Origin of the sequence: Marinobacter salexigens, assembly GCF_002806945.1 — a bacterium.
GTDB lineage: Bacteria > Pseudomonadota > Gammaproteobacteria > Pseudomonadales > Oleiphilaceae > Marinobacter > Marinobacter salexigens.
Map to the genome: position 1 here is coordinate 914,347 of NZ_NIHC01000001.1, position 115,343 is coordinate 1,029,689.

At 54.4% G+C, this 115,343-nt stretch carries 100 protein-coding genes and 1 pseudogene (2 of these 101 only partly in view); 49 read left to right on the forward strand and 52 right to left on the reverse strand.

The features are described from left to right. Positions 1-375, forward strand: the 3' portion of a protein-coding gene (locus CDH47_RS04280; RefSeq protein WP_100638561.1) for an SIR2 family NAD-dependent protein deacylase. 309 nt of this gene lie to the left of the window's left edge; only the last 375 of its 684 coding nucleotides appear in the window; the start codon falls outside the window, past its left edge; it ends in the stop codon at positions 373-375. A 196-nt stretch (positions 376-571) separates the two neighbouring features. Here CDH47_RS04280 and CDH47_RS04285 read toward each other — a convergent pair whose 3' ends face one another. The 5 genes from CDH47_RS04285 to CDH47_RS04305 form a co-directional block, all read right to left on the reverse strand. Continuing rightward, complete coding sequence (locus CDH47_RS04285; protein ID WP_100638562.1) at positions 572-1,882, reverse strand: ABC1 kinase family protein; 1,311 nt, start codon at positions 1,880-1,882, stop codon at positions 572-574. A 43-nt stretch (positions 1,883-1,925) separates the two neighbouring features. Next, positions 1,926-2,588, reverse strand: coding sequence for a fumarylacetoacetate hydrolase family protein (locus CDH47_RS04290; protein WP_100638563.1), 663 nt, complete (start codon positions 2,586-2,588; stop codon positions 1,926-1,928). Positions 2,589-2,644: 56 nt separating this feature from the next. Continuing rightward, entirely contained in the window at positions 2,645-3,187 is a 543-nt protein-coding gene (locus CDH47_RS04295) for an adenine phosphoribosyltransferase (RefSeq protein ID WP_100638564.1), read from the reverse strand. 31 nt (positions 3,188-3,218) lie between these two features. Next, positions 3,219-4,517 carry an NCS2 family permease gene (locus CDH47_RS04300; protein ID WP_100638565.1) on the reverse strand — a complete coding sequence of 433 codons (1,299 nt, stop codon included), beginning with the start codon at positions 4,515-4,517 and terminating at the stop codon, positions 3,219-3,221. Positions 4,518-4,686: 169 nt separating this feature from the next. Further along, complete coding sequence (locus CDH47_RS04305) at positions 4,687-5,304, reverse strand: trimeric intracellular cation channel family protein (RefSeq protein WP_100638566.1); 618 nt, start codon at positions 5,302-5,304, stop codon at positions 4,687-4,689. A gap of 225 nt (positions 5,305-5,529) precedes the next feature. On the opposite strand from CDH47_RS04305, the gene CDH47_RS04310 reads away from it, so the two are divergent. After that, positions 5,530-6,510, forward strand: a complete 981-nt coding sequence (locus CDH47_RS04310) for an NADPH:quinone oxidoreductase family protein (protein WP_100638567.1) — start codon at positions 5,530-5,532, stop codon at positions 6,508-6,510. A 425-nt stretch (positions 6,511-6,935) separates the two neighbouring features. On the opposite strand, the gene CDH47_RS04315 is transcribed toward CDH47_RS04310, so the two are convergent. The 8 genes from CDH47_RS04315 to CDH47_RS04350 all read right to left on the reverse strand — a co-directional run bounded on the left by CDH47_RS04315 (position 6,936) and on the right by CDH47_RS04350 (position 18,327). Then, complete coding sequence (locus tag CDH47_RS04315) at positions 6,936-8,759, reverse strand: long-chain-acyl-CoA synthetase (RefSeq protein WP_100638568.1); 1,824 nt, start codon at positions 8,757-8,759, stop codon at positions 6,936-6,938. A 33-nt stretch (positions 8,760-8,792) separates the two neighbouring features. Then, the gene (locus CDH47_RS04320) at positions 8,793-9,620 is read right to left on the reverse strand and encodes an SDR family oxidoreductase (protein ID WP_100638569.1); all 828 of its coding nucleotides are present in this window, start codon (positions 9,618-9,620) and stop codon (positions 8,793-8,795) included. Then, on the reverse strand, positions 9,617-11,587 hold the full coding sequence (locus tag CDH47_RS04325) for an acetyl/propionyl/methylcrotonyl-CoA carboxylase subunit alpha (RefSeq protein WP_100638570.1): 1,971 nt from the start codon (positions 11,585-11,587) through the stop codon (positions 9,617-9,619). The genes CDH47_RS04320 and CDH47_RS04325 overlap by 4 nt, the downstream gene beginning before the upstream one ends. A 154-nt stretch (positions 11,588-11,741) precedes the next feature. Next, positions 11,742-12,560: an enoyl-CoA hydratase/isomerase family protein gene (locus tag CDH47_RS04330; protein WP_100638571.1), complete on the reverse strand. Its 819-nt coding sequence runs from the start codon at positions 12,558-12,560 to the stop codon at positions 11,742-11,744. Positions 12,561-12,628: 68 nt separating this feature from the next. Next, positions 12,629-13,786, reverse strand: a complete 1,158-nt coding sequence (locus CDH47_RS04335) for an acyl-CoA dehydrogenase family protein (protein WP_100638572.1) — start codon at positions 13,784-13,786, stop codon at positions 12,629-12,631. 100 nt (positions 13,787-13,886) lie between these two features. Beyond that, on the reverse strand, positions 13,887-15,503 hold the full coding sequence (locus tag CDH47_RS04340) for an acyl-CoA carboxylase subunit beta (RefSeq protein ID WP_100638573.1): 1,617 nt from the start codon (positions 15,501-15,503) through the stop codon (positions 13,887-13,889). 10 nt (positions 15,504-15,513) lie between these two features. Then, positions 15,514-16,380, reverse strand: coding sequence for an SDR family oxidoreductase (locus CDH47_RS04345; RefSeq protein ID WP_100638574.1), 867 nt, complete (start codon positions 16,378-16,380; stop codon positions 15,514-15,516). 150 nt (positions 16,381-16,530) lie between these two features. After that, the gene (locus CDH47_RS04350) at positions 16,531-18,327 is read right to left on the reverse strand and encodes an acyclic terpene utilization AtuA family protein (protein ID WP_100638575.1); all 1,797 of its coding nucleotides are present in this window, start codon (positions 18,325-18,327) and stop codon (positions 16,531-16,533) included. Positions 18,328-18,483: 156 nt separating this feature from the next. On the opposite strand from CDH47_RS04350, the gene CDH47_RS04355 reads away from it, so the two are divergent. From CDH47_RS04355 to CDH47_RS04370, 4 genes and pseudogenes are all read left to right on the forward strand, one after another. Then, on the forward strand, positions 18,484-19,098 hold the full coding sequence (locus tag CDH47_RS04355; RefSeq protein WP_100638576.1) for a TetR/AcrR family transcriptional regulator: 615 nt from the start codon (positions 18,484-18,486) through the stop codon (positions 19,096-19,098). A gap of 297 nt (positions 19,099-19,395) precedes the next feature. Beyond that, positions 19,396-19,665 (forward strand): annotated as a pseudogene (locus CDH47_RS04360) (TRAP transporter large permease subunit); the annotation flags it as partial. 283 nt (positions 19,666-19,948) lie between these two features. Next, on the forward strand, positions 19,949-22,639 hold the full coding sequence (locus tag CDH47_RS04365; RefSeq protein WP_161494474.1) for a S8 family serine peptidase: 2,691 nt from the start codon (positions 19,949-19,951) through the stop codon (positions 22,637-22,639). A 35-nt stretch (positions 22,640-22,674) separates the two neighbouring features. Beyond that, positions 22,675-23,154: a protease complex subunit PrcB family protein gene (locus CDH47_RS04370; protein WP_161494475.1), complete on the forward strand. Its 480-nt coding sequence runs from the start codon at positions 22,675-22,677 to the stop codon at positions 23,152-23,154. Here the strand turns inward: CDH47_RS04370 and torD are convergent. The 4 genes from torD to CDH47_RS04390 are packed head-to-tail and all read right to left on the reverse strand — an operon-like array spanning position 23,143 to position 27,732. Continuing rightward, positions 23,143-23,814 (reverse strand): molecular chaperone TorD, encoded by a 672-nt coding sequence (gene torD / locus CDH47_RS04375; RefSeq protein WP_100638579.1) that lies wholly within the window; start codon positions 23,812-23,814, stop codon positions 23,143-23,145. The two genes, CDH47_RS04370 and torD, sit on opposite strands and share 12 nt — an antisense overlap. After that, positions 23,811-26,279, reverse strand: coding sequence for a trimethylamine-N-oxide reductase TorA (gene torA / locus CDH47_RS04380; RefSeq protein ID WP_100638580.1), 2,469 nt, complete (start codon positions 26,277-26,279; stop codon positions 23,811-23,813). The genes torD and torA overlap by 4 nt, the downstream gene beginning before the upstream one ends. A gap of 15 nt (positions 26,280-26,294) precedes the next feature. Beyond that, positions 26,295-27,482: a pentaheme c-type cytochrome TorC gene (gene torC, locus CDH47_RS04385; RefSeq protein WP_100638581.1), complete on the reverse strand. Its 1,188-nt coding sequence runs from the start codon at positions 27,480-27,482 to the stop codon at positions 26,295-26,297. A 58-nt stretch (positions 27,483-27,540) separates the two neighbouring features. After that, on the reverse strand, positions 27,541-27,732 hold the full coding sequence (locus tag CDH47_RS04390) for a periplasmic nitrate reductase, NapE protein (protein ID WP_100638582.1): 192 nt from the start codon (positions 27,730-27,732) through the stop codon (positions 27,541-27,543). Between the two features lie 294 nt (positions 27,733-28,026). On the opposite strand from CDH47_RS04390, the gene CDH47_RS04395 reads away from it, so the two are divergent. Together CDH47_RS04395 and CDH47_RS04400 are read left to right on the forward strand one after the other, a co-directional pair. After that, a complete protein-coding gene (locus CDH47_RS04395; protein WP_100638583.1) occupies positions 28,027-29,646 on the forward strand; it encodes a flavin-containing monooxygenase in 1,620 nt (539 codons plus the stop codon). A 48-nt stretch (positions 29,647-29,694) separates the two neighbouring features. Further along, positions 29,695-30,885, forward strand: a complete 1,191-nt coding sequence (locus CDH47_RS04400) for a serine hydrolase domain-containing protein (RefSeq protein WP_100638584.1) — start codon at positions 29,695-29,697, stop codon at positions 30,883-30,885. Between the two features lie 43 nt (positions 30,886-30,928). On the opposite strand, the gene CDH47_RS04405 is transcribed toward CDH47_RS04400, so the two are convergent. After that, positions 30,929-31,813, reverse strand: coding sequence for an AraC family transcriptional regulator (locus tag CDH47_RS04405; RefSeq protein ID WP_100638585.1), 885 nt, complete (start codon positions 31,811-31,813; stop codon positions 30,929-30,931). A gap of 463 nt (positions 31,814-32,276) precedes the next feature. Here CDH47_RS04405 and parE point away from each other — a divergent pair, with 463 nt between their 5' ends. From parE to CDH47_RS04420, 3 genes are all read left to right on the forward strand, one after another. Then, on the forward strand, positions 32,277-34,172 hold the full coding sequence (parE, locus tag CDH47_RS04410; RefSeq protein ID WP_100638586.1) for a DNA topoisomerase IV subunit B: 1,896 nt from the start codon (positions 32,277-32,279) through the stop codon (positions 34,170-34,172). 414 nt (positions 34,173-34,586) lie between these two features. Then, positions 34,587-35,147 carry a cytochrome b gene (locus tag CDH47_RS04415; protein WP_100638587.1) on the forward strand — a complete coding sequence of 187 codons (561 nt, stop codon included), beginning with the start codon at positions 34,587-34,589 and terminating at the stop codon, positions 35,145-35,147. A gap of 56 nt (positions 35,148-35,203) precedes the next feature. Further along, on the forward strand, positions 35,204-35,785 hold the full coding sequence (locus tag CDH47_RS04420; protein WP_100638588.1) for a YceI family protein: 582 nt from the start codon (positions 35,204-35,206) through the stop codon (positions 35,783-35,785). Positions 35,786-35,819: 34 nt separating this feature from the next. On the opposite strand, the gene CDH47_RS04425 is transcribed toward CDH47_RS04420, so the two are convergent. Next, on the reverse strand, positions 35,820-36,098 hold the full coding sequence (locus CDH47_RS04425) for a hypothetical protein (RefSeq protein ID WP_100638589.1): 279 nt from the start codon (positions 36,096-36,098) through the stop codon (positions 35,820-35,822). A gap of 279 nt (positions 36,099-36,377) precedes the next feature. On the opposite strand from CDH47_RS04425, the gene parC reads away from it, so the two are divergent. Together parC and serB are read left to right on the forward strand one after the other, a co-directional pair. Continuing rightward, positions 36,378-38,699, forward strand: a complete 2,322-nt coding sequence (parC, locus tag CDH47_RS04430; RefSeq protein WP_100638590.1) for a DNA topoisomerase IV subunit A — start codon at positions 36,378-36,380, stop codon at positions 38,697-38,699. Continuing rightward, complete coding sequence (serB, locus tag CDH47_RS04435) at positions 38,696-39,928, forward strand: phosphoserine phosphatase SerB (protein WP_100638591.1); 1,233 nt, start codon at positions 38,696-38,698, stop codon at positions 39,926-39,928. Before parC ends, serB begins: the two co-directional genes overlap by 4 nt. 17 nt (positions 39,929-39,945) lie before the next feature. Here the strand turns inward: serB and CDH47_RS04440 are convergent, their stop codons facing one another. From CDH47_RS04440 to epmB, 3 genes are all read right to left on the reverse strand, one after another. Further along, positions 39,946-42,030: an EAL domain-containing response regulator gene (locus CDH47_RS04440; protein WP_100638592.1), complete on the reverse strand. Its 2,085-nt coding sequence runs from the start codon at positions 42,028-42,030 to the stop codon at positions 39,946-39,948. 191 nt (positions 42,031-42,221) lie between these two features. Next, complete coding sequence (locus CDH47_RS04445; RefSeq protein WP_100638593.1) at positions 42,222-44,030, reverse strand: GTPase; 1,809 nt, start codon at positions 44,028-44,030, stop codon at positions 42,222-42,224. Between the two features lie 226 nt (positions 44,031-44,256). Continuing rightward, positions 44,257-45,306 (reverse strand): EF-P beta-lysylation protein EpmB, encoded by a 1,050-nt coding sequence (epmB, locus tag CDH47_RS04450; protein ID WP_100638594.1) that lies wholly within the window; start codon positions 45,304-45,306, stop codon positions 44,257-44,259. A 45-nt stretch (positions 45,307-45,351) separates the two neighbouring features. Between epmB and efp the strand changes: the two genes are divergently transcribed. Together efp and epmA are read left to right on the forward strand one after the other, a co-directional pair. Further along, positions 45,352-45,924, forward strand: a complete 573-nt coding sequence (gene efp, locus CDH47_RS04455) for an elongation factor P (protein WP_100638595.1) — start codon at positions 45,352-45,354, stop codon at positions 45,922-45,924. Positions 45,925-45,931: 7 nt separating this feature from the next. Next, a complete protein-coding gene (gene epmA / locus CDH47_RS04460; RefSeq protein WP_100638596.1) occupies positions 45,932-46,900 on the forward strand; it encodes an EF-P lysine aminoacylase EpmA in 969 nt (322 codons plus the stop codon). Positions 46,901-47,113: 213 nt separating this feature from the next. On the opposite strand, the gene asd is transcribed toward epmA, so the two are convergent. Continuing rightward, complete coding sequence (gene asd, locus CDH47_RS04465) at positions 47,114-47,974, reverse strand: archaetidylserine decarboxylase (protein WP_100638597.1); 861 nt, start codon at positions 47,972-47,974, stop codon at positions 47,114-47,116. A 197-nt stretch (positions 47,975-48,171) separates the two neighbouring features. Between asd and motA the strand changes: the two genes are divergently transcribed. Continuing rightward, on the forward strand, positions 48,172-49,023 hold the full coding sequence (gene motA, locus CDH47_RS04470; protein ID WP_100638771.1) for a flagellar motor stator protein MotA: 852 nt from the start codon (positions 48,172-48,174) through the stop codon (positions 49,021-49,023). A 25-nt stretch (positions 49,024-49,048) separates the two neighbouring features. Further along, positions 49,049-50,008 carry a flagellar motor protein MotB gene (gene motB, locus CDH47_RS04475; protein WP_100638598.1) on the forward strand — a complete coding sequence of 320 codons (960 nt, stop codon included), beginning with the start codon at positions 49,049-49,051 and terminating at the stop codon, positions 50,006-50,008. Between the two features lie 19 nt (positions 50,009-50,027). Here the strand turns inward: motB and rsgA are convergent, their stop codons facing one another. After that, complete coding sequence (gene rsgA / locus CDH47_RS04480) at positions 50,028-51,083, reverse strand: small ribosomal subunit biogenesis GTPase RsgA (RefSeq protein ID WP_100638599.1); 1,056 nt, start codon at positions 51,081-51,083, stop codon at positions 50,028-50,030. Positions 51,084-51,400: 317 nt separating this feature from the next. On the opposite strand from rsgA, the gene orn reads away from it, so the two are divergent. Beyond that, positions 51,401-51,943 (forward strand): oligoribonuclease, encoded by a 543-nt coding sequence (gene orn, locus CDH47_RS04485; protein ID WP_100638600.1) that lies wholly within the window; start codon positions 51,401-51,403, stop codon positions 51,941-51,943. 8 nt (positions 51,944-51,951) lie between these two features. Here the strand turns inward: orn and queG are convergent, their stop codons facing one another. Next, entirely contained in the window at positions 51,952-53,031 is a 1,080-nt protein-coding gene (gene queG / locus CDH47_RS04490) for a tRNA epoxyqueuosine(34) reductase QueG (protein ID WP_100638601.1), read from the reverse strand. A gap of 147 nt (positions 53,032-53,178) precedes the next feature. On the opposite strand from queG, the gene CDH47_RS04495 reads away from it, so the two are divergent. The 11 genes from CDH47_RS04495 (at position 53,179) to CDH47_RS04545 (ending at position 66,220) form a co-directional block, all read left to right on the forward strand. Continuing rightward, complete coding sequence (locus tag CDH47_RS04495; RefSeq protein ID WP_100638602.1) at positions 53,179-54,732, forward strand: NAD(P)H-hydrate dehydratase; 1,554 nt, start codon at positions 53,179-53,181, stop codon at positions 54,730-54,732. Beyond that, positions 54,729-55,226, forward strand: coding sequence for a tRNA (adenosine(37)-N6)-threonylcarbamoyltransferase complex ATPase subunit type 1 TsaE (gene tsaE / locus CDH47_RS04500; protein ID WP_100638603.1), 498 nt, complete (start codon positions 54,729-54,731; stop codon positions 55,224-55,226). Before CDH47_RS04495 ends, tsaE begins: the two co-directional genes overlap by 4 nt. Before the next feature lie 79 nt (positions 55,227-55,305). Beyond that, on the forward strand, positions 55,306-56,619 hold the full coding sequence (locus CDH47_RS04505; RefSeq protein WP_193601573.1) for an N-acetylmuramoyl-L-alanine amidase: 1,314 nt from the start codon (positions 55,306-55,308) through the stop codon (positions 56,617-56,619). 20 nt (positions 56,620-56,639) lie between these two features. Next, positions 56,640-58,553 carry a DNA mismatch repair endonuclease MutL gene (gene mutL / locus CDH47_RS04510; RefSeq protein WP_100638604.1) on the forward strand — a complete coding sequence of 638 codons (1,914 nt, stop codon included), beginning with the start codon at positions 56,640-56,642 and terminating at the stop codon, positions 58,551-58,553. A gap of 62 nt (positions 58,554-58,615) precedes the next feature. Further along, a complete protein-coding gene (miaA, locus tag CDH47_RS04515) occupies positions 58,616-59,611 on the forward strand; it encodes a tRNA (adenosine(37)-N6)-dimethylallyltransferase MiaA (RefSeq protein ID WP_100638773.1) in 996 nt (331 codons plus the stop codon). A 40-nt stretch (positions 59,612-59,651) separates the two neighbouring features. Next, positions 59,652-59,903 (forward strand): RNA chaperone Hfq, encoded by a 252-nt coding sequence (gene hfq / locus CDH47_RS04520; RefSeq protein WP_100638605.1) that lies wholly within the window; start codon positions 59,652-59,654, stop codon positions 59,901-59,903. A 116-nt stretch (positions 59,904-60,019) separates the two neighbouring features. After that, positions 60,020-61,318 carry a ribosome rescue GTPase HflX gene (gene hflX / locus CDH47_RS04525; protein WP_100638606.1) on the forward strand — a complete coding sequence of 433 codons (1,299 nt, stop codon included), beginning with the start codon at positions 60,020-60,022 and terminating at the stop codon, positions 61,316-61,318. Positions 61,319-61,399: 81 nt separating this feature from the next. After that, positions 61,400-62,590, forward strand: a complete 1,191-nt coding sequence (gene hflK / locus CDH47_RS04530) for an FtsH protease activity modulator HflK (protein ID WP_100638607.1) — start codon at positions 61,400-61,402, stop codon at positions 62,588-62,590. A 2-nt stretch (positions 62,591-62,592) separates the two neighbouring features. Next, positions 62,593-63,477, forward strand: coding sequence for a protease modulator HflC (hflC, locus tag CDH47_RS04535; RefSeq protein WP_100638608.1), 885 nt, complete (start codon positions 62,593-62,595; stop codon positions 63,475-63,477). Between the two features lie 178 nt (positions 63,478-63,655). Continuing rightward, positions 63,656-64,837, forward strand: a complete 1,182-nt coding sequence (locus CDH47_RS04540) for an ATP phosphoribosyltransferase regulatory subunit (protein WP_100638609.1) — start codon at positions 63,656-63,658, stop codon at positions 64,835-64,837. 87 nt (positions 64,838-64,924) lie between these two features. Continuing rightward, positions 64,925-66,220, forward strand: a complete 1,296-nt coding sequence (locus CDH47_RS04545) for an adenylosuccinate synthase (RefSeq protein WP_100638610.1) — start codon at positions 64,925-64,927, stop codon at positions 66,218-66,220. A gap of 58 nt (positions 66,221-66,278) precedes the next feature. Here CDH47_RS04545 and cmoB read toward each other — a convergent pair whose 3' ends face one another. The 4 genes from cmoB to CDH47_RS04565 are packed head-to-tail and all read right to left on the reverse strand — an operon-like array spanning position 66,279 to position 69,462. Beyond that, positions 66,279-67,271 carry a tRNA 5-methoxyuridine(34)/uridine 5-oxyacetic acid(34) synthase CmoB gene (cmoB, locus tag CDH47_RS04550; RefSeq protein WP_100638611.1) on the reverse strand — a complete coding sequence of 331 codons (993 nt, stop codon included), beginning with the start codon at positions 67,269-67,271 and terminating at the stop codon, positions 66,279-66,281. A gap of 24 nt (positions 67,272-67,295) precedes the next feature. Continuing rightward, complete coding sequence (gene cmoA / locus CDH47_RS04555; RefSeq protein WP_100638612.1) at positions 67,296-68,051, reverse strand: carboxy-S-adenosyl-L-methionine synthase CmoA; 756 nt, start codon at positions 68,049-68,051, stop codon at positions 67,296-67,298. Then, entirely contained in the window at positions 68,044-68,430 is a 387-nt protein-coding gene (locus CDH47_RS04560; protein WP_100638613.1) for a PA3694 family proteiin, read from the reverse strand. Before CDH47_RS04560 ends, cmoA begins: the two co-directional genes overlap by 8 nt. Before the next feature lie 30 nt (positions 68,431-68,460). Further along, the gene (locus CDH47_RS04565) at positions 68,461-69,462 is read right to left on the reverse strand and encodes a serine/threonine protein kinase (RefSeq protein WP_100638774.1); all 1,002 of its coding nucleotides are present in this window, start codon (positions 69,460-69,462) and stop codon (positions 68,461-68,463) included. A gap of 187 nt (positions 69,463-69,649) precedes the next feature. Here CDH47_RS04565 and CDH47_RS04570 point away from each other — a divergent pair, with 187 nt between their 5' ends. After that, on the forward strand, positions 69,650-70,747 hold the full coding sequence (locus CDH47_RS04570) for an NAD(P)/FAD-dependent oxidoreductase (RefSeq protein WP_420843659.1): 1,098 nt from the start codon (positions 69,650-69,652) through the stop codon (positions 70,745-70,747). A 13-nt stretch (positions 70,748-70,760) separates the two neighbouring features. Here CDH47_RS04570 and CDH47_RS04575 read toward each other — a convergent pair whose 3' ends face one another. Further along, positions 70,761-71,282 (reverse strand): ComF family protein, encoded by a 522-nt coding sequence (locus CDH47_RS04575; RefSeq protein WP_239985563.1) that lies wholly within the window; start codon positions 71,280-71,282, stop codon positions 70,761-70,763. Positions 71,283-71,545: 263 nt separating this feature from the next. On the opposite strand from CDH47_RS04575, the gene bioB reads away from it, so the two are divergent. From bioB to CDH47_RS04620, 9 genes are all read left to right on the forward strand, one after another. Further along, positions 71,546-72,604 carry a biotin synthase BioB gene (gene bioB / locus CDH47_RS04580; RefSeq protein WP_100638616.1) on the forward strand — a complete coding sequence of 353 codons (1,059 nt, stop codon included), beginning with the start codon at positions 71,546-71,548 and terminating at the stop codon, positions 72,602-72,604. Positions 72,605-72,887: 283 nt separating this feature from the next. Further along, positions 72,888-74,063, forward strand: a complete 1,176-nt coding sequence (gene bioF, locus CDH47_RS04585; protein ID WP_100638617.1) for an 8-amino-7-oxononanoate synthase — start codon at positions 72,888-72,890, stop codon at positions 74,061-74,063. After that, complete coding sequence (locus CDH47_RS04590; RefSeq protein ID WP_100638618.1) at positions 74,060-74,809, forward strand: alpha/beta fold hydrolase; 750 nt, start codon at positions 74,060-74,062, stop codon at positions 74,807-74,809. The genes bioF and CDH47_RS04590 overlap by 4 nt, the downstream gene beginning before the upstream one ends. After that, positions 74,806-75,654: a malonyl-ACP O-methyltransferase BioC gene (bioC, locus tag CDH47_RS04595; protein ID WP_100638619.1), complete on the forward strand. Its 849-nt coding sequence runs from the start codon at positions 74,806-74,808 to the stop codon at positions 75,652-75,654. Before CDH47_RS04590 ends, bioC begins: the two co-directional genes overlap by 4 nt. Positions 75,655-75,663: 9 nt before the next feature. Next, positions 75,664-76,356, forward strand: coding sequence for a dethiobiotin synthase (gene bioD, locus CDH47_RS04600; RefSeq protein WP_100638620.1), 693 nt, complete (start codon positions 75,664-75,666; stop codon positions 76,354-76,356). Positions 76,357-76,407: 51 nt separating this feature from the next. After that, positions 76,408-76,653 carry a flagellar biosynthesis protein FlgE gene (locus tag CDH47_RS04605; protein ID WP_100638621.1) on the forward strand — a complete coding sequence of 82 codons (246 nt, stop codon included), beginning with the start codon at positions 76,408-76,410 and terminating at the stop codon, positions 76,651-76,653. 11 nt (positions 76,654-76,664) lie between these two features. Continuing rightward, positions 76,665-77,333 (forward strand): putative metalloprotease CJM1_0395 family protein, encoded by a 669-nt coding sequence (locus CDH47_RS04610; RefSeq protein ID WP_239985564.1) that lies wholly within the window; start codon positions 76,665-76,667, stop codon positions 77,331-77,333. Between the two features lie 318 nt (positions 77,334-77,651). Further along, the gene (locus CDH47_RS04615; protein WP_100638623.1) at positions 77,652-79,451 is read left to right on the forward strand and encodes an acyl-CoA dehydrogenase C-terminal domain-containing protein; all 1,800 of its coding nucleotides are present in this window, start codon (positions 77,652-77,654) and stop codon (positions 79,449-79,451) included. Between the two features lie 194 nt (positions 79,452-79,645). Next, positions 79,646-81,442 carry an acyl-CoA dehydrogenase C-terminal domain-containing protein gene (locus tag CDH47_RS04620; RefSeq protein ID WP_100638624.1) on the forward strand — a complete coding sequence of 599 codons (1,797 nt, stop codon included), beginning with the start codon at positions 79,646-79,648 and terminating at the stop codon, positions 81,440-81,442. Between the two features lie 129 nt (positions 81,443-81,571). Here CDH47_RS04620 and CDH47_RS04625 read toward each other — a convergent pair whose 3' ends face one another. From CDH47_RS04625 to leuS, 5 genes are all read right to left on the reverse strand, one after another. After that, the gene (locus tag CDH47_RS04625; protein ID WP_100638625.1) at positions 81,572-82,210 is read right to left on the reverse strand and encodes an endonuclease; all 639 of its coding nucleotides are present in this window, start codon (positions 82,208-82,210) and stop codon (positions 81,572-81,574) included. 144 nt (positions 82,211-82,354) lie between these two features. Then, entirely contained in the window at positions 82,355-82,618 is a 264-nt protein-coding gene (locus tag CDH47_RS04630) for a hypothetical protein (RefSeq protein WP_100638626.1), read from the reverse strand. A 113-nt stretch (positions 82,619-82,731) separates the two neighbouring features. Beyond that, the gene (holA, locus tag CDH47_RS04635) at positions 82,732-83,739 is read right to left on the reverse strand and encodes a DNA polymerase III subunit delta (RefSeq protein ID WP_100638627.1); all 1,008 of its coding nucleotides are present in this window, start codon (positions 83,737-83,739) and stop codon (positions 82,732-82,734) included. Then, positions 83,736-84,323: an LPS-assembly lipoprotein LptE gene (locus CDH47_RS04640; protein ID WP_100638628.1), complete on the reverse strand. Its 588-nt coding sequence runs from the start codon at positions 84,321-84,323 to the stop codon at positions 83,736-83,738. Before CDH47_RS04640 ends, holA begins: the two co-directional genes overlap by 4 nt. Before the next feature lies 1 nt (position 84,324). Beyond that, entirely contained in the window at positions 84,325-86,910 is a 2,586-nt protein-coding gene (leuS, locus tag CDH47_RS04645; RefSeq protein ID WP_100638775.1) for a leucine--tRNA ligase, read from the reverse strand. Between the two features lie 259 nt (positions 86,911-87,169). Here leuS and CDH47_RS04650 point away from each other — a divergent pair, with 259 nt between their 5' ends. Beyond that, positions 87,170-87,718: a zinc ribbon-containing protein gene (locus tag CDH47_RS04650; RefSeq protein WP_100638629.1), complete on the forward strand. Its 549-nt coding sequence runs from the start codon at positions 87,170-87,172 to the stop codon at positions 87,716-87,718. Positions 87,719-87,905: 187 nt separating this feature from the next. On the opposite strand, the gene lnt is transcribed toward CDH47_RS04650, so the two are convergent. From lnt to miaB, 5 genes are all read right to left on the reverse strand, one after another. Then, positions 87,906-89,456: an apolipoprotein N-acyltransferase gene (lnt, locus tag CDH47_RS04655; protein ID WP_239985565.1), complete on the reverse strand. Its 1,551-nt coding sequence runs from the start codon at positions 89,454-89,456 to the stop codon at positions 87,906-87,908. After that, positions 89,446-90,294, reverse strand: coding sequence for an HlyC/CorC family transporter (locus CDH47_RS04660; RefSeq protein WP_100638630.1), 849 nt, complete (start codon positions 90,292-90,294; stop codon positions 89,446-89,448). Before CDH47_RS04660 ends, lnt begins: the two co-directional genes overlap by 11 nt. Further along, positions 90,291-90,764 (reverse strand): rRNA maturation RNase YbeY, encoded by a 474-nt coding sequence (ybeY, locus tag CDH47_RS04665; RefSeq protein WP_100638631.1) that lies wholly within the window; start codon positions 90,762-90,764, stop codon positions 90,291-90,293. Before ybeY ends, CDH47_RS04660 begins: the two co-directional genes overlap by 4 nt. Then, positions 90,761-91,756: a PhoH family protein gene (locus CDH47_RS04670; protein WP_100638632.1), complete on the reverse strand. Its 996-nt coding sequence runs from the start codon at positions 91,754-91,756 to the stop codon at positions 90,761-90,763. Before CDH47_RS04670 ends, ybeY begins: the two co-directional genes overlap by 4 nt. A gap of 452 nt (positions 91,757-92,208) precedes the next feature. Beyond that, entirely contained in the window at positions 92,209-93,555 is a 1,347-nt protein-coding gene (gene miaB, locus CDH47_RS04675; protein WP_100638633.1) for a tRNA (N6-isopentenyl adenosine(37)-C2)-methylthiotransferase MiaB, read from the reverse strand. Between the two features lie 314 nt (positions 93,556-93,869). Between miaB and trmH the strand changes: the two genes are divergently transcribed. Next, positions 93,870-94,601 carry a tRNA (guanosine(18)-2'-O)-methyltransferase TrmH gene (gene trmH, locus CDH47_RS04685; protein WP_100638635.1) on the forward strand — a complete coding sequence of 244 codons (732 nt, stop codon included), beginning with the start codon at positions 93,870-93,872 and terminating at the stop codon, positions 94,599-94,601. A 31-nt stretch (positions 94,602-94,632) separates the two neighbouring features. On the opposite strand, the gene CDH47_RS17770 is transcribed toward trmH, so the two are convergent. The 6 genes from CDH47_RS17770 to CDH47_RS04715 all read right to left on the reverse strand — a co-directional run bounded on the left by CDH47_RS17770 (position 94,633) and on the right by CDH47_RS04715 (position 99,578). Beyond that, the gene (locus tag CDH47_RS17770) at positions 94,633-94,767 is read right to left on the reverse strand and encodes a hypothetical protein (RefSeq protein ID WP_275667841.1); all 135 of its coding nucleotides are present in this window, start codon (positions 94,765-94,767) and stop codon (positions 94,633-94,635) included. Further along, positions 94,764-94,913: an addiction module protein gene (locus tag CDH47_RS17825; RefSeq protein ID WP_100638636.1), complete on the reverse strand. Its 150-nt coding sequence runs from the start codon at positions 94,911-94,913 to the stop codon at positions 94,764-94,766. Before CDH47_RS17825 ends, CDH47_RS17770 begins: the two co-directional genes overlap by 4 nt. 224 nt (positions 94,914-95,137) lie before the next feature. Continuing rightward, on the reverse strand, positions 95,138-96,154 hold the full coding sequence (locus CDH47_RS04700; RefSeq protein ID WP_100638638.1) for a nucleoid-associated protein: 1,017 nt from the start codon (positions 96,152-96,154) through the stop codon (positions 95,138-95,140). Between the two features lie 258 nt (positions 96,155-96,412). Then, positions 96,413-98,071, reverse strand: coding sequence for a sulfate adenylyltransferase subunit CysN (cysN, locus tag CDH47_RS04705; RefSeq protein WP_100638639.1), 1,659 nt, complete (start codon positions 98,069-98,071; stop codon positions 96,413-96,415). A gap of 1 nt (position 98,072) precedes the next feature. Then, positions 98,073-98,981, reverse strand: a complete 909-nt coding sequence (gene cysD, locus CDH47_RS04710) for a sulfate adenylyltransferase subunit CysD (protein WP_100638640.1) — start codon at positions 98,979-98,981, stop codon at positions 98,073-98,075. A 186-nt stretch (positions 98,982-99,167) separates the two neighbouring features. Next, entirely contained in the window at positions 99,168-99,578 is a 411-nt protein-coding gene (locus tag CDH47_RS04715) for a PilZ domain-containing protein (RefSeq protein ID WP_100638641.1), read from the reverse strand. A 345-nt stretch (positions 99,579-99,923) separates the two neighbouring features. On the opposite strand from CDH47_RS04715, the gene rimO reads away from it, so the two are divergent. Further along, complete coding sequence (gene rimO / locus CDH47_RS04720; protein ID WP_100638642.1) at positions 99,924-101,267, forward strand: 30S ribosomal protein S12 methylthiotransferase RimO; 1,344 nt, start codon at positions 99,924-99,926, stop codon at positions 101,265-101,267. Between the two features lie 58 nt (positions 101,268-101,325). On the opposite strand, the gene CDH47_RS04725 is transcribed toward rimO, so the two are convergent. The 3 genes from CDH47_RS04725 to CDH47_RS04735 are packed head-to-tail and all read right to left on the reverse strand — an operon-like array spanning position 101,326 to position 105,248. Next, complete coding sequence (locus tag CDH47_RS04725; protein ID WP_100638643.1) at positions 101,326-101,988, reverse strand: carbonic anhydrase; 663 nt, start codon at positions 101,986-101,988, stop codon at positions 101,326-101,328. Positions 101,989-102,006: 18 nt separating this feature from the next. Continuing rightward, positions 102,007-103,815 (reverse strand): sodium-extruding oxaloacetate decarboxylase subunit alpha, encoded by a 1,809-nt coding sequence (gene oadA / locus CDH47_RS04730; RefSeq protein ID WP_100638644.1) that lies wholly within the window; start codon positions 103,813-103,815, stop codon positions 102,007-102,009. A gap of 17 nt (positions 103,816-103,832) precedes the next feature. Next, on the reverse strand, positions 103,833-105,248 hold the full coding sequence (locus tag CDH47_RS04735; RefSeq protein ID WP_100638645.1) for an acetyl-CoA carboxylase biotin carboxylase subunit: 1,416 nt from the start codon (positions 105,246-105,248) through the stop codon (positions 103,833-103,835). A 135-nt stretch (positions 105,249-105,383) separates the two neighbouring features. Between CDH47_RS04735 and CDH47_RS04740 the strand changes: the two genes are divergently transcribed. Beyond that, positions 105,384-106,331: a LysR family transcriptional regulator gene (locus CDH47_RS04740; protein ID WP_100638646.1), complete on the forward strand. Its 948-nt coding sequence runs from the start codon at positions 105,384-105,386 to the stop codon at positions 106,329-106,331. Positions 106,332-106,654: 323 nt separating this feature from the next. Here the strand turns inward: CDH47_RS04740 and gatB are convergent, their stop codons facing one another. The 3 genes from gatB to gatC are packed head-to-tail and all read right to left on the reverse strand — an operon-like array spanning position 106,655 to position 109,913. Continuing rightward, positions 106,655-108,121 carry an Asp-tRNA(Asn)/Glu-tRNA(Gln) amidotransferase subunit GatB gene (gene gatB, locus CDH47_RS04745; protein WP_275667842.1) on the reverse strand — a complete coding sequence of 489 codons (1,467 nt, stop codon included), beginning with the start codon at positions 108,119-108,121 and terminating at the stop codon, positions 106,655-106,657. A 6-nt stretch (positions 108,122-108,127) separates the two neighbouring features. Continuing rightward, positions 108,128-109,585: an Asp-tRNA(Asn)/Glu-tRNA(Gln) amidotransferase subunit GatA gene (gene gatA / locus CDH47_RS04750; RefSeq protein WP_100638648.1), complete on the reverse strand. Its 1,458-nt coding sequence runs from the start codon at positions 109,583-109,585 to the stop codon at positions 108,128-108,130. Between the two features lie 40 nt (positions 109,586-109,625). Further along, positions 109,626-109,913 carry an Asp-tRNA(Asn)/Glu-tRNA(Gln) amidotransferase subunit GatC gene (gene gatC / locus CDH47_RS04755; RefSeq protein WP_100638649.1) on the reverse strand — a complete coding sequence of 96 codons (288 nt, stop codon included), beginning with the start codon at positions 109,911-109,913 and terminating at the stop codon, positions 109,626-109,628. 374 nt (positions 109,914-110,287) lie between these two features. On the opposite strand from gatC, the gene CDH47_RS04760 reads away from it, so the two are divergent. The 6 genes from CDH47_RS04760 to CDH47_RS04785 all read left to right on the forward strand — a co-directional run. After that, a complete protein-coding gene (locus CDH47_RS04760) occupies positions 110,288-111,328 on the forward strand; it encodes a rod shape-determining protein (protein WP_100638777.1) in 1,041 nt (346 codons plus the stop codon). 65 nt (positions 111,329-111,393) lie between these two features. Continuing rightward, positions 111,394-112,254: a rod shape-determining protein MreC gene (gene mreC / locus CDH47_RS04765; RefSeq protein ID WP_239985566.1), complete on the forward strand. Its 861-nt coding sequence runs from the start codon at positions 111,394-111,396 to the stop codon at positions 112,252-112,254. Further along, the gene (mreD, locus tag CDH47_RS04770; RefSeq protein WP_100638651.1) at positions 112,254-112,730 is read left to right on the forward strand and encodes a rod shape-determining protein MreD; all 477 of its coding nucleotides are present in this window, start codon (positions 112,254-112,256) and stop codon (positions 112,728-112,730) included. The genes mreC and mreD overlap by 1 nt, the downstream gene beginning before the upstream one ends. Before the next feature lie 2 nt (positions 112,731-112,732). Then, entirely contained in the window at positions 112,733-113,335 is a 603-nt protein-coding gene (locus CDH47_RS04775) for a Maf family protein (protein WP_100638652.1), read from the forward strand. Continuing rightward, positions 113,332-114,813: a ribonuclease G gene (rng, locus tag CDH47_RS04780; RefSeq protein ID WP_100638653.1), complete on the forward strand. Its 1,482-nt coding sequence runs from the start codon at positions 113,332-113,334 to the stop codon at positions 114,811-114,813. The genes CDH47_RS04775 and rng overlap by 4 nt, the downstream gene beginning before the upstream one ends. A 37-nt stretch (positions 114,814-114,850) precedes the next feature. Further along, a protein-coding gene (locus tag CDH47_RS04785; RefSeq protein WP_100638654.1) for a YhdP family phospholipid transporter crosses the window boundary here: on the forward strand, positions 114,851-115,343 show its start. Its footprint extends 3,305 nt past the window's final position; the window shows 493 of its 3,798 coding nt (coding positions 1-493); the start codon lies at positions 114,851-114,853; its stop codon lies beyond the right edge, outside the window.

The window sequence follows — 115,343 nt, forward strand, 5'->3', positions numbered from 1 at the left end:
CTTCACGGCGAACTCACCAAAGCCCGAAGCTCCGTCAACCCGGAACTGGTTTACGACATAGGCTACCGAGACATAGAAGTAGGAGAAACCTGCGAACACGGCGAACAACTCCGCCCTCACATCGTTTGGTTCGGCGAAGAAGTCCCCATGCTAGAAGCGGCCGCCGACATAGTTCGCACCGCCGACGACCTGCTGATCGTAGGAACCTCGCTGCAGGTTTATCCCGCAGCGGGACTGATTCACGAAGTGGAGCGGGATGTACCGATTACGGTGATCGACCCCGGCGAAACGGCGGCTGTTTCCCGCGCAAGGGTTATCAGAAAAGGTGCAGGAGAGGGCGTTGCCGAATGGGCAGCAAATTTCTTGGCCAGATAAGTATCGGCGTCAGGTAGTTTGGAAATTTGTGAAGAGTTTATAGAGCAGCGAACTCAATTGTACGATAGGCCTTGGCGGGAGATGGCTCCCAAAACTGTGCGGAGCCATGGATGGCGGAGCCAAGCGTACACGGACGTATCCACAGCGTGTTTTGGGAGCCATCTCCCGCCAAGGCCGTTAGCACCGTAACCAGAATTCAAGATGACTCGGCAAGATACCTACGAAGCTCCTCCCCAAAAGCCGCCTGAACCCCCAGCCGCTTCAGCATCCAATAGTGCCCCGCAATCATCCGGTCAATAAAAATACTCTCAACCGGCGGCTTGAACGAATCCAGATACTTGAACACCGTACTCGTCTTCGCCGCCACCCGCTTATGAATACTCGATTCACCAAAATCATAAGGTTGCTCGGAATCAAACGGTACCACAAGAATATCCCGCCACATGGCATAATAAGCTTCATCAATCGCCGGCTGGCTTTGAACCCTTGCACCCAAATCGATCAGATACGCATCCAGCGCCTTATAATCTTCAGCCAAAGCCGCCGTAACCGCATTCCGATAAGCTTGAACAATCTCCGGCTTCAGCTTCTTAACACAGCCGAAATCGTACATCACAATGCTGCCATCAGGCCGATAGGCAAAATTCCCTGCGTGAGGGTCGCCATGAATGCACTGAAAGCGGAATAGCTGGTCTGCCATAGTCGTAAACATACGGTGGCCAATCAGGTTGATCGTATCCTGATCGTAACGTTCCGGTGTCACCTCGCTCACATGATCGCCTTCTTCAAGCGTCAACGTAAGCACATGGCGGGTAGAGTGACTGGAGATAACCGCAGGAATAACCACCCATGGATCATCCTTGTGAAACGCCCGAAACAACTCAATGTTCCGAGCCTCATTCTCGTAATCCAGCTCTTCCCGCAGGCGCTCGCGAATTTCATTGAAAAGCTGATCCACGGATTCTTTCGGCATTTTCAGCAAGCCGCCAAGCTTCAGCGCCAGGCGCAACTGCTTCAGGTCGGAATCACAGGATTCATCCACACCCGGATATTGCACCTTCACAATGACATCTGTGCCATCGTGCAGCCGGGCACGATGCACTTGGCCAATGGAGGCTGCGGCGTAGGGTTTTTCCTGAAGATACTCAAACAACTCGCCAACCGGCTTGCCCAGCTCGCTTTCTATCTGCTCAAGAATAATCTCGAACGGCATAGGGGGGGCTTCTTTCTGCAGCTTTTGAAGCGCATCTGAAAACTCCCGGGGCAGGAAGTCCTGTGTTTGAGACGCAATCTGCCCCACCTTCATGGCTGCACCTTTCATTTCACCGAGGGTGTCGGTAATACGATTAGCCATGCGGGTATAGCTTTCGCTTCGTGCGCCGTCGTCATTCTCGCTGCTGAACATGCTGCGGGCTTTTTGGCCTGCATACTGGCCTGCCACTGAGGCAGTCATGCCGGCAAGCTTGAAGAAACGACCACTGCGTGAGGTAACCGGTTTTTTTGCCATGCCTGACTATACGTGCTCTTTGGAAAAAAGGTGTCAGCCCACGTTAAACTACTTTGGTAGAAACCGACAGCAGATCCTCTAACTGCAGCGCCAGAGTTTGGCCTGAGTGCAGGGGGCCAACGCCCTTGGGAGTTCCTGTGAGCACTACATCGCCCGGCAACAGGGTGAACTGGCTGCTGATATGAGCGAGCAGTGGAGTGATCGGGAACAGCATATCCCGGGTATCACCACTCTGTTGGCGTTGTTCGTCAATATCCAGGCTGAAGATAATGTGATCGTTGCGAAAGTGTTCTGCCGCCACAAAGGGAGTGAGCGGGCAGGCACCATCAAAGGCTTTGGCCCGCTCCCAGGGGTGCCCGTTTTCTTTCAGCTGGCTTTGCAGTTCCCGAAGGGTCAAATCCAGCGCCAGGCCGTAACCGAGAATGGCCGTCTGGGCTTCGCTGGCTGATGCGTTGGTCAGAGGCTTTCCAATCAGCACTGCCAGCTCGGTTTCGAAATGCACCTGGCCCTGACCAGCAGGAAGGCCAAGAGGCCGTGTGACATGCACTGCAGAGGTAGCTGGTTTGATGAACAGCAAAGGTTCTGCAGGTACCGGATTGTTGAGTTCCTTGGCGTGTTCGGCGTAGTTCCGGCCAACGCAAACAATCTTGCCCAGTGGCAGATGCACCGGTGTGCCATCTTTCCAGTGGTGCTGATACTGATCCATAGCGACCTCCCAATGCTCTATCGGTGCTTTAACGCGCACCCGGCGGGGCGAAACCCTTATTCGCCCTCAAATGAACATACAGTATAGACCTTCAGTTCCTCTTCCTGCAGTTTGGTGGATCCGCCAAGATCAGGCAGGTCAATCATGGCAGCCACTTCGATAATCTCAGCACCAATACGGCGAATCAGCCGGCTGGCGGCCAGCATGGTGCCACCGGTGGCGATCAGATCGTCCACCAGTATCACTTTATCGCCGGGTTTGAACGCATCCTGGTGTAGCTCTACCGAGGCGGTTCCGTATTCCAGCTCGTAGTCCTCCACCAGAGTGTCGAACGGTAGCTTGCCTTTCTTACGCACCAATACCAGTGACGCATTTAACTCGTAAGCCAGCGCTGAACCAATGATGAAACCTCGCGCATCCACCGCAGCCACGGCGTCAACTTCATGGCCGTGGTAGCGGTGTACGAAGGCATCAATCAGCTTCCGGAAAGCCGTTTTATCCTGCAGAACCGTGGTTATGTCCCGGAAGTCGACACCAGGCTTCGGCCAGTTTGGCACTGTGCGGATGGCTTGTTTGATGCTTTGAGAAAAGTAATCCATAAAAAAGTCAGGCTCTTATACCGGGCGCAGGTCAACCTGCGTCCAGAAACAGAAATTTCAGGATGAAAACGACAGAGATCACTACGACACTGGCATTAAGGTCAGACCAGCGCCCACTCAGCGCCTTGATGACTGCGTAAGTGATGAAGCCCAGTGCAATGCCGTTGGCGATGGAAAAGGTCAAGGGCATAACCAGTGCAGTAACCACTGCGGGAGCGGCATCTGTGATGTCTTCCCAGTCTATCAGTTTCAGTCCGCCGGTCATCAATACCGCAACGTACAGCAGAGCTGGCGCTGTGGCATAGGGCGGAATAATGCTGGCGATGGGGGCCAGCAACAGGCTGGCAAGGAACAGCAGGGCCACAACCACGGCTGTGAGGCCCGTGCGCCCGCCCGCAGAAATGCCTGCTGTGGACTCAATGTAGCTGGTGGTGGTTGAGGTGCCGAGAGCAGCGCCAGACATGGTGGCCACAGAGTCAGACATCAGCGCACGGCCGAGGCGTGGCAGTTTGCCATCTTTATCCAAGAGGCCACCGCGTTGAGCAGCACCGATCAGCGTGCCGGAGGTATCGAAAAGATCCACAAAGAGAAATGCGAATACGATGCTGATCATGCCAACGTTCAAGGCTCCCGCAACATCCAGCTCCATAAAGGTAGGCGCAAGGCTTGGCGGAGCTGACACAAAACCGTTGTATTCCACCATGCCCAGCATCATGGCAACGGCCGTTACCGCAATAATACCGATCATCACCGAGCCGGTTATACGGCGGAATGAAAGCGCGCAAATCAGAACGAACCCGCCAAAGAACAGCAGGCTCTCGGCCGACTTGAGCTCGCCCAAGCCAACCAGAGTGGCTGGGTTGTCTACCACAATACCGGCATTTTTAAGGGCGATTAGAGCCAGGAAAAAGCCGATACCCGCAGAAATTCCGAAACGCAGGGACAGAGGAATGCTGTTGATGATCCATTCGCGGATCTTGAAAATACTCAACAGGAAGAAGATCAAGCCAGAGAGGAAGACTGCACCCAGTGCGACTTCCCAGCTATACCCGAGACTGCCTACAACCGTGAAGGCGAAGAACGCGTTCAGCCCCATACCCGGTGCCAGAGCGATGGGGTAGTTTGCCCACAGACCCATAATCAGGGTACCAATGGCCGCCGCCAGGCAGGTTGCAACAAATACTGCACCGTAATCCATTCCGGTGGTGGACAGCATGTCCGGGTTGACCACGATGATGTAGGCCATGGTCAGGAAGGTGGTGATGCCCGCAACCAGTTCTTTACGAACGTTGGTGCCATGGGCCTGGAGTTGGAACAGTCGTTCGAGCATGACGGGTGTCTGCCTCTCAGGATGCCAATGAGTGTAAGGTTTGGGAGTGCGTTAAGAACGGAAAACGGTTGATAATCGAAAAAATACGCGTGAAAAAACGGTAATCTTACCGGTTGCGGGTTGTCACGCCAAGTGATGTTTGAGAGTACAGGATCACAGGTTCGGTACTTCAGCTTTGTAACGGGTCGCGTTGCAGCCGGATATCAAAACGAACCGCAGCCATTCGAACAATTACGATGAAGAGAAGACCGATGGTAAGCGCCAGAGTTTCGCTCTCAAGTGCCCACTGGCAAAGGAAATAGAGCCAGCAACCGGCGAACGAAATGGACGCATAAATCTGGTCTTTGCGGAAAATAAAGGGTACTTCATTACAAAGAGTGTCGCGCAGGGCTCCGCCGAAGGTGCCGGTCATAACTCCGAGCATGGAAGCGATAAACCACGAATGCCCCAAGTCCAGAGCCAGCTGCGCACCCAGTATCGAGAAAATGCCTAGCCCTATGGCGTCTGGAAATACAATCCAGGATTCGCGCATACGCTCAGAACGCTTCCAGTAGCTGAATACGATCGCCATGGCGAGAATCAGGATCGGCTGTTCTTCATGCTTGATCCAGTACAGCGGGTGGTTAGCCATGATGAGATCGCGCAGGGTTCCACCGCCGAGGGCAGTAATAAACCCGATAGCAAACACCCCCACTGGGTCCATGTTTTTGGAGCGGGCCACCAGCATGCCGGAGATTGCAAAGGCAACAATCCCTATCATTTCAAGCACGTAAATTATATCTGGCATAGTAAACCCTGAAAGTTGGGCGGGTGGTTTTTAAACAGCTCACATCAGGAGCGCGAAGAATAGCGGAAAACCGCGCCTGATTCATCTCCAAGGCTGCGAGGAGATTAAGGTATCTATAAGTTGTGCTTATAGAGCTGGATTAAGTTTCTTTATTTGCTTCATGGTGAGAGTCTGTTTAGCTTGATGTAATTCAATAAAAACAGATTTTTATCAAAAGGAGTCCCCATGAAAGCAATCCTTTGTAAAGAATATGGTCCTGCCTCAAGCCTGGTCATCGAGGATGTACCCAGCCCGGAAGCCAAGGGTCGAGGTGTTAAGGTGCGTGTTAAGGCAGCGGGTCTGAATTTTCCCGATACGCTTATTATTGAAAACAAGTATCAGATTAAGCCAACTCTGCCATTTTCCCCAGGTGGGGAATTGTCTGGTGAGGTGATTGCCGTGGGCGATAAAGTAACCCGCTTCAAGGTTGGCGATAGGGTTGCCGGCTTGACGGGATATGGTGCCTTTGCTGAAGAAGTTATTGTGCCTGAGCACAACTTGCTGCCAATACCAGAAGGCATGAGCGACGAGAAAGCCGCCGGTTTTACTATGGTTTATGGCACGTCTTATTACGCTCTCAAACAGCGCGCCAATATCCAGCCAGGCGAAACTCTTCTGGTATTGGGTGCCAGCGGTGGCGTAGGCCTGGCAACAGTAGAATTGGGCAAGGCGATGGGGGCTCATGTTATTGCTGCGGCCAGCTCCGCTGAGAAGCTTGAGGTTGCCAAGGCGGCTGGTGCGGATGAGTTGATTAATTACACAGAAGAATCTGTGAAGGACGCAGTAAAGCGCCTGACCAAAAGCAAGGGCGTAGACGTTATTTACGATCCTGTAGGTGGTGATTTCACCGAGCAGGCTTTGCGAGCGATGGCTTGGAACGGCCGCCACTTGATTGTCGGCTTTGCTGCCGGCGATATCCCCAAAATCCCTGCGAACCTGACCTTGCTGAAGGGCTGTTCGGTTGTTGGTGTGTTCTGGGGCAGCTTCACCCAGCGCGAGCCGGAAGCAAGTGCCCAGAACATGATGGAGTTGATGAAGCTCTATGCTGAAGGCAAGATTGATCCAAAAGTCAGCGAGGTCTTCGAGTTTGAGGATTATGCTAAGGCCTTGGGTGCTCTGTCTGAGCGACGGGCTACCGGGAAGGTGGTGCTTAAAGTCGGTTCCTGAGTATCGTAGCCTGATTTTTTGAGTGCAGAGCCGCGGCTGACAGGCCTCCCCAAAAACCGCTACGAGCACATCCATGTGCGCTTGTCGGTGGCCGTCCTTGGCCACCGGCATTTTTGGGGAGGCCTGTCAGCCACGGCTATCCGACTTCTCAGATATATCAAAGTTCAAATGAATTTGGCGGATAAAGCTCGGACGGTGTTTGATATGAGGGTTTCGTGGGGCTGAAATCTTAGTGTTTTAGTTTCAGGCAAGCGAATAACTCTGGTCGCGTTGGTGGGAACCCCCTCCCAAAAATGTCTGCGGCCATGGACGGCCGCAGTCAAGCGCACACGGATGTGCTCGTAGCGGTTTTTGGGAGGGGGTTCCCACCAACGCAGCCCTTCAGCTGTGTAGGCGCGGGCATTAACTAGCCGGCACCACCAACGTCAAAAACTAAACTGCCCACCATCAATATCCGCTACCAGTTCGGGAGTCAGCAGCGTGTAGCCCTCAGTTTTAGGCAGCCACGCATAAATCGTCTCGTTGGAACCCTCCAAACTGTAGCCGGCCTTTTGGATATCCACCTTGCGGTACTTGAACGTGCCTGTTTTCTCGATAGCATCAGTCACACGCACGAACACAGGCACAGCATAAGCGGGCAGGTTCGCTCGTAAATAGTCCAGCAGCTTGTTGATATCGAAGTTGGTGTTATCAGGAACCAGAGTCACCATGCCGGCCTTGCCGTTGGTTTTCGGGATCTCTACGCCGTAAACGATGGCTTCTTCCACCATGCCGGAGCCATCAATGATGTTCTCCACCTCGTTGGTTGAAACGTTCTCGCCTTTCCAGCGGAAAGTGTCACCCATACGATCCACAAACTGCAGGTGGCGGCAGCCAATTTCTCTTAGAACGTCACCCGTATTGAACCAGGCATCGCCTTTTGCGAAGGCATCTCTGATGAGGGATTTTTCGGTGGCTTCTTTCTGGGTGTAGCCTTCAAACGCCCATTTCTTGGTGTTCTCGCTAATAAGCAGGCCTGGTTGTCCTTTTTCGGCTTCTTCCAGTGTGCCTTTCTCATTGCGAATCGGGTCGCGGGTGCCGTCGTGAAATTTCACCAGTTTGTACGGCGCTGTAGACATGCCGACAGTGTTATCCATATTGAAGAAATTACTGAAGCCGACGTTACCTTCGCTGGATGCGTAGAGTTCCGAAACGGTTTCGATACCGAAACGGTCTTTGAACTCTTTCCAGATAGAAGGACGTAAACCATTGCCCAGCATTTTGGTCAGGCGATGGTTGCGATCCTGGTCACTGGGTGGCTGATTCAACAGGTATCTGCAGAGTTCGCCAATGTAGCCGAAGACTGTTGCATCGTAGCGTCGTACGTCGTCCCAGAAGGCGCTGGCAGAGAATTTTCGGCGAAGGGCGAAGGCAGATCCTCCCGCTAATGCAGCACTCCAGCACACCACAAGGCCGGTGCCGTGATACAGCGGTAGGGTGCAATAAAATACGTCATCCGGAGTCAGGGAAAGCGCCATCAGGCCGAAGCCGCCATAGGCTTTCACGAACTTGGTGTGTGATCCGGGAGCCGCCTTGGGTAGGCCGGTGGTGCCGGAGGTAAACAGGTAAATAGCTGTATCTCCGGTTCTGGGTGGGTCACTCAGTTCCGGATTGTTGCTGTTAAAGGTGCTCACCAGCTGAGCCATGTTGGCATAGCCTGCAGGCGCATCACCAAAAGAGTTCAGGGTGTTGGTGTCAGCGAGGAACAGAAATGGCGTAGGGTGATCAAGTAGAAGGCCGGCTTTGATGTCGTCAATTGCAGGTACCAACTCTTCGCCAACCACGATCATTTTGGGTTTAACCAGGTTGATGCTGTGTTCCAGCACTTTTCCTCTCTGGGAGGAGTTCAGCATGGCACAGGCAACGCCAATCTTGGCGGCGCCTGAAACCACTGCCAAAATTTCCGGGCGATTCTCAAGCAATACTGCAAGTGAATCGCCCTTTTTCAGACCTTGAGCCTGAAGATAAGCCGCAATGCGATTAGACCAGGCATTAAACTCGCCCCAGGTGATGCTGCGATCCTCAAACAAAATAGCCGTGCCATCACGGTATTTTTCGGCATTCTTCTCTACGAGAGTTCCGAGGGTGAGAGGTTTGCGTACATCCTTCACTGAGTAATAGTAATAGCCTTTGGCAATTGCCGGGAGTCGTTTGAAGACTCCAGGCAGGCTGCGCATTAGGTCCATCCCGGTAATTTTATCTTGGCTCATGGTCTTTCCATCAGTTGTTTTTATAGGCTTAGGCTAGTCCAGGTAGAGGTCTGGCAACAAAGGCTTGTCATTGACCTCATTGCGGTACTTGTCAAAGTCGGTTACACCATCCTGGCGCAATACATCTTCGTCGATAAGGTTTTGGCCTGTCATTTCATCTACGGTGCGGTTCAGGATGCTTACCGCAGCATCGGCCATGATTGCAGGGGTCCGGCCTTGAGCCATCATTTGCTCTCCACCAGCTTCATGCTGAATGGCCGCGGTGGCAATGATGGTTTTTGGCCAAAGAGTGTTAACGGCAATGCCGTAGCGCTTGAATTCCTGAGCCATGCCAATGCTGATCATGGTCATGGCGTATTTTGTAGAGGTATAAGGCCCAAAATGTGCAAACCACTTCGGGTCAAGGTTCAGAGGTGGCGACATGCTCAGGATATGGCCGCGTTCTGACTTTTTGAGCCAGGGCAAGGCAGCCTGACTGCAGGCTAGTACTGCGCGAGCATTTACTTGGTGTAAGAGATCAAAACGGCTGACCTTGAGTTTTTCTACACCAGCGAGACGAATGGCTCCGGCATTGTTTACCAGGGCATCAATACCACCAAAGTGCTCAGCAGCCTCATCGATACGCTGCTTTATCTGATCTTCATCCCGCACGTCGAGTACCAGTGGTAGAGCTTGCCCGCCTGCCGCGCGCACTTCGTCGGCAACAGTGTGAATAGTGCCTGGCAGTTTCGGGTGCGGAGTGTCTGACTTCGCCGCGATTACAACATTCGCGCCTTGTCGGGCACAGGCGAGCGCAATATCACGGCCGATACCACGGCTGGCGCCAGTGATAAATACGGTTTTGTTTTTCAGCGTGTTCATTCGTCATTCTCCTGTTCGGATGCTTCGCCAGTGGTGACTTCCACCAGCAACTGATTACGCTTAACCTGATCACCTTTGCTCGTCAAAACCTGAGCAACGACACCGTCGCAATCCGCTTTAACCGGGTGTTCCATTTTCATGGCTTCGAGTATCACGAGGGTGTCACCTTGGCGCACTGTTTGCCCAGGCTCTGCCAGCACGTCGATGATCGCACCATCCATTGAGGCCTGGATGCGCCCGCTGCCGGCACCGTTGGCACCTGCTGCCGGCTGGTGGGTAAGATCAGTGACTGACCAGGATTCTCCGAACGCCTGTAAATATAGAGAATCTCCAGCCCGGTGATATTGGCAACGTTGACGGATGCCGTTGTCGATAATGCATAAGGTGCCGTTATCCTGGCTGCTAACAGTCAATTCGTAGCGTTCGCCGCCAAGGCTGCAGGACACGCTGTTGCCGCTGCTTTGCACCAGCAGTTCAACCGTTTCGTCGCCGATAGCCAGCTTTATAGGAGTGTTGGTGGCAGGAGCGTTGCTCCAGGCTTTGTTTCCGTCTGTGTCGTGGGCCAGGACACAGGCTGCGATGGCAAGCTGGCGGATTTCCAGTTTGGCTGGCTGCAATGACGGGTCTTCGCTGAAGCTCTGTTGCAGGAATGCTGTGGTTGCTTCACCGGCGCCAAAGGTGCTGTCGGCAATGATGCGGCCGAGGAAGTACCGGTTGGTTGTGACTCCAAATACGGTTGTATCTTCCAGAGCGCGGATCAGGCGGCGGCGTGCTTCATCCCGGTTTTCACCCCAAGCGATGACTTTTGCAAGCATGGGGTCATAGTGCGGTGTAACTTCATCACCGGAGCGCACACCTGTGTCATAACGCAGGCCTTCGCCTTCTGCGGGCTGGAAAACATGCAGGGGGCCGGTCTGAGGCGTGAAACCGTTGGATGGGTCTTCCGCGTATAGCCGGACTTCGATGGCGTGGCCGTTCAGTTCGATGTCATTCTGAGCCAGGGGTAATGGCAGGCCTTCTGCAACGGTAAGCTGCCAAGCCACCAGATCCTGCCCGGTGATCAGTTCGGTAACCGGGTGTTCCACTTGCAGGCGGGTGTTCATTTCCAGGAAGTAGAAGTTCCGGTCTTTGTCGACGAGGAATTCGACGGTGCCAGCACCTTCGTAATTACAGGCCAGCGCCGCTTTAACGGCAGCTTCGCCCATGGCGGCCCGGAGTTCGGGGGTCACGAACGGTGAAGGTGCTTCTTCAACGACTTTTTGGTGTCGACGCTGTACGGAGCAGTCCCGCTCGCCGAGGTATACGGCATTGCCGTGCTGATCGGCGAATACCTGGATTTCCACGTGGCGGGGTTCGATTACCGCTCTTTCGAGTATCAGTTCGTCGTCGCCGAAGGCCTGTTTGGATTCGGAGCGTGCCCGCTTGATGTTGTCGGCCAGTTCGGATTCGCTGTGAACGAGGCGCATGCCTCGGCCACCGCCGCCGGCAGAGGCTTTAATCATCAGCGGGTAGCCGATGTCGGCTGCGGCAGCAATGAGTTCGTCGTCGCTGGCGTTGTCGCCTTCGTATCCGGGAACAACTGGCACACCGGCTTTTTGCATGGCAATTTTAGATCGCCGCTTGCTGCCCATGAGTTCGATGGCGCCCGCTGGGGGGCCTACGAATACGATGCCGGCTTCTTTGCAGGCGTTGGAGAAGCCTGAATTCTCGGAGAGGAAGCCGTAACCCGGGTGGATGCAGTCGGCGCCAGTTTTGCGCGCGGCATCGAGTATGGCGTCGGCATTCAGGTAAGACGCGGATACTTGTGCGGGCCCAATGCAAACGGCTTCGTCTGCCAATTCGGTGTGCATGGCATTGGCGTCAGCCTCGGAATATACGGCGACGGTGCGGTATCCGAGGGCTTTGGCGGTACGAATAACGCGTACTGCGATTTCGCCCCGGTTGGCTATTAGTAACTTTTTCAGCATAGCGCTTGTCTCGTAAATTTGTGCCTGTCCGTGAGGGGCGGCGAGAAAGTGTTCAGGAAACCGCTACGAGCACATCCATGTGCGCTTGACGTCGGCCATCCTTGGCCGCCGACATTTCCTGAACACTTTCTCGCCGCCCCTCACTCCCTCTAATTTATTTCGTGTCTGCCCAGGCTGGTGGACGCTTTTGCATGAATGCCATGGTGCCTTCAGTGCCTTCGCTGCCTCTGACAGCAGCTGCGAACATTTCGGCCGCGCTGTCGAGCAATCCACTCATGGGTTCATGGCCAACTCGATGGAGAAGGGCTTTGGTTTGTGCGGTGGCATTCGGGGCACAGTTGCGAATGCGCTCCAATGTGTGAGCCAGCATGTCTTCCAACTCCACATCTGATGCAGCAGCTTGGTGAACAATGCCTAGTGCACAGGCTTCTTTTGCATCGACTCTAAGCCCGAGCAGCGCAAGTCGGCGCGCTTGTGTCAGGCCAATCCGTTCAACGACAAAGGGTGCAATCTGAGCTGGGAGGATGCCAAGAGAGGTTTCGGGCATTCCAAACTTTGCTGTAGGCCCGGCTATTGCTACGTCCGATACGCAAGCCAAGCCAAAACCGCCGCCCATTACAGCACCCTCGGTGACCGCAATGACGACTTTGGACGACTCATTTACCTGTTGGATCATGGCTCCAAAGGCGCGGTTAAGGCGGTAGAAAGGATCGGCAGTGCCTTCTTCGGCTTCTTGGTTGCGAGCGCCTGCCATGTCTTTGATATCGCCGCCGGCGCAGAAGTGCCCACCTGTACCGCGGATTACAACAGCGCGTACGTTCGGGTCAGATTCTATTTGGGTGAAGATTGCAGCCAGCTCATCCACCATCTGAAGGCTCATGGCATTGCGGGATTGTGGACGATTGATAGTGATGTGAAGGACTGGCCCCTGTGTTTCCAAAACCAGTGTTTCGCACTTAGGCAAACTTTCCATTTTGATGACTCCAGGAATAATGTTTGGGCCCGGTGAATCGGGCCCTTGCCAAAATCAGGGCTGTAACCTTACGAATTCTTGCCCGGAAGAATGCCCATGAATTTGCAGATGATTCCCAGCATGATTTCATCTGCACCGCCCCCAATGGAGCCCAGGCGAACATCGCGGTAAGAGCGGGAAACAGGGTTGTCCCACATATAACCGTTACCACCCCAATACTGGAGGCAGCTGTCTGTTACTTCACGACCCAGGCGACCGGCTTTTAGCTTGGCCATGGAGGCGAGTTTGGTGGCATCTTTGCCTTCAATATGCAATTCGCAGGCCTTGTAGGTCAGGGCGCGCAGGGCTTCTACTTCGGATTGCAGCTCAGCCATGCGGAAATGAATAACCTGGTTGTTGATCAAGGCAGTATCGAAGGTCTTGCGTTCACGGCAGTATTCAATCGTTTTTTCTATGCAGGTTTCCATTCCTTTGACAGCGTTGGCGGCTGCCCACATGCGTTCTTCCTGGAACTGCATCATTTGCATCATGAAACCGGTGCCTTCCGCTCCGATACGGTTGCGCTGGGGTACGCGCACATCATCAAAGAACACCTGGGCAGTCTCGGAGGAGCGCATACCCAACTTGTTCAGGTGCGGGCTGAAGCTGATGCCCGGGGAATTCATGGGTACTACAATCAGCGATTTGTTTTTGTGTGGTTTATCGTCGCTGGTGTTAGCCAGCAGGCAGATAAAGTCGGCCTTTGGGCTGTTCGTGATCCACATTTTCGAGCCGTTGATAATGTAGTCATCGCCGTCTTTTTTTGCGGTGGTTTTAAGCCCGGCCACGTCGGAGCCAGCACCTACTTCACTCACGCCAATGCAACCCACCATATCGCCGGCGATTGCCGGTCTAAGGAAAGTGTGCTTCAGCTCATCAGAGCCAAAGCGGGCGATTGCCGGTGTACACATGTCAGTCTGAACGCCAATCGCCAAGGGGACGCCGCCGCAATTGGCTGTGCCCAACTCTTCGGCCATGATGAGGTTGTAACTGTAGTCCAGCCCCATGCCGCCATACTCTTCAGGTTTGTGGATGCCCAGCAAACCCAGATCCCCCAGCTTTTTGAATAGCTCATGAATAGGAAACGCGCCGGCTTCTTCCCACTCGTCACAATGAGGGTTGATCTCTTTTTCCACAAAGTTGCGGACTGTTTTTCTGAGGGCTTCGTGTTCGGCTGTGAATTTCACGGTGATATTCTCCTGCTATTTTTTCGGTTCGTGCCCTGGTAAATCGAAGCACGATTTCTATTGTTTGTTGTCAGTACGTCGCTAGTTTTCGTCGCTCCGGTCAGAGCCGGGCTACACCGAATGTGTTGGGGCGTAACTTGCGCGCTTCGCCTTCTCGGCAGATGTCGAGTACCAGCGCCACAACTTTTCGGGTGTCCCTTGGGTCAATCAGGCCGTCGTCCCATAGCCGAGCCGTACCAAACAGGGCTGTGGAGCCATCTTCCAGCTTCTTGGCAGTGGCTTGTTCCAGAAAGTCCAGGGTTTTGGGGTCTGGCTCTATGCCGCTCCGGCGCTGCTTGTCTTCCGCTACTATGCGCAAAACCTTGCCGGCTTGAGCTGGACCCATTACCGCCGTCCTGCTGTTGGGCCACGCGAAGATGAAGCGGGGATCAAGGCCGCGACCACACATGGCGTAGTTGCCGGCTCCGTAAGAACCGCCTATCACGACAGCGATTTTAGGCACGCGACAGTTGGCCACCGCCTGAATCATTTTAGAGCCATGTTTGATAATGCCGTTCTGCTCCGAGTGGGTGCCCACCATGAAGCCAGTGGTGTTATGCAGGAACAGTAGCGGCGTGCCTGCCTGGTCGCAGAGTTGGATAAACTGGGCTGCCTTGGCGCTGCCGGCCGGGGTGATCGGGCCGTTGTTGCCGATGATGCCGACGGAGTGTCCTTCTATGCGAATGGTGCCGCATACGGTCTGGTTGTCGAACTCGTTCTTGAAGTCCATGAACCTGGAACCATCGGCAATGCGGGCAAGAATTTCACGAACGTCATAGGGCTTTTTGGAATCTGAGGGAATGACCCCCAGCAGTTCGTCCGCCGGATAAAGAGGCTCCTCCCACTTCAGCTCGCGCTGCGGGGGTAGTTGTTCATTCCATGGCAGGGCTTCCATGATGTTTCTGGCCTGGCGAATGCCGTCTGCGTCATCTTCAGCAAGGTATTCTGCGGTACCCGCAACCTGCGCGTGCATTTCTGCACCGCCAAGCTCTTCGTCATCGGCTATTTCACCGGTTGCAGCTTTTAGCAGTGGCGGGCCGGCCAGGAACATTTTCGCCTTGCCGCGGATAGCGATTACGTAATCCGACAAGCCGGGCTGGTAAGCACCGCCGGCAGTGGCGTTGCCATGCACAACGGTAACCTGGGGAATGCCAGCAGCAGACATCCGGGCTTGGTTAGCGAAGCCCCGTGCGCCCTGCACAAAAATATCCGTAGCGTAATTGAGGTTGGCGCCGCCACTCTCGGAAAGCGAGACAACCGGCAGTTTGTTCTCTTTGGCGATCTGCTGCAGGCGCAGGGTTTTATCCAGACCTGCAGGCGTGATGGTGCCGCCTTTTATGGCGCTGTTGCTGGCGAGAATCAGGCAGCGGATACCGCTAACGGTTCCGATGCCAGCAATGATGCCGCCGCCGGCCATGCTGCCGTCTTTGTCATCGTGCATTTTGTAGCCAGCCAAAGAGCAAAGCTCGAGGAACGGCGTGCCACGATCCAGCAAACGGTTGATGCGATCCCGGGGCAGGAGCTTTCCACGCTTGGTGAACTTTTCCCGTGCGGCTTCCGCCAGATCGAGAACTTTCTGCTCTACATCACGGAAGGTGCGGATGTGTTCTTCCATAGCCTCGGTGTTGCCACGGAATTCATCCGATTGCGGGTTAACGCTGGTTTCCAGTGTTTGCATAAACGTATCCTCAATCCTCGCTGAGCACTTTGGGCGTTACAGCCCGGTGGAAGCCATTGAAGGGCTCATTGTTTTTTGCTTTGGGCAGCGGCCATATTCGGGTGCCTTGGGAGGCCGCGCCGTCTATACGCAGGCAGTCGCCGCTGATAAAGGACGCGCCGGGGCTTAGCAGGAAGCATATTGCAGCACTGATTTCTGATTCAGTGCCCATGCGTTTAATGGGTACGTTATCGCCAAGGCTGCGAATCCATTGCTTCATGTGCTCGGGGTAGTTGTCCATACCGCTGGAAGCGATCCAGCCTGGCGCTACGGCATTCACCCGAACGCCAGAGGTGCCCCATTCCACAGCGGCTGTCTGAGTAAAGTTCACCATGCCAGCCCGTGCTGCCCCCGAGTGCCCCATGCCGGGCATACCGCCCCACATATCCGCCACAATGTTCACGATGGCACCGCCAGTTTTCGACAGCGCCTGGGTGTAGGCTTCCCGTGCCATCAGAAAGCCGCCGGTGAGGTTGGTGCGAACCACTGTTTCCCAGCCTTTCTGATTGATGCCAGCGAGCGGGGAAGGGAATTGTCCACCGGCGTTATTGACCACGCCATTCAGGCCGCCATGCTCTTCAATAATCGCCTTCACCGTGGCTTTAACCGATTCTTCTTCACGGATGTCGCACACGTGGGCTGAGGCAATGCCACCGTCTTCAAGTATCTCTGCTTTTACAGCTTCAACTTTTTCGACTTTACGGCCCACTAGCGCAACTCTGGCTCCGAGGGAGGCCAGCTCATGTGCTGTACAACGGCCAATGCCAGAGCCGCCGCCGGTGACGATAAATGTTTGACCCTTGAATAAATCAGGGTGAAAAACGGATTGATAGCTCATAACTTCAAAGCCTTCTCTAATGTTCGGGCGCTCAGGCAGGGAGGGGTCTCCAGGACTGTGAGCAGCAGGGATGCTGCGCTCAAGCCTACAAGGACGTATTTACGGCGTGTCCTGGAGACCCCTCCCTGCCTGAGTGCGTGCACCACAAAATCAGGAACGAACCAGCCCCGAAGGCACCGGCACCGGAAACTCAAGCAACTGCTGCGCAAACGCCTTGCCTTGTGGATCAATGCGCAGGCTGGCAACGCCACCTCCACCCAAGCTGTGTTCCAGCAAGAAGTTGAAGGCGTTAAGACCGGGGAGTGTCCAGCGAGTAACCTTGCCGCTTTCCGGATTCAACGTGTGTTCCATCCATTCAGCCACGGCTTCTTCGCTCAGCGCGGCTGCAATAAAAGGAACGAACTCAGGTTTGCGCGCGATAACACCAATGTTGCTGTGGTCACCTTTGTCACCACTGCGAGCCCATGCCAGGTCAATTAATGGCACAGTGGTGTCGGTTGTCGATGCGGCTTCAATTGGGGCTTGATCCTTGATCATGCCGGGCTGGAAGCCGCCGGCGCTGTCTACGGAAGCAGGGGTTTGCTCACCGTTCAGGTCAACAGAGACAGCAACCTCACTCTTGGGAACCAGGCACGAATAAAGTCGAATCTTTGGCCACACGGAGGGGCGTCCTCCCACAATGCCTGTCAGGCCTGGCGCCATGCCGGTAGCAGCTTGTGCAATTTCACGGGAGAACAGTACCAGAGCGCCTTTCTTTGGATGAGCTGCACTGATTTTAACGATGACTTCCCGGCTACCTTGGCAGCGCCCTTGCTTACCGTATGTGGTTTCTGTGCCCAGCAGCTCGACACTGGTTTCGGTATAGTCCGGCAGGCCGCGCTCCTGGAACAGGCGTGATGTTTTCGTAAGAATGGCATCCGCCACTGCCTGGGCTTTTTTAGGGGCGTCGATGCCAGCAAGCAGGAAGGTTGCGGTACATTTGAAGCCATCTGGCCAGGTGCCAGATACCTTGTAACTGTCGGTGGGCGGCAAACCGCGGGCGCCTCGAACGGTTACACGGTCTGGCCCGCTTTCTATGAGTTCGACATCCGTAAAATCGCAGGTAACATCGGGCAGTAAATAGGCGCGCGGATCGCCAATCTCGTAAACCAATTGCTCAGCGACCGTGCCACGACTTACCAAGCCACCTGTGCCTTCCGGTTTGGTAACTACGAACTCACCACTTGCGCTGACTTCAGCAATCGGGAAGCCCATATCCGCGAATCCCTCAGCAACGTCTTCCCAGTCGGTAAAGTTGCCGCCGGTAGATTGGGCTCCGCACTCCAGCAAGTGACCTGCAAGGCTGGCTTGCGCCAGCTTGTCGTAGTCCTTCCAGTCCCAGCCGAATTCGTGAACCAGAGGTGCAAGCACCAAAGCACTGTCCACCACCCGGCCAGTAAGAACAATGTCTGCACCCTGGTCCAGGGCAGCCGCCAATCCAGATGCTCCAAGGTAAGCGTTCAGGCTAACCATCATTGCGGGCATAGGTGCGCCGGTCGCCATTTCGGTGATGCCAGCTTTGCTCAGGGCCTGTTTTTGCGGGAGTAGGTCATCCCCGAGTACCAAGGCAATTTTCATGTCTACGCCGGCTTTTTCGCACAGGGCTTGTAGCGCATCGCGGCAAGCTACCGGGTTCACGCCACCGGCATTGCTAAGCACGCGAATCCCTTTCTCTTTGATGTCGGCCAGTAGCGGCCCCATTACTGTTTCAACAAAGTCCCGGGCGTAGCCTTGGCTGGGGTCTTTCATCTTCTGGCCCGCCATGATCGACATGGTGACTTCGGCCAAATAGTCAGAAACCAGATAATCAATATTACCTTTGTGAACCAGTTGTGCTGCTGCCGTTTCGGTGTCGCCCCAGAAAGCGGAGGAACAGCCGATCCGGATAGTCTTCGGTGAGTCAGTCATGTCTGTGCATCCTGTAGCTGTGTTGCCTTGAATACCAAGAGTGTGTGCTGGCAACCGTTTAATCATTGACTAGACGATACCAAGCAAGCGCTTGGTTTGTAAACAGGCAAATCTAAGGTAGAATGCAGATTCTTTGTAAAGCCGCTGGATACGCCCGTGAATCAAGAAAAAATACTTCAGTCACTCATCGCAGATAACCTGGTTTCAGCCTCAGACAGTGCCCGTGGCCGGCTGCTGCGGGAAGCCGCCCGGCTATTCCGGGAAAAAGGCTATGAGCGCACCACGGTGAGAGACCTGGCCGCCGCGGTGGGCATTCAGTCGGGAAGCCTTTTTCATCACTTCCGTACCAAAGAAGAAATTCTTAAAGCGGTTATGGTTGAAACTATCAGGCTGAACACGGCTGTGATGGAAGCGGCGATTGGAGCGGCCAAATCCAATCGGGAGAAATTGAGGGCGTTGATAAGAGCAGAGCTTGAATCTATTAATGGCCAGACCGGTGAAGCCATGGCTGTTCTCGTATACGAGTGGCGCAGTTTATCTGAAGCTTCTCGTGCCGAGGTGCTGGAACTTCGGGATGGGTATGAGGCGCTCTGGCTTGGAGTATTGAATGCCCTGAAAGAAGAGGGGGCATTGAGTGCCGACCCATTTGTAGTGCGCCGTATGTTGACCGGCGCGTTGAGCTGGACGGTTACCTGGTATCGCCCGGATCGTGGTGATTTGACCCAGGATGGCTTGACCGACCAGGTAATGGCTATGCTGGGTTTGGGCTAGGTGGCGGTCCAGCGTTTTGTTGAATTTGTGAACTGGTTATCCGTGATTTGATCCTCTGATGTAAGTACCTGCTTAGTTTTAAAGTTATTGTTTTATATCAAAATATCCTTCGTAAAAACGTCTCGAACCAGGCCATTGGCCTGATGAGCACGGATTGCTCGGCAGACGAGCCATTTTGGTAGTACAGATTTCAACGCACTCTTGCCCCCGGAATCACAGGACTGGTTGTGATTCCCGCAGATAAAAACAAAGCAGAGTGATTTGATAACTACTATCTTTTGAACCCGAATGCTGTGGACTCGCCTGCCAGAGTTACTGTTGAACGTGATCAAACCCTACAACCTGCCGGTACCCATGCTGGCTTCGATCATTATCTTTGCAGCGGCCTTCCCCACGGCGTTTACCGGTGCATCTGGCATCTTCATTCTTGCCGTTGGCGGTGTGGTTTACGATGAGTTGCGCAGGGCAGGTGCAGGCAGGCAGTTGGCGCTTGCGACCACAGCCATGTCGGGCAGCCTCGGAGTAGTGCTAAACCCCTGTTTGCTGATAACAGTAGCCGTGAAGATAACGAGTCCCGCATACAAGCGTTCTGGGGTCACGGTTATCGGCATGGTGATGGCTCCCTTGCGGCCTTTCAGGCATCGTTACGAGCGCTTGTTGTTACCCATAGCCGTTATGGGGCCAACGTTGTTGCTGGTCGCCTTCGTGCCCATGATCTTTTACGCAATCTGAGCCTGCCCACATTCAACAAAAGCCGCCTCCGGAATCTCCCGAGGTGGCTTTTTTTATGCGCCCCGCACCCATGTGTTTGCGTATACTTGTAGCCAGATCAAAACAGAGGCTAGTGCGCATGTCGGTTATTCTAAAAGCAGCAACGCATTTCAGATATGCCATGCTGGCGGCACTAGGCGTAGCCCTGTGGGGTTGTGATGGAAGCTCTGGAAGTATTGAAATTAACCCGGCTAGCGTTGCGCTTTCGGGGAGCATTGCTATTGAGTCCGGAACGCGGGTAGACGCGGATGATGCGGACACTCTGGCATTAAGCCTAACGCCGTCTTCCAGAGCTCAATCCTTACCCCAGGAGTTCATTCTTGCGGGGTATGTGAGTGCCGAGGCTGGAACCTATCCTTCCCAGGGCGGAAGGCCCGGTACCACCTATTCTCAAGACCCGGTTGATACTTATAGCCTGCCGCTGCACCCAAAACAGAGTATTGCCCTACAGGCATTTTCTGCCAGCGATGTACCATCTTCGCTCACCTTGTCATTGTTCAGTGCTGGCCGCCTTATTGATCGTGTTTCCACCGGAAGCCAGTCTGTGCCTGTGCAGCTGACTTTGCCGGAGCCAGAGTCCTCAGGCACATACACCCTGAGGGTGGAGGCTACGGGTGCTCAGCCCATGCTTTATATTCTCTCAACTTCAGTGGCAGGCAGTGAACTGGCTACTCAATACCACTGGCCGGACCATGATTTTGCCGATGGCGAAGCCATTGTAGTGTTGTCTCAAGAACAAACCTTGGCGCGCTCGTCGATGAGAGCAGCAGATGTGGACTTTTCGGACGAGTTGGCTCCTGGAGTCTGGTTGGCGAAAGCGCCTTTGCAGGCTGCTCGAACCAGCGTAAATCGGAGCAAGGAGTCGACACTGGAATGGATAGGTTCTTTAAATAAACGCGCCGACGTTCTTTCAGCTACGCCTAACTACACTATGCAGGCGATGCAAACACCAGTGGATGAGCCGCTATATAGCAACCCGTCAGTGGGGCAGCAGTGGCACTATGAATTGATCAATGCGCCTATTGCATGGCAGATCGCCCAGGAAGGGGCGCGCGGCGTAACCGTGGCTGTATTGGATACAGGGATCTTTGGAACCCCCGGGCGCTGGCATAGCGAGCTTAACGATAACGTATTGAGTGGTTGGGATTTTGTGTCCGAAGCTTTTGACAACGACGGCGCGCCGGGGCGGGACAACAACCCTGCGGACCCCGGTAATGCGGTTGGAGCCAGCGCATATCATGGCACCCATGTGGCAGGCACCATTGCTGCTTCCGTCAACGGTGCTGGTGGGGCAGGTATTGCCTACAATGCGTCTTTGCGCCCTGTACGGGTGTTGGGTGAGGGGGGAACAGGCTCGTCTGCTGATCTACTGGCAGCATTGCATTGGGTTGTCGATTCACCAAGCTCGACACCTCGCGCTGATATCGTCAACCTGAGCCTGGGAGGCCTTCCTTATCAGCAGTCACTTAAAGATGTCATCGATGCAGGAGTCGAGCGGGGTATCGTTTATGTTGCTGCTGCGGGTAATTCGGCTTCTACAGCCGCATCTTATCCGGCAGCATACGACGGAGTGTTTTCCGTGAGCGCTGTTGATGGGGCGGGAGAGCTGGCAACTTATTCTAACTCTGGCAGCTGGATTGATCTGGCAGCGCCAGGTGGAGATGCCAGCCGCGATGCTAACGCAGATGGCCGCAGTGATTTGGTCAGCAGCACCAGTGCGAGCCTCATTAACGGCAGTTTGAAGGAGACTTACATTGGGTTGCAGGGAACCTCTATGGCGGCTCCCCACGTGTCCGCCGTCTTTGCGCTGATGAAGAGCCTGAACCCAGATTTGAATTACAACGATTTGAGTGCGCTGCTAGTGGCCGGCGAGCTGACCTTTCAGGACTGTGAAGCGTCGCCATGCTCTAAAAGGCCAGATGTGGGTTGGGGACTGCTGGATGCAGGGAAATCAGCCTTGGCAGCCTCGGTAGGCTTTGTGCCAAACCTGCTAACTTCATCGCCAGCCATTGTAAGTTTGACTTCAGAAGGGGCGGATACTGCGAGTGTGACGCTAAAAGTGTATGGCAGTAATCCGGTCGATGTCACCATTGAGTCTGTGTCTTTAAATGCACCCTGGGTGCAACTGGATTCAGCCCCTGTAACTGGTGATTCAGGTACGGACTTCCCAATCACTTTAACTTTGCTTCCCGAACAGCTGGAGGCTGGGGTCTCGGCTCGGACGGTCATTGTTGTGGAATACAAAAGTGATCAGCTTCGCAGGCTGGAAATTCCGGTGATTGGCCAGCGGGTGACGGATCAACAAGCTCGTGACGCCGGTCGGCATTTCGTGCTTTTGGTAGACCCCGAGCCAGAGGGAGACTTTTACACCACGGTTGCACAGACCAGTACAGTAGTAGATAACGGGCGCTATTCGTTCACCTTTGTTCCTGATGATGGGGTTGACCCGAAAAGGCTCAATGAAGTGCCGCCGGGTCGTTATATTCTGGTGGCTGGGTCTGATTTAGATAATAACGGTCTCATTTGTCATGCTGGCGAAGCCTGTGCCGAATACCCGGTAGCCGGTCTCAGACAGGAAATCACAATCAGCCCAGGGGTGCCTGTTACGGGCATAGAAATGACAACCAGTTACTCTCGGCCTGCTGTATCCGCTGCCACGCCAGATATTTTGCCCCGTCCAGGGTTTAGAGGTTACGAGCTTTTGCGGGAGCAAGAAACGCTCGTTTCAGGCAGCCAGTCAGAACATAAATTAGTTGGAGCAGAGTATTGATGGCAGTGTGCAGAAAGTTAGTTGCAGGTGTACCTGTGGCCACTTTGTTGGCTGGAGGTTTGGTGTTGGCTGGTTGTGCATCTTCGGAGGTTGCTGGCGCGAAGCCGGATGCGCTTATGGCGCGACAGGTTATCCAGTCAGCCCATTGTGGCTTGAGTGGCCCAGGACTGGCTTATGTTGAAACTTCTGAGCGACTGCAGCAACTACTTGATTTGCCGGCGCAGAATATGGCGGTTCAGCAGCTTCGACAGGTAGATCTTGAGAAAGAACACCTGTTGTTTGTCACCTTGGGAGAGAAGCCGACAGGCGGCTACAGTGTGAGTTTATCTTCCGCCACTGCAGGCCAAACCGAAGGCAGCTTGCGTCTTCTGGTGGCTGCACGCTCACCCGCACCAGGAACTATGACTACACAGGTGATTACCTCCCCCTGTGTAGTCATAGCGGTTCCGGCCAGCGATTGGTCGGAAGTTCGGGTGTCCGGTGTTCGGGACAAAGATCTGGTTTTAAAGCCCTGAAACGGCTTTTTTTGAACCACTTGCGGGCGCTTCGCCCAGCGCGGCCAGCCCCTTACAGAACTCAAGAAGCAGAGCGGCTAAAGCAGGGTACAGATCGCTAACGGTCTTAACCTTCTCGGAGCGCGCCGCAAATGCCGGCAGCCAGTTCAGCAACTCTTCGTCGATAAAGGTTTTTATCTGATCGAGAGTAGGCCCGGATGCGGATTTGTTATCTGTATTCAGAAACGCGTCGAATCCGTCACCCAGGTACTCAAGCATCACTGAAAGGTGGTCAGACGGTTCCCGGAAGTCTGCCGAAACCTCTTGCTGGCTTGCGGCCAGTCTTTCCTGCATGCGTTCCTGTGGCTCCGCAAAAAACCGGTTGCCCTCAGAGCTGTAAAAAGAAGCGTAAGGAGGGGCGCTGTTTTGCCCGTCCATCAGGAACATGGCGGCGAAATCTGCCGCCAGTTCCAATCGTGGGTGAGATAGCAGTGTCAGCCCGCTAAATGCGTTGCGTAGCCGTTGAACAGAATCGGCAAGCCCCGGCAGCTCTGCCAGCGAGGAGAGGACGGCATCGCCTTCCCCCCGCTGGTACGCCTGTAACTGCTCTTGGGTTAGCTCGGCCGCAAACAGGCCAGCAAACCAGTTGCAGAGCGCGGGATGGCGCCAGTCTGCATTCATACTTCGACCTCAATTGGGCCGCCAAACGAAGTCACTGCAGGTGCGGTTCCCTTGAACTTCTCCATGTCTACCAGGCAAGTATTTGCACTGGTTGCCTGGGACAAACGCGAGGTGCCTATGTCCATGGTCAGAGTGTTGGGGTCACCGTAGGTGTCCAGAGAGCCGATACTGGCATCTTCGGGGCCATACCATGCGCCTTCCTGAATGCGGACAACGCCCGGTGGGAAGTTGTCAGAGACTACTGCGCCAGCCAACAACTGGCCCCGGTCGTTGAATACGCGCACCAGATCACCGTCGGCTATGCCTCGGGCTTTCGCATCTTCAGGGCCCATAAATACCGGCTCGCGCCCCTGAACAGTGTAAGTGGCACGGAATTCTTCCGATTCGCACATTTGTGAGTGCAGGCGGTTGTCTGGGTGCACCGATTGTAGCCATAGGGGGAACTTGTCAGAGCCTGGGCCACCGTGTGATCGTTCGGCCTTCTCCATCCATCTGGGGTAGGCCGCACAGTCATCGTAGCCGTAGCGGCCAATTTTTCGGCTGCTGATCTCAATGAATCCGGAAGGTGTGCCCAGAGCGTTCAGTTCCGGGTCTTCGCGGAAGTCAGCGTGGCGTACCCAAGGTTTGCCGGCACCAAAGTCGACATAGCCAGCTTCCCAGAACTCGTCGAATTCCGGCATCTTGAAACCAGCCTTCTGGTTTTCGTCCCGGCAGGCATTGTATAGATGGCGCAGCCACTGGCCTTCGTCCATGTTGCGGCGGTATTCGTCGTGGCGATCGAAGCGGCGGCACAGCTCGGTGAATATGTCGAAGTCCGTGCGCGAGTGGAATAGTGGGTCCACCAGTTTGTGCATGGCCAACAACCCACGGTTGCTGTAGGAGCCGTAGATGTCGATATCGTTGCGTTCAAACTGTGTGCATGCGGGCAACACCAAGTCCGAGAAGCGGCAAGTGGCGTTCCACGTAAAGTCGATGGTAACCGCAGTTTCCAGCTTGCGATAAGCCTGCTTCATGCGGTTGCGATCCTGATGGCGGTGCCATGGGTTACAACCACTGAAGACCACCATGCGGATTTCAGGGTAGGTAACTTCACTGCCGTTGTATTCGATTTTCTCGCCCGGATACAGAATGCTGTCGATCCAGCGTGCAATCGGGATGGTGCTGCTGCCGCCTTTGTAATCCGTGCTGGGGTGTTTGGGCACTTTGCCAGCATCAATGTTACGCGGGAATGCGCCCGGCGCACTGGCACCAGAGGCTGACACGCCAATGGAGCTGTAGTGGTGGGCATAGCTGATGCCGCCACCGGGCAAGCCGATCTGGCCCAGCATGGTCGCGATCACTGCACCCATCCAGTAAGGCTGCTCACCATGCTGTTGACGCTGAACCGCCCAGCCAAAGAGTAACTGTGTGCGATCCGCTGCCAGCAGGCGGGCAAACTCACGAATCTTGTCTTCTTCTATCCCGCAAATGGCCGATGCCCAGGCCGGGGTTTTCTCAACCTTGTCGTCGGTTTCACCCATCACATAGTCAATGAAGTCTTTGAAGCCCAGCGCGTAGGTTTCAATGAACTTCTTGTCGTACAGGTTTTCGGTATACAAGGTGTGCGCAATGCCCAGCATGAAGGGCACGTCTGTCATCGGGTTGACGTACAGCTGTTCGCAACCAAGGTAGTTTTGGGTCTTGGAGCGAACCGGGTCAACGCTGATTACGCGAATGCTGCCGTCGGCTACTTTGTCTTTCAGCTTTTCCAGATATTCATAGGATTCGTGGGTTTCGCAGTTCCAGCCTACCTGCAAGTTTTTGACCGGGTCATTGGCCCACAGAATGATGGTTTTACTGTTCTCAAGAATCAGCGGCCAGGATGTGCCTTGGCTATAAACTTCAGTAGAGCCTAAAACATAGGGCAGGATGCCCTGAGCTGCGCCAGTGGAGTAGTCACCAATGGTTGCGACCGAATTGCCGTGCATGCCAATGGCGCGAGCCATGTGGTTACCGCAGCTGTGTACCTGCCCGGTTTGACGCCATCCGGTGGAGTGGTGCAGGGCAGCCGGGCCGTGTGTGGTTTGCACCCGCTCCAGCTCTTCATAAAACAAATCCAGGGCCTCGTCCCAGGTCAGTCGCACAAAGCGGTTGTCGCCACGCTGGGTGCGGTCGCTGTTTTCGCGATTCTTCAGCCAGTCGATTCGGGCCATGGGGTATCGAATGCGGGAGGGGTTGTAGATAACACCCATCACGCCCTTGATCATCTCAGTGGGGTACTTGTCCTGTTCAAACGGCTTGATTTCAGCAACCTTGCCGCCTTTGACCAGTGCCTTGATGGCGCCCCAGTGTGAACCAGTTGTTTTCCATGTGCCCTCAGCGGACACGGCGGCTTCTGCTGCGCGCATTAGCAGGCCGGGCCCCAGCATGGCTCCTGCGGAAACAGAAGCCAGTCCTTGCATGAATTGTCTGCGTGTAATAGCCATCGTGTGCCTCAAAAGTCAGTGTGCGTTTTCGGCAAAATCCGAAGAGTGCAGCTGCAGATACTTCAATACCAGAGCTTGGGTTTCTGCGTTCATATTGGTGAAGCCGACCATGCCTGAGAACATTGCAGGCCAGGTGTTGGCGTCAAAGTGTGCGGGGGCAGGTTCTCCGTGGCACACACTACAACCATCAGAGTATGTCTGGTCGGCATAACCCCAGAGTGCGTCACGTTCCGGCAGGAGGCCGCCTTTTTTCGCCCACAAGGTAATGTCTGCCTGCTCCCAAGCCAGGCCGGTCAGGTCGTCCACCTTGTCTTCACCCGCACTGAAGCGGGCATCGTCAGTAGCAACCTCTTTTTCGAGAACTGCGCTGGCTACGTTCAGACCAAAGCCTTCGTACATTATGCGACCGAAACCTTTCTGTTTACGCCATCCAGACACCTGAACCTCCAGTGCATCACCCCTGGTGCTAATCAGGTTTACTGATGAAGCAGGGTCAAGGTAGCCAGCCCGGTTCTGCAGTTCGGGATCTGTGTACAAATCTACCGATGTAACCGTGTAGTAAGTTTCGCCAGTTGTCAGGCGCGCGCCGGCCGCTTGATCCATCAGGCGTGCAAGTGCCGGGTCAACCCCTGTGTTCATCTCTTTTGGCAGGTTGTGTGCAATGCCTTTGTGGCAGTCGAGGCAGCTTTGGTTGCGCTCAGCGGCGGGCTTCATGAAGCGGCGGGCTTCGTCGCCCATCTTGTCCCAGTCCATGCTGTCATAGTCGTGGCAATTGCGGCATTCCAGCGAATTGTTGGCTGAAAACCGGGCCCACTCATGTTGCGCCAGTTCAAGTCGCTTTGCCTCGAATTTTTCGGGGGTATTGATCGTGCCAAAAATGGCGCCCCAGACTTCCTTGCTGGCCTGCATCTTCCGGGCAATTTTATCTGTCCAGTTGTGCGGCACGTGACAATCCGGGCAGGTGGCGCGAACGCCGGTGCGGTTTTCATAGTGCACCGTGTCTTTGAGTTCCTCGAAGACGTTGTCCTTCATTTCATGACAGCTGATGCAAAAGGCTTCTGTATTCGTCACTTCCAGGGCTGTGTTGAAACCACCCCAAAAAATAATACCGGCAACGAAGCCGGCTATGACAAGTAGCCCCAAACTAATGTGGACGGGTGGGCGACTGAGAACTCGCCAAAAGGATTTGATGCGCTTTATCATGAGGTTCTGCCCGAGTCAGATTTTTGTGGTTGGCAACAGAGATGGATCCCGGTCTGTATCATGGATGGCCCGGGGGGCCGAAGAACATCTGCCCTATCCATACGGCAAAACCATAGCCACCAACGACGGCAACGGCTGTGGCTGGCAAAATCACAAAGGTGACCATCAAAACAACCTGCCACTCACGTGCCTTGCTGATTGGTGTGCCATCCTGATCGGTCGCTGTCGAAGTAACAGGCTGCTTGCCCATAACGATACCCTCTCTGAATCGATAAGTTATGCATTAAGTCTTGTATTTATAAAGGCTTAGCGTAGTTGACATATATCATTTTGGCAATGGAGTTAATGAAAAGCTTTATTTTAGCGGGGTGCACCTTCCGTGCAGTTCGGAATCTGCCAGAAATATGCAATAACTTGCCAGTTTCATCCAATACCAAATCACTCTCATCCCCTCAGTATTGAGCTTGCCAGCACCGTTTTCCAGTGCTGGCGGCCGACAAAAAATACAAGAAAGTTTCCTGATAGAGGAAACAAGGGGTATGAGATGAACGTTGAAAATATTGGTAAGTCCTATGATGCGATTGTGATTGGTGCCGGTGTGGCCGGGATGTATCAGTTGCACAAACTCCGGTCCCTCGGAATGAGTGTGCGGGTTATCGAATCGGCCTCCGGAGTGGGCGGCACGTGGTACTGGAACCGATACCCGGGTGCCCGATTCGACTCTCAGGCCGAGATTTATCAGTACTGGTTCTCGAAGGAGCTTTACGAGAGCTGGCAACCATCAGAGCGTTTTCCTGCCCAGCCCGAGAGCGAACGGTGGCTTAATCATGTCGCTGACAAACTCGACCTGCATCAGGACATTGAGTTTAATACCCGGGTGGATTCCGCACACTGGCAGGAAGCAGACGGAACATGGGCTATCAGAACAGACAAGGGTGATCAGCTTGAGGCCCGGTACCTGATCGCTTGCACCGGCATGCTGTCAGCACCGCTTGAGGATGTTTTCAAGGGACAGTCCACCTTCCAGGGTCAGATTTGCCATACTTCCCGCTGGCCCAAAGAGGGTGTGGATCTCAAACGTAAACGTGTGGCCGTGATCGGCACCGGCGCTACCGGCATTCAGGCTACCCAGAGCATTGCGCCTGAGGTAGAGAATCTCAAGGTTTTTGTGCGCACGCCCCAGTACACTATTCCGATGAGAAATCCGAAATATACAGAAGAGGATTGGAAGCACTGGTCGAAGAATTTTACTTATCTCAAAGATAAAGTTTTGAATACCTTCGCAGGGTTTGACTACGACTTCGACGGACGGTCCTGGCATACGGATACACCAGAGCAACGCGAACAGACCCTGGAAAAGCTTTACAACGACGGCTCGCTTGCACTCTGGTTGTCCTCCTATCCCGAGATGTTTACCGATGCAGAGGTGAGCGAAGAGATCTCCCAATTTGTTCGTGTGAAAATGCGAGAACGACTGAACAACGATCCCGACCTCTGCAACCTTCTTATTCCTACCAGCTACGGTTTTGGTACCCGGCGTGTTCCACTGGATACCGGTTATCTCGAAACCTTCCTGCGCCCGAATGTAGAAGCCGTGAATTGCCGGGAGACTCCGATCGAAAGCATCGTCCCTGAAGGTGTATTGATGCAGGACGGCACGGTTCATGAGGTAGATATTATTGTACTGGCGACAGGGTTTGATGCCGGCTCCGGTGCGCTGACGCGAATTGACATACGCGGTAAAGAGGGGCGCAGCCTGAAGGAAGAGTGGAGTAATGAAATCCGGACGGCAATGGGGCTTCAGGTACACGGTTACCCCAATCTGTTTACCACTGGCGCGCCGCTCGCACCGTCTGCTGCACTGTGCAACATGACAACCTGTCTTCAGCAGCAGGTGGGGTGGATCACCGATATCATTCAGTATGCGGAAGCAGAAGATAAAACGGTGATAGAACCGACCAAAGAGTGCCAGGACGAGTGGGTGCGGCACCACGACGAGGTGACAAACCAGACACTCCTTCCCCTGGTCGATAGCTGGTACATGGGTACCAACGTGCCGGGCAAGCCCAGAAGGCTACTGTCGTATTGTGGCGGAGTGAATAACTACAACCAGCATTGTGTCGAGTTGGCCAGGAACAACTACCCGGGATTTGTCTTCGCATAAGGCGCAGGTTGAAAGATCTATTTCGAAAACAACAAGAGGTAGTGGCAAATGAGTGATTCAAGAATGAAAGCTGCATTGGATAGTGTGCTTCAGCAGACCACGGGTCGCCATGGCGGCGCCCCCGGTGTGGTGGCCATGGTTACCGGTCAGGAACGCAATATTTATGAAGGCGCATCGGGCGTTAGGGAGCAGGGTAAGCAAACCCCGATGGACCTGGATACGGTGTTTGCGATCTTCTCCACCACCAAAGCGATTACCAGTGTCTGTGCGCTACAGCTGCTTGAGGAAGGGCTGCTGCGGCTGGATGATCCAGTGGGCAAGTATCTCCCGGAGATTGACAAGTTGCTTGTGCTTGAAGGATTCGGTGCGGATGGTCAGCCCCGTCTCAGGCCGCCAAAGCGCAGGATTACGGTCAGCGATCTCCTCCTGCAAACCTCGGGGCTCTGCTACGATTTCTTCAGCGCTGCGGACAAGCAATACCGGGAGCTCAAGGATGTACCATCGATTATCACCTGTACCCGGGAATCGATCCAGACAGTGCTTCAGCACGATCCCGGTGAGGCCTGGACCTATGGGGTCAATACTGACTGGCTTGGGCTGGTGGTAGAGGAGTTGCGAGGAAAACGACTGGGTGACGTTATGCACGAGCGTGTATTCCTGCCGCTTGGCATGACGGAAACTGCATTTTCGGTAAACGATGACATGCTGGCGCGCCGAGCCACAATACATTCGCGAGCCGCGGACGGCCAGCTGGTTCCAGTTCCAGAGCTGGCCTTGCCCGCAAAACCCGCGATGGATATGGGCGGGCATGGCCTCTATGGAACTGTCAGGGACTACATGAAGTTCATACGTATGATCCTGAACGACGGTGCTGGCGAGCATGGCAGAGTGCTGAAACCTGAAACAGCACACCTGCTGGTTAAAGATGGTTACGCCGACACCAGCATCCCAATCGGGCTCTGGGAAGCGTCCGATCCGAGCCTTGCCAACAGTGGTGAGTTTATGCCAGGGGTGGATAAAGGCTGGTCCCATGCCTTTATGATCAACCGTGAACAGGCACCTACAGGACGCTCTCCCGGCTCCATGGCATGGACCGGACTTGCCAATAGCTACCTGTGGATAGATAAGGCCATGGGTGTGGGAGGTTACTGGGCAACTCAGATACTGCCGTTCTACGATTGTGCCTCTTATCCGGGCTTTTATGAGTTTGAGGCTACAACCTACAATCTGCTGAAGTGATTTGCGGATGAAACGAGTGGTGGTCCGAGTGCCACCGCTCGCTTCATTCCTTTGCCTGTCTGACCTGACCGGGCGTCAGGTTCAGCTTGCGCCGGAACGCTCGTGTCATATGAGCCTGGTCCGAGAAGCCGCACTCACCTGCGATGGCTTTGATCGGGCGAGAGCTCTTCGCCAACATCAGTTTTGCCTGTCCAATGCGTGTGTCCAGAAGGTGTACGCAAGGTGTCACTCCATAGCTCGTCTTGAATCGCCGGCAGAAGGTCCATACGCCCAGGCCGGCAACTGCAGACAGCTGCTCTATGCTGATCTGATGCTGTAGATTTCCAAGAATGAACTCGGTCAACGCTGAGCGCTGGCGCCTTGAAAGGCCAGACTGGCTGTGATCTTCCCGGAACTTTACATCCGCATAATTCCGCAATAAGTGGACGCTGAGCTGCAGACCCAATGCCTCGGCATAGGTTGGCCCTCCAATCGCTGAGCTTCGGGTTTCTCCCAGGATGGCGTCAGAGATCGAGGTGACGGTAGGGTCCTCCGCGTTAAGGACATCGTGCAGGCTGATCTCGGATATCGGGCGCCCTAAAACATCCTGTGCAACGCGTGACATCAAACTCTCGGAAAGATATATGTGTGATACGTCGATCTGTTGCGTCCAATGCCAGTGCGATGGCCTGGCCCGACTAAGCAGGGAAATGTGGCCGGGCACACAGGTTGTTCGTGTCCAGCGGCTCTCAACACGCCGATCCATGGGTGTTTGCCCCTCAAAGTATCGGACGATCATGTAGTGGTTCATCGGAGGTATAGGGACATCCAGGCCTGTATAGCGATAGGAACGTTGCCCTACATCGAGCCATCCGAGGTTATCACTGGCGGTCAGAATCTCTCCTGGTACCCAAACAGGCAACTCATCGGATTCAATGAGGTTCGCCATTGTTGTCCTGCCCTCCGACATACAGTCGATCAGACTGATTTTCTTACTCCCCCGGCCCGTTTATCCCATTACTACCTGAATGGGCATGTGGTGGTTTCACTGATAGCCGGACTTCAACGGCATGGGCGGCTTCAGCAGGTGAGGGAATAGATCTTTGAAATTATTTTTTATTGTCTGATTGTGACACCTGTTGGGGTGCCTTTATGCTTCACCTTATAGAATTATCCTTACCGGGAAAAGGTGTCAAGCCTGCTTTGAGTAAAACCTCCTAAAGGATGAGGTGGGTTGGAACCACAGTCTGAATTGTTTAAGGCAAAGGTACTATGGCGCTCATGTTGGCTGTCGTAGTGGGTGGTTAACCCGGTGCGCCCTGTGGGCCGCAGAAATCAGCCGTTGATCTTTGGCTACGAATCCATAAGCTATGACCACGAATAATTTCTTCCTGCGGAGTCACGTCCAGCCTATGAGCGATCAACAATACAACGCCGATGCCATTGAAGTACTCAGCGGCCTGGACCCGGTGCGGAAGCGCCCGGGTATGTACACAGACACCAGTCGCCCGAATCACCTTGCACAGGAGGTGATTGATAACAGTGTGGACGAAGCGCTGGCTGGCCATGCTCGCCGTATCGATGTGGTGCTTTACGCAGACGGTTCCCTGAGTGTTGAGGACGATGGTCGGGGCATGCCTGTTGATCTTCATAAAGAAGAAGGTCTGTCGGGTGTTGAGCTGATCCTTACCCGGTTGCATGCCGGTGGTAAATTTTCTCAAGGCAATTACAACTTTTCCGGTGGTTTGCACGGTGTCGGTGTTTCGGTGGTGAATGCGCTTTCCAGGCACCTTGAGATAACCATAAAGCGCGATGGCCAGCTCCATCGCATGACCTTTGCCGATGGTAATAAGACCTCCGAGCTGGAGGTTATTGACACCGTGGGCAAGCGGAATACCGGCACCCGCATCAAGTTCACGCCGGACTCAAAATATTTCGACAGTGCTGGTTTTTCTGTGAGCCGCTTGCGCCACAATCTACGCGCCAAGGCAGTGCTCTGCCCCAGCCTGACAGTCACGTTTTTGCAGGAAAAAACAGGTGAAAAGGACGAGTGGTTCTACGAGGAAGGGCTCCGTGATTATCTGCGCACTGCACTGGTAGATGTTGAAGTTGTACCCCTTGAACCGTTTATCGGCAGTTTTTCCAGTAAAAATGAAGCCGTCGACTGGGCCATTCAGTGGCTTCCGGAAGGAGGTGAAGGGGTCATGGAAAGTTACGTAAATCTGATCCCCACGGTTCAGGGCGGCACCCACGTAAACGGCCTTCGCACCGGCCTGCTCGAAGCCATGCGGGAGTTTTGTGAGTTCCGCAGTTTGTTGCCCAGAGGTGTAAAGCTGTCTCCTGAAGATATCTGGGAGCGGGCAGCCTATGTGCTCTCCTTTAAAATGCAGGAGCCGCAGTTTTCAGGGCAGACGAAGGAGCGCTTGTCGTCACGGGAGGCCGCCGGGTTTATTTCCGGAGTGGTCAAGGATGCCTTCAGCCTGTGGCTGAACCAGCACACCGATGTGGCTGAAATTCTGGCGGAGCTGTTTATCAGCAATGCCCAGCGCAGGCTAAAAGCCAGTAAGAAAGTGGCGCGCAAGAGAGTGACTTCTGGCCCGGCTCTACCAGGAAAACTGGCGGACTGCTCTGGTGGAGATACTGCCCGCTCTGAACTGTTTCTGGTTGAGGGTGACTCTGCGGGGGGCTCTGCGAAACAAGCCCGGGATCGCGAGTTCCAGGCCGTGATGCCGCTACGCGGGAAGATTCTGAATACCTGGGAAGTGGACTCCAGCGAAATACTGGCATCCCAGGAAATTCATGATATTGCCGTGGCCATCGGTGTTGATCCCAACTCGGATAAACTTGATGGCTTACGTTATAACAAAATTTGTATTCTCGCCGACGCAGATTCCGATGGGCTCCATATCGCCACGCTATTGTGTGCGTTGTTCCTGAAACACTTCCGACCGGTTGTTGCCGCAGGTCATGTATTTGTGGCGATGCCGCCGCTTTACCGGGTTGATCTGGGCAAGGAAACCTTTTATGCCCTCGACGAGCATGAAAAGCAGGGTATTCTTGACCGTATTGAGGCTGAAAAGCGCAGAGGCAAAATATCCGTAACCCGCTTCAAAGGGCTGGGTGAAATGAATCCGCTTCAACTCCGTGAAACTACCATGGCCCCGGATACCCGTCGCCTGGTTATGTTGACTATAGAAGAAGGCGACGACACTGACAGCCGGATGGATATGCTTTTGGGCAAAAAGCGGGCTTCAGATCGAAGATCCTGGTTGGAAGCATACGGTAATCTGGCAGATGTCGCGGGTTGATCAGGGCAAAGTGCCTGTTGACGCAGGTTGGGGATTATAAAGGGAGGGTTGGGCGGCCCTTCCAGAAAAGGGCCACCAGATAATCAGTTGTTGCTCGGGATCACTACGGATTCGTCGAATTCAAGTTCCATGTCTTGTCCTTCAGGTTCAATGAGGCCCCCCGCAGGGGCGTTTCAAGTATGGGATAAGTCTACTCGCTATGCAGGATTCGACAATGCGTACAATCCGTATGTGACCAAAGTCAAGAGGTTTTTGCACTTCATTCTCAGTATTGCTACCAGCCAGTATCGCCCGGTACTGCATCTTGCTCAAAATTTTTGATCAAGCAGGGCAAAACATTCCGATTTCCTTTCAGCGGCCGGCTTCTTATACTTTAGCTTTCAAATGGTTAGCCCGGAGAGGGGCCTGATCGCTATGCAAATTAGAAATACATCTGCCGGTTACGGGTGGTTCGCCATTATTGCCCATTGGGTTGTTGCTTTAACCGTGCTGGGCTTATTTGGCCTTGGGTTCTGGATGGTCGATCTTTCTTACTATGACGTGTGGTACCGCCGTGGCCCGGACATCCATCGCAGTATCGGCATTTTGCTGTTTGCATTGATGGTGTTTCGTTTGTTGTGGAAGTTCATCGCCGCATCGCCGGATCCGATCCCGGCACATAGGCGTTGGGAAGTTCTCAGTGCCCGTGCTGCTCATGGCCTGCTGTACGTTCTGATTTTTGTAGCCTTGGTGAGCGGATACCTGATTTCAACCGCAGACGGTTCGTCCATAAGTGTATTTGGCTGGTTTGATGTGCCGTCCGTTACGGGCCAGATAAAAGGGCTTGAGGATAGCGCAGGGCTGGTGCACTACTGGAGTACTTGGGCTTTGGTTGGTCTTGCCGTTGTGCATGCTGCGGGTGCGTTGAAGCATCATTTCATTGACCGTGACGAGACCCTGCGCCGGATGATATGTCCGACGCGAAAGGATAACTGATTAGTACAATGTGGCCCTGATTTGGCGCATTTTTATTTACCTTAAAGGAGAGTGTTGTGAAGAAATTATTGCTTGCATCCGCCGTATCCCTGGCGTTGGTAGGAGGTGTTCAAGCCAGTGAGCACAGTGGAACCTACTCTTTTGATAAAGAGGGTGCTCACCAGTTTATAACCTTCAAGATTTCCCACTTGGGTTACAGTTGGCTTTATGGTCGTTTTAACGATTTCGATGGCCAGTTTGTTTACGATGCGGAGAACCCGGAAAACAGCTCGGTAAATGTAATCATTGATACAGCCAGCCTGGATTCAAATCATGCGGAGCGCGATAAGCACATCCGTGGCAAAGATTTTCTGGATGTTAGCAAGTTTCCCGAAGCGAGCTTCAAAAGCACGAAGGTGATTGTTGATGAAGACGGTGAGGCGGATATTGTGGGCGACTTTACGCTCCACGGTGTCACCCGTGAAGTGACTCTGGATGTTGAGATGCTGGGGCACGGTAAAGACCCCTGGGGTGGTTACCGCATGGGGTTCGAGGCAGAGACTGAGTTGCGCCTGGAAGACTTTGGTATTCCTGCCAGTCTTGGCAAGGCTTCCGAGACTGTAGAGATTACTATCTCTATTGAGGGTGTTCGCCAGTAAATTCCTGTAGGGTCCACCACTTAAGGTTCCGGGCTCAGACCCGGAACCTGCCCGCCTGCTTTTCCAGCTCCCCAGTTTGTCCATCGCCTGTTTCCTGGTTCAGGTTGCAGGACCGGCAAAGGTGCCGTTGGCGCCAGAACTGAGCAGCAAAAATAACCAATCCTATAAGCAGTCCAGCCCAGAGATAGGGGGCAGGAACCTGGAAGCTGCCACTGATTACAAACTCCACAAGAAGCATCAGTGCTACGGCCAGAACCGCGTTCACGGTTGCCGTGGTTAAGGCTTGCCCACAGGCTTTAAGGTTGGGTTTCATAGTGTTCCGCTTGTTTGAAGGGAAAACAATCTTCTATTCGTCATGGGTTAAAAGCATACGGTGCACCTTACAGACTCTCCATGCGGGAATTCCGCTATTGGAAACGATGATGCCTGGCGTGGGGCAGTTGTTCTGGCCAATAAATTTTCAGGTTGTTGGTGTATCAGCCCTGTGCTCCATATAATGTCCCCCTGCTTTAGCCCCGTGATTATTTACGGTGCACGGGCTAGCATCATGAACTTCTCTAAATTCAGGTAATACAGGCAAAAAGAGGCATCCATGCCAGAGTTTCAGACCACGGATGAAGGCTTTGAGCGGGTATCACTCAGGGATTACACTGAAAAAGCCTATCTCGACTATTCCATGTACGTCATTCTTGACCGCGCTCTTCCCAATGTTGGGGATGGGCTGAAGCCGGTTCAGCGGCGCATTATTTACGCCATGTCAGAGCTGGGCCTCAAGTCTACGTCCAAATACAAAAAATCTGCCCGTACCGTGGGTGACGTTTTGGGTAAGTTTCATCCCCACGGTGACAGCGCCTGCTATGAAGCCATGGTGCTTATGGCTCAGCCTTTTTCCTATCGCTATCCCCTTGTGGACGGTCAGGGTAACTGGGGGGCGCCCGACGATCCCAAATCCTTTGCCGCCATGCGGTATACCGAATCACGGTTGGCCCGATTCTCTGATCTGTTGTTGTCCGAACTTGGGCATGGAACCGTGGACTGGGTGCCCAACTTCGATGGCACCATGGATGAACCCTCGGTGCTGCCCGCCAGGCTGCCTCACGTGCTGCTTAATGGCACGACCGGTATCGCTGTGGGCATGGCGACAGATATACCGCCCCACAACGTAAGGGAGGTCACTGCAGCCTGTATCCGGTTGCTGGATCAACCCGATGCGACGGTTGATCAGCTGTGTGAGCACGTGAAAGGGCCGGATTTCCCCACCAGTGCAGAAATCATCACGCCCCGGAAAGACCTGCGCCAGATGTACGAGACCGGCCGGGGCTCGCTGCGCATGCGGGCCCGCTGGGTGCGGGAAACCGGTGAGATTGTGGTCACCGATCTGCCCCACCAGGTTTCCGGTAACCGTGTACTGGAGCAGATTGCCCACCAGATGCAAACCAAAAAGCTGCCCATGGTGGCGGATCTCCGGGACGAGTCGGATCACGAAAACCCCACGCGGCTGGTGATTGTGCCGCGTTCCAATCGCGTGGATCTCGATGGGCTCATGGCTCACCTGTTTGCCAGCACCGACCTTGAGAAAACCTACCGGGTGAACATCAATGTAATCGGTAACGATGGTCGCCCGGGTGTGAAGGGCTTGCATCAGATGCTCACCGAGTGGCTGGCGTTCCGGCGCACCACCGTGAGGCGCCGTTTGCAGCATCGTCTGGACAAGGTACTGGCGCGCCTGCATATTCTGGAAGGCCTGTTGATTGCCTACCTGAATATTGACGAAGTCATTCACATCATCCGTACCGAGGACAAGCCCAAACCTGTGTTGATGGAGAAGTTCGGATTGTCTCCGGATCAGGCCGAATCCATCCTTGAGCTGAAGTTGCGGCACCTGGCCAAACTTGAGGAAATGAAAATTCGCGGCGAGCAGGACGAGTTGGCTGCAGAACGGGATGAGCTTCAGGCTATTCTGGGTTCTGAAGTACGCTTGCGTGATCTGATCAAAAGTGAACTGCTGGCGGATGCCGAAGAATTTGGTGATGACCGTCGCTCTCCGATAGTTGAGAGGGAAGAGGCAAGGGCATTCAGTGAGAATGACCTGGTTTCCAATGATCCAGTGACTGTTGTGCTGTCCGACAAAGGCTGGGTTCGGGCTGCAAAAGGGCATGAAATAGATCCCGAAGGGCTGAGCTACAAGTCCGGTGACAGTTTTTCTCTGGCAGCCCGCGGCCGCAATAACCAGCAAGCTATTTTTCTGGATTCCACTGGGCGGGCCTACTCATTGATGGCCCACAGTCTTCCTTCCGCAAGAGGGCAGGGCGAACCGCTCACCGGTAGAATCAACCCGCCTTCCGGGGCAAGCTTTTCAGGCCTGTTGATGGGGGATCCAGCAGGCAAGACCCTGCTGGTGACTGATGGCGGTTACGGGTTTGTAACCTCGTTGAACGATATGGTCAGCAAGAACCGGAACGGCAAGGCAGTGGTCAGTGTGCCTAAGGGCGCAAAGATAATGCCGCCTGTGGTTTTGCCGGCAACAGAGAAGGCGCTGTATCTGTGTGCAATTTCCAATGAAGGCAGAATGCTCGTTTTCCCGCTCAGTGAGCTTCCGGAGCTGAGCAAGGGGAAAGGTAACAAGATTATCAGCATTCCCTCCGCACGAGTGCAGAGCCGCGAGGAATATGTGGTGGCCATAGCCGTGTTCGCCGAGGATGATCAGCTGGAAATTCGCGCGGGTAAGCGCAAAATGGGGTTGCAGTTTGCCGATCTTGAACACTACATCGGGGAGCGGGGCCGGCGCGGGCATAAATTACCCCGGGGACTGCAGCGCGTTGATGCTATTGAGGTTATCCCTTCTGCCGCCCGGGCAAAGGAGGAGGAACTCTCCAGGTTAGAGAGTTCCGAAAATGGAGATTCCCAACAGTGAGTGAGCTAGTTCTGATTAACGTGTCCGGGCGCGACAAGCCCGGCCTCACGTCGGAAATTACCGGCATTATGGGGCGGTACGATGTGCGTATTCTGGATATAGGTCAGGCGGTTATCCATGATCACCTCACCTGGGGCATTCTCATCGAAATTCCGGACGAGTCTAAATCCTCTCCGGTGATCCGGGATCTGTTATTCCGTTTTCATGCTCTGGATCTTCAGGTGAGGTTTGCTCCAATCACCATCGAAGAGTACCAGAACTGGGCTGAGGGCCGAAATCGGGCCTGCTATATCGTTACCCTGCTTTCAAGGGATATCAAGGCAGAGCAGATTGCCAGGGTTTCGGCTATTACTGCCCGCCATGGATTGAACATTGATAATATTTCCAGGCTGTCTGCCAGGCCATCACTTAACACGTCCAGTGACGGGATTGCCTGCGTGGAATTTTCGGTGCGAGGCACGCCATCAGATCTTGAACAACTTAGGGCCGATTTCCTGCATATTGCGGGTGAGATGAATGTTGATATTGCCTTTCAGGAAGACTCTATTTTCCGCCGCAACCGCCGCCTGGTGGTGTTTGATATGGATTCCACCCTTATTGAAGCCGAAGTGATTGATGAGTTGGCGCTGGAGGCGGGTGTTGGTGAGCAGGTGGCGGAGATAACCGAGCGAGCAATGCAGGGTGAGCTGGATTTCAGCCAAAGCTTTGCTGAGCGTCTTGCGCTACTTAAAGGGCTGGATGAGTCTGTTCTCGAAAGGGTTGCTGGCCGGCTTAAGATGACTGAGGGCGCGGAGCACTTGATACGCAGCCTGAAAGCGCTGGGCTACCGTACTGCCATTCTTTCCGGCGGCTTTACCTATTTTGCCCGGCATCTGCAAAGCAAACTGGGCATCGACTATGTTTACGCCAACGAACTGGAAATACAGAACGGCAAAGTGACAGGTGAGGTTTCTGGCCAGATTGTAGATGGAAAGCGCAAAGCCGAACTCTTACTGGAAATTGCGGGGAAAGAGCATATATCCCGGGAGCAGGTTATTGCTGTGGGTGATGGCGCCAACGATCTGCCCATGTTGAGCCAGGCTGGCTTGGGTGTTGCGTTCAGGGCCAAACCCTTGGTCAAGGAGTCTGCCCGCCATGCAATCTCGACGCTTGGCCTGGACGCAATCCTTTACCTGATTGGCTTTCGCGAAAGTGAAACCAACCAGAGCCTGAAAAATGCCGGGTTTTGATCCGGCTTTTTTCAGGCTCAGCTGTCTCCAAAGTCGTAATTCATCTCGGGCACCGGTGCTTGCAGGTAGTAGCCCTGGATATAGTTCACGCCAGCCTGCCAAAGCGTAGCAAGAACACCGGCATTCTCAACCAGCGGAATAATGGTGAGCTTGCCGGCGCTTTGCAGGCTCTTCACCATTTCATGAATCTGCTCTTTGGCTTTGTCACTCTTCTGGATTTCCTCCGTGAAGGAACCGTCGATTTTCACGTAATCCGCATCTATGTGCTTCAGTGTAAGGAAAGGGTTCAGTGCGCAGCCGAACTGGGCAATGGATACCTTGCAGTGAAGCTGGTGCAAAGCTTTAGTGAATTCTTTGGCTTGCTTCATGTAATTGTTGGCATCGCCTTCGCGGATCTGGAAAACAAGCGCATCGCCGGGAAGGCGTGCGGCTTTCAGCGCTACGCTTAGCCAGGGGGTAAAAGTTTTATCTTGCAGGGTCTCCGCAGTCACGTTGAGGAACATGCGGGTATCATTGCCTCTGGTGCGGTGGTTGGCCAACTGCTTTACGGTCTGCAAGATAACCCAGCGGTCAATTTTAATGGCAGTGTCGCTTGGCCCCATAGGGGGCAGGAAGTCGTAAGGCGAAACGTCTTTGCCATCTGTGTCCAGCATTCGAACAAAGGCCTCGTAGTGCTCTTCGCCTTCCCCGCGGAGGTTGATAATGGGCTGAAACAGGAGTCGGAAGCGGTTTTCATCCAGGGCCAGCAGAATCGCTTCAATTGAGTGGCTGTCATCCAAAGCTTCGTGTTTTGCCGGATTGTACGCGCAGACACCATTGCCCTGGGACTGGCCTTCCTGTTTACGTACTTCTGAAGATGCAATGTGCGCACGCGCCAGAAGCTCTTCCGCCTTGGGTGAGTTTTCAGTGATCGATGCAATGCCAATACTGACAGTCAGCGGGATGGTGCGACCGTTTATATCGAACAGGTGCTCATCCACAACTTTGCGAACCTGCTCGCAACGGCTGGTCATCGATGCCTCGTCGCAGGGTAAACAGAGCAAGCCGAAAGCGTCATCGCTCAGGCGCGCCAGCATGAAATCATCTCCTGCCTCTTTCTTCAGGAGGCTAGCCAGGTCGCCCAGAAGTAAATCTGCGCCGGAAATGCCCACTTCGCTTTTCATGGACATAAAGCTGTCGAGAGCGATATACGCCAGAGCACCAGTTTCGTTGTCTTTGCCGGCTTTGGCGATCGCCTCTTCAAGCTCTTTCATCAGGTATTGGCGATTATACAGGCCGGTAAGAAGATCCTGGCTGCTGATTTCCCGTAGTTTCTCTTCGAGTTCCGCATCGCTGTGTTCGGGCTGCAGCACAATCTGGGTGCAGGTCTCGCCATCGTAGGTTGCAGCAGACACCGACATGGTTACATTCAGCTCATGGTCATCGCTGCGCTTGGTTGTGCAGTTGAGTGCCATGCCGTCTTCGCCGTTTTCTGCAAACGACTTCATAAACGATCTGTAGTCAGCCTGACTTTCGGTGGTCAGCGTGTCGAGAATGGGAACGCAGATCAGGTCATCAATATCGTCGTAGCCTAGAAACTCCATGTAAGACTGGTTGGCATAAATATGCATGCCGTCATTAATGTAGGCTATGGCGTCCTTCGAACTTTCCAGGAGAAGCTGGCATCTCTGCTCCGCTTCCCGCAGGTGAGACTCCAGCGCCCTGCGTCTCCGGCGATCTTCAAGCGCTTTAAGTTCACGTTTGACCATCAATACCAGAAGATCGCTTTGCTCAAATGGCACGGTTCCCTGGGCACCCGCCTTCATTACGGCTACCGTTCTTTCCCGGCTTTCTTCTGCCGTCAAAATCAGGCTGGGAATGTCCTTGTCCATGCGTCGTATCATGGCCAAAGCATTGTCTGCTGAGAATTCCTGCTCCAGATCCCGGGCCAATAGCAAGTCCCAGTTGCCATTTTTGAGGGCTTCTTCCATGTCTTCTTCGGAAGTGATGCGGTGGGCTCTTGTGGCTTTCCCCGAGTTTCTGAGGAGGCTGATCAGGGACTCTGCATCGTTCTGTGACGGGTCGAGAATCAGGAGGTGTACGGTCGCGTTCTTTTTCTGCATTCCTAGGGAGTCTCGTCAAACTGGTTGGCTGGGCCGGCCATAGCAGGAAAATGTTCTGCTTTACGTGCAATATCGTGTTGGTAACTGAGAATTACGACTGCGAGACCGAGCTTCACTATCGCTAAATGATGCAGGGGTTGAAGCTTAATAACAAGTCTCCGGCGGATTGCCAGGGCATCCGCCGGGGAATATCAGAGTGAAGGCCACAGAGAATCAAATTCGTCTTCACTGGCGCCTGAAGGTGATGAAGTGCTGGCCGGGGCAGATACCGCGGCTGTTTTTTGCAGTTTAAGCTCAAACTGGCTGAAGCTACCGGTAGATGAAACCTTTTTGGTCAGCTGGCCCTGTTCTTCTCTACCATCGTGTAGCATGGAGACTCGGTTGCCGGGTTGGAAGGGCAGCCTGGGCGTAATCAGTGTGGCGGCTTGGTTGACCACGCTTATCTCCGGAAGCAAGAGCCCCCGCAGATATTCGCTACTGTTTCCAACCTTCTGGATAAGGCGAACGCCGCAGGGCGACCCACTGGGCGCCAACAGCTCGATACCAATCTGAGTGCCTTGGTTCTTGACTTGGCGAATCCAGCGAACAACCGCAATGCTCCATGGGTGCGAGCGTTGTTCCCGCACACCCAGTATCTCTCCTGCCTGCATGGAGGGAGGCACACTGGCCTCCCATGAAACGCAGTAGCCCCCGGGGCTGGTGTTTACCAGCAGGGTGGCGTGTGACTTGGGCCGGTTTTTACCATTTGCGGGGGTAGGGGTATTGCCAAAGCTTCCGCGAAAGTTGATGGGTGTATCTGCTGCATGCAGATGCTCTCCGCTCGGCGCTGCGTCGTGGGCGTTGCCCCAGGCATCTTCCCGCTTGCGGGATGAGCGAATGAAAATATTCTCGTCATCCTCCGGGCCATTGTCATTGCCCGTTACAAACTCCGTAAACGTCTTTTCACCGGCAATGAAATAGTGTGCCGCAGTCAGACCGACGCAAATCTCGAGTGTTCCCTGACTGGCAATCCGATTGAAGTTCCGTTTCGCCAGAATACCCAGTGCCTGGCTCAGATGAGTAAGCAGGGTGTCGTTTACATTGCCCGGAATTTGCAACGAGTCTGGTGTGGGCTGCTGCCGGAGCCTCGCATCAAGGCCCTCGGCAATCATGGCCGCCAACTCCCTGGTGTCAAAGTTGAAGCTTTCATCGCCAGGCTTGTGCTCCAGCAGGCTTCGATATACCGGGGAGCTGTCTCGCTCCATATTAATAACAAAGAGACTGTCTTCACCGGTGTTGGGCCCGCACTGAGAGTGCTCTGTCCAGCACTCAAACATATCGTAAGCCTGAACCAGCTCTAATTGCCTGAGTTGATTAGGCCTGGCGCATCCAAGAAGTAAAAGACGTTTATAGCTGTCAGCGACGGTGCTGGACTTTCTTTGTTTCAAAGTGCTGTCTTCTACCGCCATACCGGAAAGCTTGTTGCGATGAGCAAATCGGAATATGCGGTGGCACTCCAGCCAGCTTTGTGCCGGGCTGGGGCAGTAGAGTTGGTGTGAGCGCAGAATCGTCGAAGCAAGTTCGGATGTTGCCCGATGGCAGGAAGTAGCAATCAGCTTGCGGTTTTTATCCAGCCCGCCGTCGTCAAGAGCTTCAAGGATGCACAGCTTATAGCCACTGGCAAGGTGCAGCTGAAGTGCCTGAGACAGATTGGCAATTTTGCGTTGCTTATCCGGTAAGGCAATCGCTAATCCCAAATAGTGGCGAGAGAGCTCGCTGCAGACAAAGTGAATTCTTTCACGAACCAGCTCAAGAAATTGCAAGCGTTGCTGGGGCGCAAGGAACAGGTGGTTGAGCTCGATAATCGCGTGGTAAAGCTGACGCGAAACTTCGCCGATATTGGCCATGGGGAGTTGGCCAACCCAGGCCTTGAAGGCTTTAGGCGTAGTGTCGCAGAACGACAGACTAGCCGTTTTCTGCTCGGGAACACGGAGATCAGGTTTGAGGTTCATGCCATCCATGAATGTGCGCCACTATCAGGACAAAGTTTCGTAAAACGGGCCCTCCACCCCAGCGCAGCAAACGCTGCAGTGGTATGCCGATTGATCGGGGTAACACCGTAAATACATTTTTTTACACAATAGACAGTACTGGACTTTAAAGTAGCAAGCTAGAGCAAGAAGGCGAGAAAAACACTAGTTGACAATGTTTTACATATGAAAGCGGTTTGGTAAGGCCACGGGAGTTTTAAAGGCTCGCTGCAAAAAGATCAATTGGAGTTTTGGCAGACTTGCCGGGAACCTCGCGAACCAGTCTCGGTACCAGAAAACCAGGTAGCCTGGAAAGCAGCTCCTGAACCAGTAACCGGGCCTCGGCATCAGTCACATCAAAATGCTGTGCACCCGCGACCGGGTCAAACGCATGGAGGTAGTAGGGCAGTATGCCGGCTTCAAAGAGCGCTTCGCTCAGATTTTCCAGCACTTCGACATCATCATTCACGCCCCTGAGAATAACACTCTGGTTTAGCAGGGTGACCCCCGCTGAGCGAAGAAGCCCCAGTGCACGGCGCGTTGGCTGGTCGATTTCTGCCGGGTGATTAATGTGCAGCACCATCACAACCTGCAATGGCGTGCTGGCGATCCATTTCAGCAGGGCATCACACACACGCTGCGGGATAACAACAGGAAGCCGGGTATGAATACGTAGGCGACGCATGTGGGGAATTGCGCTGATGGAAGAGGACCACTGGGACAATAATTGATCGTTGGCTGCCAGTGGATCACCACCACTGAAAATAACCTCGTTGATTTCCGGGCTTGTCATGAGGGTGTCCAGCACCTGCTGTCGGTCGGCGGGGCTCAAGCGCTGTTCGTCGTAAGGAAAGTGCCGGCGGAAACAGTAACGGCAATTGATAGCACACTGGCCGGTAACCATCAGAAGAGCACGGCTACGATACTTGCGAATCAAACCTGTGGTTTGGATAGCGCTGTCTTCCTGCAACGGGTCAGCAACAAAACCTTGCGCAGTGTTTGTTTCGGCGTGAAGTGGCAAAACCTGACGGAGCAGCGGGTCTGCCGGGTTGCCTTTCTCCATTCGCGCCAGAAACGGTTCGGGAACTCTTACCTGAAACAAGCTGTGCCCCGCCTCAGCCCCGGCCAGCCATGCATCAACGGATAAATCCAGACGCGACAGCAGCTCCTTCGGTGAGGTAATTGAATCGGAAAGCAGCTGTTGCCAGCTTCGATTATCATCGCCTGAAAGCCGGGCTTCTATAGTGGTGGGGGTTCGCTGTATCATAGAGACCTTTGAAATCTAAACAACATTTTGGCAGGTGGGCATTTCATGGCTTCATATTCTACCAACGAATTTCGCAGCGGTCTTAAAGTATTACTTGATGGCGACCCCTGCATAATTGTCGAGAACGAAATTGTAAAACCCGGTAAAGGTCAAGCGTTTAACCGCGTTAAGCTGCGCAACCTGATGACCAACCGCGTTTGGGATCGCACCTTCAAGTCTGGTGAAAGCCTTGAAGCGGCCGACGTTATGGATCAGGACATGGAATACCTCTACACCGATGGGGAATTCTGGCACTTCATGCTCACAGATGGTTCCTTCGAGCAGTATGCAGCAGACGCAAAAGCGGTCGGCGACACACTCAAGTGGCTCAAAGAGCAAGACGTTTACACCGTAACCCTCTACAACGGCGCGCCCTTGACAGTTACTCCGCCAAACTTCGTCGAGTTGGAAGTTGTGGATACCGACCCCGGTATGAAAGGCGACACAGCCCAGGGCGGATCCAAGCCTGCAACCCTGTCTACTGGTGCAGTTGTCAGCGTACCCCTGTTTATCACCATTGGCGAAGTGCTCAAAGTCGACACCCGTTCCGGTGAATACATGAACCGGGTTAAAAACTGATCGCTACATGATAAATCAGCCTGACTGGCAGCCCACTGCCTCCCGGGCAGCCATGAAAAGCCGCGCGCAACAGTCAGCCTTTGTGCGCGGCTTTTTTGCCCAGCGCGACGTACTGGAAGTCGAAACCCCGATACTGGGCCGCTGCGGCGTAACCGAGCCCAACCTCGACGGCATATCAGCACAGGTAGATGTTCAGGGTATAAAAGGTGGCTGGCTACAAACCTCTCCCGAATACCACATGAAACGCCTGCTGGCTGCAGGCTCCGGCTCCATCTACCAAATCTCCAAAGTCTTCCGCAACGGCGAACGCGGCAGCCGCCACAACCCCGAATTCTCCATGCTGGAATGGTACCGCACAGGCTTTGATGACAAAGCCCTGATGCAAGAAGTCGCCGACCTTGTGTGCGGCTGGCTGCAATGCCCCCGACCACAAGTAACAAGCTACCGCGAAGCAATGATCACCTGGGCCGACATAGACCCCTTTGTGGCGACAGAGCGCGATCTGCACCAGCGTTGCGGGAAATGGCTCGAACCCGAACAACTGAAAGACCTCAGCCGCGACGGCTGCCTCGACCTGTTAATGAGCTTCGCCGTCGAACCCAACCTCGGCATCGCAGCCCCCGTATTCATCAACCAATACCCGGCCTCCCAAGCCTCATTGGCGAGGATCTCCAAAGTAGACGGCTTCGACGTAGCCCACCGCTTCGAGCTCTATATCGACGGCATCGAGTTATGCAATGGCTATTGGGAACTCACCAATGCAGAAGAGCAGCGCGCCCGCTTTGAAGCAGACAATCGCTTGCGAATAGCGGATGGAAAACCAGAAATGGAAGTCGATGAAGCCTTTTTGGCAGCAATAGAGCACGGCTTACCAGACTGCGCCGGCGTGGCTTTAGGGCTTGACCGCCTACTCATGCTAAAAGTCGGTACCCGTAACATAGCTGATGTACAGGCATTTCCTATAGAGAGAGCCTGAAGGCACCACAAAAGCCGCGGGGCATTGCCGGGAACCTCTCCCCAAAACCCTGCGGAGCCATGGATGGCGGAGCGGAGCGTACAGGGACGTATTTACAGCGTGTTTTGGGGAGAGGTTCCCGGCAATGCCAGACTCAAGGGGCAAGAAGGCTAGAGGATAAGAGGGGATGACGAGGTGCCGACAAGTGCCGGCACCAAGCTCAGACTGAAAGGACTATTCGGCAGAAAGCTCCCCAAATGCCTCACCCATGCGAACCACCTTCTCCGCCACCTGATCAGCATTCCAGGTAACGCTACCCTTAGGCATAACCATCACCACCGTAGAGCCCAAACGGAAGCGCCCCATCTCCTCACCTTTGGCAAACGAAATAGCACTCTCGCCCTCATAAGTAATCGTGCTCACGCCACTGCTATTGGGCGCTACAACCCCTGCCCAAGGCGTCTCCACACTACCCACAATCATCGCGCCCACAAGCACCAGAGCCATAGGGCCGGCAGCCGTATCAAACATACAAATAACCCGCTCATTCCGGGCAAACAGGTTAGGCACATTTTCCACAGTAACCGGGTTTACCGAAAACAGCTTGCCAGGAACATAAATCATCTCCCGAAGCGTTCCCGCCATCGGCATGTGAATGCGGTGATAATCCTTGGGAGAGAGGTAGATGGTAGAAAACTCACCAGCATGAAAGGGCTCCGCTCGCTTTTCATCGCCACCCAGCAGTTCTAGCAGACTGAAAGACTGCCCTTTGGCCTGAAAAACCCGGTCGCCAGCAATCTGGCCAATCTGGCTGATAGCCCCATCCACAGGACTTACAAAAGTGCTCTCACCTTCGGCAACAGGGCGCAAGCCTGGTTCAAGTGCCCGGGTAAAAAACGCATTAAAACTGGGGTAGGCCGTTGGATCCTGCTCTGCGGCTTCGCTCATATCCACGCCATAGCGTTTGATAAACCACTTGATTACCCGGTTTTTAAGCGCAGGGGCGCGATCATTATCCGCCAGACGGCCTGCAGCGCGGGAAACTGCAAGCTGCGGAGTGACGTACTGACTCAGAATAAACAGCTTGTCGAACATTTAATTGAGGTCCTCTGGGCTCTAAGGCGCGAAGTTTAACAAATAGTGCTGCTAGAGTGTTGATTGGGTGTCTGCATGTATAGAAATTGTGTCCGGGCTTCGCGGATACTGCAGAGGCTTGCTATTATCAGGCCAGAAAAGCCGTGATGATGGCCGGCACTCGCCTGAAACCTCGATATAAGGCCTACTTTTTACCCATGCTACTTATTATTGGCTCAGTGATTGTTATTGCCAGTGTTCTGGGCGGTTACGTCCTCCACGGCGGTAATCTTATGGTGTTATGGCAGCCGACTGAGCTGCTCATCATCTTCGGCGCGGCGCTCGGCTCGTTCGTCATTGCCAACCCACTGCATACAGTAAAAGAAGTGTTCGCTGGTATCTTGCGCCTGCTGACCGGCTCTCCGTTCAATAAATCCTATTATATGGATTTACTGAGCTTGCTCTATGAGGTTTTTGATAAATCCCGCAAGCAGGGTGTTATGTCTATTGAAGAAGATATCGACAACCCCGACTCCAGTGAGATATTCAGCCGTTACCCGGCCATTATGAAATCACAGGCGCTGCTCGACTTTATTACTGATTACCTGCGTATCATCAGCGCCGGAAACATGGCCACCCATGAACTGGAGGGCATGATGGAAAATGAAATTGACAGCCGCCAGCAAGAACTTGAAGAGCCAGCCCATGCTGTAAACAAAATTGCAGACGCCTTACCGGGGCTTGGTATTGTGGCGGCAGTGCTTGGCATCGTTATCACCATGAACTTTCTCAGTGAAGGCCCCGAGCGCATTGGTTTGAGCGTGGCCGCCGCTTTGGTGGGCACCTTCATAGGTATCTGGATGGGCTATGGCTTTGTTGGGCCGACATCCATTGCCATGGAGCATTCTGCAAAGTACGAGCTCAAAGCCTACGAATGCGTGAAGTCTGCCATTGTTGCAACGGTTTCCGGACAGGCTCCGCAAATGGCCATTGAGTTTGGCCGAAAAGCCTTGCCTACAGACAAGCGCCCTGGATTCCAGGAGTTGAACGATCACGTGCGCTCTAAATAATACAGGCTAAGCCCGGAGCATATTTTTGGAACAGCAGCCGATCATCATCAAACGCAAGAAAGTTGTCGCCGCGGGCCATCACGGTGGCTCCTGGAAGGTCGCATTTGCCGACTTTGCAACCGCGATGATGGCCTTCTTTCTTGTGCTCTGGCTTACCGCAACCGCATCACCAGAGCAGATCAAAGCGGTGGAAGGTTATTTCCGCGACCCGGTCGGTTTTACAGAAGGCGGTACGCCAAACCCCGTGGACCTTGGGGGTAGCGCCTCTGTCATCAATGAAGCCAGCCCGGATGTAGAATCAAGCTCGGTCGTAATAGCGGATGAAGTGGTTGATACGCTGTCTGACACCCTCGAAAAGCGCCGCATGGAAGAGTTGTTTCAAGAGCTGAAGCAGCGAATTGAAGAAAACGAAACCCTGAAAGAGTTCAAAGACCAACTGCTGATCGATATCACGAATGAAGGGCTGCGGATCCAGATCGTAGACCGTTCTGGAAGGCCTATGTTCGACATCGGCAGGGCCGAATTGAAGTACTACTCACAGGAAATCCTGTTTGAGCTGGCGAAAACTCTTGGGGCAGTAGATAACAAACTCAGCATCACCGGCCATACAGACGCCACACCCTTCGGCGGCCGCCCCGGCTACACCAATTGGGAGCTCTCCGCAGACCGCGCCAACACCGCGCGCCGGGCACTGGTGGCCGGTGGCGTGCGCGCTGAACAAATCGCCAGGGTGGTGGGTTTGAGTGATTCAGTGCTGTTTGACCAGGATGAACCCACTGCGCCCATAAATCGCCGGATTTCCATTATCGTACTCAACAAGAAAACCGTGAGCAGCATCCACAGCAGTGCCAGCGCCAAGGGTGCGCCGCTGATTGACCTCACAGTGCCTTCGGAAGACGAACAGGAAAAGGCCATGGAAAAGCTGGAAAGCGGCGATTGGAAGAAAGAAAAAGAGGAACCCGCACCGGGCGAACTAAACTGGTAAGCCGCCCGGAGCCTGCTAGTCAGTCGGCTTTTAAACCCCGCGATTGCTGCTCCGCCATATCCTGAAGAATACGGTGAAAGCTGCGCCGCCGCTCCGGGCTGAGCGCGCCCGACTCCACTGCTGCATCAATGGCACACCCCGGATCACCCATGTGCCTGCAGTTTCGGAACTTGCAGTAACCCATCACCTCACGAATCTCACGAAACCCGTACTCAATCTCCTGTGGCGTCATGTGCCAAAGGCCAAACTCCCGAATCCCTGGCGAATCAATCAAATCGCCACCCATAGGCAAATGGAATAGTTTCGCCGTTGTAGTGGTGTGAATACCCTTGCCCGTGCTCTCAGAAACCGCCCCCACCCGAATCGCCTCATCTGGCATCAGCGTTTGAATAATCGACGACTTACCAACCCCCGACTGACCTACAAACGCACTGGTCTTGCCCTTGACTAACGCCTCAACCTCCGGCGAAGGCCCACCATCGAACTGCATTGCAGACGTGCGTACAACCTCATAACCCAGAGCGGAATAACGCGCCAACAGCGCATCAATCTGCTCCCGGTTCTCATCCGTAATCAAATCCGTCTTGTTCAGCAGAATCACCGCTGGAATATCCGTGGTTTCAGAAGCCACCAGATACCGGTCAATCAAATTGTCATGGGGCTCCGGCTCCGGCGCAATCACCAGAATAATATGATCAATGTTCGCCGCAACCGGCTTAACCGCCCCAAAATTGTCTGGCCGCTGCAGCAGATTCTCCCGCTCAAGACGGGCAACAATCACCCCGGTTTCGTTCTTGCCAGGCCGCCAGACAACACGGTCACCCGTCACCAGGCTGTCGATATTTGCCCGCACAAAACAGCGCACAACATCACCTTTGTGCTCACCCTCCAGCGCTTCCACATCCAGCTGCTGCCCGTAGTGAGCAATGATTAAACCCTCTTGCTCCGGCCCCAGTTCCCCAGCATCAGCCTGCGCCTGAACCGACTTCTCCTTGCGAGCTGCACGGGCCGCACGTTCCTCCTGAATCTTCTTGATCCGGAATTGCTGTTGCTTGTTCAGTTGCCGTTTTGCCATAAAGTCTCTGTTAACACGGATGTAAGTGGTGGAGTTGCTGTGCCATCATACGGGAATAAAGATTGTGCGGCTTTAACTCAGCCGATTTATAGAATATACATCACCGAGTTTCCGGACAGCGGCTCGCCTCGCGAGAGTACTTGAATCATCCGGAATATATCACCGAGTTCAGATGTGGAATGGCCGCCTTGCTTTCTGGGAATGCCGGCGGCCAAGGATGGCCGACGACAAGCGCACATGGATGTGCTCGTAGCGGTTCCCAGAAAGCAAGGCGGCCATTCCACCCACTCCAAAGCTAAATGGTTGAGGGAAAAAGAATGTCAGCAGGCACCCCCCTGGTATGGATCGATCTGGAAATGACCGGCCTTGACCCGGAAAAAGAACGCATCATAGAAATGGCCACCATCATCACCGACTCAGAACTCAACCTGATCGCCGAAGGCCCAGTCATCGCAATCAACCAACCTGACAGCTTGCTCGAAGCCATGGACGAATGGTGCACTCGCACCCACGGCGAAAGCGGCCTCACCAAGCGCGTTCAGGAAAGCAAAGTCTCAGAAGCCGAAGCCGAGCAACAAACCATCGCCTTCCTCAAAGACCACATGGAAAAAGGTCAATCCCCCCTGTGCGGTAACAGCATCGGCCAGGATCGCCGTTTCCTCGTGAAATACATGCCAGAGCTGGAAGACTTCTTCCACTACCGCAATCTGGACGTCTCCACCGTAAAAGAACTGGCCCGCCGCTGGCGCCCAGACGTACTCGAAGGTGTTAAAAAGAAAGGCAGCCACCTGGCCCTGGACGACATTCGCGACTCCATCGAAGAACTGCGCCACTACCGCGAACACTTCTTCAAACTGTAACCTTCAGGCTATAAGCCGTGCCGGGCCAATGCCCACTGAATATGCTCGCGGACCATCTCCGAAGGATAGTCCGCGCGCTGTTTAAGCGCCTCAATAACCGGAATGGTAGAAGGCGCATTTCCAAGCCCAACCGCCAAATTCCGCAGCCAGCCCTCATAACCTGTACGGCGAATAGCCGATCCTTCGGTACGCTTCAGAAACTGCTCCTCAGTCCATAAAAACAGCTCCGCCAAAGAACTATTGTTCAGGCCATGCCGCGGCTGAAAATCATCCTCTTGCGTCGGCTTCTTGAACTTCTGCCAAGGACACACCAACTGACAGTCATCACAGCCAAAAACACGGTTGCCCATGGGGGCTCTCAAATCTTCTGGAATGCTGCCTTTCAGCTCAATGGTGAGATAGCTGATGCAGCGCCGGGCATCCAGTACACGAGCGTCCACGAACGCATTGGTTGGGCACATATCCAGGCAGGCAGAGCAGCTGCCGCAATGATCAGTTTCAAACGCAGGGTCTACCGGCAGTGGGGCGCTGGTGAAGATTTCCCCCAGAAAAAAGAAAGAGCCCGCTTTCGGATGAATCAGCATATTGTTCTTGCCGATCCAGCCCAGACCCGCTCGTTGCGCGAGTGCTCTCTCCAGCACAGGCGCACTGTCCACAAAGGCGCGATGATCATAGCCACTCACCACGTCGTCAATTTTCTTGGCCAGAGTCGCCAACCGCTTCCGGATCAGCTTGTGATAGTCACGGCCAAGGGCGTAGCGAGTAATATAGGCGCCTTCCCGGTTAGTAAGCGCTTCTTTTGGGCTGTCCGGTGTAGGCATGTAATCCATGCGTACAGAGATAACCCGAGTGGTTCCGGGCACCAAAGACTTGGGGGTATAGCGTTTATCCCCGTGGTGGCCCATGTATTCCATCTCGCCCTGATAGCCTTTGTCCAGCCAGTCCTTCAGGCGTTGTGCATGCTCTCCGGTATCGGCAGTTGTAATACCTGCATCCGAAAAGCCGAGTTCTTTCGCCCATTGGCGGATAAGTGCCGGTAAATCAGCCAGTTCCGATGTGGGTGAAATGTCTGTTTCAGATGTGCTCATAAATCTCGCTGGTGTGCCCGCCACGCGGGAGCTTGGCGAACAGATATTTAATTTGATTAAGTTATGACCTTTTCCATGATTTTGCTATGCTTTACAGATAGCTGGCCAATTTTCTTAAACCGGTTTCTGTAACGGGGGCAAAGGCTCATGCCACAGCACGCTGGAGGCAGTTTATCAGATGCGCTGTTTTCCGCCGATTCTGTCCGTCGCATCGATCAGCATATTATTGAACAACTGGGTGTTGATGGGTTCGACCTGATGCAATCCGCCGCCCGTGCGGCCTTCCGCAGGCTGGCGCTGCGCTGGCCCGGCGTTGAACCCATGCTGGTGCTTTGTGGCGCCGGCAATAACGGCGGCGATGGCTACCTGATAGCGGCCCATGCGGTGCGCCACGGGTTAAAAGTGCACTGTGTTGCGGTGGCACCCGCGGAGAAATTGAGTGGAGATGCCCTCAAGGCCTGGAAAAAGGCGGTTGCCGACGGTGTCGAAGTGCGGGAATTGGCAGATACTGGCGAGCCGGAACTGGACGCCCTGTTTGAAAGCTCCGGGTTGATTGTTGACGCCATGCTGGGTACCGGTGTTTCCGGCGCTCCCAGAGAGCCGTTTGCAGGCATTATCGTGCGTAGCAACCGTGCCGGGCTTCCTGTACTGGCAGTTGATCTGCCATCCGGCTTGAATGCCAGCACAGGCGCAGCTGAAGGTGAGGTGATGCAAGCCAGCATGACCGTTACGTTTATCGGTCGCAAGGCAGGACTGCATACCGGGCAGGGTGCTGCGGTGTGTGGTGATGTGGTGTTTGAGGCATTGAATACAGACACACGCGCTGGCGAAACCCCAGTGGCCTTGCTGCGGAGCTGGAAATCTGTGCAGGGTTGGCTGCCCAAGCGCCCTGCCAATGCCCACAAAGGGCGCTTCGGGCATGTTCTGGTAGTGGCGGGCGACCGGGGGTTTGGTGGTGCGGGCATAATGGCGGCAGAAGCTGCCGCCCGCTCTGGTGCCGGCTTGGTTTCTCTGGCCACGCGCCCTGAGCATGTCACTGCAGCGTTGGCGCGCTGTCCATCAGTTATGGTTCACGGGCTGACACATGGTTCGGAATTGCCGCCGTTGCTTGCTGCGGCAACGGTCGTCGTATGCGGGCCAGGTATGGGGCAGAGCGCATGGGGGCAGCAAATGCTTCAGCAGGTGGTGGAGAGCGGCAAGCCCCGCGTACTGGATGCAGATGCCCTCAACCTGCTTTCAACCCGAGCGGCTGTGCCGGCCAACAATCAGATTTTGACGCCACACCCGGGTGAGGCGGCCAGGCTGCTTGATTGCTTGATTGCGGAAGTAGAAGCAGATCGTCTTACCGCAGCCAAAAAACTGCAGTCCCTCTATGGTGGTGCTGTCTTGCTCAAGGGGGCCGGGACGATTATCGCCCACGGTGAGGCGGCAGTGGATATTGCCGGTGGCAGCAACCCTGGTATGGCGACCGGGGGTATGGGAGATGTCTTGTCGGGAATCATTGGTGCCCTTTATGCCCAGATGCCAGAGTCATTGGCACAAGTTGCTGCAATGGGGGCAGTTGTGCACCTGGAGGCCGCTGCCAGAGCATCTGTCCATAAAGGATATATGGGTTTAATACCCACAGATGTAATCGATGCGTTGCCGCACGTGTTTCGGGATGCAGAGTTAGCCCGTAATCGGGGCGAGGAGCAGGAATGAGCATTTTCGGGAACGAGCGTAGATTGTTTCTCGACGGAGAGGCCGAGACGGAAAGGCTGGGCAGCGAACTTGCTCGCCTGGCAAAGGAGTCGGGTCAAGGGTTGACCGTATTTCTTGAGGGGGATCTGGGAATGGGTAAAACCACCCTCAGTCGCGGAGTTATCCGGGCACTCGGGCATGAAGGTTCTGTAAAGAGCCCGACCTATACGCTGGTTGAGCCATACGAAGAATTGATCCCGCCAGCCTATCATTTTGATCTCTATCGTTTGGGCGACCCGGAAGAGCTGGAATACATGGGTATCCGGGACTATTTCACCGGTGAGAGTATTTGTCTTATTGAATGGCCGGAACGTGGCGAAGGTTTGTTGCCGGATCCGGATCTTGAAATCCACCTGGAAAACCAGGGTGAAGGCCGGTCGGCGGTTGTCCGGGCGCGTTCTGAGCTGGGTGCTTCGTTCTTGAACGAGTTGGAACTGATCGGGCCGGATCATTAACTGGCCAAAACTGGATAAACAGGCAAGCTGTATGAAAAAACACAAGCTGATGATAAACCTGGCGGCGGCTCTGGCATCCATGTGGCTGCTGATAGCATCCATGCAGGCTCAGGCAGGCACACGGGTGGAAGGTATTCGAATCTGGCCGGCTCCGGACCATACTCGCCTGGTGCTGGATACTGAAGGCAAGGTCGAGCACAAGATGTTCGCACTAACCAATCCTTCGCGGTTGGTCGTTGATCTGAAAAACACCCGTCTGAAAACCGATTTTGACAAGGTTGACCTGTCTGGTAGCCCAATTCGCCGTATTCGCAGCGCGCCGCGCAATGGGACAGATCTGAGGGTGGTTCTTGATCTTGCCAGTGATATCAAGCCCAGAAGCTTCCAGCTTGAGCCTAACCAACAGTATGGCCACCGACTGGTTCTGGATCTTGTTGACGAGAACGGCACTCGTCTGGAAAAAGCAGCCAAGCCAACCGTAACCCAGAATACTGGAGCCAAGCGGGACGTCGTTGTGGTTATTGATGCGGGCCATGGAGGTGAAGACCCGGGCGCCATTGGGCCAAGGGGTACCCGGGAAAAAGATGTGGTGCTCAAAATGGCTCATATCCTTAAGGAAATGATCGACAAACAGCCTGGCTATACCGCCAAGCTTACCCGTACCGGGGATTATTATATCGGCCTGCGGGATAGAACCATCCTGGCCCGCAAGTACAGTGCCGACTTGTTCGTATCTGTGCATGCTGATGCTTTCCGTACGCCAAAACCCAAAGGCGCGTCAGTGTTTGCGCTTTCTCAGCGTGGTGCAACCAGTGAGACGGCGCTCTGGCTGGCGCAAAGTGAAAACCGGTCTGATCTGATTGGGGGTACCGGAGGGGTCTCTCTCGACGGTCGTGACGACATGCTGGCGGGAGTGCTGCTTGATCTCTCCATGACCGCCAGCATTAACGCCAGTCTGGGCGTGGGCAGCTCGATACTGGGCAAGCTCAGCGGTGTGGCGCACTTGCACAAACCCGGTGTGGAGCAGGCAGCATTTGCGGTTCTCAAGTCACCGGATATTCCCTCCATTCTTGTAGAGGCGGGCTTCATATCCAATCCGCAGGAAGAGAAAAACCTGTCGACCGACTGGTATCGCAAGAAGCTTGCAGCCGCGATAGTGAGAGGTATCGATGAGTACTTTCAGAAAACACCTCCACCGGGCACCTTGCTGGCATGGCAGAAGCAGAACCGCAAGGGTGATGCGCGTGTTAGCCAGTATCGGGTTCGCAGTGGCGACACCCTGTCCGGGGTAGCGCGAGACAACCAGACAACCGTCAGCGAACTCATGCAGTTTAACGGCCTGAGGGATGACCGTGTTATGGTGGGCCAAACCATTCGTATTCCCGCATCCTGAACAAGAGGTAGTCCCGAAACATGCCCTCCATCCGATTACTCTCGCCGCGGCTGGCAAACCAGATTGCCGCCGGCGAGGTGGTTGAGCGCCCTGCATCTGTCGTCAAAGAACTTGTTGAAAACGCACTCGACGCGGGAGCTGACCGCGTTGAAGTAGAGATAGAGCAGGGCGGTGTAAAGCTGATCCGGGTTCGTGATGACGGCTGCGGCATTGCGGAAGGTGATCTGCCTCTGGCCCTCAGTCGCCACGCTACCAGCAAAATAGCCAGCCTTGATGACCTGGAGTCCGTGGCTTCCCTGGGGTTCAGGGGTGAAGCTCTGGCCAGTATCAGTTCAGTATCACGTCTCACGCTGACCTCGCGTACCGAAGGTCAGGAGGCTGCGTCCAGGGTAGAGGTTGAGGGTCGTGATATGGATGCCCTGATCTCACCGGCAGCGCATCCTGTTGGAACCACCGTTGAAGTCCGGGATCTGTTTTTCAACACACCGGCACGGCGCAAGTTCCTGCGCACCGAAAAAACCGAGTTTAACCATGTAGAAGAAAGCGTGCGCCGCCAGGCTCTGAGTCGGTTTGATGCAGGTTTCACCTTGCGTCATAACCAGAGAGTTGTGCATAACCTGCGACCAGCTGAGTCCATGCTCGACAAAGAGCGCCGCATTGGCGCCCTGTGCGGGCAGAAGTTTATCGACAGTGCTGTAGTGATTGATGCCGAGGCCACAGGTTTGAGGCTTTGGGGCTGGGTTGCACTGCCTACCTTTTCTCGTAGCCAGGCCGATCTGCAGTATTTCTTTGTTAATGGTCGGGTAATCCGTGATCGCCTGGTTGCCCATGCTGTGCGCCAGGCTTATCGTGATGTGCTTTACAACAACCGCCACTCGGCGTTTGTTCTTTACCTGGAGGTTGACCCGGCTTCTGTTGATGTAAACGTGCACCCTACAAAGCACGAAGTGCGTTTCCGTGATGGGCGCCTGGTGCACGACTTCATCTTTCGCACGCTGCATAAAGCGCTGGCTGATGTGAGGCCGGACGATCACTTCCGTGGTGCGGTGGCGCAGTCATTTGGCCGGGAAACTGCGGGGCAGAATGAAGCGGTGGGTGCGGGTCAAAGCCCTGCACAGCAACAACAGCCCTGGAGCGGGCAGTCTGCAGCGCCCTCTGCTGGTGGGGCTGCTTCTGCCTCCGGGTTTATGGGGCGGGCAGCATCGCAGCAAGAGTGGCAGGCCAGTGATCAAATGGCTTTTTATAACTCGCTTGGGGGTGGCGGCGGGAGCGCGCGGCAAGAACCGGCATCGTTTGATGACAAGCCGGTTATGCCACTGGGTCAAGCAGCACATGCGGACGGCAATGATGAGCCGCCTCTGGGGTATGCCATAGCCCAATTGCATGGAATATACATTCTGGCCCAAGGCAGTGCCGGGATGATCGTTGTTGATATGCATGCAGCTCATGAGCGCATTACATACGAACGTATGAAGCGAGCATTGGCAGACCAGGATCTCAAAAGCCAGCCGCTGCTGGTACCTTTGTCTCTCTCTGTCAGTCAAAAGGAAGCGGCGCTGGCTGAGACTCACGGCATTGAGTTGCAACAACTTGGGTTACAGATTGAGCGTATCGGGCCAGAAACCCTGGCCATCAGGCAGGTGCCTGCACTGTTGCGAGGGGCGGATACTGAGCAGCTTGTCAGAGATGTGCTGTCTGACTTGATTGAGCACGGCCAAAGCGATCGGGTCGAAGCCGTTACCCACGAACTGTTGGGAACTATGGCCTGCCATGGTTCAGTAAGAGCCAACAGGCAGCTTACTATTCCTGAAATGAACTCCCTGCTGCGGGATATGGAAGCCACAGAGCGCAGTGGTCAGTGTAATCACGGGCGCCCCACCTGGACGCTGGTTACCCTGGCGGAGCTGGACAAGCTGTTTCTGCGAGGGCGCTAAAGTTGCCATTGAAAAGCCAAACTGAAAGCCCTGAAGCCAGCAAACCACCCGCCATCTTTTTGATGGGGCCGACAGCGTCGGGTAAAACTGACCTGGCTATGGCGCTCTGCGATCGGCTGCCGTGTGACATTATCAGCGTTGACTCAGCGATGATCTACCGGGGAATGGATATAGGCACAGCCAAGCCTACTGCGAAAGAGCTGGCGCGGGCTCCGCACAGGCTCATCGATATCTGCGATCCGGCCGAAACATACTCTGCTGCCGATTTTCGCCGGGATGCGCTGGTTGAAATGGATCGAATTTCCCGTGCTGGTCGTATACCACTGCTGGTAGGCGGCACAATGATGTATTTCAAGGCATTGCTGCACGGGATGTCCGGGCTGCCTTCTGCCAACCTGGAGCTTCGCAAAACCCTGGAAACAGAAGCAAACCAACGCGGATGGCCCGCATTGTATGAAGAGCTTCGGGCCAGGGATCCGATGGCGGCGAAACTGATTCACCCGAACAATCGTCAACGGCTTTTAAGGGCCCTTGAGGTTATCCGCCTGACAGGTCGGCCAATTTCAGCTTTCTGGGAGGCTGATGGCAGCCAAGTGTCGCAGCAAGATGCCAGTGGCCAAGGTATTGAGGATTACACCTACTATACTCAATGGCAGGCAGACGAAACTTCATCGCTTCCGTATACTGTGGCACAGCTTGCTATAGCGCCTCCGGAGAGGCGTGTGCTGCATGAGCGAATAGCGCGTCGGTTCCTGAATATGCTGGAAGAAGGATTTCTGGACGAAGTTCGGGGCCTGATGGCCAGAGGTGATTTGCACCTTGACCTTCCTTCCATGCGATGTGTTGGATATCGCCAGGCATGGTCTTATCTGGCTGGCGAAGATGATTATGACGTATTTGTAAGCAAAGGCGTTGCGGCCACCCGACAGCTGGCCAAGCGGCAGCTCACATGGCTTCGGAAGTGGTCTGATTTGAACTGGCTGGACAGTGAAGACGAGAATATCGTTGAAGTAGCCTTGAAAAACATCAGACATCACACCACATTTAGCATTGATTAATGACGATCTGCACCCACTTGAAAAAAACAGGAGAACACACATGTCAAAAGGGCACTCGTTACAAGACCCTTACCTTAACGCCTTACGCAAGGAGCGCATTCCGGTATCCATCTTTCTGGTTAACGGTATCAAACTGCAAGGGCAGGTAGAGTCTTTTGACCAATTTGTGATTTTGCTGAAAAATACTGTCAGCCAGATGGTTTACAAGCACGCAATCTCTACTGTTGTACCTGCCCGGAATGTTCGCCTTCCCCAGCAGAACCCGGCGGGAGAGGATGAGCCTGAAGACTGATTTGTCCGGGTTTCCGGTGTTGTCACCCGCGTTCCTGACGAGCCATGGCGTTCCGAGGGCCGCGGGTGTTTGTTTTTATAATTCTAATAAACCGATTCTAGCGGAGTTGATGCCCATTGTTTGATCGCCCGGATGTAGGTGAGCGAGCGATACTCGTACACATCGAATTTTCTTCTCACGACGGCACTGAAGATCCGGATGAGTTCCGGGAGCTTGTGATGTCTGCTGGGGTAGAGGCAGTTGGAACTGTAACCGGTACCCGCAAACAGCCCAGCCCGAGACTTTTTGTAGGCGAGGGTAAGCTCGAAGAGATACAAGCTGCTGTAGCGCTGCATGAGGCCGATGTTGTTCTGTTTAATCATGCCCTCAGCCCCAGTCAGGAACGAAATATTGAGCGAGAGCTCAAATGCCGCGTGCTGGATCGTACAGGTGTAATTCTTGATATTTTTGCTCAGCGCGCCCGCACTCATGAAGGCAAACTGCAGGTAGAATTGGCGCAACTCGACCACATGTCAACGCGATTGATTCGGGGCTGGACCCACCTTGAGCGCCAGGGTGGCGGAATTGGTCTTCGCGGTCCGGGTGAAACCCAGCTCGAAACCGACCGCCGACTGCTACGCGAACGAATGAAGTCTATCCACAAACGACTCGAGAAGGTTCGCAAACAGCGAAACCAGGGTCGCCGCGCTCGCAAACGTGCTGATATTCCAACGGTGTCGTTGGTCGGCTATACCAACGCCGGCAAATCCACTCTTTTTAACCGGATTACCACGTCGTCCGTTTACGCCGCGGACAAGTTGTTCGCAACTCTGGATCCAACCATACGGCGTTTGGAACTTCCCGATATCGGCCCGGTCGTAATGGCGGATACTGTAGGTTTTATCCGGCACTTGCCCCACAAGTTGGTCGAAGCATTTCGTGCGACTCTGGAAGAGACCACCGAAGCAACTATTTTGCTGCATGTTGTGGATAGCCATGACAGTCGGCGCGATGAAAACATTGAACAGGTTGAAGACGTGCTGGCGGAAATCGGTGCCGATGAGATACCTGTACTGCAAGTGTTCAACAAAATCGACCTGCTGGACAACTTTGCACCGCGGGTTGAGCGTAATGAGGACGGTGTACCTGTTCGGGTCTGGGTGTCCGCGGTTACGGGTGAGGGCCTGGATGGTCTTTACGATGCAATCGTTGAGCGGCTGGCTGAGGATGTTGTTCATCACTTTGTTCTGCTCGGGCCTGCCGATGGTAAGCTCCGGGCGCTCCTGCACGAGGCTGGATCTGTGCTTAGTGAAGACCACCGTGAAACCGGGGAGACCGTACTTGAAATTCGATTGCAATATCGGGACTGGATGCAGCTTCTGAGCCGCGCCGAAATGACTGAAGAAACGGTGCGCCTGGATGAAGGGCAAGCCTGAAACCATGCAAGCTATTGCCGGGACGAAGATAAATCCCTAGTATTTGCAGCCATTCGATATCTTAGGAACTTGGAGAGCACTATGGCCTGGAATGAACCGGGTGGAAACCGCAACGATAATGACCCCTGGGGAACTGGTGGTCGTCGCGGTAATGATCAAGGACCACCTGATCTTGATGAGGCGCTGAAGAAAGGCCTCGACAAGCTTAATAAAATGCTGGGTGGCAAAGGTAAAAAGTCTGGCGGCGACGGCGGCAGTGCTGGTTCAGGCGGAGCCGGCGGTTTTGGTGCCGTTCTCGCGCTAGCTGCCATTCTTGTTTTGGGTTATGTGATTTTTCAATCGTTCTATACGGTCGACGAGCAGGAGCGCGCGGTTGTTTTGCGGTTTGGGGAGTATGCCAAAACTGAAAACCCCGGCTTGAGGTTCAAGGTACCGCTGATTGATGACGTGACCAAAGTACGCGTGACCAACGTCAGAACGGCCCAGTCCAGCGGCCAGATGCTGACTCAGGACGAGAACCTGGTCACCGTCGATTTGCAGGTTCAGTACCGTGTGAACGACGCCCGGGATTACGTGCTGAATGTTCGGGATTCCAACCAGGCGTTGGCATTTGCAACAGATAGTGCACTGCGTCACGAGGTGGGCAGTTCATCCCTTGATGATGTGCTAACTGAAGGTCGTGCAGAGCTGGCGGTTCGAGTTGAACAGCGGCTGCAAGGGTTTCTTCAGGAATACGGAACCGGCCTTGAAATTGTCCGGGTAAACGTTGAGAGCACGCAGCCACCGGCGGCGGTGCAGGATGCGTTCCGTGAAGTACAAAGAGCTCGTGAAGACGAGCAGCGGGTTAAGGAAGAGGCAGAAACCTACCGTAACAAGGTGGTTCCTGAGGCTCGTGGTCAGGCCCAGCGCATGATTGAAGAAGCGAGTGCTTACAAGCAGGAAGTTATCGAGCGTGCCCGTGGTGAAACTGCGCGTTTCCTCGAGTTGTTGGCCGTGTACCAGATGGCGCCCGGAGTGACTCGAGAGCGTATGTATTTGCAGACGTTGGAAAATGTTCTGTCCAGCAGCAGCAAGATCCTGGTGGACACAGAGAGCAGCGGCAACATGATGTATTTGCCTCTTGATCGGTTTGCCCAGGGCGGCACTTTGCCGCGTAGCGGGAATCAGTCTTCTGGTGCCAGTGGTGGTCAGACAGACATACAAGCACTGACGGATCGCGTTATTCAGGAATTGCGAACCAGGCAGGATACGAATGTTAGGAGGAGCAGATAATTATGGGACCTAAAGGTGTAGTGGGCCTTGCAGGCGCCCTGATTGTTGTCCTGCTTGTACTGTCGAGTGTGTTTATTATTCCTGAAACCCACCGCGGCGTGATGCTGAGGTTTGGTGAACTGGTTGAAACCGATATCCAGGCGGGTATTCACTTCAAAGTGCCGGTGATCGATCAGGTTCGGGAGTTTGATATCCGCGTGCTGACCATGGATCTGCCCTCAAGGCAGTATCTGACGGTTGAAAAGAAGCCGCTGGACGTTACCTCCTACATCGCCTGGAAGATCCGCGATGTGGATCAGTTCTACCGGGCAACTGGTGGGGACGAGTTCCGTGCTCAGTCGCTGTTGTTGTCCCGGGTGGATAATGGTCTGCGTGATGAATTTGGCGTGCGCACCATGCACGAGGTTGTGTCGGGTCAACGTGACGAGCTAATGCATACGCTGCGTGATCGGGTAAACGAAACGTCTGTGACAGAATTCGGGATTGACGTGAAAGACATTCGGGTCAAAGCTATCGAATTCCCGGGACAGGTCAGCGAAAACGTCTATCGCCGCATGGCAACAGAGCGTGAGAAGCTGGCTCAGGAATTCCGTTCCCGTGGTCGTGAACTGGCAGAAGGTATTCGGGCAGACGCAGATCGGCAGAAGACTGTGACGCTTGCAGAAGCATTTGCTTCTTCCGAAACAACTCGCGGTGAAGGGGATGGTGAGGCTGCGCGCATCTACGCGGATGCCTACGGTTCCAACCCGGAGTTTTACAGCTTCTACCGAAGCCTTCAGGCTTACCGCAACACCTTTTCGAACAAAGATGACATCATGGTTATAGATTCCAACAGTGAATTCATGAAGTTTCTTAATGATTCCAAAGGTGCAAACGTAGCGCAGTAAACACTGGCCGCAGTTAAAAACCGGGATACTCAGGTATTCCGGTTTTTTTGTGCCTGCCAACAGTGTAAAATCCCTCAGGTTTTGGTTCGGGTTTTTCTGCCCCGAGTGTCACCTTAAAAAACCTGCACGCTTCTTTCGCAATGAAAACAGGCTTGTGCGGGATGGACAACGGAATCTCATGACAGTATCTGATCGCTGGTTACTGCCGGACGGGGTGGAAGATATCTTGCCACCACTGGCCGGACAGATAGAATCCCTGCGCCGGGATGTAATGAATACCTGCCAGCGCTGGGGCTACCAACTGGTAATCCCACCGCTCATTGAATACGTCGAATCCCTGTTTACCGGAACCGGACACGATCTGGAGCTGCAAACCTTCAAGCTGACTGATCAGCTGACAGGGCGCATGATGGGTGTTCGGGCCGATATGACTCCCCAGGCGGCGCGCATTGACGCTCACACCCTGGGGCAGGAAGGGATCACACGCCTGTGTTATGCCGGGCATGTGCTGCATACCCGCCCCAAACATATGCTCGCGGGGCGTACGCCTATTCAGGCTGGCTGTGAATTGTTCGGTAGTGCCTCTGAATCGGCCGACCTGGAAGTTATCAGTTTGATGCTGGAGGCGCTTCGCGTTGCTGGCTTGTCTCGTGTTCACCTGGATCTGGCGCACGTCGCCATCTATGAAAGCCTGATCGGTGAGGCTGAGTTTGATCGGGACACAAGTGCGGCAATCTTTGATGCCATGGCGCGCAAATCGGTCCCTGAGCTGGACAAATTACTCGGCGACTGCCCTGATGGTTCAGCCGGTGCTCGCCTTAGGGAGCTCGCCCGGGTCAGCGGCGGTGCGGAAGCACTGACTGAAGCTCGCAGAATTCTGAGCGGCGCTTCCAGCAATCTGAGCGCCGCGCTGGACCAGCTTGGCCGGGTTGCCGAAATGCTTGAGAGAGATTATCCCGAGGTCAGCTTCGGGTTCGATTTTTGCGAACTGCGTGGCTATAACTATCACACAGGCTTGGTGTTTGCGGCTTATGTGCCGGGCCATGGTGACTCGATTGGCAAGGGTGGTCGTTATGATGCCATTGGCAGTGATTTTGGTCGTGCCCGCCCCGCCACAGGTTTCAGCCTTGATATTCGGGCATTGGTGAGTTTGGGTGAGCGCCCGGCCAGGCCTCGTCGAGCAGTGTGGGCGCCTGCAGAAAAAGATGCAGCGCTGGAACAGGCGATATCCGAATTGAGAAAAACGGAAACTGTTATCCGGGCACTGCCGGAAGACACAGAGGCAGATCCCTCTACCCGGGGATGTGACCGGAAGCTGGTAAAACAGGGTGAACGTTGGGTCGTACAGGGGCTGGGTTGATCCCGGCGGACTGCTACGAACACATGAAGGTACATTTGCCAAATTTGCGAGACGCACGTCTTAATGTGTGCGCATTGAGAGAGAATCATGGGTAAAAACGTTGTTGTGCTGGGCACCCAGTGGGGTGATGAAGGCAAGGGTAAGATCGTCGACCTGCTGACTGAAAAGGTCGCAGCGGTGGTTCGTTTTCAGGGAGGCCACAACGCCGGTCATACTCTGGTGATCGATGGCAAGAAAACGGCTTTGCATCTGATTCCCTCCGGTATTCTCCGGCAGAACGTTCAGTGCTTGATTGGCAATGGTGTTGTGCTGTCACCGGAGGCCTTGCTTAAGGAAGTTCGGGGGCTGGAGGCCTCTGGCGTTAATGTTCGCGAACGACTCCACATCAGCCTGGCTTGCCCGATTATTCTGCGTACCCATGTGCGTATCGACCAGGCTCGTGAGCGTGCCAAAGGTAATGACAAGATCGGTACCACTGGGCGCGGAATAGGCCCAGCTTATGAAGACAAGGTTTCTCGTCGCGGCGTTCGTCTTGGGGATCTTCACAATCCGGTAGACTTCGAAGAGAAACTACGGGAGTTAATGGTTTATCACAACTTCGTACTGACAGAGTATTTCAAGGAAGAAGCCGAAGACATAGACGCGGCCCTGGAAGATCTGATGGAAATGGGCAAGGAAATTCTGCCCATGGCAGCCGATGTTACAGATCTGCTTCACGGCTACCGCAAGCGTGGTGAAGACATCATGTTCGAAGGCGCCCAGGGCTCCTTGCTGGACATAGATTTGGGAACCTATCCGTTCGTGACATCTTCCAATACCACCGCTGGTGGCACAGCTACAGGTTCGGGGTTCGGCCCCTTGTATCTGGATTACGTGCTGGGAATTACCAAAGCCTATACCACTCGTGTGGGTGCAGGCCCTTTCCCGACAGAGCTTTTTGATGACACGGGTGAATACCTGGCAGTTAAAGGTAATGAGGTTGGTACGACAACGGGTCGTTCACGCCGGTGTGGTTGGTTTGATGCGGTCGCAGTACATCATGCCATTGAGATTAACAGTGTGTCGGGTATTTGCCTGACGAAACTGGATGTACTTGATGGCTTGGAGACCGTTAAGGTCTGCGTAGGCTACAAAACGCCTGACGGTGAAATGACCCGCCCACCCATCGGGTGTGACAGTTACACAAATATTGAGCCGGTATACGTTGAGCTACCCGGTTGGAGCGAGAGCACTGTCGGGCTGACTGAGTTGGATCAGTTGCCGGAAAATGCCAGAGCTTACATCAAGTTCCTGGAAGAACAGATTGATGCGCCCATTGACATCATCTCCACCGGCCCTGACCGGATTGAGACCATTACCCTACGCCATCCGTTTGATGAGTAAGTGGTAAACCATTGAAAAAAACCGCCCTGCCTTCATTGGTACGGCGGTTTTTTTATTGTCAGGGTTTCTCGGCAACGATGGTGGCGCGCTTGGGGCCAGGGTAGCCTTCAATGGTTTTTGTAGGGTCTTCCGGATCGAGAAAATCCTGAAGGGAGTTGAAGCGCATCCAGTCTGTACTGCGTTGTTCTTCGGTGGTGGTTTCGGATACATCCACCACACGAGCGTCGCGATAACCGGTGCGATCCAGCCAACGCAGAAGCGTGTCGCAGCTTGGTAAAAACCACACGTTCCGCATTTGCCCGTAGCGATCTTCCGGCATCAAACTGTAGCCCTCAGGGCCATCCACAACAAGAGTTTCCAGCACTAACTGGCCGCCTCGACGTAGCGTGCCTTTCAGCTCCAACAGGTGGTCGAGAGGTGATCGGCGATGGTAGAGAACGCCCATTGAGAAGGTGGTGTCAAAACTTTCAAGCCCTTCTGGCAGGTCTTCCATGCGTATGGGTAGCAGATCGATGGGGGCTTCGCCCACATAGCGCTTCACGCTCAGGAACTGGAACATGAACAACAGCCCCGGATCTATGCCAATCACACGCCTGGCCCCCTCGCCCAGCATTCGCCAGCAGTGATAACCAGAGCCGCAGCCAACGTCCAGAATGCGCCGGCCAGAGAGATCCGCAAGATAGGGTGAGACCCTGTCCCACTTCCAGTCTGAGCGCCATTCGGTATCAATATGGGTGCCGAAGAAATCGAAGGGCCCTTTGCGCCAAGGCATCAGACCCCTTAACCCGTTTTCAAGCGCCAGTTGCTGAACGGCGTCCAGACTCGTGGGGGAGCTGAGGCTAATCGCAGAGGCGTTGAGGTCTGACGTTGTACCGGGGATATCCGGAAGGCTATTCATTGCTGAATTCCAGCGCCCGAGATCACCGTGGGGGTTGTCGTCAAAACGATGGGCCAGCTGGGCTTTGATAATTTTTGCCCAATTACTTTCGCCCGTACTTTCCAGTTCTGCAAGCAGCTGCCCAAAACAGCTGCGCCAGTCAAAATGCGCCATGGTCTGCCTGTTCTGCCAGTTTGTTCAGTCGGCCTTGATGGCCAGCATGGATACGAAGTTGAAACACTGGTACCAGACCAGTACGCGATCAAAGCCTGAATCCAGCAGGCGCAGCCTGTGGGCGTTCAGGGTTTCCGGAATCAAAACCTGCTCAATAGCGCTGCGCTTCTGGCTGATTTCCAGGTCAGAGTAGCCGTTAGCGCGCTTGAACTCATGATGCAGGCGGGTCTGAGTGTTTTGTTCATCTTCTGATTCGAAGCGGATTTTCTCCGAGAGGATCAGCACACCGCCTGGCCTTGTGGCCTTTGCGATCCGGCTTAACAGGGCGCTGCGCTCCTCAGGGGGTACAAATTGCAGGGTAAAGTTTAGGGTTGTGACCGAGGCATCGGAGAGTTCCGTGTCCTGAATGTTTTCGCAGCGCAGATTCACAGGAAGTGTGTGATCGTCCAGCGCAATGTAGTGCTCGCAACGCTCGATCATGGCTGGGGAATTATCAATGCCCACCAAGGTGCAGTCGCCAAAGGGAATACCATGGCGCATTGCCAGTGTTGAAGCACCAAGGGAGCAGCCCAGGTCATAACAGTTGGAGCCGGGCTGGGCGTACTGCTCGGTGATCACTTCGATCATCGGGATGATGGTAGTGTAGCCAGGCACTGAGCGCCGGATCATGTCCGGGAAAACACGGGCTACAGCGGCGTCAAAACGAAAATCCTCCGGTTGCCGTTCTGTCGCGAACAGGCGGTCCGTCAGGGTTTCTGTCGGTTGCTCGCGTTTACTCATTGCCGGCCTCCCTGGCTGGCACAGCTGGTTGCTCAGGCTCTGGAAGTGCAGCCGGAGCAGTCGGTGAGGGGCGGTAACAGCGCACGCCACGGTTCTTGTAATCCACAAGAATGCCTCGGAAAGATGGATCTGTATCGGCCGCTATGGCCATGTAGCCATTCTCGCAAACTGCATGGAGTTCCGAGGCTTTTGGGGACATGCGGAAGGTTTCTCCCGGCGTGATGTGAATCGCCTTGAAGTCACCCACCGGCACATGATCCTTGTTGTCCGAATGCTTGATGCTTCCGCTCAGTTCCAGCACAAGTACGGTGCCGACAATGGCGACCAGGGCGGTCACGAAAAGACTGCGGATAGTGTAGCGGGCCTCATTCTGGCTCATGCCTACCTCGTTTCGAGTGTGAGTGGGTGGTCAGTATTGACCAGGAAGTGTGATCGAAGGTGCCTGAAGAGCGGCCAGTTGTTCGCGCAAGGACAAAATTTGATCCGACCAGAATCTGGGTTGGCCAAACCAGGGGAAAAAGCGTGGAAACGCAGGGTCGTCCCAACGCTTTGCCAGCCAGGCGCAGTGGCTGATCTGGCGGTAACAGCGCAGGGGTTCAATCAAATGTCGCTCACGGCGGTTGAAATCGCGAAAGGTTTCATAGCCTTCCAATAATTCGCCCAACTGTGCCCCGCGCTCGTGATCCTCGCCATTCAGTAGCAGCCACATATCTTGCATGGCAGGGCCGGAGCGACAGTCGTCGAGATCCACAAACAGCATCTGCTCGTCCCGGCATAGTATGTTTCCGGCGTGGCAGTCGCCGTGCAGGCGCAAGGTTTCAACGTCGCCAGCATCTTCAATACGGGCGCGGCAGTGGTTTAACAGATCCGGAATCAGGCTGTCCCATGCGGGCCGCAGATCCTTGGGAATCCAGTCGCCTTCGAGTAAAAGCTGGTTGCTTGCTTCAATGCCATCCATAGGCGACAGGGCCACGCGATGACGAAAGGGCTTGAGTGCGCCAATGTTGTGAATCTGGCCGAGCCATTGCCCAAGCCGGTAAAGGGTATCGGTAACGCTGGTATCCGGGGCTTGCCCGCCACGCTGGTTAAATACGGCGAACATGAAATCACCATGTTTCCCAAGCGTGTCGCCAGATGGCATTACCAGTGGTGCTACTACAGGAATGTCGGCGGCCAGCAATTCACGGGTAAACTCATGCTCTTCCAGTACCTGCGCTTCTGTCCAGCGGCCGGGGCGATAGAACTTGGCGATCACCGGGGCGCCGTCATCCAGCCCTACCTGATACACCCGGTTTTCATAGCTGTTCAGGGCAAACAGGCGGCCACTTACCGCGAAACCGGCATCTTCCATGGCATCCAGAATTGCGTCCGGTGTCAGGGTTTCGTATGGATGGGCTGATACGTTCATCATAAGGTGAGGCCAAACGTTGAAAATATTGGGCTCAAGTATACCTGCTTGGCAGCGCCCCCGTAATGAGGTTCGAGATGTTTCCGCAGGTTCCTGCATACCCGGGTTTGGGTTAACTTAGGCGCTTAGGGTTCCCTCATGCGGGACACGGTTAGTAGACAGGGAGCAGCTTGAGCCAGTGACTAATGATGTGATGGAAGTAGGTACTTTGGTGATCGGGGCCGGAGTCGTCGGTTTGGCTGTGGCCCGAACACTGGCTAAGGCAGGCCACGAGGTGGTTGTGCTGGAGGCTGGAGATTGTTTTGGCGAAGGTATCTCGTCCCGAAACAGCGAAGTGATTCATGCCGGGATCTATTACCCTGAGAGCTCCCTTAAAGCCCGGCTTTGTGTCGAAGGTCGCAGGCAGTTGTACGAATATTGTGAGCGCCGCAAGGTTGGGCACCAAAAGTGTGGCAAATGGATTGTTGCTACCAATGAGGCACAAAGCTCTGGACTTGAAAGTATTCAGGCCCGCGCGTCAGCCAACGGTGTGCCTTTGCAATTGTGGGACGGGCCCAGCGTTGCGCGGCAACTACCAGAGGCTCGCAGCAACGCCGGGCTCTGGTCGCCAGAAACCGGCATAGTAGACACCCACGGCCTTATGCTCGCGCTGCTGGGTGAGCTGGAAGATGCGGGTGGCTCGCTGGCGCTGCGCTCACCGGTTGAGCGCATAGAGTCAGTGGCCGGTGCCCACCTTGTGCAGGTTGGAGGCGCCGCCCCATGCATGCTCAAGGCCCGGAACCTTATTAATGCAGCTGGCCTGGGGGCAGTGCCGTTAACTCGTAACTGGCACGGGCTTCCCGATTCGCAGAGGCCGACGCAGTGGTTCGCCCGGGGGGTCTATTTCAGTTATAGCGGCCGCCACCCTTTCAGCAATTTGATCTACCCGGTGCCGGAACCGGGTGGCTTGGGCGTTCATCTCACCCTGGATCTTGCCGGCCAGGCCCGCTTTGGCCCGGATGTGGAATGGATTGAGCGTGAAGAGTACGGGGTTGATCCTGAACGGGTGAATGCCTTTGTGGCGGGCATCCGGCAGTGGTGGCCCGGCCTTGAGGCTGAACGGCTGCAGCCAGCTTATGCGGGCATCCGGCCAAAACTGAAAGATGCAGAGGGTGGTTTTTTCGATTTCAGGATTGATGGCCCTCAAGAGCACGGTATTCCGGGGCTGGTAAACCTGTTTGGCATTGAGTCGCCGGGCCTGACATCCTGTTTGGCTATTGCTGATTTGGTGAAGGACAAACTGATTTAACGGTCAGGCGGCTTCATCCTGGCGTTCTGGCCAAGGCCCAAATCTGAATCTCCTTGGCACCTGCGTCCCGCAACACTGATGCAAGCACTCTTACGGTTGCACCGGTAGTGACCACGTCATCCACTATGGCAACTCTCTCTGGCACCGGCCCACACACTGTAAACACGCCGCGCAGGTTTGCCAGCCGGGCCTCTCTGCTCAACCCGCGCTGAGCTTGCACCTTGCGCACACGCTTGACTGCGCTCGCACTCACCGGAATATCCAAAGCGTGCCCCAGCTTTTCGGCAATGTCCCGGGCCTGGTTGAAGCCACGTTCACGCCGGCGCGCCGGAAGCATCGGTGAGGGAATTAGCAACTCTGGTTTGTCGTCGCTTCTGTTCTGGAATGCGGATTCAAGATGGCTTGTAAGGCCCGCAATCAGTGGCCGTGCGAACTTGAGCTGGCCATGATATTTGTACCGGCTGATCATTCCGTCGACCGGATACTGGTAACGCCAGGGGATAAGTGATCGATCAAAGGGGGGTGGCGATGCCAAGCAGCCACCACAAATATGCTCGTTCCCCGCGTACGACATTGGTAGGGCGCAACAGCGACAGTGCCATTGGTTAACCGGTAGGTCGGCCCGGCAAAATTCACATAAGCCATTGTTGGCATTGGAAGAAAGGCAGCCAACGCAGTGGCCTTTGGTTTTTTCGCTGTTAACCATTAGTGACTTTAAGGTTGACAGCCAGCTCAGTCCCTTTATCATCTGATTCATCCGTAAACCCAGATACCGAAAAAGGTTAACAGGACTTCTGCATGACTGCCACCGCATTACGCCACGATTGGACCCTTCAGGAAGCGCGCTCACTTTTCGAACTTCCGTTTAATGACTTGTTGTTCCGCGCTCAGACGGTGCATCGACAGAATTTTGATCCCAATGAGGTGCAGGTAAGCACTTTGCTTTCCATCAAAACAGGGGCTTGCCCGGAAGATTGCAAATACTGCCCCCAGAGCGGTCATTACAACACCGGGTTGGAGAAGGAAAAACTGCTGGAGTTGGAAAAGGTGGTCGCAGAGGCCCGCGCTGCCCGGGAAAAAGGCGCATCACGCTTTTGCATGGGTGCTGCGTGGCGCAGCCCGACGGTGAAGGATATGCCTTATGTTCTGGATATGGTTCGGGAGGTGAAATCGCTAGGCCTGGAAACCTGCATGACGCTGGGTATGTTGAAGCCGGAGCAGGCGGAAGAGCTGGCGGAGGCCGGTCTGGATTATTACAACCATAACCTGGATACCTCCGAGAAGTATTACAGCCACATCATTACGACTCGTACCTATCAGGACCGATTGGATACGCTGGAAAACGTGCGTAACGCCGGTATGAAGGTGTGCTGTGGCGGCATTATGGGCATGGGGGAAGATGAGGATGATCGGGTTGGCATGTTGGTTCAATTGGCGAACCTGCCGCAGCATCCTGAAAGTGTGCCGGTGAATATGCTGGTGAAGGTGAAGGGCACCCCCATGGAGGATGTGGAGGGTCTGGATCCGTTTGAGTTTATTCGTGTGCTTGCGGTGGCTCGCATCATGATGCCGGCGTCTCATGTGCGTTTGTCTGCGGGTCGGGAGACGATGAATGAGCAGATGCAGGCGTTGTGTTTTCTGGCTGGGGCGAATTCGATTTTCTATGGCGAGAAGCTGCTGACGACTTCAAATCCGGAGGCGGATGCGGATATGGCGTTGTTCCGGCGTTTGGGTATTCGGCCGGAGAAGCGGGAGCAGTGTGCTTCTGAGGCGCAGGATGAGGAGGCGATTGTCGACGCTTTGGAGTATGAGGCTAATCGGCATTTGTTTTATGACGCTTCTTTGGAGTCCGCTTAGCATTATTGGGCGGAAGCGACGTGCGGGCGGCTTGCTCCGGGATACGCTACGAGCACCCCTTGCGGGGTCCGGCCAGCAATCACAGATTGCTGTCGTTCGGCTGCACATGAAGCTGCGCTTCATAAGCGTTTGCCTCACCCATGTGCGCTTGTTTCGGGCCGTCCTTGGCCCTCTACAATCCCGGAGCAAGCCGCCCGCACGTCGCCCGTAGCTTTTGGGTGCCCTCGAAAACACCTCAATGCCAGCAAGTATAAACACTTGTCATTTCTCTGGATGCATACTCGTGCGTGACTTCACAGCTGAACTGGAACAACGAAAACAGGCCGGGCTATACAGAACACGCCGGCACATTTCCGGGCCTCAGCAGCCGGTTTTAACTGCGGATGGTAAGCGGTTACTTTCGTTTTGCAGCAACGATTATCTTGGCCTTGCCAATCATCCTTCCAATCTTGAAACCCTCAGAGATGCCTTGCCCAAAACGGGGTTAGGTGGTGCGGCCTCTCATCTGGTTTGTGGGCACCATGAGGCGCATCACTTGTTGGAAGAGCGTCTTGCGACGTTTACCGGGCGCAGTTCGGCGTTGTTTTTCTCCACCGGTTATATGGCCAATCTGGGGGTGATTTCTGCGCTGGCAGGGCGTGGGGATACGGTGTTTTCGGATCGGTTGAACCATGCTTCCATTATTGATGGCTGTATTCTAAGCCGGGCGAAGGTGCGTCGGTATGGCCATGGGGATGTAGAGTCGCTTGCGGCGATGCTGGCGGAGACTTCCGGCCATAAGGTGGTGGTTACTGACGGTGTGTTCAGCATGGATGGCGATGTGGCTCCGCTGCGGGAGTTAGCAGCGGCGTGTCGAGAGCACGATGCTTTGCTGGTGGTGGATGATGCCCACGGTTTTGGAGTGCTTGGGTCGCGCGGGCAGGGGAGTGTGGCGGAGTTTGGTTTGTCTGAGGAGGATGTGCCGGTTCTTATTGGCACTCTGGGCAAGGCAGCCGGCACCAGCGGGGCGTTTGTGGCGGGGTCTGAGGTGTTGATGGATTATTTGGTGCAGAAGGCTCGTACTTATATCTACACCACGGCCATGCCTCCGGCGCTAGCAATGGCCACTTTAAACAGTATTGATTTGATCGAGCAGGGTGGTGAGCGGCGAGCTCATTTGCAGGGGCTGATTGATCGTTTCCGACGTGAGGCCGCGGCTTTAGGTTATTCGCTTATGTCCTCTTGCACGCCTGTTCAGCCCATTATGGTGGGTGATAACTGGGCGGCTCTGGCGCTTAGCCAGGCCCTTGAGGAGCGCGGTTTGTTGGTTACTGCAATCCGGCCACCCACTGTGCCAGCGGGTGAGGCGAGGCTGCGGGTTACCTTCAGCGCGGCTCATACCCATGAGGACCTGGTTAGCCTGATGCAGGGGCTGGCGGATTGTCGGCATTTGCTGGTTGGTGAGGGTGTCGCGGTATGAGTGCCCTGCGGAAGGGCGACCGCCTTGTGGTTGTTGGGGGCTGGGGCGTGCGTGCGGAGATGCTGGAGGATCTGTACCGATCATGGCCAGGCAGGGTTGAGGTGGTGTCGCTGAATGATGACCTTATAACACGCTGCGATTCTGTGGCGGATGTGGCCGATGAGCTTTTACAGCGGTATCCCGGGCCCTCTGTCTGGATGGGGTGGTCTCTCGGTGCTCAGGTTGTTATGGCCGCCGCGAGCCGGAACGCCAGGGCGGTCTCTGCTGCGATCACGCTTGCGGGATTTCCCAAGTTTATTGCTGATGAACGATGGCTTAATGGTATGTCTGAGGAAGAGTTTGGAGTGTTCAGTCGAGGCTTGAGTCGTGAACCTGAACGCTACTGGATGCATTTCATTCTGCTGATGATCAGTGGTTCTGCTAGCGCTATCGGCGAGCGGCAGCGTCTTAGAGCCTGGCTCGGTCAGGGGGCGCCGGTATCATCATCTAATCTGATCAAGAGTCTTCGGTGGTTGCAGCGAAGTGACCAGCGCCTGTTGTGGTCCCGTGTAAATGTTCCTGTACTTCATATAACCGGTGCCTGCGACCAGGTGGTGTCGACCTGGGCGGGCGCTTTGGAAACGCAACCTTCTTCCATCGAAATCAGCATTCCCGGTATGGCCCACTGGCCTGGTGGCGTGTTTGCAGATGAGTGCCGAGGGGCTGTTGATCAGTTTCTCGGGTTCTCCAATGGTATGGCGACATGAGTTCTTTTGCTGCGACTGCCTCCTGCCCGGCAAGTAAGGGAGATATTGCTCGAGAGTTCGGTAGGGCCCGAACCACCTATGAGGCTGCGTCCCGGTTACAGCGTGTGATGGGTGACGCGATGCTGGAGAAGCTTGAGGGCCAGCCCGGCCTGAACAGCGCCCGCGTTATAGACCTTGGCTGTGGCACCGGTTGGTTTACCCGTAAGCTGGCAGGTCTCGAAGGCTCGGGGAATGTGACAGGCATGGATCTTTCGCCCGGCATGATCGAGCACGCCAGTGCACACAGCCCAGCTGATGTTACATGGATGGTTGCAGATGCCGAGGCTATCCCGCTAGCAGACCAAAGCTGCGATCTGATATTCAGCAATCTCATGATCCAGTGGTGTGCAACACCGGCTAGGGTTCTTCAAGAGTGTCGGCGGGTGCTCAGGCCCGGGGGAAAATTGATGGTTTCAACACTTCTTGACGGGACGCTGAAGGAACTGGATCAAGCCTGGCAGAAAGCGGACCCCGGGCAAAAGCATATAAACCGATTTGAGACGGAAGCAGCATTTACACATTCAGTACTCGGAACCTTGCCGGGGGCGGAAGTTGAAACACGAACTCTGCTTCTACCCTATGCCTCGCCCCTCACTCTGGCAGCAGAGCTAAAACAGCTGGGCGCGGGCTATAAACATGCAGACAGACGCCAGACTGCAACAGCACCGGGCCGGTTTCGCGCCATGTGCCAGCATTACCCCAGAGCCCCGGAGGGGGGTGTTATGGCAAGCTATGAGGCGGCCTGGGTTTACTGGTCAAGCCCTGACTCCAACGGCAATACAATGATTCATAAACGAGTGGGTTGACTGGCTTCTATGGCTAAAAAAACATTTTTTGTGACAGGAACAGATACCGGTGTTGGCAAGACCATGGTGTCTGCTGCAATTCTGGAAGCCGCCAAAGCGGCCGGCAAACGTACCTTGGGTATGAAGCCTATTGCCTCTGGCTGTGATAGCACAACAGAGGGGTTGCGGAATGACGATGCGCTGATGCTCCAGCGTGCGGCCACAGAATCCCTTGCTTACGATATTGTGAACCCCATTGCTCTGGAGCCGGCCATTGCGCCCCATGTTGCCGCAGTGAAGGCCGGGCGAAATGTAACGGCCGATCGGTTGATTGGCTTCTGCCGTGGTATGCAGATGCGGCCAGCGGATCTTTTGCTTATAGAGGGTGCGGGTGGCTGGCGAGTGCCGTTGAACGACCGGGAAACCTACTCGGCGGTACCCCGGGAGCTGGGTTTGCCGGTGATTCTGGTTGTGTCCCTCAAACTCGGGTGTATTAATCATGCCCTGTTAACGGCAGAGGCCATACTTAACGACGGTCTGGCTCTGGCAGGCTGGGTGGCGAACCGCTCAGAATCTGTTGCAATGAGTAGTGAGCAGGAAACCCTGAGTTATTTGATGGGTCAACTCCCGACACCTTGTCTAGGCGTAATGCCCTGGGTTGAGAATGTCAGCCCCAAAATCTTGAGTGAACACCTCAATATTGATTCGCTGTTTGAAAATTGAACAATAATGTGCGCTAATAGTGTCAATTAATGGTCACGGGAAGCGGCAGTCATGATCAATAATACCCTCGCAATTGGCGTTCAAGGTATTCAGGACGGAATGTACGGCATGGAAAATGCCGCTCGTAAAATCGCCCGTGCCGGTGCGGATGGCCCTCAAGGCAGCGCCGAAACCGGGAGCAGCCTGATTGAGCCGATTATGGACCTGAAACTCTACGAGCGTAGCGTTGAGGCTTCGTCGCAGGTGGTGAAGGTTGCCGATGAAACCCTTGGTACGCTGCTCGACATAGTGGTCTGAGCGTTGTTGCCGTGAGCCCGCTTTCGTCACTACCGCCATCAATATCAAGCTACTCCGCCAGGAGTGGTTCTGACAGCCCTCCAAGCAGTGAATCATCAAGCGCGGTTCGTAAAGCTGTCGAAGTGGAGTCGGCTGGCAAGAAGGTTGGCGGGCTGGATGAAGCCGAGCTGAAGGAGCTTACCGAGCTCAAAGCCCGGGACCGTGAAGTTCGCGCCCATGAGGCAGCCCATCAGGCCGTTGGCGGCCAGCATGCGGGTGCCATTTCGCTGTCCTTTCAGCGGGGGCCAGACGGTGCCCAGTATGCGGTGGGCGGCGAAGTATCGATTGATATCTCTCCGGTCAACGGTGACCCTCAGGCAACCATCGAAAAAATGCGGGTGGTGCGGTCAGCAGCCATGGCTCCGGCAGAACCATCGAGCCAGGATCGGGCTGTTGCCGCTCAGGCCATGCAGATTATGCTGCAGGCCCAGTCCGAGCTTGCCCTGGAGCAGAAATCCTCAGACGCCAGTGCAGAAAAACCTGCGAGTGAAAGTGACGATGCGCCAGCAGATTCACAAGAGGTCGCCAATGGGCAACTGTCCAGAACGGGTCAGCAAGCTCAAAACTCCTATCAGAATATCTCTGGCTTTGGCGAAGAGCCAGCAGCTTCGGGGGATGGGTTTTTACCCATTTCAGTCTGAGTTTCCCACCTGTTAGCCTGCTAATAGTCCCGAAGCTTGCCGTTACACTCCCAGAAACGACTTAATTAGGGTGGATGCTGGTTAACTGTCGGCTTGTGCAGGTTTTTTGGGCCTTTATGAGGTTTTGTCCTGTGCAGTATTGACCAAACGCTACACAAATTATGCCCTCGACTATTGACAATTCTGTGCCTCTAAACGTATGTTTCAAACAAGTGTTTAATTAATGCTGCAACGCACCTTGTTGCAGTGTCTGAGCAAACCCAAGGCCGCGAGCTGTTATTACTTTTTCAGCCAAGACCGAAAACCGAGGTGGTTTAAATGCCTGAGTACAAAGCGCCCCTGCGTGATATCAAATTCGTAATGAACGAGCTGCTCGACAGCGAGACCCACTACGCCAATCTGGAAGGCGCTGAAGACGCAACTCCGGATATGGTTGATGCCATTATCCAGGAAGGTGCAAAGTTTGCTGAGCAGGTGCTGTCTCCGTTGAACCAGGTTGGCGACAGAGAAGGTTGCACATGGAGCGAAGACGGCGTTAAAACACCGACTGGCTTCAAAGAAGCTTACGACAAGTACGTTGAAGGTGGCTGGCCTTCGCTGGCGGCTGACCCGAACTACGGCGGTCAAGGGCTGCCGGATTCTCTGGGCATCGTAATGAGCGAGCTGAACGGCACCGCTAACTGGTCCTGGGGCATGTACCCTGGCCTGAGCCACGGAGCAATCAACACTCTGGAAGCTCACGGAACTGAAGAGCAGAAGCAGACATACCTGACCAAAATGATCAGTGGTGAGTGGACGGGCACCATGTGTCTGACCGAAGCTCACTGTGGTTCTGATCTGGGCACCCTGCGCACCAAGGCAGAGCCTAATGCAGACGGTTCTTACAGCATTACCGGCACCAAGATCTTTATTTCTGCCGGTGAGCACGACATGACCGAAAACATCGTTCATATCGTTCTGGCACGTTTGCCGGGCGCACCTGAAGGTACCAAGGGCATCTCCCTGTTTATCGTACCCAAGAACCTCCCTGCCGAAGACGGCTCTGTGGGCGATCGTAACGCTGTATCCTGTGGCTCTATTGAACACAAGATGGGCATCCACGGTAACGCCACTTGCGTAATGAACTTCGACGGCGCTAAAGGCTGGCTGATCGGACCTGAGAACAAAGGTCTTAACTGCATGTTCACATTCATGAACACTGCCCGTATCGGTACCGCTATCCAGGGTCTGGGCGCTGCAGAATTGGGCTTCCAGGGCTCCCTGGCATACGCCAAAGATCGTCTGGCCATGCGCTCATTGAGCGGCCCCAAGAATCCGGAAGGCATTGCTGACCCGATTATTGTTCACCCAGACGTGCGTCGCATGCTGCTGACTCAGAAAGCGGTTGCTGAAGGCGCCCGTGCACTGATCTACCTGACCGCTCAGAAAGCTGACATTGTTGTTCGTGGCAAGACTGACGAAGAGCGCAAGGCAGCAGACGAAGCGCTAGGTTTCCTGACGCCGATTGCCAAGGCTTTCCTGACCGAAATCGGTTACGAAGCAGCGAACCTGGGTATGCAGGTATTCGGTGGTCACGGTTTCATCTCCGAGTGGGGCATGGAGCAGAACGTACGTGATGCCCGTATCGGCATGATCTATGAAGGCACCACCGGTATTCAGGCGCTTGACCTTCTGGGTCGTAAGGTTCTGATGACCCAGGGTGAGTCCCTCAAAGGCTTTACCAAGCAGGTTCACTCTTTCTGCAAGGAAAATGCTGATAACGAGCAATTGAAGCAGTTTGTTGAGCCGCTAGCGGCGATCAATAAAGAGTGGGGCGACCTGACCATGAAAGTGGGAATGGCCGCAATGAAGGACCGTGAGGAAGTAGGCGCGGCCTCTGTAGACTACCTGATGTATTCTGGCTATGCAGTATTTGCATATCTGTGGGCTCGTATGGCCAGGATTGCTCAGGAGAAACTTGACGAAGGCACCAGTGAAGAGGCTTTCTACAAGGCTAAGCTGCAGACTGCACGCTTCTACTTCACCCGCATGTTGCCGCGTACCAAAACTCACGCTGTGACCATGCTGGCGGGTTCTGACACCCTGCTGGATATGCCCGAAGAAGCCTTCGCACTCTGATACAGGAGCGCACTGAAGGTTAACCGGTAAAAAAAGCCCGGGCTCCCAGGAGCCGGGCTTTTTTCATGAGTTACAGCCAGTTTTAGGTTAGAATAATTGCCTTTAACAGATAACAAGGTCGGGCAGGTGGCTCTTTTTTTGTATTATTGCCGCTTGCACCGTACAGATTGTTCTTTGGAACTTGGAGAGACTGAATGGCCGATTATCAGGCGCCTTTGCGCGACATGCGTTTTATCCTGAACGAAGTTTTTGATGCCCCTGCGCTCTGGGCGTCCTTGCCCAAAGTGGCAGAGAATGTAGATCCGGACACCGCGGACGCGATTCTGGAAGAAGCCGGTAAAATCACCAGTGGCGTGCTTGCCCCCCTGAACCGCGAAGCGGACGAGCAGGGCAGTCAGTGGAATGATGGCGAAGTAACCTCGCCGGATGGCTTTAAAGAAGCCTACCAGACGATTGTAGAAGGCGGTTGGAATGGCCTTGGTGGCAACCCTGAGTTTGGCGGCATGGGCATGCCTAAAACTCTGGTAGCACAGTTTGAAGAGATGATGCAGGGCGCCAACATGTCCTTTGGCCTGGCGCCGATGCTGACCGCTGGCGCTTGCCTCGCATTGGACGCCCACGGCAGCCAGGAGCTGAAAGAAAAATACCTGCCCAACATGTATTCCGGTGTGTGGTCTGGAGCGATGGATCTGACTGAGCCCCATGCGGGAACAGATCTGGGCATAATCCGTACCAAGGCTGAACCGAACGACGACGGCTCCTTTAATGTAACTGGCACCAAGATCTTTATCACTTGGGGCGAGCACGACATGGCAGAAAACATTATCCACCTGGTGCTTGCCAAGCTGCCAGGCGCTCCGAAAGGGCCCAAGGGTATTTCTCTGTTGCTGGTTCCCAAATTCCTGGTGAACGGCGATGGGACCCTGGGAGAGCGCAACAGCTTCAGCTGTGGCTCCATTGAAAAGAAAATGGGCATCAAAGGCTCTGCAACCTGCGTGATGAATTATGATGGCGCCAAAGGTTGGCTCGTGGGCGAGGAAAACAAAGGCCTGAACGCCATGTTTACCATGATGAACTATGAGCGCTTGGGCGTTGGTATCCAGGGCATTGGTGCCGCCGAAGCTTCCCTGCAGAGCGCTGTGGAATATGCCAAGGAGCGTATTCAGAGTCGTGCGCCTACAGGAGCCCAGCAGCCGGAAAAAGCAGCAGATCCCATTCTGGTACATCCGGATGTGCGCCGCATGCTGCTCACCATGAAGAGCTATGTTGAAGGCGGTCGCGCTTTCTCGACCTACGTGGCCCAGTGGCTCGACATTTCCAAGTATGCCGATGCTTCAGACGTAGATCGCCGCAAGCACGCTGAAGGTATGGTCGCGCTGCTAACGCCGGTTGCAAAAGCATTCCTGACCGATCGTGGCCTGGATGCCTGTATCCTGGGTCAGCAAGTATTTGGCGGTCACGGATTTATTCGTGAGTGGGGCCAGGAGCAGCTTGTTCGTGACTGCCGGATTACCCAAATCTATGAGGGCACCAATGGTATCCAGGCACTGGATCTGATGGGCCGTAAGGTAGTGGGTAGTCAGGGTAAGTTGTATGAGCTGTTTGCAGAGGATGTAGCTGGCTTCATCGAAGAGAACAGTGGTGAAGAAAGCCTGCGCCCCTACCTGGAACCGCTTGCGGCAGCATTCGAGCGTTTGTCTGATGTGACAGAGCACGTTATCAAGCAGGCAGCAGAGAATCCTGATGCCGTTGGTGCAGCTTCAGTAGACTATCTGGACTTGTTCGGGCTGACGGCAGTGGGTTATATGTGGGCACGCATTGTGAAGGCTGCCGCGCAAAAAGCCGACGATGATACGTCTGGTTTTTACAGTGGCAAGCTGAAAACAGCGCGCTTCTATTATGATCGCTTGTTGCCGAAAACCGTTTCGCTTGCGGAAGGTATTCGCAGCGGCAGTGATTCCATGATGGCCCATACGGCTGATGAGTTCTGACCACTAGCGACTGAAAGATGAGGTATCTCTATTGGGGGTGCCTCCCTATCAAAAAAAGCAGGCCGGCGTGCCTGCTTTTTTTATGGTGGTTCAGTCTGCGCCGAAGACAGGATTCATCAAGCTGAAAAATCAAAGGCTTTCCATGCGAGTCGGGTCGGTGACATAGGGGTTTTCATTGCCCTGAATGTCCGCTACGCGCTTGTGCCGGGAGAGCTCTCTGTCATCAGGAGGGTCTGCCCGGTTCCAGCCTTTGAATACCTGGGCTGAGCCAAGCCAAGGCAGGTCGTAGGTGCCGACCATATAGCCCATGCTTCGGGCGATATCGCCTTTTACTTTGGGGGGAGGCTCAAAAAAGATGCTGCTCTCGCGAATGCCACAATCGTCTTCCGAAATGGTTGCCCCGAGTTCTTCGTAGCGCGTGTTACGGCGCCGTAGTTCAGTGCGGTTTCGCACAGGAATCATGTTATGAAGGTCGGAAGCAATCTGGCGGTAACGGTTGTCTTGCTCGCATTGACGGGTAGTACCGCAGGAAAGAGCATCGCGTATGTCTGCAAGCGGATAAATGTAGCCTTGAGTCAGCATGAAACCCTTGCTGGAGAATTGCTCGTCGCAGAAAAACGACTTGCCGCCATCCGCATAGAGGTTGCCCCAGAATTCTTCTTTGATGACCGTCTTTGGGTCACTGAAGCGGGTGTTCTGCCCTATAACAAAGCTCGTGGTCAGCACGAGCATTGATGCAGTAAGAAAGAGAAAGAGCTTTTTCTTCATATGTCATTTATACCTCGCGGTGTCTGTAAGCGTCGTTTAAAAAATGACGCTCAGCTCACTTATATAGGAATATGACATATATGCCCCTTGCACAAGGGGCCTTAGGGTAAAGAAATGTGGCGATGTGTTAACTGACGCACGCTTTTACATGATTTTGTCGCGAATGTTCTGGTAGCTCGACCTCAGGTCTTCACCGAGCTTTTTGATAGTTTTCCGTGCTTCCTGTGATGCATCACTGGCTTCGTCTTTTACCTCATCAAAGCGCGTTCGGAATCTGTCCCACTCTTCTTCCAGTTCATCGAATTCATCTTTTACTTCCTGGCGGGCAAGGTGAAGTTGTACCCTAGCTTCGTCACGGTATTGCTTGATTTTATCAGAGAGGGTTTTGAGTTCTTCTTGAAGACCCATAGCAGGCACCTTTATTGAGTTGGTTACATACCTTAACCATGCGACGGGGAGTAAAAAGCTGTCAAGTGACAAGTAGGCTTGGGAAACTTTATGTAGGTTGCGATTGACCTGCGTCAGGATTTTGCAGCCAAAAGAGAGGACATGTCCCTGAGATAATGCCAAGGGGAAAGATCGTCAAAGCCTTTCGCCGCCCGGTCAATCTGGCTGCAAATTTTCAGGGCTTCGTGCAGTTGCAGAGGCGGCAACCGTCTGGCGGCTTGTTCCAGTGCTCTTGCTCGTTGTGGCTGGAATACACCACGCTTTTTAAAGAATGATGAGGGGTTTTCAGAGCGGTTTTCCCCGGTTTTCAATTCGAGCAGCAGGTTAATGTCGCGAATCAACACCGACAGTAAACCAAGAGGGTTCTCACCTTCCTGTTGAAGCACGCCAATTATCTTTCCGGCATGGGGTGCTCGACCACTAAGCAGCTCTGTGACCAGTTCAAAACCGTTAAAGCGTGAGCTGTCCTGTACGGCTTGCTCAACCGTTTCTTCATCAATAGTGTCACCATTAGTGAGCAGTGACAGGCGATCCAGCTCCTGGCTAGCGGCAAGCAGGTTGCCTTCAAGTCTTTCCACCAGTATCGCGAGGGCTCCCCGGGTAAGGCTAAGCCCGCGGTTTTTTGCGCGCTGCTGAAGCCAGCCCGGGAATTTGTCAGCATCTACTGGCCATACGGGTACATGGACTCCTTTTGACTGAAGCTCTTTATACCATTTGCGGCGAGTTTCAGCGGCATCCAGGCGAGCACTGATCAGCAGCACGATAATGTCTTCGGGCGGCTGCGCAAGAACCCGTTCAAGAACCGGGCGGCCATCCCCCAGCTTTCCCGTTGGCAGGCGGATTTCGATCCTGCGTCGCTCCGAGAAAAGGGACATGGCACTGAATTCATCGGCTACGGAATTCCAGTCGAGCTGTTGATCAGCATGGAAGGTCAGGCGTTCATTGAAGCCCGCTTTTCTGGCAGCACTGCGGATCTGATCACAGCACTCCTGTACCAGAAGAGGCTCATCTCCGGAAACCAGATAGACCGGCGCAAGACTTTTTTGGAGCAGTTGTGGCAGTTGGCCCGGATTGGTTTTCATGGTTTCGCAGATTGTGCGCCGGACATGGTGCGGGATCCCTGCTGGTTGTCCCGGATTTCCTGTAGCCGTTGTTCCGTGATCGGTGCAAGGCGGAAGATGATTTGTTGCGCCAGGCGGTCGCTCAACTGTTGCTGCAGATTGTCTTCCTCTCTCTGTTTTGCGAGCACATTAGTCTCGTCGTACCTGTAACTCTCGCTCGTTGTTAGGCGCGTGCTGGCGATAATCGGGATTCCGTCAGCACTCATCAGTTCGACCTCGACTGACTGTCTGAGCGTATATTCTGCAGCTGCAGCCTGCACCGTAATGGCCGACGCTCTGCGATCCTGCTCAAAGCCCCGAACTCTGAGTTGGTAGTTTGCGTCCTGGCCCGAAGCTAATTCAATGCCACCAAGTTCCAGCTGCTGGCGCACAGAGAGGCAAAGTGAAGTAGGAACCGGGGATAGGCAGTCCAGCTCAAGAGGCTCCAGTGCAGAGGAAACCGGTGGCGCACCCCGCAGCTGAAAGCCACAGGCGCCAAGGCTGATAGCCATAGTGCCGACGCCTATCAGCTTCACAGCATCTGACTGTAGGGTGCGCAGCCGCATATCAATTAGCCACCACGTTAACCAGTTTTCCGGGTACGACAATGACCTTGCGAACGGTAGCGCCTTCGGTAAAGCGCTTAACATTTTCGTTTTGCAGCGCGAGAGCTTCCAGATCAGCAGAGTTGATGTCAGCCGGAGCGTCAATCTTGGCTCGTACTTTCCCGTTAACCTGCAGAACCACCTGAATCTGACTGCGAACCATGGCAGATTCGTCCGCTACCGGCCAAGGCGCGTCAACTACCGGATCACTGTGGCCCAGTGCTTGCCAAAGGGTATGGCAGATATGGGGCACAATGGGAGCCAGCATCACAACAGCCGTTTCCAGCGCTTCCTGGCGCACAGCACGGGTTTGTGGTTCGTCGTTGTTCAGGCGGCTTACATCGTTGAGCAATTCCATCACCGCGGCAATAGCAGTGTTGAACGTCAGGCGACGGCTGATATCGTCACTCACCTTGGAAATAGTTTCATGGGTTTTGCGGCGCAGGTCTTTCTGGGCATCGTTCAAGGCGTCCAGATCTATAGACGGGGCGGCTCCACCAGCTACTTGTTCGCTTACCAAACGCCATAAACGCTTGAGGAAGCGATGAGCGCCATCTACAGCGCTGTCTGACCACTCAAGGGATTGCTCAGGTGGTGCAGCAAACATCATGAACAGGCGCACGGTATCAGCGCCGTGGGCATCAATGATGGACTGCGGGTCTATGCCATTGTTTTTGGACTTGGACATTTTGGTAACGCCGCCGGCGATAACGGGCTGCCCGTCATCCTTGTGCACCGCACCAATTACATGGCCTTTACTGTCTCGCTCCACAATTACATCTGCAGGTGCAATCCAGTTCTTGCCACCCATATCATCTTCACGATAGTAAGTATCTGCCAGCACCATGCCCTGGGTAAGCAGTTGCTTGAAAGGCTCTGAACTGTTCACTAAACCAACATCGCGCAAAAGCTTATGGAAGAAGCGAGCATACAGTAGGTGCAGAATGGCGTGCTCAATGCCGCCAATATACTGATCGACCGGCAGCCAGTAGTTGGCTGCAGCCGGGTCCAGCATGCCCTTATCGTAATTCGGGCTGCAGAAACGGGCGTAGTACCAGGATGACTCCATGAAAGTGTCGAAGGTATCCGTTTCCAGAGTTCCTGGCTGGCCCTCAAAAGTCGTTTTTGCCCACTCGGGATCGGCTTTGAGAGGAGAGTGAACACCGTCCATCTCAACATCTTCTGGCAGACGAACCGGTAGTTGGTCGTCTGGCACTGGGCGCTGGGTGCCATCTTCCAGAGTCATCATCGGGATGGGAGCACCCCAGTAGCGCTGGCGGGACACACCCCAGTCACGCAAACGGTAATTTACGGTGCGCTTTCCAATGCTGTTTTCTTCAAGGTGCTCAGCAATTGCATCAAACGCTTCGTCGCTGGTCAGGCCGCTGTATTTACCGGAAGAAACCAGCACGCCTTTTTCGGTGAAGGCTTGTTCTTGCACGTCGATTTCACGGCTGTCGCTGGCGGCAATAACCTGTTTGATGGGCAAACGATACTTGAGGGCGAATTCGTGGTCCCGCTCATCGTGACCAGGAACGGCCATCAAGGCGCCGGTGCCATAATCCGTGAGAACAAAATTTGCGACCCAAACCGGAATTTCTTCCTGAGTCAGCGGGTGAATGGCTTTGAAGCCTGTGTCGACACCTTTCTTTTCCATGGTGGCCATATCCGCTTCGGCCACCTTGCTGTTGCGACACTCTTCTATAAACTTGGCAACGTCTGAATGCCGCTCAGCCGCCGCTACGGCCAGAGGGTGTTCTGCCGCTACCGCCATGTAACTCACGCCCATCAGGGTGTCTGGGCGGGTGGTGTAAACGGTGAGGCCGTCTTCGCCATCCTTCAGAGGGAAGGTCAGTTCCGTGCCCACTGACTTGCCGATCCAGTTGCGCTGCATGGTCTTGACCTGCTCCGGCCAGCCATCCAGATCATCCATGTCGTTCAACAGTTCTTCGGCATAATCGGTAATGCGGATAAACCACTGGGGAATCTTTTTCTGCTCAACCAGAGCGCCGGAGCGCCAGCCGCGGCCGTCAACCACCTGCTCGTTGGCAAGAACGGTTTGGTCTACAGGGTCCCAGTTCACGGTGGACATTTTTTTGTACACCAGGCCTTTCTCGTACAGGCGAGCAAAGAACCACTGCTCCCAGCGGTAATATTCCGGGTCACAGGTGGCGAGCTCACGACTCCAGTCGTAACCAAAGCCCAACTGCTTGAGCTGGTTTTTCATGTATTCGATGTTAGAGCGAGTCCACTTCGCTGGCGCAGTCTTGTTGGCAATGGCTGCGTTCTCGGCAGGCAGGCCAAAGGCATCCCAACCCATGGGCTGCATAACGTTTTTGCCTTGCATGCGCTGGTAGCGGGAGATCACATCGCCAATGGTGTAATTGCGCACGTGCCCCATGTGCAGCTTGCCGCTGGGGTAGGGGAACATGGACAGGCAGTAGTATTTCGGTTTGTCCGGATCTTCCTTGACTTCGAAGGTTTTGTTCTCGTCCCAGAAGGTGCGCGCATTGTGTTCAACGTCACGGGGATTGTACTGCTCGTCCATACCTGCCATTACCAAAGTTACCCTGTATCAAAATGATGTGCGGAGCGGCCGGACATTCTAACGCACAGAAGGCATAACAGGTAGTCTGCCAAAATTTGAATACTGTGCCATGATGGTAGTTATGGTGAAGGTTGGCGGCAGGTGGGGCTCTCCGGGACACGCTGTGAATACATCCCTGTACGCTTGACGGCAGCATCCCTGCTGCCGACAGTCCCGGAGAGCCCCACCTGCCACCGCCCCTACATTTGAGGAGCCCTTAATGACTGAGTCTGAAAGAAACCACTTGTCCGGCAAAGCCCTCGAGGTATACGACCGAATGCTCGAACGGGTGCAGACCCGTTTGAAAGCAATACAGGAAACCTCGCTGGACACCTTGGAAGAAGAGGTGGAGAAGGCAATAGAGGTTGAGCAAGAGTTGGAGGAAATGACCAGGGATGAAATCAGCCTCCTCGGCACCTACCTCCAGAGAGATCTGGAACACCTACTGAACTTTGTAGACGAAACCGGCGAAGGGCTTGCGGAATGGTTGCAGCTTGACTTGTCGCTACTGGAGCAACAGTTAACCGACCGCCTGCTCTCCGTCGCCGACCAGACCCTGGTCGATACCTTGGCGTTGCGGCAAAAACTCGAAAGCCGCGATGCAGGGCAGTACATCGCTGGTGAAGTCGCAACGGCGGGCATGTTCCAGTGCCTGAACTGCGAGCACATGCTGTGCTTGACCTCGACCAGCCATCTGGAGCCTTGCGAGGCCTGTGGTTCACAATACTACAAGCGGGTTACCAGTCATTGGCCGCGAAAGGAAAGTTGATCATAGCCTTAGTGGGTTGAGAAACTGGCGGCCAACTCAGATGCTGGGGCAGTCGTGGTGAAGGGGCTTCTCAAAACCGTGCGGAGCCATGGGTGGCGGAGCCGAGCGTACAGGGAAGTATTCACAGCGTGTTTTGAGAAGCCCCTTCGCCACGACTGCATGCACCAAAACACAAGGCCAAGCAGAGTCAGTTCTTAGGAATAACCCGCTCCCGAACAAACACGATCAGAATCAGCGCCAACGTCAAAACCGGCCACGAAGCCGTCACCATGTAAGGCGTGCTACCACTAGCCTTGAATACCTCGCCAGTCAGAACCGCCCGCTCAAACTGCGGAATGCGCTCAGTAATTTGCCCCTTGTGATCAATGATCGCAGTCACCCCATTGTTGGTGCCGCGAATCATATAACGCCCGGTTTCCAAAGCCCGCATACGCGCAATTTGCAAATGCTGCAGCGGCCCCACCGAATCCCCAAACCAGCCATCGTTACTGATCGTCAGCAACAAATCCGAATTCACCGCATTGCGGGCAAGAAAGTCCGGATAAGCCACCTCATAACAAATAAAGGGCATCACCTTCGTGCCATTGGCGGTTAAAGGAGACTGATTTTTTGGCCCACGAGTAAAACTCGACATGGGTAAATCAAAAAATCCGATCAGCCCGCGCAGCATGCCCTCAAGCGGAACATACTCTCCAAAGGGTACCAGTTTCTGCTTGTGATACATCCCACTGCCGTCGCCAATGGCCATAATACTGTTGTGGTAAGTAAATCCGCCGGCGCGCTCACTGAAGCCATACCAGGGAATGCCCGTTATCAGGGTGCTATCTTCTCCAAGGTTTTCTTCAATATGCTCAATAATCTTTCCCGCCTGATCCTGGGGAATAGGAATCGCCGTCTCCGGCCAAAGAATCAGATCAGTTTCCCAGTAGGGTTCCGTCATCCCCAAATACGCAACAATCTGATCTTTCAGAAACTCCGGGTCCCATTTGATCAGCTGCGGGATATTGCCTTGCATCGCCGCAACTGATGTGGGCTCTGTGCTTAGGTCGGTCCAGTCAACACGGTTCAGTGCCGGAGCCGCAAACCATGGAATTAAAGTAACAACGGCCACAATGCCCGCGCTGGCATGGCGTTGCTTGCTGAGCAGCCAGACTGCAGCAAACATGGCAACACCGCTCGCTGCAATCAAAAAGGTGAGGCCATGAACGCCAACTACGGGCGCCAGTCCAGCCAAGGGGCCGTCAGTATGGGCGGTGCCCAGGTATAGCCAGGGGAAGCCGGTGAGCAACCAGCCGCGCAACCAATCCCCAAGAATCCAGATGGCTGGAAACAGAATTAGCCGCCGCACAGCACTGCCTTTTGCCAGCTTGCTCCAGAACCAGAAAGCGAGGGCTGGGAACAGAGCAAGGCCAGCAACAAAGGCTGCGGTCAGTAATATCGAAACAGGAATGGATGTATTTCCGAACTCACTGATGCTGACATAAACCCAGGTCGCCCCTGAGCCAAACAGCCCCAGCCCAACCAGAAAGCCGGCGCGGAAGAGATGTTTTGCCGGCAGAGGAATTGCGATCAACAAAATGAGGAGTATGGAAACCGGCCCCAGCCACCAGAAATGGAAGGGCGAAAAGGTCAGAGTTTGCAACGCGCCGGCAACCACAAGGGTTGCCGCACTTAACCAGCGGTTGGAGAAAAACGAATGGGCTGGGGCAATGAGAGGTTTTGAATCGTCAGGGCTCACTACGGGTTACCTGTAACAGACGGATGACACGGTTATCGGCGTTGGCAATGGTAAAGCGCAAGCCGCCAAATTCAACCGTTTCGCCACGTCTGGGCAGGTGACCAAACTCCTTGAGCACAACGCCGCCGATGGTGTCGAACTCTTCTTCATCGAAGCCTGTATTGAAAAATTCGTTGAAGTCGTCGACCGGTGTAACTGCCTTTACAGCGTGAGAGCCATCACCCCGTGCTTTGATGTGGGTTTCCTCATCGATATCGTGTTCGTCTTCGATTTCCCCCACAATCTGTTCCAGCACGTCTTCAATCGTAACCAGACCCGCAGTGCCGCCGTACTCATCCACAACAATCGCCATGTGGTTGCGATTCTCTTTAAACTGCTTGAGAAGCTGGTTCAGGCGCTTACTTTCGGGAACAAACGTGGGTGGGCGTAGAAGTTCACGGACATGAGACCAGTCCATATCATCATCCAGCGCCAACGGCAGAAGGTCTTTGGCGAGAAGAACACCTATGACATCATCCTGGCTGTCGCCAATAACCGGGAAACGGCTGTGGGCAGACCGGATGACTTCGCCAAGGTATTCTTTGGGATCCTGGGAGGCGCGCACAGTGACCATCTGGGAACGGGGGATCATGATTTCGTCCACCCGCATGTCTACTACCTGCATGGCACCTTCGATGATGCTCATGGCATCTACATCGATGATGCCTTCAGATTCGGCGCTTCTTAGTACTTCCAGCACGTCTTCGATTGATTCTGGCCCGCTGGAGAAGGCGTGTGATATACGCTCCAGCCAAGACTTGTTGGAGCCTTGACTGCGACTCGACTGGTCGTCGCTCATGAGTCTTTTACCGTTTCCTCTGCTTCGTAGGGATTGCCGAACCCAAACTGTGCCAGCAACCGGATTTCCAGGGCCTCCATGGCCTCTGCGTCTTCGTCATTTATATGGTCGTAGCCCTGAAGATGCAACATGCCGTGAACCACCATGTGGGCCCAGTGAGTTGCTGGCTCTTTATGTTGTTCTCTGGCCTCATTTTCAACGACCGGAGCACAAATAACGAGATCTCCTGCTAATGGCACCGTTATACCGGCTGGCGCTTCAAATGGAAAGGACAACACATTGGTGGGTTTGTCCTTCCCCCGGTACTGGTGATTCAGCTCTTGGCTCTCTTCAATGCCAACAATCCGAATGGTAACTTCGGAGGGATCCTCGCCCAACCAGGCTGCCTGAGCCCAGGTTTGAAGTAAAGAATCCTCAGGCACCCCGACGCCTTCAAATACCTTCTGCAGATCAACCGTCAGTTCACTCACTGTGAGCGGTCGCTCCCTTTGTTGGTCCCATTGTCAGCTGTATCGTAGGCTTCCACAATCCTCTGGACCAGAGGGTGGCGGACTACATCTTTTGCTTCAAAACGGGTAAACCCAATGCCGGTCACCTTGTTCAGTACAGTGGCCGCATGAATCAGTCCGGAATTCTGGCCCCGGGGCAAATCCACCTGTGTAGTGTCGCCAGTAATCACCGCTGTGGAGCCAAAACCAATCCGGGTCAGGAACATTTTCATTTGTTCGCGGGTGGTGTTCTGGCTTTCATCCAGAATAATAAACGAGTTATTCAGAGTGCGGCCACGCATGAAGGCCAGAGGCGCAATCTCGATCACACTTTTCTCGATCAGCCGCGTGACATTGTCAAATCCGAGCATTTCGTAAAGAGCGTCGTACAGCGGCCGCAGGTACGGATCCACCTTCTGTGCCAGATCCCCAGGCAAAAAGCCGAGTTTTTCACCCGCCTCAACGGCCGGGCGCACCAACAAAATCCGCTTCACCTGCTCGTCTTTCAGCGCTTCTACAGCACAGGCCACGGCGAGCCAGGTTTTACCCGTGCCAGCTGGGCCAATGCCAAAGTTGATATCGTGGGACCGAATGCTGTGCACGTATTTCTGCTGATTTGCACCACGGGGTTTGGCGGTGAGTTTCGGCGTTTTGATAATGGTGACTGAGCCGTCAAAGGGGATATCTTCCGGCAGCCGCTCAAACCCGGTTTCCCGAATGTACAGGTGAACGGTATCCGGTGAAATATCATCCGTGGCTTCGGTTTCCCGATACAGGTGCCGGATCACTTCCACCGCAGCGGCAACGTGTTCGGTTTCACCTTCCACCCGGAAGTGATGACCACGGCGGGTGATGGATACTTGCAGGCGTCGTTCGATGTGTTTCAGGTTTTCATCAAACTGTCCGCACAGGGTGGTTAGCCGGCGTTGGTCTGCCGGATGTAGATCGAATTGTCTGGAATCGTTGGTGTTCAAATTTTCTCCGTTTTACTCCCGTGTTGTTTTCGGGAGCATGTTTTTCTGCTTTGGATGCGTCCGGTATGGAGCGGGGCCTGCTTCCCAAAAAACGCCCGTAAATACGTCCCTGTAGGGCTCGATCGCGCCATCCCTGGCGCTCAACGTTTTTGGGAAGCAGGCCCCGCTCCATCCCTTTTTGATCTATGTGCAGGCCGCCAACATAAAAAACAAGTGCCGGTGTTGTTTGCTTTACAGTGGAGCCCGCTGAATTAGCAAGGTAAAAGATGGCAGGAGTTGTCTATTTGTATGCAGCACACATGTTTGCCGAGAGCGGTGGAGCCACCCTCCCAAAAATGTCTTCGGCCAAGGAAGGCCGAAGCCAAGCGCACATGGATGTGCTCGTAGCGGTTTTTGGGAGGGTGGCTCCACCGCTCTCTAACACCAAGCCATGAAAGCATGGGAGCCCAAGTTCAATACAACTCCGAACCCACAGGCAAACCCCTCAGAGAGTTAGCATAAGCCTCAACAATCTCAACATCGATAAAGTGCCCGACAACCTCCGGATTCTCATGCCGGAAATTCACAATCCGGTTGTTCTCCGTGCGCCCTGAATACTCCCCCGGATCCTTTTTCGATAGACCGGTTACCAGAATGCGCTGGGTCGAACCTACCATCTTGCGGCTGATATCCATCACCGTCTGGTTGATGCGATCCTGCAGAATCTTCAGGCGCTGTTTCTTCACCTCCATCGGCGTCTCATCAGGCAGATCAGACGCTGGCGTACCCGGACGGGCGCTGTAAACGAAACTGAATGACATGTCGAAACCGATATCGTTGATCAGCTTCATGGTGTCCTCAAAGTCTTTCTCGGTTTCACCGGGGAAGCCAATGATAAAGTCTGAAGAGAAACTGATATCCGGCCGAATCTTGCGCAGGCGGCGCAGTTTCGATTTGTACTCCAAAGCTGTATGGCCACGCTTCATGGCCGCCAGAATGCGATCCGAGCCGCTCTGTACCGGAAGGTGCAGGTGGCTGACCAATTCGGGTACTTGCTCGTACACTTCAATCATCGCATCGGTAAATTCAACCGGGTGCGAGGTGGTGTAGCGGATGCGGTCAATGCCGTCGATGGTGGCAATCAGGGTGATCAATTCAGCCAGATCCATCACGTCGCCATCGTGTGTGTCGCCGCGATAGGCGTTCACGTTCTGGCCTAGGAGGTTAACTTCCCGCACGCCTTGGCTGGCCAGGTGGGCGACTTCGGCAATCACGTCGTCTGCAGGGCGGCTGACTTCTTCGCCTCGGGTGTAGGGCACTACGCAGAAAGTGCAGTATTTGCTGCAGCCTTCCATGATGGAAACAAACGCAGAGGGGCCGTCAGCGCCTGGCTCGGGCAGGTTGTCGAACTTTTCGATTTCCGGAAAGCTTACATCCACCACGCCAACGCCGTTACCTTTCATGCGTACTTCGGTAATCATATCCGGCAGGCGGTGGAGGGTTTGTGGGCCGAACACCATATCCACATAAGGTGCCCGATCCAGAATGGCCTGGCCTTCCTGGCTGGCGACACAGCCGCCCACGCCAATAATCAAATCCGGGTTTTTCGATTTAAGCTTTTTCCAGCGACCCAGCTGATGAAAGACCTTTTCCTGAGCCTTTTCACGGATGGAGCAGGTGTTCAGCAGCAGAATGTCAGCGTCGTCCGGGGATTCGGTCATTTCAACCGCTTCGCCGGTTTTAAGCAGGTCGGCCATGCGGGATGAATCGTATTCGTTCATCTGGCAACCGTGGGTTTTGATGTACAGCTTCTTGGCCATGGGTCTCAACACAACTGGATGTATTTGGCGCCCGGAGCAGAAAGTGTCCGGATTGCGCGCGCTGAAAAGGAGACTGGGCATTATAACGGGGTGATCATTCTGCAACCAGCGTTGTCTCGGTAATCTGCCAGTTTTGCTGTGGTATTATTCGCGGTTTCTGACAATCCGAGCATGAAGCAGTTGGCGAGGTTCTTCCCAAAACACGCTACGAGCACATCCATGTGCGCTTGTTTCGGGCCGTCCATGGCCCTCAACAGTTTTGGGAAGAACCTCGCCAACTGCTTCCCGAACTTTCGAGATAACTCCAAAAGCCCATGACTCCCGAACGCCTTGCCCGCATCAAACAGGTTTTGAACACCCGCCAACCGGATCTGACAGTCCTGACCGACCAGGTTCACAAACCAAGAAACCTCTCCGCCATACTGAGAACCTGCGACGCCTTCGGGCTAGCTAATATGCACGTTGTATGGCCAAAAGAAGGCTTCCGGACTTTTCGGAAAACCGCCGGTGGCAGCTTTAAATGGGTAACACCTCACACCCATCGCACTATGAATGAGGCAATAGAAAACCTGAAAGGGCAGGGGCATAAGCTTTATGCGGCACAACTATCAGACAGAGCGATCGATTACCGCTCCGCCGATTTCACCGTGCCATGCACAGTTATTATGGGGAACGAAGTGGATGGCGTAAGCGCTGGCGCTGCGGAACAGGCGGATGAGCACATTGTTATCCCCATGATGGGAATGGTGGAATCCCTAAACGTATCCGCCGCCTGCGCCATCATCCTCTCCGAAGCCCAAAGGCAGCGCAAAGAGGCCGGTTTGTTTGATAACCGGCGCATACCGGACGAAGAATACAACCACCTCCTGTTCAGCTGGTGCCAGCCAGTAGTCAAACGCTACTGCGACGACCGAAACCTGCCATACCCACCCATCGACCATGAAACCGGTGAGTTAATCGACGGAGTTGGCTGGATGCAGGAAGTCCGTGTCCAACGGGCAAACCGCGTTCGTTGGAGCGAAGAAATTTCTGAGACGAACGCCTGAGCCGCTCTATTCGCAGTGACGCGTTTCCAGCTTAGGAACCAAGTCTTTTCTCTGCGTTACGTGGGTTTGCTCGGGTGTCCCCCGCAACAAGTTTTTCGTAAAATGCAGTGGCAGAATCGATATCTGCCAAGGCTTCATCCGTGAGCCTGACATTTCTATGCTTCATTCCTGTGCGCCGCGTTCCTTCAGTTTATTCAGACTCGTGTAGCTTACCTTCCCCTCCTGAATTTTTGCAGCTCGCTTCCGCAGTTCAGCCTGATGCCATTCGGGTGGTTCCGGCAGGGTTTGATTGCGGGTAAGAGCCTCCTCCAACCAATGCTAAAAAGCATGCCTCGAACCACAAGCGCATTCCATGAGCAAGGTACTGAAAACCGGTTTAATCAACGAGCACACCAACAAGCCCGATCGGCCCGTGGCGTGGTGAAGCTTTTCTGCCGGAAAAAGATGTCTGAGCGCAGCGAGTTATTTTTCCAGAAGAAAAGCTTCACCGCGCCGCGGAGCCAGCCCCAAAGCGGCAGGCAAGCGCAGCCGAACCCTTAGTCCTCGCGATGCTCCAAATACCGCTCCAACTGCTCCCGCAAAGCCTTAGGCAGGCGAGTAATCGTCAAAGCATCCTTATCCCGATCATAGTAAACCGCCTGATTCACCAAATCCGAAGAAAAAGAAACACTCATACCCCCACCAGAGCCCGCAATACGCACCAGCTTCTTCACCTTCCGATGATCCGGATGCAACACACCGCTCTCCGGCAACTCTGCCGTTTTGCTGGCAAACTCCTTGAAACGCCCCGGCTCATCCTCATCCAGGTAGCCAGACAACGCCACAATGGCAACCGGCTCCCCCAAAGCATGCTGCTCCTTGCAGAACTCATAAGCCCGCGTGCGAACTTCGCCAGCTTTCTCCGGCTCTGAAGACTTGGCAAACGCCTCCACAGCATCCAGAAACGTCAGAGTCTCTTTCTCAACGTCGATCTGATTGGTAAAGCCACATAGCCGAATGAACAATTCCCCCGGCTCGCCAGTACCACGGGCATGAACCAGCGTCAGATAGTTCTCTGCAGCGTTATCCCCAAGCCAGTCATCCAGTTCCACCCGCATGGCAAGGTTCAGGCGCGACGTACTCAGTACATCCGTTGTATCCAGAGCCTGGTTGCCATCAAACCGCAGGGCGCCGTCGGTTTCCAGAATCATCACATAAACCACATCTGAATCGGCTAGAGCTTCATGAACAACCGTGAGTTGCCCCACAAACTCTTCCTGACAGCTCGTAAGCAACTCCTGCCACTGCCCAAATACCCGGTCCGTGAACGAGGCAAAACTCTGCTTGTCCTCCAGGTAGTCTTTCAGCCAGGCACTGAACGGACTTTCACCAACATCTTCCGAAAAGCGTCCGTACTTTTTACCCGGCTTGCTGTTAAACAGCCGCTTCATCTGCTTGTGCAGCCCCTCATAATCGCCACCCGGTTCCTGAAGCGCCTCACCACTTTGCAAGCGGGCAGGCTGCCCCGGCTGATACTGACTCGAAAACGCGGTGCGCAGATGCTTGATAGCCATAAACAGAAAATTCCCGAATTAATAAACAAAAAGGCCCCAAAGGAAACCTTCAGGGCCAAAGATTCTGCCACGGACAACAAATACATTCACGATTAATACGAGGACTGCCTGCTTGGTTGGGAGTTGGCCAAGGAGCGGGGGTGTCTTTTCTTCTGGAAAAACAACTCGCTTTGCTCAGACATCTTTTTCCGGCAGAAAAGACACCCCCACTCCTTGGCTTCTATCACTGCATTAGGCGCTATAAATACTCGTTCAGATTTATACTCGCTTGTTGCGAACCAACTCTTGCACAAGAGCCGCAGCGACACTCGAAACTTCCTCTGTGCTATCAGCTGCTATGGAAACGTTGGCTATGTCGGTGCCCAGATCAACGGCAATTGCTACAAGCCCGTAAGCGGTTAGCAGCTGGGCAGTGCGGCGGCGGTCGTCGGCATCTCCGGCATTATCTTCGCTCAAAATCACCGAGGTTTTGCCCTGATCGAACAATGCGCGCTCAACAGCCAGTGCTAGGGCATGAGCCTGCTTACCGGAGCAGCCGATAATCATCGGCTTCTGTGCCAGTCTGCGCTCACGTTCCTCAGGGCTTACCGGCTCCAGAGTGCCTGCAGTATCTGCCAAGCCATCAATCATCCCAGCGCCAACGGTTACGTTGGTGAGCCTGTCGATCACAATGAAACTGCCCGTGGCGTGGTTACGCTGATAGGCATCAAAGGCGATGGGCTGGCTCAGGGTGAGGTCGCACAGGCCGATTTCATTGACCTGCAGCGAACTGAGGGTGGGGTGTTGCTCCAATGTGTTCACATCGGTCTGATAATGAATCTTTCGAACCGTGCCCGATGTGAAGGTAGGACCCAGTTTGATGTCGTACAGGCGGCCGGTATGCAAAGGCGCATCTGCCATCCACACGATATTAGCCTTGAAGCGGTTACCCACTTCCGGCTCGTCTTCCGGTTTCACCAGCATGTCGCCACGGCTGATATCAATCTCGTCTTCCAGCGTCAGTGTGACCGCCTGATCAATATAGGCTTCATTCAGGTTACCATCGAAAGTCACGACTTCCTTGATGGTGCTGGTGCGCCTTGAGGGTAGGGCCATAACCTTGTCGCCTGGGCGGATTACGCCAGAGGCGATGGTGCCGCAGAAGCCACGGAAGTTCAGGTTGGGGCGGGTAACGTACTGCACGGGAAACCGGAAGTGCTCCAGGTTCTTGTCGCGGTTTACTTCCACTGTTTCCAGAATGTCCATCAGTGCCTGACCGTTAAACCAGGGCGTGTTCTCGCTGCGGCTGACTACGTTATCGCCTTCCAAAGCCGAGATCGGTACAAAACGTATATCTTTCAGCCCCAGCTGTGCCGCGAAGGCCAGATACTCTTCGCGGATTTCGTTGAAGCGATCTTCACTGAAATCCACCAGATCCATCTTGTTCACGGCTACGACGATGTGCCGAATACCAAGCAACGAAGCAATAAAAGAATGCCTGCGAGTCTGGGTCAGCACGCCACGGCGAGCGTCAATCATCAGAATGGCCACCTGGGCCGTAGACGCACCCGTGGCCATGTTCCGGGTGTATTGCTCGTGCCCCGGGGTGTCGGCAATGATAAATTTGCGCTTGTCGGTAGAGAAATAGCGATAGGCAACGTCAATAGTAATGCCTTGTTCACGCTCGGCCTGCAGGCCATCAACCAGCAACGCAAGATCCAGTTTTTCGCCGGTGGTGCCCATTTTGGCGCTGTCGGTTTTCAGGCTGGCCATGTGATCTTCATATATCATTTTTGTGTCGTGTAACAGGCGGCCTATAAGAGTGCTCTTGCCGTCATCGACACTGCCACAGGTAAGCAGGCGCAGCAGTTCCTTGTTCTCGTGTTGTTTCAGGTAAGCCTGGATGTCGTCGGCGATTAGATCAGATTGATGTGACATATCAGAAGTACCCTTCGCGCTTTTTCTGTTCCATGGAACCAGCCGAATCGTGATCAATCACGCGGCCTTGACGTTCTGAACTGGTGGCCAGGAGCATTTCCTGGATGATTTCGGGCAAAGTGTCTGCCTCGGATTCAATGGCACCAGTCAGCGGGTAGCAGCCCAGGGTACGAAAGCGGATGGATTTCATCATCGGCTTTTCGCCTTCTTTCAAAGGCATGCGGTCGTCGTCTACCATAATTAGCGAGCCATCGCGCTCAACAACCGGGCGCATCGCTGAGTAATAAAGCGGCACAATCTCGATGTTTTCCAGATAGATGTACTGCCAGATATCCAGCTCAGTCCAGTTGGACAGGGGGAACACGCGAATGCTTTCGCCCTTGTTCACCTTGCCGTTATAGGTGTTCCAGAGCTCTGGGCGCTGATTTTTTGGATCCCAGCGGTGGTATTCGTCGCGGAAGGAATACACACGCTCCTTTGCACGGGATTTTTCCTCATCCCGACGGGCACCACCAAAAGCCGCATCAAACCCGTGCTTGTCCAAAGCCTGCTTTAGCCCTTGGGTTTTCATTACATCGGTATGTTTGGCGCTGCCGTGGGTAAATGGCCCAATGCCCTGTTCAACACCGTCTTGATTGGTGTGTACGATCAAGTCCAGGCCATACTCTTTAATCTTGCGATCCCGAAAATCGATCATGTCCCGGAATTTCCAGGTGGTGTCCACATGCATCAGGGGGAAGGGTAGTTTGCCGGGGTAAAAGGCTTTGCGTGCAAGATGCAACATTACCGCAGAGTCTTTGCCGATGGAGTAGAGCATCACCGGGTTATCAAACTCGGCAGCCACTTCGCGAATGATGTGGATGCTTTCCGCTTCCAGTTGTTTCAGATGCGTCAGATTGTATGTGGTCATGAGTATCCGTTGCCGCAGCGGGCCTTGAGGGCGTGCAAATTAGAGCGGCAACTATATCAGAGGCGATATGGCTATAAGAAGTGCTTGGCTTAGAGTTTTAAGTTATAGAAATATAGCGCTTCAAGGTATCCCGTAGTGATCAGCCACAAGAATTCGATCCAGGGCAGGCCAGAAGTCTCTCTTCGGTCAGGCAGACTTAGTTGTGTCTGCTAATAGTTTTCGCACATATCTATCTATGTAGTCGAACCCGTTCCCCTCAAAATCAGCAAACTGGATGCCCAACTGAAACTCGTCCCGCGCCATTCTGCGCAGGTGCACAATGTGCCCGTTGGCCGAAATCGTTACGGGTTGAGTTGCAACCACGGGCACAGAAAAACAGGCTTTGACGTCAATCCAGTTTCCCGGAGAGGGAGCTCTCAGGCGAGGTATGAGCTGGCCGGCGGCTTCCTGATTACAGGAAACCATAACGCCTGTGCGAGACAGATTGGAGATTTTGCAGGTGAGCTGGCAACCATCGGGCTTTTCAATAACGATGTCGCTGACAACATCCACACGTTGCTGGTTGCGCAGGTTTGGCTTAACTGTGACTGCTTTCATGTGCACTCGTATTGGCCGGTTGTATTGGCGCTGTCAGGGTATGCTCGATTTCAAAGAATGTTTTCAGAGCAACATGTAGCACTTGAAAAAAAGTGTAGTTGTTTATTTTCTGATCAGCAACTTGAGTGTCGTACATTATGGCAGATCTGTTATGTTTTTCTGAACAAGGGTTCACATTTTTGATTAAGGTCAGAATTGTTTGGCTTTTCAGATAGCTCGGCTTTTGCTTCAGAAGGGGTCCTTACTGGTGTAAAATTCCTGGTTCTATCCACTCACATACCATTCGCACGCTTGCGGCAGCCACTCTCTTGCTTCCGTCGAGCGCCAGGAATCCTGAATCGCTTTATGACAGAAAAAACCGAAAACACAGTTGCCGGGAACGGCAAAGTTGGCTTCATCAGCCTTGGCTGCCCCAAGGCCCTGGTGGATTCCGAGCGCATACTCACACAGTTGCGGCTGGATGGCTACGACGTGGTGCCCACCTACAACGACGCAGATATTGTTGTGGTGAACACCTGTGGTTTTATTGATGCGGCCAAACAGGAGTCTCTGGACGCTATTGGCGAGGCCATCAACGAAAATGGCAAAGTGATTGTCACCGGCTGTATGGGCGTGGAAGCGGAGAAGATTCGTGAGACCCATCCCGGCGTACTGGCGGTTTCAGGCCCGCATGCCTATGAGGAAGTGGTGGGTGCGGTGCATCAGTATGTTCCACCGGCCCGTGCCCATGACCCGTTCACTGATCTGGTCCCGCCTCAAGGCATCAAGCTGACACCGCGGCACTACGCCTACCTCAAGATTTCCGAAGGCTGCAATCATCGCTGCACCTTCTGCATCATTCCGTCCATGCGAGGCGACCTGGTGAGCCGGCCCATTGGCGATGTCATGGACGAAGCTCAGCGCTTGGTCGATGCAGGTGTTAAGGAATTGCTGGTAATCTCCCAAGACACCTCGGCCTATGGTGTCGACACCAAGTACCGTACCGGGTTCTGGCAGGGGCGTCCTCTGAAAACCAAAATGCAGTCATTGTGCGAGGCTTTGGGCGAGCTGGGCGTGTGGGTGCGCCTGCATTACGTGTACCCGTACCCGCACGTAGACGACATCATTCCGCTGATGGCCGAAGGCAAGATCCTGCCGTATCTGGATATTCCCTTCCAGCACGCCAGTCCGAAAGTGCTGAAAGCCATGAAGCGCCCGGCTCATGACAGCAAAACCCTGGACCGTATCCGTAAATGGCGGGAAATCTGCCCGGAACTCACCATCCGCTCCACCTTTATTGTGGGCTTTCCGGGTGAAACCGAAGAAGATTTCCAGTACTTGCTGGATTGGCTGGATGAGGCACAACTGGATCGCGTGGGTGCCTTTACCTACAGCGCCGTTGAGGGTGCCAAGGCCAATGAGATTGAAGGGGCGGTACCTGAAGAGGTGAAGGAAGAACGTCTGGCCCGCTTCATGACGAAACAGGCGGAGATTTCAGCGGCCCGTTTGCAGGCGAAGATCGGCACCACCATTGATGTGCTGATTGATGAAGTGGATGAGGAGGGCGCGATTGGCCGTTCCAAAGCAGATGCACCGGAGATTGATGGGATGGTGTACTTGAACGACGTTACCGATCTGCAGCCCGGACAGATCGTGAAGGTGCTCGTTGAACATGCCGACGAGCATGATCTGTGGGCAGTATTGGCGTGAGCTGAATGTAACAAAAAGGCCCCGACATGTTTGGGGCCTTTTTGATTGTCGTTAAGGACTAATCGCTGATTTTGGCGATGTAATCGGCGTAATATTGGTCGAAGCTCTTGAACTCCACGCTGTCGCGACCACAGCAGCGAATACTCCCTGACTTGATGTCGTACACCCAGCCATGTACTTCAATTTTACCTGTAGCCAGTTTTGCAGCCACCACCGGGTGCGTGCGCAGGTGCTGTACCTGTTGCTGAACGTTTTCCTCAATGGCTTCGTTCAGGTGCTTGCTGTCCAGACACGCTTCTGTGGAAATATTGTGACGTTCACGGACGATTTCCATGGCTGAGCGACAATGCCCCAGCCATTCCTTTACGTGCGGCAAGCCTTTCAGTGCGGGGATGTCCAGGGCACCTTTAATGGCGCCACAATCGGTATGGCCGCAGACAATGATGTGGCGGACACCCAGAACCGCAACAGCGTATTCGATGGAAGCTGTCATGCTTCCGGTTTCATTACTGTGCGGGGGGATGACGTTACCGGCATTCCGACAAATGAATAGATCGCCGGGGTGGGAACCCGTGAGCATATTCGGGTCGATGCGGGAATCCGAACAGGTAACAAACAGTACGTCCGGGTTCTGGCTGTTGGCCAGAGCACCAAACAGGTCTTTGTGCTCCGGGTAAACGTTTTCGTGGAAGTTCAGTACACCGCGAACAATGTGATCCATGTTGTCTCCTTCTGCCGATCAGGCAATTTCAATTAATACTTCACCCGGAGTAACCCGGTCGCCCTTGGTGACGTGAACCGCCTGAACGGTGCCATCAACACTGGAGTGAATTTCAGTTTCCATTTTCATGGCTTCGGTAATCAGAACTGCCTGGCCGGAGGTGACAGAATCCCCTTCTTTCACCATTACGTCCACTACGTTTCCCGGCATGGCGGTACTCACGTGGCCGGGATCTGTTGCGCGCTTGCGACCCTTGCCGCCCGCTTCTGCCACGTATTCGTTCAGAGGTTCAAACACCACTTCCTCGGGCATGCCATCCAGCGACAGGTACAGCTTTCGTTTACCTGGCCCGGTGGTGCCAACGCCGGTTACGGCGACCTCGTAGGTTTCGCCATGCAGATCAATGCGGAACTCAGTGGCAACGCCTGCACCCAGCCTGTTTTGCCCGGTTTGCTCTGCCGGCAGTAATTCTTCCGGTTCAAGGGAGCCATCTTTGCGCTGTTGCAAAAACTCCCGGCCCAGATCCGGGAACATGGCGTATGTGAGCACATCTTCTTCGCAGCTGGCCAGACTACCAATGTCTTCTCGCAATTGGTTCAGTTCCGGATCGAGCAAGTCGGCAGGGCGGCCATCGTTCACGGCTTCGTTGCCGATGGCCTTTTTGCGAATCTCGGTATTTACTTCAGTGGGAGGGTGGCCATAGCCGCCCTGCAAGTAGCGTTTTACTTCGTTGGTGATGGTTTTATAGCGTTGCCCCGCCAGAACGTTATAAACCGCCTGAGTGCCAACAATTTGCGATGTGGGAGTTACCAGTGGCGGGTAACCAAGATCCTGCCGTACTCTCGGGATTTCATCGAATACCTCGTTGATTTTGTCGAGAGCATTCTGCTCCTTCAGTTGGTTGGCCAGGTTCGACATCATGCCGCCCGGCACCTGGTTGATTTGCACCGAGACATCTTCCCGGGTGAACTCGCTTTCGAATTGGTGATACTTCTTGCGGACTTCGTGAAAGTAATCGGCAATTTCCCCAAGTCGCTCCAGATTCAGGCCAGTGTCGTACTCTGTGCCTTTCAAAGCGGCGACTTGGGATTCTGTGGCAGGGTGGCTGGTGCCGTTGGCGAATGCCGAAATGGCGGTGTCAATCCGGTCGGCACCGGCTTCGATTGCTTTGAGCTGGCACATCGGGGCAAGCCCGGCGGTTGAGTGGCTGTGCACCACCAATGGCAGGTCTACTGCCGACTTGATCGCCTGAACCAGCTCAAACGTCGCGTAGGGGGTGAGCAACCCGGCCATATCCTTGATGGCGATTGAATCGGCGCCCATGGCTTTGAGTTCTTTCGCCTGTTTCACGAACAGCGCAGGCGTGTGCACCGGGCTGGTGGTGTAACAGATGGTCCCTTGGGCGTGCTTGCCGGCTTTCTTCACCGCTTTCATGGCGGTTTCCAGGTTGCGAAGATCGTTCAACGCATCAAACACCCGGAACACGTCAATGCCATTGTCTGCCGCTTTCTGCACAAAAGCCTCAACCACGTCATCGGCATAATGCCGGTATCCCAAAAGATTCTGGCCTCGCAGCAGCATTTGCAGGCGGGTGTTCGGTAAAGCCTTGCGCAGTTGTCGCAGGCGCTCCCATGGGTCTTCCTTCAGGAAACGCACGCAAGCATCAAAGGTGGCGCCGCCCCAGACTTCCAGAGACCAATAGCCAACTTGATCCAGCTTGTCGCAGATTGGCAGCATGTCTTCTGTGCGCATGCGGGTAGCGATAAGGGATTGGTGCGCATCACGAAGGATCAGGTCAGTCACTTCAATCTTTTTTGCGTTGCTCATCTTCGGTCTCCTGTGGATTACCAGCCAGCATGGGCTGCGATGGTGGCGGCAATCGCCAATGCCACGGCACTGGGGTGGCGTTTCTTGGAGTAGTTCAACAATTCCGGATGGCTGGGTACGAAGCTGGTATCGAACTGGCCATTACGGAAATCCGGGTGGTCCAGAATCTGCTGGTAATAATTGGCAGTGGTTTTGATGCCATGCAGGCGCATGTCGTCGAGTGCGCGCTTGCCCCGTGCGATAACCTCGTCCCAGGTCAGTGCCCACACAACCAGCTTCAGGCACATGGAGTCGTAGTAAGGCGGAATTTCGTAGCCGGTATAAATGGCCGTATCCACCCGCACACCCGGGCCACCAGGCGCGTAGTAGTGGGTGATACGGCCAAAGCTGGGCAGAAAGTCGTTCTTCGGGTCCTCGGCGTTAATGCGAAACTGCAGCGCATAGCCCCGAAACTGAATGTCTTCCTGTCGATAACTCAGAGGTAAACCTGCGGCAATGCGCAGTTGCTCTCGCACAATGTCCACGCCGGTAATGGCTTCTGTAATCGTGTGCTCCACTTGCACCCGGGTGTTCATCTCCATGAAGTAGACTTCGTTACCCGTGAGCAGGAACTCCACCGTGCCCGCGTTTTCGTAGCTCACAGCTTTCGCGGCACGCACTGCGAGATCACCGATGTAGTGGCGCTGTTCCGGTGTCAACTGCGGGCTCGGAGCAATCTCGATCAGTTTCTGATTGCGACGTTGTATGGAGCAATCCCGCTCAAACAGGTGAATCGCACCGCCCTGGCGGTCTGCCAGTACCTGCACTTCAATGTGGCGCGGATTCACAATGCACTTTTCCATGAACACTTCGGCCGAGCCAAACGCCTTGGTGGCCTCTGAAATCACGCGTGGATACTGTGTTCCCAGCTCTTGCGGTGAATCGCACCGACGGATACCGCGGCCACCACCGCCGGAAGTGGCTTTCAACATCACCGGGTAGCCGATGTCGTTGGCCAGTTCCAGAGCTTCTTCAAGGCTGCCCAGATTGCCTTTCGAGCCCGGAGTAATGGGAATGCCGGCCGCCCGCATGCTATCGCGAGCCTGGGTTTTGTCGCCCATGCCGTGGATGACACTGGATTTCGGACCGATAAACGCCACACTTTTTTGCTCGCATAGATGGGCAAAGTGAGCGTTTTCTGACAGAAAGCCGTAGCCGGGATGAATAGCATCGCAGCCGGTTTCAACCGCCAGGTTTACGATACGTGCCGGGTCCAGATAGCCCGCCAATGGGTCATCGCCAAGAGAATAGGACTCATCGGCTCGCTTCACATGCAGTCCGTACCGATCCGGTTCGGTGTAAATCGCCACCGACCGAATCCCCATCTCTGCACAGGCCCGAACGATGCGGACGGCTATCTCACCGCGATTGGCGATTAACACTTTCTTCAGCATGGGAAGCTCCTCATCGCTTCGTTCCGAATGAAGGTGGGAAAAGAATAACGGGGATGATTGATCAGTAAAAATTGATATAATTTGGGTTAGATATAACAAATAACTTATAGGTAGTTATTTTGAGAGGGGAAGCTTATGCCGCTCAGCATCCAGAAACTGGCGAACAGACTGACCTTTCGACAACTGCAGGTATTCAAAGCTGTCTACGACCTGAAAAGTTACAGCAAAGCCGGCAACTTACTAGGCCTGACCCAGCCAGCCGTCAGCAGCCAGGTGCGACATCTGGAACAGGCACTGGGAATGCCCATGTTCGAATACGTAGGGCGCAAGCTTTACTGCACAGCCGCCGGGGAAGAAATGGCCGCTTGCGTACGCTCCGTGTTTGGGGAACTGGCAGACATGCAAAACCGCCTGGCGGCTCTGGAAGGCAGAGTGGCAGGCGATTTGCGATTGGTGGCAGTAAGCACCGCACAATACGTAGTGCCGTATTTGTTGGGCTCATTCCTAGAGCTGAACCCCCAGGTCAACATCTCCGTAGCCGTAGTAAACCGCGCAACCGCCTTGGAACGCCTGAACGAAAACAGCGACGACCTGATCATCATGGGCATGGTGCCCCAGGGCCGGCCGTTAACCTCGCTGCCATTCCTGGACAACGAACTCATCCCCGTAGCCGCAGCCGGCCACCCATTACTTGAGCAGGAAACCGTCACAGCAGAAGAATTCCTGAACAACAAACTCCTCACCAGAGAACCCGGCTCCGGCAGCCGCTTGGCACTGGAAGTCTACTGTCAGCAACACCAACTGAAAATCGATCCGATAATGGAATTAGGCTCTAACGATGCGGTTAAACATGCGGTATTGGCGGGATTAGGTGTCGCGGTTGTGCCCAAACTGAGTGTGCTGTCAGAGCTGGCGCTGGGCACCCTGGCGGCTCTCGAAATCCCTGGTTTCCCACTGCGCAGAAGCTGGTGCGTGGTCTACCCGCAGAGGCGCCACCCAACGCCTGTTATGAAGGCGTTTGTTGACTACGTTCAGCAGAATATTGCGCAATTTGAGTTGTTGTTTCGGCGGTTGGCTGCATAGCGCTGGCGCGGGCTTTGACTATTTGTTCGGTTTTTTTGTGCGAGGTTGTATCAGAGTTGGAATGGCGGGATTGGTAGTCCTCCCCAAAAATCTCGGAGGCCAGGGACGGCCGGAGAGAAGCGCACATGGGTGAGGCAAGCGTTTATGAAGCGAAGCTTCATGCACAGCCGAACGACAGCAATCTGTGATTGCTGGCCGGACCCGCTTGCGGGTGCTCGTAGCGGTTTTTGGGGAGGACTACCAATCCCGCCAGTCCCGAAACCCAGCAGGCTAGGGCCTAAAGCAGAGGCCTCCACCGAAGCCTCGCCCTAAGCCCAACTCAATCAACCACCAAGCTTCCGAGCAAGAATCTCATTGAATAGCTTAGGGTTACCCTGACCTTTGGAAGCCTTCATCAAAGGCCCCATAAAGCCACCAAGCATCTTCTTGCGCTTCTTGGGATCTTCCTCGCCTTGATACTGAGCAACCTGATCGGGCATGCCAGCCAGAACCTCATCAACCATCGCCTCCAGAGCGCCAGTATCCGAAACCTGCTTCAGCCCCTGAGCTTCAATAACCGCATCGGCATTGTCTCCATCACCATTCCAGAGAGCTTCGAACACCTTCTTGGCGCCGGATGAAGACACAGTATTGTCGGCAATGCGTGCAACCAACTGGCCAAGCTGAGTGCCAGTGATAGGGGCTTGAGCTACAGTTTTGTCCTCAGCGTTCAAGCGGGCAGAAAGCTCACCCAGTACCCAGTTGGCCGCCAATTTTGCGTCTTTGCCGTGGCTGGCGGTTTCTTCAAAAAATGCCGCCATAGAGGCATCGTCGCTGAGCAAGCGGGCATCATAATCATTCAGCCCATATTGCTCCTTGAATCGTGCCTTGCGCTCATCCGGCAACTCCGGCAACAAATCTCTGGCACTCTGGATAAACTCATCGTCGATCACCACAGGCAGCAAGTCCGGGCAAGGGAAGTAGCGGTAATCGTTGGCCTCTTCCTTGCTGCGCATGGAGCGTGATTCGTCCCGCTCACCGTTATACAGCCGCGTTTCCTGAATAATGCGGCCGCCATCTTCCAGAATATCCATCTGCCGCTCTACTTCGTGGGCGATGGCCTGCTCCATAAAGCGGAACGAGTTCAGGTTCTTGGTTTCCGTGCGAGTACCCAACTCATCCGAACCTTTCGGCTTGAGTGAAATGTTCACATCAAAACGCAAAGACCCCTGGCTCATATCGCCATCACAAATACCGAGTGAAGACACCAGGCCATGCAGCTTTTTGGCAAAGGCCACAGCCTCTTCCGCACTGTTCATATCCGGCTCAGTCACCACTTCAATCAGCGGTGTGCCAGCACGGTTCAGGTCGATACCCGTCATACCATGAAAGTCTTCGTGCAGGGATTTGCCGGCATCTTCTTCCAGATGCGCATGGTGAATCCGTACACGCTTGGTGCTGCCATCGGCCAGATCAATATCCACAAAGCCCGGGCCAACAATCGGGTGGTCCAGCTGTGTGGTCTGATAGCCCTTAGGCAAATCCGGGTAAAAATAGTTTTTACGGTCAAACACCGAGCGCCGACCGATTTCGGCATTTACCGCCAAGCCAAACATCACCGCATAGCGGAACGCCTGCTCATTTGGAACAGGCAATGTGCCCGGCATGGCCAGATCAACGGCGCTGGCCTGGGTGTTGGGCTCGGCACCAAACGCGGTGCTGGAGCCTGAAAAAATCTTGGTTTTGGTGGCAAGCTGAACGTGAATTTCCAGCCCGATCACAATATCCCACTGCATAGTCGTTCTCCTGATTCGGGCTTACTGGGGAAGCTTCTGGTGCCAGTCAGTAACTTGCTGGAACTGATGGGCTGCATTCAGTAGGCGAGCCTCATCAAAGTAGTTCCCGATAATCTGCAAGCCTACCGGCAGGCCATCAACAAAACCTGCAGGCACAGACATGGCCGGCACGCCGGCAAGGTTCACTGCGATGGTGAAAATATCTTCCAGATACATGGTCACTGGATCGCTGGTGTTCGCGCCTTGCACAAACGCAGGTGAGGGCGATACAGGGCTCATCAGTACATCCACTTCTTTGAAGGCATTGATGAAGTCCTGTTGGATCAGGCGACGAACCTTCTGGGCTTTCAGATAATAGGCATCAAAGTAGCCGGCCGAAAGCGCATAGGTGCCAACCAGAATCCGGCGTTTCACCTCATCCCCAAAGCCTTCACCCCGGGTGCGCGTGTACAGGTCGTGCAGGTCTTGCGGATTCTCACAGCGATAGCCGTAGCGCACACCATCAAAGCGGGACAGGTTGGCCGAGGCTTCTGCGGGTGCAATCACGTAATACGCGGCAATGGCCAGCTTGGCGTGGGGCAGCGACACTTCTTTCACTGTCGCGCCCAGCTTTTCGTATTCCTTCACTGCGTTGCGAACCTGCTGCTCCATGGCGGGGCTCAGCTGGTCAGAGAAGTATTCTTTCGGAAGGCCGACGCGCAATCCCTTTAAAGGCTCGTTAAGCGTGGCAGTGTAATCCGGCACTGCGCGATCAACCGATGTTGAATCCTTTGGGTCAAAGCCAGCCATGACATTCAGCATCAAAGCGTTGTCTTCCGCCGTGCGCGCCATGGTGCCGCCCTGGTCCAGGCTGGAGGCGAAGGCAATTATGCCGTAGCGAGACACGCGCCCATAAGTCGGCTTCAAGCCAGTAATGCCACAAAAGGCGGCTGGCAGGCGAATCGAACCGCCTGTGTCGGTTGCGGTTGCTGCAGGCACTAAGCGGGCAGCGATGGCTGCAGCGGAACCCCCGGAAGAGCCCCCGGGTACGCGCTTGTCACCGCTGCTCAAACCCCAGGGATTTGTTACCGCGCCAAAAAAACTGGTTTCATTGGAGGAGCCCATAGCGAACTCATCCATATTGGTTTTGCCCAGGCTAACAGCACCCGCATCGCGGAAGTTCGCAGTGACCGTGGCATCATAGGGCGGTACAAAATCGGCCAGCATTTTGGAACCAGCCGTGGTCGCCACACCCTTGGTGCAGAAAAGGTCCTTGTGGGCGAAAGGTACGCCTGTCCAGGCAGTGGCGTTACCAGCAGCGCGCTGCTCGTCTGCGGCTTTGGCATCAGCCATAGCCTGGTCTTCGGTAACAGTGATAAAACTGTTGTATTGCTGATCTTCAGCTTTAACGCGATCGAGGAACTCGCGGGTCAGTTCCACGCTTGAAATCTTGCCGCTTTCCAAATCACGGGAAAGCTCTGCTACGGATTTGTTATGCATGTTCAATCCTGATGATGGGCAGATAGTGGGATTCGTCAGATCACTCAATAACCCGAGGTACGAGATAAAGGCCGTCTTCGGTCGCTGGCGCTATGGCCTGGAAAGCCTCCCGTTGATTGCTCTCGGTTACTTCGTCTGCACGCAAACGCTGAACAGCGTCCAGAGGGTGGGATAAGGGCTCTATATCTGCCGTGTCGGCCGCACTGAGTTCGTCCACAAGATTCAGGATGTTACCCAGATCGCTTTCCAGCGCCGAAATCTGCGCTTCGTCCACGCGGATGCGGGCAAGAACAGCGACTTTTTCTATGTCTTCTCGGGAAATGGACACAAATTGCCTCCCAGATAAATGAAATGTCGGTAATAAAGGACACGCTCTGTAAAAGAGTGTTGCACCGAGTTATGGGGCCACTCGGGGAACGCTTTTCAAAACTGTAGAGGGCCATGGATGGCCCGAAACAAGCGCACAGGGAAGTGCTTGTAGCGTGTTTTGAAAAGCGTTCCCCGAATGGCCTTGCACCCAGACTAAAAATTCGAGGGCATATGTTAACAGATTCCAACCCATGCGGCAGAGGCCAAAGTATGGCTAATATGCGAGAATAACAGGGCTCGAAGCCCGATGCTGCCTTGCCTGCACGGGGGGTCACTGCTAAAGTTGCCGCATCTTTCTGCAACCGCAACTCTCAGGTTGAAACTACACGAATGTTGATTAAAAGACTCCGAGGCTTATTCTCCAGCGACCTGTCCATTGATCTGGGCACCGCCAACACCCTTATTTTCGTGCGTGACCGCGGGATTGTGCTGAACGAGCCGTCCGTAGTAGCCATTCGTACCAGCAACTCCCAGAAAACTGTTGCCGCCGTAGGCGCCGAGGCAAAACGCATGCTGGGCCGTACGCCCGGTAATATTACCGCAATTCGTCCCATGAAAGACGGCGTCATCGCCGATTTTGTGGTGACCGAAAAAATGCTCCAGCACTTTATTCACAAAGTGCACGAGAACAGCTTTATCACACCAAGCCCACGGGTTCTGGTGTGTGTGCCCAGTAAATCCACCCAGGTAGAGCGTAAAGCCATTCGCGAATCAGCATTGGGTGCCGGTGCCCGGGAAGTGTTCCTGATTGAAGAGCCCATGGCAGCCGCTATCGGCGCAGGCCTTCCAGTAGAAGAAGCCAGCGGCTCCATGATCGTCGACATCGGCGGTGGCACCTCCGAAATCGCCATCATTTCCCTGAATGGCATTGTATACGCAGATTCAGTCAGGGTTGGTGGTGACAAATTCGACGAGGCGATTGTTACCTACGTTCGCCGCAATTACGGCAGCCTGATTGGTGACACCACAGCAGAGCGCATCAAACACGAAATTGGCTGTGCCTACGAAGGCCTGGAAATTCTCGAAATTGATGTCCGTGGTCGCAACCTGGCTGAAGGTGTGCCCCGTGCGTTCACACTCAATAGTGAAGAAATTCTGGATGCCCTCCAGGAATCCCTGGCTCAAATAGTGCAAACCGTTAAAAGCGCGCTGGAACAATCCCCGCCTGAGTTGGCGTCAGATATCGCCGAGCGTGGCATAGTTCTGACCGGCGGTGGTGCCCTGCTGCGCGGGCTGGACAAGTTGATCAGTGAAGAAACCGGGTTGCCCGTTATCATCGCAGAGGATCCGCTGACCTGCGTTGCCCGAGGTGGCGGCAAGGCGCTGGAAGTTATTGATCGGGGTGGCATTGGAATGTTCTCCCAGGAGGGATAATCCTTTGGGGAGGGATCGACATTAAAACCATTTTTGTTCAGGGGCCTGCGCCAGGCCTCCGGCTTTTGCTCGTTATTATTGTGTCGGTGGCGCTGATCGTCGCCGACCAGCAATTCGACCGCGTAACTCCTGTTCGCAGTACCCTGGCAACCGCTCTCACACCGGTTTACTGGCTGGGTAATGCCCCCTATCAGGTCAGTGATTGGGTTGCCGGCCTGTTCACCACCCGTGAAGATGTGAAACAGGAAAACGAAGATCTGAAAGCCCGCCTGCTTATCCTTGAACGCAGGGCCCTCAAGTACGCCGCCTTGGCTTCCGAAAACAACGAACTCCGACGTTTGATGAACTCCTCGGAATTGCTCGATGACCGGGTTATCGTCAGCGAAGTGGTGGGTGTGTCGCCAGATCCCTATTCCCACGAAATCATTATCAATAAAGGTCTCAGTGATGGCTTGCAGATAGGGCAGGCTATATTGGACGCCCATGGCCTGATGGGGCAGGTTGTGCAAACCAGCCAGGTCGCTTCCCGCGTACTGCTTGTCTCCGACAGCAGCCATGCGGTTCCTGTTGAGGTTGTGCGCAACGGGCTCAGGGCCATTCTGCTGGGTACCGGCGATTCCGGCACCCTCGAGTTGGTTCACGTGCCAGACACTGCCGACATTCGTGAAGGCGACCTTCTGGTAAGTTCCGGTCTTGGAGGGCGCTTTCCCCGTGGCTACCCTGTTGCAGAGGTTAGCCAGATCAATAAAGAATCGGGAGAGCCCTTTGTCACTATACGGGCCCGTCCAAAGGCGCAGCTCAACCAGAGCCGTCTCGTGCTGATTGTATTCCCGCCAAAAAGCAGCGCTTCCTCAGAGCCGGAGGCGAGTGATGATTTGCCATCCAGCATCCCGGCCAAAGAAGCAGCACAGGAGGGGCAGGGCTGATGCTGTCTGTTATCAGTTACCCGGTGTTTGTACTGTCAGTGATCGCGTCACTGGTGTTGAGCATTTCCCTCTTTCCTGCAGGCTGGTTCGAGTTTCGCCCCGAGTGGCTGGGTTTGGTCGTCTTTTACTGGACCTTCCGCGCCCCGGCACAGTTCGGCGTCCTGCTTGCCTGGTGCCTGGGGCTGTTTCTGGATGTGTTGGAAGCAACCCCGTTGGGCGTTAATGCACTGGGTATGGGGCTGATCGCCTTTCTGGTACTCACAGTCCACCAGCGGTTGCGTATGTACCCCATGCCGCAGCAGTGCCTGATGGTTTTTCTGCTGTTGGGTATAAACCAAATGCTGGTGCACTTTATTAAACAGATGTTTGGCGGTGAAGATGCAGGTTTCAGCTACCTTTGGCCGGCACTCACCAGTGCGTTGATCTGGCCGGTGTTCTGCATACTGCTGGACAACATTAACCGGAAACTGGGGTAGCCATGGCATCTATCATTCTCGCTTCAGCATCGCCGCGCCGTGCGGAGCTGCTTACGCAAATCGGCGTGCCTTTCGCTATGCACCCGGCTCATATTGATGAATCCACACGGGCTTCTGAAGTGCCCGGGGATTACGTTGAGCGGCTTGCCCGGGAGAAAGCGCTTGCGGTGTCTGCCCATTTTCCCGGGAAGTGGGTTCTGGGTTCAGATACATCTGTGGTTCTTGATGGCGCAATTCTTGGCAAGCCATCCGATGAAGCGGATGCGGAAACCATGCTGGCAAGCTTGTCTGGCAAAACACATCAGGTGATGACTGCCATTGCACTGGCCAGAGATGATGGCTGTGAATCCCGTCTGGTTACTACAGAAGTTACCTTTCGGGTACTCTCGAAGAGTGAGATTGTAGCTTATGCGGCCTCGGGTGAGCCCATGGACAAGGCCGGAAGTTACGGGATTCAGGGGCTGGGTGGTATTTTTGTGAAGGAAATCAAAGGGAGCTACAGTGCAGTTGTGGGCCTGCCATTACAGGAAACAGCTGCCTTGTTGGCAGACGCCGGCTACCCTGTATGGAAACACTGGTCGAGTAGTCGGGAGAGCCAAACATGAGCGAAGAAATCCTGATCAACGTAACACCGGTTGAAACCCGGGTCGCGCTGGTTGAGAACGGCATGCTGCAAGAAGCCTATATTGAGCGCGCCAGCCGCAAAGGCATTGTTGGAAATATCTACAAAGGCAAGGTTGTGCGCGTGCTTCCCGGTATGGAGGCAGCGTTTGTAGACATAGGGCTGGAACGGGCAGCGTTTATTCATGCCTCCGATGTGGTGCCAAGCCAGTCCAGTGCAGCCGTTCCCGGTGAGGGGCCGAAAACCGTTCCAGACATCCGCACTTTGCTGCGAGAAGGGCAGTCATTGGTGGTTCAGGTCACCAAAGACCCCATTGGCACAAAAGGCGCCCGACTTACCACGCAGCTCTCCATACCCTCCCGTTATCTGGTATTCATGCCTGATGTCTGTCACGTGGGAATTTCCCAGAGAATTGAGGACGAAACCGAGCGAAGCCGGTTGAAAGGTCTCGTTGAAGAGGGCGCGGCAGAGCATCCGGATGTGCAGGGTGGGTACATTATCCGCACCGCGGCTGAAGCTGCCACCGGAGAGGAGTTGCTGGCGGATATGAACTACCTGCACCACCTTAGCCAGTCCATTCATGAGCGGATTGAAAAAGTGCAGGCGCCGGCCGCTGTTTACAAGGATTTACCCCTGTTCATCCGCACCATCCGTGATCTTATCCGTCCGCAGACTGAAAAAGTGCGAATCGATAGCCGCGAAAGTCACCAGCGGGTCATGGAGTTTGTTGACGAATTTGTGACCGAGTTTGCTGATAAAGTGGAGTACTATCCCGGAGAACGGCCAATTTTTGACCTTTACTCGGTAGAGGATGAAATCCAGAAGGCATTAAGCCGCAAAGTACAGCTCAAGTCCGGTGGCTATGTAATCATTGATCAGACCGAAGCCATGACCACCATCGATATCAACACCGGCGCTTTTGTGGGTCACCGCAATCTTGAAGAAACGATCTTCAAGACCAACCTGGAAGCTGCTCGAGCAATCAGTCGCCAACTGCGCCTGCGCAATTTGGGCGGTATCATCATCATCGATTTTATCGACATGGAAGATGCGGAGCACCAGCGCCAGGTTCACCGTATGCTGGAAAAAATGCTCGAGCGTGACCACGCCAAAACCAAGATTACCGGCGTGTCTGAGCTGGGTCTTGTGGAAATGACCCGAAAACGGACCACAGAAAGCCTCGGCCAGGTTCTGTGTGAGTCTTGCCCAATATGCGACGGCAGGGGTTTCCTTAAAACCAGCGAAACAGTGTGTTTCGAAATTTTCCGGGAAATCCTGAGGATCAATCGAGCCTACGACGCAGAAAGCTATCTGGTGATGGCTTCCCAGAGCGTAGTTGACCGCCTTGTTGATGAAGAAGCTGACAACGTGGCGGATCTTGAAACCTTTATCGCCAAGACCGTTCGCTTCCAGGTGGAGCCGTTTTACAGCCAGGAGCAGTACGATGTCGTTTTGCTCTGATTCCGGGGCGATACACCGGCCCAAGGGGTGACAGGTAATGACACCCACGAAGCCCCCCTCTGAAAACCCACCATCCTTGCAGGAGAGCCGGCCGAACAGTCAACCCGTTCGTCTCATGGCATTGTTTACCGGTGCTGTATGGTGGCTTTTGCTGGCTGTGCTGGTTCTGCTTGCGCTCTATGCGGGTATTGGCAGGCAGCTCACCCAGAACGTGGATAGCTTCCGCGACGAGCTCGCGCGCGAGCTTACGGATCGTCTGGGGCACGAAGTCAGCATTGGGCGCTTGTCCTCACGCTGGTACTGGCTCGACCCCTCGTTTACCGCACAAGACATAGAAGTCATCAATCCGGATTCCGGTGACCGGGTGCTGAATCTGCAACATTTGACCATCCGCTTTGATGCCCTCGCCTCGCTGCTGCGATTCAGAATTGTTTTTGAAGATTTTGAAGCCGACGGGCTTGAATTGACCCTCAGCCAGGGGGGCAGTGGAGAACTGGGTGTTCGGGGCGCCGATGTTCCGGAGCCTATGA

Bases quoted from the DNA above. Each gene is read 5' to 3' on its own strand.
- CDH47_RS04285 (WP_100638562.1), bottom strand. From the start codon at position 1,882: ATGGCAAAAAAACCGGTTACCTCACGCAGTGGTCGTTTCTTCAAGCTT.
- CDH47_RS04290 (WP_100638563.1), bottom strand. From the start codon at position 2,588: ATGGATCAGTATCAGCACCACTGGAAAGATGGCACACCGGTGCATCTG.
- CDH47_RS04295 (WP_100638564.1), bottom strand. From the start codon at position 3,187: ATGGATTACTTTTCTCAAAGCATCAAACAAGCCATCCGCACAGTGCCA.
- CDH47_RS04300 (WP_100638565.1), bottom strand. From the start codon at position 4,517: ATGCTCGAACGACTGTTCCAACTCCAGGCCCATGGCACCAACGTTCGT.
- CDH47_RS04305 (WP_100638566.1), bottom strand. From the start codon at position 5,304: ATGCCAGATATAATTTACGTGCTTGAAATGATAGGGATTGTTGCCTTT.
- CDH47_RS04310 (WP_100638567.1), top strand. From the start codon at position 5,530: ATGAAAGCAATCCTTTGTAAAGAATATGGTCCTGCCTCAAGCCTGGTC.
- CDH47_RS04315 (WP_100638568.1), bottom strand. From the start codon at position 8,759: ATGAGCCAAGATAAAATTACCGGGATGGACCTAATGCGCAGCCTGCCT.
- CDH47_RS04320 (WP_100638569.1), bottom strand. From the start codon at position 9,620: ATGAACACGCTGAAAAACAAAACCGTATTTATCACTGGCGCCAGCCGT.
- CDH47_RS04325 (WP_100638570.1), bottom strand. From the start codon at position 11,587: ATGCTGAAAAAGTTACTAATAGCCAACCGGGGCGAAATCGCAGTACGC.
- CDH47_RS04330 (WP_100638571.1), bottom strand. From the start codon at position 12,560: ATGGAAAGTTTGCCTAAGTGCGAAACACTGGTTTTGGAAACACAGGGG.
- CDH47_RS04340 (WP_100638573.1), bottom strand. From the start codon at position 15,503: ATGCAAACACTGGAAACCAGCGTTAACCCGCAATCGGATGAATTCCGT.
- CDH47_RS04345 (WP_100638574.1), bottom strand. From the start codon at position 16,380: ATGAGCTATCAATCCGTTTTTCACCCTGATTTATTCAAGGGTCAAACA.
- CDH47_RS04350 (WP_100638575.1), bottom strand. From the start codon at position 18,327: ATGACTGACTCACCGAAGACTATCCGGATCGGCTGTTCCTCCGCTTTC.
- CDH47_RS04365 (WP_161494474.1), top strand. From the start codon at position 19,949: ATGTCGGTTATTCTAAAAGCAGCAACGCATTTCAGATATGCCATGCTG.
- torD (WP_100638579.1), bottom strand. From the start codon at position 23,814: ATGAATGCAGACTGGCGCCATCCCGCGCTCTGCAACTGGTTTGCTGGC.
- torA (WP_100638580.1), bottom strand. From the start codon at position 26,279: ATGGCTATTACACGCAGACAATTCATGCAAGGACTGGCTTCTGTTTCC.
- torC (WP_100638581.1), bottom strand. From the start codon at position 27,482: ATGATAAAGCGCATCAAATCCTTTTGGCGAGTTCTCAGTCGCCCACCC.
- CDH47_RS04390 (WP_100638582.1), bottom strand. From the start codon at position 27,732: ATGGGCAAGCAGCCTGTTACTTCGACAGCGACCGATCAGGATGGCACA.
- CDH47_RS04395 (WP_100638583.1), top strand. From the start codon at position 28,027: ATGAACGTTGAAAATATTGGTAAGTCCTATGATGCGATTGTGATTGGT.
- CDH47_RS04400 (WP_100638584.1), top strand. From the start codon at position 29,695: ATGAGTGATTCAAGAATGAAAGCTGCATTGGATAGTGTGCTTCAGCAG.
- CDH47_RS04405 (WP_100638585.1), bottom strand. From the start codon at position 31,813: ATGGCGAACCTCATTGAATCCGATGAGTTGCCTGTTTGGGTACCAGGA.
- parE (WP_100638586.1), top strand. From the start codon at position 32,277: ATGAGCGATCAACAATACAACGCCGATGCCATTGAAGTACTCAGCGGC.
- CDH47_RS04415 (WP_100638587.1), top strand. From the start codon at position 34,587: ATGCAAATTAGAAATACATCTGCCGGTTACGGGTGGTTCGCCATTATT.
- CDH47_RS04425 (WP_100638589.1), bottom strand. From the start codon at position 36,098: ATGAAACCCAACCTTAAAGCCTGTGGGCAAGCCTTAACCACGGCAACC.
- parC (WP_100638590.1), top strand. From the start codon at position 36,378: ATGCCAGAGTTTCAGACCACGGATGAAGGCTTTGAGCGGGTATCACTC.
- CDH47_RS04440 (WP_100638592.1), bottom strand. From the start codon at position 42,030: ATGCAGAAAAAGAACGCGACCGTACACCTCCTGATTCTCGACCCGTCA.
- CDH47_RS04445 (WP_100638593.1), bottom strand. From the start codon at position 44,030: ATGGATGGCATGAACCTCAAACCTGATCTCCGTGTTCCCGAGCAGAAA.
- epmB (WP_100638594.1), bottom strand. From the start codon at position 45,306: ATGATACAGCGAACCCCCACCACTATAGAAGCCCGGCTTTCAGGCGAT.
- efp (WP_100638595.1), top strand. From the start codon at position 45,352: ATGGCTTCATATTCTACCAACGAATTTCGCAGCGGTCTTAAAGTATTA.
- epmA (WP_100638596.1), top strand. From the start codon at position 45,932: ATGATAAATCAGCCTGACTGGCAGCCCACTGCCTCCCGGGCAGCCATG.
- asd (WP_100638597.1), bottom strand. From the start codon at position 47,974: ATGTTCGACAAGCTGTTTATTCTGAGTCAGTACGTCACTCCGCAGCTT.
- motA (WP_100638771.1), top strand. From the start codon at position 48,172: ATGCTACTTATTATTGGCTCAGTGATTGTTATTGCCAGTGTTCTGGGC.
- rsgA (WP_100638599.1), bottom strand. From the start codon at position 51,083: ATGGCAAAACGGCAACTGAACAAGCAACAGCAATTCCGGATCAAGAAG.
- orn (WP_100638600.1), top strand. From the start codon at position 51,401: ATGTCAGCAGGCACCCCCCTGGTATGGATCGATCTGGAAATGACCGGC.
- queG (WP_100638601.1), bottom strand. From the start codon at position 53,031: ATGAGCACATCTGAAACAGACATTTCACCCACATCGGAACTGGCTGAT.
- CDH47_RS04495 (WP_100638602.1), top strand. From the start codon at position 53,179: ATGCCACAGCACGCTGGAGGCAGTTTATCAGATGCGCTGTTTTCCGCC.
- tsaE (WP_100638603.1), top strand. From the start codon at position 54,729: ATGAGCATTTTCGGGAACGAGCGTAGATTGTTTCTCGACGGAGAGGCC.
- CDH47_RS04505 (WP_193601573.1), top strand. From the start codon at position 55,306: ATGTGGCTGCTGATAGCATCCATGCAGGCTCAGGCAGGCACACGGGTG.
- mutL (WP_100638604.1), top strand. From the start codon at position 56,640: ATGCCCTCCATCCGATTACTCTCGCCGCGGCTGGCAAACCAGATTGCC.
- miaA (WP_100638773.1), top strand. From the start codon at position 58,616: ATGGGGCCGACAGCGTCGGGTAAAACTGACCTGGCTATGGCGCTCTGC.
- hfq (WP_100638605.1), top strand. From the start codon at position 59,652: ATGTCAAAAGGGCACTCGTTACAAGACCCTTACCTTAACGCCTTACGC.
- hflK (WP_100638607.1), top strand. From the start codon at position 61,400: ATGGCCTGGAATGAACCGGGTGGAAACCGCAACGATAATGACCCCTGG.
- hflC (WP_100638608.1), top strand. From the start codon at position 62,593: ATGGGACCTAAAGGTGTAGTGGGCCTTGCAGGCGCCCTGATTGTTGTC.
- CDH47_RS04540 (WP_100638609.1), top strand. From the start codon at position 63,656: ATGACAGTATCTGATCGCTGGTTACTGCCGGACGGGGTGGAAGATATC.
- CDH47_RS04545 (WP_100638610.1), top strand. From the start codon at position 64,925: ATGGGTAAAAACGTTGTTGTGCTGGGCACCCAGTGGGGTGATGAAGGC.
- cmoB (WP_100638611.1), bottom strand. From the start codon at position 67,271: ATGGCGCATTTTGACTGGCGCAGCTGTTTTGGGCAGCTGCTTGCAGAA.
- cmoA (WP_100638612.1), bottom strand. From the start codon at position 68,051: ATGAGTAAACGCGAGCAACCGACAGAAACCCTGACGGACCGCCTGTTC.
- CDH47_RS04560 (WP_100638613.1), bottom strand. From the start codon at position 68,430: ATGAGCCAGAATGAGGCCCGCTACACTATCCGCAGTCTTTTCGTGACC.
- CDH47_RS04565 (WP_100638774.1), bottom strand. From the start codon at position 69,462: ATGATGAACGTATCAGCCCATCCATACGAAACCCTGACACCGGACGCA.
- bioB (WP_100638616.1), top strand. From the start codon at position 71,546: ATGACTGCCACCGCATTACGCCACGATTGGACCCTTCAGGAAGCGCGC.
- CDH47_RS04590 (WP_100638618.1), top strand. From the start codon at position 74,060: ATGAGTGCCCTGCGGAAGGGCGACCGCCTTGTGGTTGTTGGGGGCTGG.
- bioC (WP_100638619.1), top strand. From the start codon at position 74,806: ATGAGTTCTTTTGCTGCGACTGCCTCCTGCCCGGCAAGTAAGGGAGAT.
- bioD (WP_100638620.1), top strand. From the start codon at position 75,664: ATGGCTAAAAAAACATTTTTTGTGACAGGAACAGATACCGGTGTTGGC.
- CDH47_RS04605 (WP_100638621.1), top strand. From the start codon at position 76,408: ATGATCAATAATACCCTCGCAATTGGCGTTCAAGGTATTCAGGACGGA.
- CDH47_RS04615 (WP_100638623.1), top strand. From the start codon at position 77,652: ATGCCTGAGTACAAAGCGCCCCTGCGTGATATCAAATTCGTAATGAAC.
- CDH47_RS04620 (WP_100638624.1), top strand. From the start codon at position 79,646: ATGGCCGATTATCAGGCGCCTTTGCGCGACATGCGTTTTATCCTGAAC.
- CDH47_RS04625 (WP_100638625.1), bottom strand. From the start codon at position 82,210: ATGAAGAAAAAGCTCTTTCTCTTTCTTACTGCATCAATGCTCGTGCTG.
- CDH47_RS04630 (WP_100638626.1), bottom strand. From the start codon at position 82,618: ATGGGTCTTCAAGAAGAACTCAAAACCCTCTCTGATAAAATCAAGCAA.
- holA (WP_100638627.1), bottom strand. From the start codon at position 83,739: ATGAAAACCAATCCGGGCCAACTGCCACAACTGCTCCAAAAAAGTCTT.
- CDH47_RS04640 (WP_100638628.1), bottom strand. From the start codon at position 84,323: ATGCGGCTGCGCACCCTACAGTCAGATGCTGTGAAGCTGATAGGCGTC.
- leuS (WP_100638775.1), bottom strand. From the start codon at position 86,910: ATGGACGAGCAGTACAATCCCCGTGACGTTGAACACAATGCGCGCACC.
- CDH47_RS04650 (WP_100638629.1), top strand. From the start codon at position 87,170: ATGACTGAGTCTGAAAGAAACCACTTGTCCGGCAAAGCCCTCGAGGTA.
- CDH47_RS04660 (WP_100638630.1), bottom strand. From the start codon at position 90,294: ATGAGCGACGACCAGTCGAGTCGCAGTCAAGGCTCCAACAAGTCTTGG.
- miaB (WP_100638633.1), bottom strand. From the start codon at position 93,555: ATGGCCAAGAAGCTGTACATCAAAACCCACGGTTGCCAGATGAACGAA.
- trmH (WP_100638635.1), top strand. From the start codon at position 93,870: ATGACTCCCGAACGCCTTGCCCGCATCAAACAGGTTTTGAACACCCGC.
- CDH47_RS17770 (WP_275667841.1), bottom strand. From the start codon at position 94,767: ATGAAGCATAGAAATGTCAGGCTCACGGATGAAGCCTTGGCAGATATC.
- CDH47_RS04700 (WP_100638638.1), bottom strand. From the start codon at position 96,154: ATGGCTATCAAGCATCTGCGCACCGCGTTTTCGAGTCAGTATCAGCCG.
- cysN (WP_100638639.1), bottom strand. From the start codon at position 98,071: ATGTCACATCAATCTGATCTAATCGCCGACGACATCCAGGCTTACCTG.
- cysD (WP_100638640.1), bottom strand. From the start codon at position 98,981: ATGACCACATACAATCTGACGCATCTGAAACAACTGGAAGCGGAAAGC.
- CDH47_RS04715 (WP_100638641.1), bottom strand. From the start codon at position 99,578: ATGAAAGCAGTCACAGTTAAGCCAAACCTGCGCAACCAGCAACGTGTG.
- rimO (WP_100638642.1), top strand. From the start codon at position 99,924: ATGACAGAAAAAACCGAAAACACAGTTGCCGGGAACGGCAAAGTTGGC.
- CDH47_RS04725 (WP_100638643.1), bottom strand. From the start codon at position 101,988: ATGGATCACATTGTTCGCGGTGTACTGAACTTCCACGAAAACGTTTAC.
- oadA (WP_100638644.1), bottom strand. From the start codon at position 103,815: ATGAGCAACGCAAAAAAGATTGAAGTGACTGACCTGATCCTTCGTGAT.
- CDH47_RS04735 (WP_100638645.1), bottom strand. From the start codon at position 105,248: ATGCTGAAGAAAGTGTTAATCGCCAATCGCGGTGAGATAGCCGTCCGC.
- CDH47_RS04740 (WP_100638646.1), top strand. From the start codon at position 105,384: ATGCCGCTCAGCATCCAGAAACTGGCGAACAGACTGACCTTTCGACAA.
- gatA (WP_100638648.1), bottom strand. From the start codon at position 109,585: ATGCATAACAAATCCGTAGCAGAGCTTTCCCGTGATTTGGAAAGCGGC.
- mreD (WP_100638651.1), top strand. From the start codon at position 112,254: ATGCTGTCTGTTATCAGTTACCCGGTGTTTGTACTGTCAGTGATCGCG.
- CDH47_RS04775 (WP_100638652.1), top strand. From the start codon at position 112,733: ATGGCATCTATCATTCTCGCTTCAGCATCGCCGCGCCGTGCGGAGCTG.
- rng (WP_100638653.1), top strand. From the start codon at position 113,332: ATGAGCGAAGAAATCCTGATCAACGTAACACCGGTTGAAACCCGGGTC.